95 protein-coding genes, 1 tRNA gene and 1 riboswitch (1 of these 97 cut by a window edge) are annotated in these 113,413 nt (G+C 72.2%); of the genes, 34 read left to right on the forward strand and 62 right to left on the reverse strand.

What is annotated here, in order from left to right; translation table 11 throughout:
• Positions 1-413 precede the first annotated feature (413 nt).
• The gene (locus ACIGAQ_RS30130; protein WP_399788500.1) at positions 414-1,421 is read right to left on the reverse strand and encodes a stage II sporulation protein M; all 1,008 of its coding nucleotides are present in this window, start codon (positions 1,419-1,421) and stop codon (positions 414-416) included.
• A 128-nt stretch (positions 1,422-1,549) separates the two neighbouring features.
• Here ACIGAQ_RS30130 and ACIGAQ_RS30135 point away from each other — a divergent pair, with 128 nt between their 5' ends.
• Positions 1,550-2,545, forward strand: coding sequence for an RDD family protein (locus tag ACIGAQ_RS30135; protein WP_399788503.1), 996 nt, complete (start codon positions 1,550-1,552; stop codon positions 2,543-2,545).
• A gap of 55 nt (positions 2,546-2,600) precedes the next feature.
• On the opposite strand, the gene ACIGAQ_RS30140 is transcribed toward ACIGAQ_RS30135, so the two are convergent.
• The 9 genes from ACIGAQ_RS30140 to ACIGAQ_RS30180 all read right to left on the reverse strand — a co-directional run bounded on the left by ACIGAQ_RS30140 (position 2,601) and on the right by ACIGAQ_RS30180 (position 12,619).
• The gene (locus tag ACIGAQ_RS30140) at positions 2,601-3,212 is read right to left on the reverse strand and encodes a hypothetical protein (RefSeq protein ID WP_399788506.1); all 612 of its coding nucleotides are present in this window, start codon (positions 3,210-3,212) and stop codon (positions 2,601-2,603) included.
• 169 nt (positions 3,213-3,381) lie between these two features.
• The gene (gene ahcY / locus ACIGAQ_RS30145) at positions 3,382-4,839 is read right to left on the reverse strand and encodes an adenosylhomocysteinase (RefSeq protein WP_399788509.1); all 1,458 of its coding nucleotides are present in this window, start codon (positions 4,837-4,839) and stop codon (positions 3,382-3,384) included.
• Positions 4,840-5,188: 349 nt separating this feature from the next.
• On the reverse strand, positions 5,189-6,163 hold the full coding sequence (locus tag ACIGAQ_RS30150; RefSeq protein WP_311681808.1) for a cation transporter: 975 nt from the start codon (positions 6,161-6,163) through the stop codon (positions 5,189-5,191).
• Positions 6,164-6,316: 153 nt separating this feature from the next.
• A complete protein-coding gene (gene manA, locus ACIGAQ_RS30155) occupies positions 6,317-7,468 on the reverse strand; it encodes a mannose-6-phosphate isomerase, class I (protein ID WP_311681807.1) in 1,152 nt (383 codons plus the stop codon).
• A gap of 55 nt (positions 7,469-7,523) precedes the next feature.
• Positions 7,524-8,651, reverse strand: a complete 1,128-nt coding sequence (locus tag ACIGAQ_RS30160) for an SIS domain-containing protein (protein ID WP_311681805.1) — start codon at positions 8,649-8,651, stop codon at positions 7,524-7,526.
• Positions 8,652-8,753: 102 nt separating this feature from the next.
• Entirely contained in the window at positions 8,754-8,924 is a 171-nt protein-coding gene (locus ACIGAQ_RS30165) for a Trm112 family protein (protein WP_311681804.1), read from the reverse strand.
• Between the two features lie 67 nt (positions 8,925-8,991).
• Positions 8,992-10,356: a phosphomannomutase/phosphoglucomutase gene (locus tag ACIGAQ_RS30170; RefSeq protein ID WP_399788516.1), complete on the reverse strand. Its 1,365-nt coding sequence runs from the start codon at positions 10,354-10,356 to the stop codon at positions 8,992-8,994.
• A gap of 104 nt (positions 10,357-10,460) precedes the next feature.
• Positions 10,461-12,077, reverse strand: coding sequence for an L-lactate permease (locus ACIGAQ_RS30175; protein ID WP_399789391.1), 1,617 nt, complete (start codon positions 12,075-12,077; stop codon positions 10,461-10,463).
• 119 nt (positions 12,078-12,196) lie between these two features.
• Complete coding sequence (locus ACIGAQ_RS30180) at positions 12,197-12,619, reverse strand: DUF3499 domain-containing protein (RefSeq protein WP_010034669.1); 423 nt, start codon at positions 12,617-12,619, stop codon at positions 12,197-12,199.
• Positions 12,620-12,913: 294 nt separating this feature from the next.
• Here ACIGAQ_RS30180 and ACIGAQ_RS30185 point away from each other — a divergent pair, with 294 nt between their 5' ends.
• Positions 12,914-13,369 carry a metallopeptidase family protein gene (locus tag ACIGAQ_RS30185; RefSeq protein ID WP_094057962.1) on the forward strand — a complete coding sequence of 152 codons (456 nt, stop codon included), beginning with the start codon at positions 12,914-12,916 and terminating at the stop codon, positions 13,367-13,369.
• Positions 13,370-13,478: 109 nt separating this feature from the next.
• Here the strand turns inward: ACIGAQ_RS30185 and ACIGAQ_RS30190 are convergent, their stop codons facing one another.
• The 3 genes from ACIGAQ_RS30190 to ACIGAQ_RS30200 form a co-directional block, all read right to left on the reverse strand.
• Positions 13,479-15,026, reverse strand: a complete 1,548-nt coding sequence (locus tag ACIGAQ_RS30190) for a DUF5719 family protein (RefSeq protein ID WP_399788520.1) — start codon at positions 15,024-15,026, stop codon at positions 13,479-13,481.
• Positions 15,023-18,715: a glycosyltransferase family 2 protein gene (locus tag ACIGAQ_RS30195; protein ID WP_399788523.1), complete on the reverse strand. Its 3,693-nt coding sequence runs from the start codon at positions 18,713-18,715 to the stop codon at positions 15,023-15,025. The genes ACIGAQ_RS30190 and ACIGAQ_RS30195 overlap by 4 nt, the downstream gene beginning before the upstream one ends.
• Positions 18,716-18,876: 161 nt before the next feature.
• Complete coding sequence (locus ACIGAQ_RS30200) at positions 18,877-19,140, reverse strand: WhiB family transcriptional regulator (RefSeq protein ID WP_010034659.1); 264 nt, start codon at positions 19,138-19,140, stop codon at positions 18,877-18,879.
• 662 nt (positions 19,141-19,802) lie between these two features.
• On the opposite strand from ACIGAQ_RS30200, the gene ACIGAQ_RS30205 reads away from it, so the two are divergent.
• The 4 genes from ACIGAQ_RS30205 (at position 19,803) to ACIGAQ_RS30220 (ending at position 23,750) form a co-directional block, all read left to right on the forward strand.
• On the forward strand, positions 19,803-20,309 hold the full coding sequence (locus tag ACIGAQ_RS30205) for a cysteine dioxygenase family protein (protein ID WP_311681799.1): 507 nt from the start codon (positions 19,803-19,805) through the stop codon (positions 20,307-20,309).
• Positions 20,310-20,376: 67 nt separating this feature from the next.
• Complete coding sequence (gene cofD, locus ACIGAQ_RS30210; protein ID WP_399788527.1) at positions 20,377-21,336, forward strand: 2-phospho-L-lactate transferase; 960 nt, start codon at positions 20,377-20,379, stop codon at positions 21,334-21,336.
• Positions 21,333-22,652 carry a coenzyme F420-0:L-glutamate ligase gene (locus tag ACIGAQ_RS30215; RefSeq protein ID WP_311681797.1) on the forward strand — a complete coding sequence of 440 codons (1,320 nt, stop codon included), beginning with the start codon at positions 21,333-21,335 and terminating at the stop codon, positions 22,650-22,652. Before cofD ends, ACIGAQ_RS30215 begins: the two co-directional genes overlap by 4 nt.
• 96 nt (positions 22,653-22,748) lie before the next feature.
• Positions 22,749-23,750 (forward strand): DNA-3-methyladenine glycosylase 2 family protein, encoded by a 1,002-nt coding sequence (locus ACIGAQ_RS30220; protein ID WP_362279778.1) that lies wholly within the window; start codon positions 22,749-22,751, stop codon positions 23,748-23,750.
• Positions 23,751-23,800: 50 nt separating this feature from the next.
• Here ACIGAQ_RS30220 and ACIGAQ_RS30225 read toward each other — a convergent pair whose 3' ends face one another.
• Both ACIGAQ_RS30225 and ACIGAQ_RS30230 read right to left on the reverse strand, forming a co-directional pair.
• On the reverse strand, positions 23,801-24,883 hold the full coding sequence (locus tag ACIGAQ_RS30225; RefSeq protein ID WP_311681795.1) for an NDP-sugar synthase: 1,083 nt from the start codon (positions 24,881-24,883) through the stop codon (positions 23,801-23,803).
• A gap of 145 nt (positions 24,884-25,028) precedes the next feature.
• Positions 25,029-26,489 carry an N-acetylmuramoyl-L-alanine amidase gene (locus ACIGAQ_RS30230; RefSeq protein WP_399788531.1) on the reverse strand — a complete coding sequence of 487 codons (1,461 nt, stop codon included), beginning with the start codon at positions 26,487-26,489 and terminating at the stop codon, positions 25,029-25,031.
• Positions 26,490-26,638: 149 nt separating this feature from the next.
• Between ACIGAQ_RS30230 and ACIGAQ_RS30235 the strand changes: the two genes are divergently transcribed.
• From ACIGAQ_RS30235 to ACIGAQ_RS30255, 5 genes are all read left to right on the forward strand, one after another.
• A complete protein-coding gene (locus ACIGAQ_RS30235) occupies positions 26,639-27,394 on the forward strand; it encodes a TIGR03089 family protein (RefSeq protein ID WP_399788533.1) in 756 nt (251 codons plus the stop codon).
• A 562-nt stretch (positions 27,395-27,956) separates the two neighbouring features.
• A complete protein-coding gene (locus ACIGAQ_RS30240) occupies positions 27,957-29,147 on the forward strand; it encodes an LCP family protein (RefSeq protein ID WP_399789394.1) in 1,191 nt (396 codons plus the stop codon).
• 240 nt (positions 29,148-29,387) lie between these two features.
• Positions 29,388-31,172, forward strand: coding sequence for an LCP family protein (locus ACIGAQ_RS30245; protein WP_362279772.1), 1,785 nt, complete (start codon positions 29,388-29,390; stop codon positions 31,170-31,172).
• 231 nt (positions 31,173-31,403) lie between these two features.
• Entirely contained in the window at positions 31,404-33,161 is a 1,758-nt protein-coding gene (locus tag ACIGAQ_RS30250; protein WP_311681789.1) for an LCP family protein, read from the forward strand.
• A gap of 225 nt (positions 33,162-33,386) precedes the next feature.
• Positions 33,387-35,060, forward strand: a complete 1,674-nt coding sequence (locus tag ACIGAQ_RS30255) for an LCP family protein (protein WP_399788536.1) — start codon at positions 33,387-33,389, stop codon at positions 35,058-35,060.
• Positions 35,061-35,120: 60 nt separating this feature from the next.
• On the opposite strand, the gene ACIGAQ_RS30260 is transcribed toward ACIGAQ_RS30255, so the two are convergent.
• Positions 35,121-36,158 carry a glycosyltransferase family 2 protein gene (locus tag ACIGAQ_RS30260; protein WP_311681786.1) on the reverse strand — a complete coding sequence of 346 codons (1,038 nt, stop codon included), beginning with the start codon at positions 36,156-36,158 and terminating at the stop codon, positions 35,121-35,123.
• Positions 36,159-36,285: 127 nt separating this feature from the next.
• On the opposite strand from ACIGAQ_RS30260, the gene ACIGAQ_RS30265 reads away from it, so the two are divergent.
• A complete protein-coding gene (locus ACIGAQ_RS30265; RefSeq protein WP_399788539.1) occupies positions 36,286-37,770 on the forward strand; it encodes an LCP family protein in 1,485 nt (494 codons plus the stop codon).
• Positions 37,771-37,834: 64 nt separating this feature from the next.
• On the opposite strand, the gene ACIGAQ_RS30270 is transcribed toward ACIGAQ_RS30265, so the two are convergent.
• Positions 37,835-38,392 carry an acyl-CoA thioesterase gene (locus ACIGAQ_RS30270; protein WP_351359116.1) on the reverse strand — a complete coding sequence of 186 codons (558 nt, stop codon included), beginning with the start codon at positions 38,390-38,392 and terminating at the stop codon, positions 37,835-37,837.
• A gap of 118 nt (positions 38,393-38,510) precedes the next feature.
• On the opposite strand from ACIGAQ_RS30270, the gene ACIGAQ_RS30275 reads away from it, so the two are divergent.
• Positions 38,511-39,788: an LCP family protein gene (locus tag ACIGAQ_RS30275; RefSeq protein ID WP_311681781.1), complete on the forward strand. Its 1,278-nt coding sequence runs from the start codon at positions 38,511-38,513 to the stop codon at positions 39,786-39,788.
• Positions 39,789-39,847: 59 nt separating this feature from the next.
• On the opposite strand, the gene ACIGAQ_RS30280 is transcribed toward ACIGAQ_RS30275, so the two are convergent.
• Positions 39,848-40,213, reverse strand: a complete 366-nt coding sequence (locus tag ACIGAQ_RS30280; protein ID WP_311681780.1) for a four-helix bundle copper-binding protein — start codon at positions 40,211-40,213, stop codon at positions 39,848-39,850.
• Positions 40,214-40,438: 225 nt separating this feature from the next.
• Between ACIGAQ_RS30280 and ACIGAQ_RS30285 the strand changes: the two genes are divergently transcribed.
• Positions 40,439-41,644: a phosphatidylserine/phosphatidylglycerophosphate/cardiolipin synthase family protein gene (locus tag ACIGAQ_RS30285; protein ID WP_399788544.1), complete on the forward strand. Its 1,206-nt coding sequence runs from the start codon at positions 40,439-40,441 to the stop codon at positions 41,642-41,644.
• Between the two features lie 54 nt (positions 41,645-41,698).
• On the opposite strand, the gene ACIGAQ_RS30290 is transcribed toward ACIGAQ_RS30285, so the two are convergent.
• The gene (locus ACIGAQ_RS30290) at positions 41,699-42,856 is read right to left on the reverse strand and encodes an acyl-CoA dehydrogenase (protein WP_311681779.1); all 1,158 of its coding nucleotides are present in this window, start codon (positions 42,854-42,856) and stop codon (positions 41,699-41,701) included.
• A gap of 188 nt (positions 42,857-43,044) precedes the next feature.
• On the opposite strand from ACIGAQ_RS30290, the gene ACIGAQ_RS30295 reads away from it, so the two are divergent.
• Positions 43,045-44,388 (forward strand): UDP-glucose dehydrogenase family protein, encoded by a 1,344-nt coding sequence (locus ACIGAQ_RS30295; RefSeq protein WP_399788547.1) that lies wholly within the window; start codon positions 43,045-43,047, stop codon positions 44,386-44,388.
• A gap of 104 nt (positions 44,389-44,492) precedes the next feature.
• Here the strand turns inward: ACIGAQ_RS30295 and ACIGAQ_RS30300 are convergent, their stop codons facing one another.
• Positions 44,493-45,002, reverse strand: a complete 510-nt coding sequence (locus ACIGAQ_RS30300; RefSeq protein WP_399788550.1) for a CGNR zinc finger domain-containing protein — start codon at positions 45,000-45,002, stop codon at positions 44,493-44,495.
• Positions 45,003-45,119: 117 nt separating this feature from the next.
• On the opposite strand from ACIGAQ_RS30300, the gene ACIGAQ_RS30305 reads away from it, so the two are divergent.
• Both ACIGAQ_RS30305 and ACIGAQ_RS30310 read left to right on the forward strand, forming a co-directional pair.
• Complete coding sequence (locus tag ACIGAQ_RS30305) at positions 45,120-45,491, forward strand: VOC family protein (protein ID WP_362279763.1); 372 nt, start codon at positions 45,120-45,122, stop codon at positions 45,489-45,491.
• 14 nt (positions 45,492-45,505) lie between these two features.
• Positions 45,506-45,898, forward strand: coding sequence for a VOC family protein (locus tag ACIGAQ_RS30310; RefSeq protein WP_362279761.1), 393 nt, complete (start codon positions 45,506-45,508; stop codon positions 45,896-45,898).
• Positions 45,899-45,986: 88 nt separating this feature from the next.
• On the opposite strand, the gene ACIGAQ_RS30315 is transcribed toward ACIGAQ_RS30310, so the two are convergent.
• From ACIGAQ_RS30315 to ACIGAQ_RS30330, 4 genes are all read right to left on the reverse strand, one after another.
• Positions 45,987-47,120: a dipeptidase gene (locus ACIGAQ_RS30315; RefSeq protein WP_311681771.1), complete on the reverse strand. Its 1,134-nt coding sequence runs from the start codon at positions 47,118-47,120 to the stop codon at positions 45,987-45,989.
• A gap of 215 nt (positions 47,121-47,335) precedes the next feature.
• Entirely contained in the window at positions 47,336-48,523 is a 1,188-nt protein-coding gene (locus ACIGAQ_RS30320) for a dipeptidase (protein ID WP_399788555.1), read from the reverse strand.
• 5 nt (positions 48,524-48,528) lie between these two features.
• Complete coding sequence (gene purE / locus ACIGAQ_RS30325; protein ID WP_311681769.1) at positions 48,529-49,056, reverse strand: 5-(carboxyamino)imidazole ribonucleotide mutase; 528 nt, start codon at positions 49,054-49,056, stop codon at positions 48,529-48,531.
• Positions 49,053-50,192 carry a 5-(carboxyamino)imidazole ribonucleotide synthase gene (locus ACIGAQ_RS30330; protein ID WP_399788559.1) on the reverse strand — a complete coding sequence of 380 codons (1,140 nt, stop codon included), beginning with the start codon at positions 50,190-50,192 and terminating at the stop codon, positions 49,053-49,055. Before ACIGAQ_RS30330 ends, purE begins: the two co-directional genes overlap by 4 nt.
• A gap of 162 nt (positions 50,193-50,354) precedes the next feature.
• Here ACIGAQ_RS30330 and ACIGAQ_RS30335 point away from each other — a divergent pair, with 162 nt between their 5' ends.
• Positions 50,355-50,849: a GtrA family protein gene (locus ACIGAQ_RS30335; RefSeq protein ID WP_311681767.1), complete on the forward strand. Its 495-nt coding sequence runs from the start codon at positions 50,355-50,357 to the stop codon at positions 50,847-50,849.
• 127 nt (positions 50,850-50,976) lie between these two features.
• On the opposite strand, the gene ACIGAQ_RS30340 is transcribed toward ACIGAQ_RS30335, so the two are convergent.
• Complete coding sequence (locus ACIGAQ_RS30340) at positions 50,977-52,254, reverse strand: ATP-binding protein (RefSeq protein ID WP_311681766.1); 1,278 nt, start codon at positions 52,252-52,254, stop codon at positions 50,977-50,979.
• A gap of 63 nt (positions 52,255-52,317) precedes the next feature.
• A complete protein-coding gene (locus ACIGAQ_RS30345) occupies positions 52,318-52,995 on the reverse strand; it encodes a response regulator transcription factor (protein ID WP_010034575.1) in 678 nt (225 codons plus the stop codon).
• Positions 52,996-53,514: 519 nt separating this feature from the next.
• Between ACIGAQ_RS30345 and ACIGAQ_RS30350 the strand changes: the two genes are divergently transcribed.
• Positions 53,515-55,053, forward strand: a complete 1,539-nt coding sequence (locus ACIGAQ_RS30350) for a peptide MFS transporter (RefSeq protein WP_399788564.1) — start codon at positions 53,515-53,517, stop codon at positions 55,051-55,053.
• A 75-nt stretch (positions 55,054-55,128) separates the two neighbouring features.
• Here the strand turns inward: ACIGAQ_RS30350 and ACIGAQ_RS30355 are convergent, their stop codons facing one another.
• The 4 genes from ACIGAQ_RS30355 to ACIGAQ_RS30370 all read right to left on the reverse strand — a co-directional run bounded on the left by ACIGAQ_RS30355 (position 55,129) and on the right by ACIGAQ_RS30370 (position 58,565).
• Positions 55,129-56,124: a hypothetical protein gene (locus tag ACIGAQ_RS30355; protein ID WP_399788567.1), complete on the reverse strand. Its 996-nt coding sequence runs from the start codon at positions 56,122-56,124 to the stop codon at positions 55,129-55,131.
• 157 nt (positions 56,125-56,281) lie between these two features.
• Complete coding sequence (locus ACIGAQ_RS30360; protein WP_399788570.1) at positions 56,282-56,989, reverse strand: LPXTG cell wall anchor domain-containing protein; 708 nt, start codon at positions 56,987-56,989, stop codon at positions 56,282-56,284.
• Between the two features lie 400 nt (positions 56,990-57,389).
• Complete coding sequence (locus ACIGAQ_RS30365) at positions 57,390-57,944, reverse strand: ATP-binding protein (RefSeq protein WP_399788573.1); 555 nt, start codon at positions 57,942-57,944, stop codon at positions 57,390-57,392.
• Positions 57,945-58,187: 243 nt separating this feature from the next.
• Entirely contained in the window at positions 58,188-58,565 is a 378-nt protein-coding gene (locus ACIGAQ_RS30370; protein WP_311681761.1) for an STAS domain-containing protein, read from the reverse strand.
• 238 nt (positions 58,566-58,803) lie between these two features.
• Here ACIGAQ_RS30370 and ACIGAQ_RS30375 point away from each other — a divergent pair, with 238 nt between their 5' ends.
• Complete coding sequence (locus ACIGAQ_RS30375; RefSeq protein WP_311681760.1) at positions 58,804-59,730, forward strand: RNA polymerase sigma factor SigF; 927 nt, start codon at positions 58,804-58,806, stop codon at positions 59,728-59,730.
• A 73-nt stretch (positions 59,731-59,803) separates the two neighbouring features.
• Here the strand turns inward: ACIGAQ_RS30375 and ACIGAQ_RS30380 are convergent, their stop codons facing one another.
• The 5 genes from ACIGAQ_RS30380 to hutU are packed head-to-tail and all read right to left on the reverse strand — an operon-like array spanning position 59,804 to position 65,646.
• The gene (locus tag ACIGAQ_RS30380) at positions 59,804-60,124 is read right to left on the reverse strand and encodes a hypothetical protein (RefSeq protein WP_311681759.1); all 321 of its coding nucleotides are present in this window, start codon (positions 60,122-60,124) and stop codon (positions 59,804-59,806) included.
• Positions 60,125-60,138: 14 nt separating this feature from the next.
• Positions 60,139-61,434, reverse strand: a complete 1,296-nt coding sequence (gene hutI, locus ACIGAQ_RS30385; RefSeq protein WP_311681757.1) for an imidazolonepropionase — start codon at positions 61,432-61,434, stop codon at positions 60,139-60,141.
• The gene (locus ACIGAQ_RS30390) at positions 61,431-62,771 is read right to left on the reverse strand and encodes a formimidoylglutamate deiminase (RefSeq protein ID WP_399788578.1); all 1,341 of its coding nucleotides are present in this window, start codon (positions 62,769-62,771) and stop codon (positions 61,431-61,433) included. The genes hutI and ACIGAQ_RS30390 overlap by 4 nt, the downstream gene beginning before the upstream one ends.
• Positions 62,762-63,985, reverse strand: coding sequence for an allantoate amidohydrolase (locus ACIGAQ_RS30395; RefSeq protein ID WP_399788581.1), 1,224 nt, complete (start codon positions 63,983-63,985; stop codon positions 62,762-62,764). Before ACIGAQ_RS30395 ends, ACIGAQ_RS30390 begins: the two co-directional genes overlap by 10 nt.
• Entirely contained in the window at positions 63,982-65,646 is a 1,665-nt protein-coding gene (gene hutU / locus ACIGAQ_RS30400; RefSeq protein ID WP_399788584.1) for a urocanate hydratase, read from the reverse strand. Before hutU ends, ACIGAQ_RS30395 begins: the two co-directional genes overlap by 4 nt.
• Positions 65,647-65,773: 127 nt before the next feature.
• Here hutU and ACIGAQ_RS30405 point away from each other — a divergent pair, with 127 nt between their 5' ends.
• Positions 65,774-67,126, forward strand: coding sequence for a diaminopimelate decarboxylase (locus tag ACIGAQ_RS30405; RefSeq protein ID WP_399788588.1), 1,353 nt, complete (start codon positions 65,774-65,776; stop codon positions 67,124-67,126).
• A gap of 95 nt (positions 67,127-67,221) precedes the next feature.
• On the opposite strand, the gene ACIGAQ_RS30410 is transcribed toward ACIGAQ_RS30405, so the two are convergent.
• Both ACIGAQ_RS30410 and ACIGAQ_RS30415 read right to left on the reverse strand, forming a co-directional pair.
• Positions 67,222-67,833: a hypothetical protein gene (locus ACIGAQ_RS30410; protein WP_399788591.1), complete on the reverse strand. Its 612-nt coding sequence runs from the start codon at positions 67,831-67,833 to the stop codon at positions 67,222-67,224.
• 105 nt (positions 67,834-67,938) lie between these two features.
• Positions 67,939-68,781, reverse strand: a complete 843-nt coding sequence (locus ACIGAQ_RS30415) for a MurR/RpiR family transcriptional regulator (RefSeq protein WP_362279740.1) — start codon at positions 68,779-68,781, stop codon at positions 67,939-67,941.
• Positions 68,782-68,982: 201 nt separating this feature from the next.
• Between ACIGAQ_RS30415 and ACIGAQ_RS30420 the strand changes: the two genes are divergently transcribed.
• Entirely contained in the window at positions 68,983-69,408 is a 426-nt protein-coding gene (locus ACIGAQ_RS30420) for a hypothetical protein (protein ID WP_311681842.1), read from the forward strand.
• 12 nt (positions 69,409-69,420) lie between these two features.
• Here the strand turns inward: ACIGAQ_RS30420 and ACIGAQ_RS30425 are convergent, their stop codons facing one another.
• Complete coding sequence (locus tag ACIGAQ_RS30425) at positions 69,421-70,182, reverse strand: SDR family oxidoreductase (protein ID WP_311681749.1); 762 nt, start codon at positions 70,180-70,182, stop codon at positions 69,421-69,423.
• A gap of 145 nt (positions 70,183-70,327) precedes the next feature.
• Between ACIGAQ_RS30425 and ACIGAQ_RS30430 the strand changes: the two genes are divergently transcribed.
• The gene (locus ACIGAQ_RS30430) at positions 70,328-71,185 is read left to right on the forward strand and encodes a helix-turn-helix transcriptional regulator (protein WP_399788596.1); all 858 of its coding nucleotides are present in this window, start codon (positions 70,328-70,330) and stop codon (positions 71,183-71,185) included.
• A 374-nt stretch (positions 71,186-71,559) separates the two neighbouring features.
• Here ACIGAQ_RS30430 and ACIGAQ_RS30435 read toward each other — a convergent pair whose 3' ends face one another.
• Positions 71,560-72,948: a cystathionine beta-synthase gene (locus ACIGAQ_RS30435; protein WP_399788599.1), complete on the reverse strand. Its 1,389-nt coding sequence runs from the start codon at positions 72,946-72,948 to the stop codon at positions 71,560-71,562.
• 159 nt (positions 72,949-73,107) lie between these two features.
• Between ACIGAQ_RS30435 and ACIGAQ_RS30440 the strand changes: the two genes are divergently transcribed.
• The 3 genes from ACIGAQ_RS30440 to ACIGAQ_RS30450 all read left to right on the forward strand — a co-directional run bounded on the left by ACIGAQ_RS30440 (position 73,108) and on the right by ACIGAQ_RS30450 (position 76,566).
• Entirely contained in the window at positions 73,108-74,136 is a 1,029-nt protein-coding gene (locus ACIGAQ_RS30440; RefSeq protein ID WP_362279737.1) for an SGNH/GDSL hydrolase family protein, read from the forward strand.
• A 141-nt stretch (positions 74,137-74,277) separates the two neighbouring features.
• Positions 74,278-75,495 carry an acetyl-CoA C-acetyltransferase gene (locus ACIGAQ_RS30445; RefSeq protein WP_362279736.1) on the forward strand — a complete coding sequence of 406 codons (1,218 nt, stop codon included), beginning with the start codon at positions 74,278-74,280 and terminating at the stop codon, positions 75,493-75,495.
• Positions 75,496-75,768: 273 nt separating this feature from the next.
• On the forward strand, positions 75,769-76,566 hold the full coding sequence (locus tag ACIGAQ_RS30450; RefSeq protein WP_311681741.1) for a hypothetical protein: 798 nt from the start codon (positions 75,769-75,771) through the stop codon (positions 76,564-76,566).
• Between the two features lie 30 nt (positions 76,567-76,596).
• Here ACIGAQ_RS30450 and ACIGAQ_RS30455 read toward each other — a convergent pair whose 3' ends face one another.
• Positions 76,597-76,902 (reverse strand): hypothetical protein, encoded by a 306-nt coding sequence (locus ACIGAQ_RS30455; protein ID WP_311681739.1) that lies wholly within the window; start codon positions 76,900-76,902, stop codon positions 76,597-76,599.
• A gap of 101 nt (positions 76,903-77,003) precedes the next feature.
• On the opposite strand from ACIGAQ_RS30455, the gene ACIGAQ_RS30460 reads away from it, so the two are divergent.
• On the forward strand, positions 77,004-77,234 hold the full coding sequence (locus tag ACIGAQ_RS30460) for a DUF4287 domain-containing protein (protein WP_059424410.1): 231 nt from the start codon (positions 77,004-77,006) through the stop codon (positions 77,232-77,234).
• A gap of 82 nt (positions 77,235-77,316) precedes the next feature.
• Here the strand turns inward: ACIGAQ_RS30460 and ACIGAQ_RS30465 are convergent, their stop codons facing one another.
• From ACIGAQ_RS30465 to ACIGAQ_RS30475, 3 genes are all read right to left on the reverse strand, one after another.
• Positions 77,317-78,213 carry a Bax inhibitor-1/YccA family protein gene (locus ACIGAQ_RS30465; RefSeq protein ID WP_362279734.1) on the reverse strand — a complete coding sequence of 299 codons (897 nt, stop codon included), beginning with the start codon at positions 78,211-78,213 and terminating at the stop codon, positions 77,317-77,319.
• A gap of 150 nt (positions 78,214-78,363) precedes the next feature.
• Entirely contained in the window at positions 78,364-79,545 is a 1,182-nt protein-coding gene (locus ACIGAQ_RS30470) for a 4-hydroxybenzoate 3-monooxygenase (protein ID WP_399788606.1), read from the reverse strand.
• Positions 79,546-79,711: 166 nt separating this feature from the next.
• A tRNA-Leu gene (locus tag ACIGAQ_RS30475) sits at positions 79,712-79,795 on the reverse strand.
• Between the two features lie 438 nt (positions 79,796-80,233).
• Between ACIGAQ_RS30475 and ACIGAQ_RS30480 the strand changes: the two genes are divergently transcribed.
• Both ACIGAQ_RS30480 and ACIGAQ_RS30485 read left to right on the forward strand, forming a co-directional pair.
• Positions 80,234-81,004, forward strand: a complete 771-nt coding sequence (locus ACIGAQ_RS30480; RefSeq protein WP_311681735.1) for an ABC transporter ATP-binding protein — start codon at positions 80,234-80,236, stop codon at positions 81,002-81,004.
• Between the two features lie 37 nt (positions 81,005-81,041).
• Positions 81,042-83,576 carry an ABC transporter permease gene (locus tag ACIGAQ_RS30485; RefSeq protein ID WP_399788609.1) on the forward strand — a complete coding sequence of 845 codons (2,535 nt, stop codon included), beginning with the start codon at positions 81,042-81,044 and terminating at the stop codon, positions 83,574-83,576.
• A 74-nt stretch (positions 83,577-83,650) separates the two neighbouring features.
• Here ACIGAQ_RS30485 and ACIGAQ_RS30490 read toward each other — a convergent pair whose 3' ends face one another.
• From ACIGAQ_RS30490 to ACIGAQ_RS30565, 16 genes are all read right to left on the reverse strand, one after another.
• A complete protein-coding gene (locus tag ACIGAQ_RS30490; protein ID WP_399788612.1) occupies positions 83,651-84,958 on the reverse strand; it encodes a class I SAM-dependent methyltransferase in 1,308 nt (435 codons plus the stop codon).
• A gap of 200 nt (positions 84,959-85,158) precedes the next feature.
• A complete protein-coding gene (locus ACIGAQ_RS30495) occupies positions 85,159-86,547 on the reverse strand; it encodes an NAD(P)/FAD-dependent oxidoreductase (protein WP_311681729.1) in 1,389 nt (462 codons plus the stop codon).
• 421 nt (positions 86,548-86,968) lie between these two features.
• Entirely contained in the window at positions 86,969-87,910 is a 942-nt protein-coding gene (locus ACIGAQ_RS30500; protein WP_399788616.1) for an exopolyphosphatase, read from the reverse strand.
• Complete coding sequence (locus ACIGAQ_RS30505; RefSeq protein ID WP_306966285.1) at positions 87,907-88,437, reverse strand: DUF501 domain-containing protein; 531 nt, start codon at positions 88,435-88,437, stop codon at positions 87,907-87,909. The genes ACIGAQ_RS30500 and ACIGAQ_RS30505 overlap by 4 nt, the downstream gene beginning before the upstream one ends.
• 53 nt (positions 88,438-88,490) lie before the next feature.
• On the reverse strand, positions 88,491-88,967 hold the full coding sequence (locus tag ACIGAQ_RS30510; RefSeq protein WP_094053532.1) for a septum formation initiator family protein: 477 nt from the start codon (positions 88,965-88,967) through the stop codon (positions 88,491-88,493).
• A 115-nt stretch (positions 88,968-89,082) separates the two neighbouring features.
• Positions 89,083-90,363, reverse strand: a complete 1,281-nt coding sequence (gene eno / locus ACIGAQ_RS30515; RefSeq protein ID WP_399788621.1) for a phosphopyruvate hydratase — start codon at positions 90,361-90,363, stop codon at positions 89,083-89,085.
• 253 nt (positions 90,364-90,616) lie between these two features.
• On the reverse strand, positions 90,617-91,318 hold the full coding sequence (locus ACIGAQ_RS30520; RefSeq protein ID WP_399788624.1) for a transglycosylase family protein: 702 nt from the start codon (positions 91,316-91,318) through the stop codon (positions 90,617-90,619).
• Positions 91,319-91,322: 4 nt separating this feature from the next.
• Positions 91,323-91,488: riboswitch (cyclic di-AMP (ydaO/yuaA leader) on the reverse strand.
• Positions 91,489-91,716: 228 nt separating this feature from the next.
• Positions 91,717-92,718 carry a transglycosylase family protein gene (locus tag ACIGAQ_RS30525; RefSeq protein WP_399788627.1) on the reverse strand — a complete coding sequence of 334 codons (1,002 nt, stop codon included), beginning with the start codon at positions 92,716-92,718 and terminating at the stop codon, positions 91,717-91,719.
• Between the two features lie 140 nt (positions 92,719-92,858).
• Positions 92,859-94,151 (reverse strand): cytochrome P450, encoded by a 1,293-nt coding sequence (locus ACIGAQ_RS30530; RefSeq protein WP_362279721.1) that lies wholly within the window; start codon positions 94,149-94,151, stop codon positions 92,859-92,861.
• Between the two features lie 46 nt (positions 94,152-94,197).
• Positions 94,198-95,205 carry a nucleoside triphosphate pyrophosphohydrolase gene (locus ACIGAQ_RS30535; RefSeq protein WP_399788630.1) on the reverse strand — a complete coding sequence of 336 codons (1,008 nt, stop codon included), beginning with the start codon at positions 95,203-95,205 and terminating at the stop codon, positions 94,198-94,200.
• A 393-nt stretch (positions 95,206-95,598) separates the two neighbouring features.
• Positions 95,599-96,243, reverse strand: coding sequence for a SurA N-terminal domain-containing protein (locus tag ACIGAQ_RS30540; protein ID WP_311681713.1), 645 nt, complete (start codon positions 96,241-96,243; stop codon positions 95,599-95,601).
• Between the two features lie 142 nt (positions 96,244-96,385).
• A complete protein-coding gene (locus ACIGAQ_RS30545; RefSeq protein WP_399789397.1) occupies positions 96,386-97,885 on the reverse strand; it encodes a protein kinase in 1,500 nt (499 codons plus the stop codon).
• Between the two features lie 38 nt (positions 97,886-97,923).
• Positions 97,924-98,586 carry a hypothetical protein gene (locus tag ACIGAQ_RS30550; protein ID WP_399788633.1) on the reverse strand — a complete coding sequence of 221 codons (663 nt, stop codon included), beginning with the start codon at positions 98,584-98,586 and terminating at the stop codon, positions 97,924-97,926.
• Between the two features lie 139 nt (positions 98,587-98,725).
• Positions 98,726-99,484, reverse strand: a complete 759-nt coding sequence (locus tag ACIGAQ_RS30555) for an N-acetyltransferase (RefSeq protein WP_399788636.1) — start codon at positions 99,482-99,484, stop codon at positions 98,726-98,728.
• 41 nt (positions 99,485-99,525) lie between these two features.
• Positions 99,526-100,245 carry a DNA alkylation repair protein gene (locus ACIGAQ_RS30560; protein WP_399788639.1) on the reverse strand — a complete coding sequence of 240 codons (720 nt, stop codon included), beginning with the start codon at positions 100,243-100,245 and terminating at the stop codon, positions 99,526-99,528.
• A gap of 34 nt (positions 100,246-100,279) precedes the next feature.
• Positions 100,280-101,056 carry an HNH endonuclease family protein gene (locus ACIGAQ_RS30565; protein WP_399788642.1) on the reverse strand — a complete coding sequence of 259 codons (777 nt, stop codon included), beginning with the start codon at positions 101,054-101,056 and terminating at the stop codon, positions 100,280-100,282.
• Positions 101,057-101,218: 162 nt separating this feature from the next.
• Here ACIGAQ_RS30565 and ACIGAQ_RS30570 point away from each other — a divergent pair, with 162 nt between their 5' ends.
• Positions 101,219-101,404 carry an antitoxin gene (locus tag ACIGAQ_RS30570; protein ID WP_362279710.1) on the forward strand — a complete coding sequence of 62 codons (186 nt, stop codon included), beginning with the start codon at positions 101,219-101,221 and terminating at the stop codon, positions 101,402-101,404.
• A 143-nt stretch (positions 101,405-101,547) separates the two neighbouring features.
• Here the strand turns inward: ACIGAQ_RS30570 and mfd are convergent, their stop codons facing one another.
• From mfd to ACIGAQ_RS30585, 3 genes are all read right to left on the reverse strand, one after another.
• Positions 101,548-105,081 (reverse strand): transcription-repair coupling factor, encoded by a 3,534-nt coding sequence (mfd, locus tag ACIGAQ_RS30575; RefSeq protein ID WP_311681701.1) that lies wholly within the window; start codon positions 105,079-105,081, stop codon positions 101,548-101,550.
• A 329-nt stretch (positions 105,082-105,410) separates the two neighbouring features.
• Positions 105,411-107,990 (reverse strand): FtsX-like permease family protein, encoded by a 2,580-nt coding sequence (locus tag ACIGAQ_RS30580; RefSeq protein WP_311681699.1) that lies wholly within the window; start codon positions 107,988-107,990, stop codon positions 105,411-105,413.
• A complete protein-coding gene (locus tag ACIGAQ_RS30585) occupies positions 107,987-108,775 on the reverse strand; it encodes an ABC transporter ATP-binding protein (protein ID WP_362279706.1) in 789 nt (262 codons plus the stop codon). The genes ACIGAQ_RS30580 and ACIGAQ_RS30585 overlap by 4 nt, the downstream gene beginning before the upstream one ends.
• 443 nt (positions 108,776-109,218) lie before the next feature.
• On the opposite strand from ACIGAQ_RS30585, the gene ACIGAQ_RS30590 reads away from it, so the two are divergent.
• The 4 genes from ACIGAQ_RS30590 to ACIGAQ_RS30605 form a co-directional block, all read left to right on the forward strand.
• A complete protein-coding gene (locus ACIGAQ_RS30590; protein WP_399788647.1) occupies positions 109,219-110,712 on the forward strand; it encodes an MFS transporter in 1,494 nt (497 codons plus the stop codon).
• Positions 110,713-110,732: 20 nt separating this feature from the next.
• The gene (locus ACIGAQ_RS30595; RefSeq protein ID WP_399788650.1) at positions 110,733-111,254 is read left to right on the forward strand and encodes a GNAT family N-acetyltransferase; all 522 of its coding nucleotides are present in this window, start codon (positions 110,733-110,735) and stop codon (positions 111,252-111,254) included.
• A gap of 162 nt (positions 111,255-111,416) precedes the next feature.
• Positions 111,417-111,851 carry a DUF485 domain-containing protein gene (locus tag ACIGAQ_RS30600; protein WP_399788653.1) on the forward strand — a complete coding sequence of 145 codons (435 nt, stop codon included), beginning with the start codon at positions 111,417-111,419 and terminating at the stop codon, positions 111,849-111,851.
• A protein-coding gene (locus ACIGAQ_RS30605) for a cation acetate symporter (RefSeq protein WP_362279700.1) crosses the window boundary here: on the forward strand, positions 111,848-113,413 show its 5' portion. 48 nt of this gene lie beyond the right edge of the window; the window shows 1,566 of its 1,614 coding nt (coding positions 1-1,566); the start codon lies at positions 111,848-111,850; its stop codon lies beyond the right edge, outside the window. Before ACIGAQ_RS30600 ends, ACIGAQ_RS30605 begins: the two co-directional genes overlap by 4 nt.

Genomic DNA, 113,413 nt, shown 5'->3' on the forward strand with positions numbered 1-113,413 from the left:
AGTTCTCAAGGAACGGTCGCTTCCTTTGTACTCACCCTCTCGGGCTTTCCTCCGGGCGCTTCCCTTCGGTCTTGCGTTTCCGACTCTATCAGATCTTTTCTCGACCTGATTTCCTCGGTGCTTTCCAGGTTTCCGCTTCCGCGTTTTCCTTTCCGGCGGTTCCGACTTTATCAGAAGTTTCGAGCCGGACTGACCGGCCGCTCATTTCCGATTCATCGGGAGGGGCTTCATTGAAATCAGTGATTCAAGAAGCAGACAGATGCTCACTGTTACCGGCCCGAGGGAGAACCCCTCTCCAGGCAACTGTTCGAATCTACCTCCCCGCACTCGCCGTGTCAACGGCTCCTGCCGGGGCGAAGAGGAGACTAGCAGTTGAACGGAGGTGGTCGCACATCCGGTGGTCGGCAGGACGATCAGGCCGCCGTGGGGACTGTGGCGCTGCGTTCCGCCGCCTCGACGTCACCGGTCTCTCCCGCGCGGGCCGCACGGCCGCCCAGGACCCAGACGTATGCGAGGAAGGCCAGTTCGGCGACGACCCCGATGGTGATGCGGCCCCAGGTCGGGAGGCCGGACGGGGTGACGAAGCCTTCGATGGCGCCGGAGACGAAGAGGACCAGGGCGAGGCCGATGGCCATGCCGATGGCGGCCCGGCCCTCTTCCGCGAGGGCGATGCGCCGGGTGCGCGGGCCCGGGTCGATGAGGGTCCAGCCGAGCCGCAGGCCGGTACCGGCGGCGACGAAGACCGCGGTCAGTTCGAGCAGGCCGTGCGGCAGGACCAGGCCCAGGAACGTGTCGAGGCGGCCGGCCGAGGACATCAGCCCGAAGCCGATACCGAGGTTGAGCATGTTCTGGAAGAGGATCCAGATGACCGGCAGTCCCAGGAAGACGCCCAGGATCAGGCAGAGGGCGGCGGCCCAGGCGTTGTTCGTCCACACCTGCGCGGCGAAGCTGGCTGCCGGGTGGCTGGAGTAGTACGTCTCGTACTGGCCGCCCGGGCGGGTCAGCTCGCGCAGTTCGCTGGGGGCCGCGATGGAGGCCTGCACCTCGGGGTGGGTGCCGATCCACCAGCCCAGGAGGGCCGCGACGGCCGTGGAGAGGAGTGCCGTCGGTACCCACCAGTGGCGGGACTTGTAGACGGCGGCGGGGAAGCCGTGGGCGAGGAAGCGGGTCACGTCGCGCCAGGAGGCGCGTCGGGTGCCGGTGACGGCACTGCGCGCGCGGGCGACGAGTTGGCTGAGCCGTCCGGTCAGCTGGGGGTCGGGGGCACTGGACTGGATGAGCGAGAGGTGCGTGGCGGTGCGTTGGTAGAGGGTGACGAGTTCGTCGGCTTCGGCGCCGCTGAGGCGGCGCTGGCGGCGGAGCAGGGCTTCGAGGCGGTCCCACTCCGCTCGGTGGGCGGAGACGAAGACGTCGAGGTCCATCGGTGTGCCTGCTCCTCGGCTGTTCGTCGGCGGCTCGTCGTGGATCAGCTTGTCGTACTGCGGCGCGATGCGCCCTCAGCTTGGCAGACTGGCCCTGTCGGGGGCAGGGCAGGGGAAGGGCGGCGGGCGTGAGTGAGCTGGTGACGGGCGAGGCTGTGGCGTTGGAGCTGCGCCCCGCGAGGCTGCCCAGCAGGGCGCTGGCCGTGCTGCTCGATCTGGTGGCGGCCATGGCGGTCTACGTCGCCGTGACCATCGCCCTGGTCGCTTCCACCGCGTCGCTGGACGAGGCGGCGCAGACGGCTCTGTCGATCGCGTCGTTCGTCCTGGTGCTGGTGGGTGTGCCGATCGCGGTGGAGACGCTCAGCCACGGGCGCTCGCTCGGGAAGATGGCGTGCGGTCTGCGTGTGGTGCGTGACGACGGCGGGCCGATCCGGTTCCGGCACGCTCTCGTGCGAGGCCTGATCGGGGTGATCGAGATTCTGATGACCTTCGGGATCGTCGCCTGCATCGCCTCGTTCGTGTCGGCGCGGGGGCGGCGGCTGGGGGACGTGTTCGCGGGGACTCTCGTCGTGCGCGAGCGGATCCCTGTCGCGCGGACCGGTTTCGTGCCGCCTCCTCCGCCGTGGCTGGCGGGGCGGTTCTCGCAGCTCGATCTGTCGGCGGTGCCGGACGGGTTGTGGCTGGCCGTGCGGCAGTACCTGACGCGGATGCAGCAGGTGGACCCGCAGGTGGGCTGGTCGATGGCCGAGCGGCTGGCGTCCGACCTCGCGGAGCGTACGGGGGCTCCGGTACCGCAGGGGGTTCCGCCGGCGGCCTATCTGGCGGCCGTGGTGCAGGAGCGGCAGGCACGGGAGGCCCGGCGCGCCTTCGGGGGCGGTACGACCACAGCTACGACCACCACCAGGGCTGCGGCTGCGAATACCTCTGCATCAGCGGGGGCGGCTTCCGCCTCGCCGGCTGTTCCGGCACCGCCTGCCGATTCCCCCGCGGCTGCCGCGGGAGCGCCGGTCGTGCCGTCCGAATCCGGTGATGGCTCCGAGGCGGCTCGCGGGGATCGGTCCGCCGCGTCGCGTGAGGTACCGGGCGGAGAGCGTCCGCGGACCGGGTTCGTACCGCCGGCCTAGTGCGGAGCGCGGGGCTCCCTTCTCCCTCCCCGCTCACTCCCCTCTCACTCACCGCTCAGGCGAACTGCGACGGCGGTGATTCGAGGTCCTCCAGTTCGATGCCGGGAGCCGCGAGCACCACGTCGCCGGCGATGTGCACGGCGTGCTGTTCGCCGGTGTCCAGGGCTGTGACCTGGTATTCGTCCACCGTCAGCGGGCCGTTGTCAGTGGCGTGTGCTTCTCTTTTCAGCAAGGTCCACGACTGGTCCACGGTGCGCGGGGCGAGGACCGGATCCGTGAAGGCGACGAGGCGTACGCGGGTGGCGGCCGAGGGGGTGAGGCGCAGGAGACGGGCGGTGGCGACGAGGAAGGCCGGGGAGGTGCCGGTGAAGGCGTGGGCGCGCACATTGCCTTCGGTGGCCTCGGTTCCGGTGGGGTCGGTGCGGACCCAGGTGACGCCGTCGAGGGCGGCGCCGCGGACCTGCCAGGCGGCTGCGTGGAGTTCGAGGCGCAGGGGGCGGCCGAGTTCGTCGAGGGTGAGGTCGACGGAGCCGTGGTGATCCCCCGAGGGGGTGGTCAGCTGGGAGACGTAGCGCCAGCCGGAGGGGCCGGGGGCGCACTGGAAGTGTTCTTCAGCGAGGGGGGTGTGATCGTGCGGATCGTGGAGCGAATAGCGGCCGCGGGGCATGGGGGTCCTGGGTCCTGACGGGCTGGGCCGGTCACCGGCCGATCCGGAACGCCGGGCGACCGGGATGCCGGTCGCCCGAAACGGGGCAGGCCCCCCGGCACGGGGGTGCGGGGGGCCTGCCTCGGGATTCCGACCGGTGGCCGAGTGACCGGCAGCGGTGCTGCTGGGCTCAGTAGCGGTAGTGGTCCGGCTTGTACGGGCCCTCGACCTTCACGCCGATGTACTCGGCCTGCTCGGGGCGCAGCTCGGTGAGCTTCACGCCGAGCGCGTCCAGGTGGAGGCGGGCGACCTTCTCGTCGAGGTGCTTGGGCAGCACGTAGACGCCGGTCGGGTACTCGTCGGGCTTGGTGAACAGCTCGATCTGGGCCAGGGTCTGGTCCGCGAAGGAGTTGGACATCACGAACGACGGGTGGCCGGTGGCGTTGCCCAGGTTCAGCAGGCGGCCCTCGGACAGGACGATGATCACCTTGCCGTCGGGGAAGGTCCAGGTGTGGACCTGGGGCTTGACCTCGTCCTTGACGATGCCGGGGATCTTGGCGAGGCCGGCCATGTCGATCTCGTTGTCGAAGTGGCCGATGTTGCCGACGATGGCCTGGTGCTTCATCTTGGCCATGTCCGAGGCCATGATGATGTCCTTGTTGCCGGTCGTGGTGATGAAGATGTCGGCCTTGTCGACGACCTCGTCGAGGGTCGTGACCTGGTAGCCGTCCATCGCGGCCTGGAGCGCGCAGATCGGGTCGATCTCGGTGACGATCACGCGGGCGCCCTGACCGCGCAGGGACTCCGCGCAGCCCTTGCCCACGTCGCCGTAGCCGCAGACGACCGCGGTCTTGCCGCCGATGAGGACGTCGGTGGCGCGGTTGATGCCGTCGATGAGCGAGTGGCGGCAGCCGTACTTGTTGTCGAACTTCGACTTGGTGACGGCGTCGTTGACGTTGATCGCCGGGAAGAGGAGGACGCCGTCGCGCTGCATCTCGTACAGGCGGTGGACGCCGGTGGTGGTCTCCTCGGTGACACCGCGGATCTCGGAGGACAGCTGGGTCCACTTCTGGGGGTTCTCGCCCAGGGTGCGGGTCAGCAGTTCCAGGATGACGCGGTGCTCGTCGGACTCGGCGGTGTCGGGCGAGGGGACCTTGCCGTCCTTCTCGTACTCGACGCCCTTGTGGACGAGGAGGGTGGCGTCACCACCGTCGTCCAGGATCATGTTGGGGCCGCCGGTGGGGCTGTCCGGCCAGGTCAGGGCCTGCTCGGTGCACCACCAGTACTCCTCCAGGGTCTCGCCCTTCCAGGCGAAGACCGGGACGCCCTGCGGGTTGTCCACCGTGCCGTTCGGGCCGACGGCGATGGCCGCGGCGGCGTGGTCCTGGGTGGAGAAGATGTTGCAGGAGGCCCAGCGGACCTGGGCGCCGAGGGCGACCAGGGTCTCGATGAGGACGGCGGTCTGCACGGTCATGTGCAGGGAGCCGGTGACGCGGGCGCCGGCGAGAGGCTGGGTCTCGGCGTACTCCTTGCGGATCGCCATGAGGCCGGGCATCTCGTGCTCGGCGAGGGTGATCTCCTTGCGGCCGAACTCGGCCAGGGAGAGGTCGGCGACCTTGAAGTCCTGTCGGTTGTCGACAGTCGTCATGTCGAGCTGCTCCTCGGGGTTGGGTCGAGGTGGGTACGGCTGGTCTGCGCGGCGGCGGACACAGGGGTGCCCGAAAGAGGACACAGGCATGCCCGCGTACGCGCAGCGCAGTCCGTCGGAGGCCCTCTCTCCCTCGGCCGGTCCCCGCTCGGGACCGCCCGACCGCCATCAGCAGCGACGTCTGGCTCCGTCCCAAGCTACACCGGCGGCGGGGGCGAACCCCAGCCCGCCCGCGAACACATCGAGCCGATCATCGAGCCGATCACCGTGGTGATCACGGGGCGCGGCCGGGACGGCGACGGGGCCCGCCGGGTGGTCCGGCGGGCCCCGTGGGCGCGCATGCTGGTGGTCAGTGGGCCGCGGGGGCCGGGCCTCCGGGCGAGGCCTCGGGGTCGGGGCCCTTGGCGGCTTCGGCCTCGCTGTAGATGTCCGGCTCCAGGTAGATCACGCGGGCGATGGGGACAGCCTCGCGGATGCGGGCCTCGGCGGCGTCGATGGCGGCGGCGATCTCGGTGGCCGTCTCCTCGTGGCGCACGGCGATCTTGGCGGCGACGAGGAGCTCCTCGGGGCCGAGGTGGAGCGTGCGCATGTGGATGATGCGGGTGACGGTGTCGCCGTCGACGACAGCGGCCTCGATCTTCTGGGTCTCCTCGACGCCGGCGGACTCGCCGAGCAGGAGCGACTTGGTCTCGGCGGCGAGGACGAGGGCGATCAGGATGAGCAGGACGCCGATGCAGAGGGTGCCGATGCCGTCCCAGACGGCGTCGCCGGTGAGCAGGGCGAGGCCGACGCCGCCGAGGGCGAGGATCAGGCCGACGAGGGCGCCGAGGTCCTCCAGCAGGACGACCGGGAGCTCGGGGGCCTTGGCGTGGCGGACGAACTCCTTCCAGGAGCGCTTGCCGCGCAGGGTGTTGGACTCCTTGATGGCGGTGCGGAAGGAGAACGTCTCGGCGATGATCGCGAAGACGAGGACGCCGACGGGCCAGTACCAGTGGGTCAGCTCGTGCGGGTGCTTGATCTTCTCGTAACCCTCGTAGAGGGCGAACATGCCGCCGACCGAGAACAGGACGATGGAGACGAGGAAGGCGTAGATGTAGCGCTCGCGGCCGTAGCCGAAGGGGTGTTGCGGGGTGGCCTCGCGCTTGGCCTTCTTTCCGCCGAGCAGGAGCAGGGCCTGGTTCCCGGAGTCGGCGAGCGAGTGCACGGACTCGGCGAGCATCGACGACGAGCCGCTGAAGAGGAACGCCACGAACTTCGCTACCGCGATCGCGAGGTTGGCGGCCAGTGCCGCCACGATCGCCTTGGTGCCGCCTGACGCGCTCATAGGTTCGCGTTGTCCCTTCGTACGCCGTTTTCAGGGCCGGGACGCCGCCGTGTGCGGCGTCCGTGGCTTTGCCCGTGCTTGACGGTGGGCCATTGTTGCAGCCCGTTCGGGCCGCGGTGTCTCAGGTCACCAGCACGGGGGGCGTCGAAACGGTCAGGCGATGACGGTGGCCCGGAAAAGCGTTCCCGTTCCGGACACTTCGGCCTTTTCGCCGGCCGGGACGAAGACGGACGCCCCGGGGGTCAGGTCGTGTTCGCCCGCGCGGACCGTGCCGGCCGTGCAGAGCAGGATCTGCGGGGTGGGGCGGGTGAGGTCGTGGGTGGCGCCGGCCTCGGGCAGGACGTAGCGGGAGAGGCGGAACTCGTCGATGGGTGTCTCGTAGACCTCCTCGCCGTCGGGGGCGGCCTCGGGGCGCAGGACGCCCGGGTCGGCGGCGTGGAAGCGGACGATGCGCAGGAGTTCGGGGACGTCGACGTGCTTGGGGGTCAGGCCGCAGCGCAGGACGTTGTCGGAGTTGGCCATGATCTCCACGCCGAGGCCGTTGAGGTAGGCGTGCGGGACGCCGGCGCCGAGGTAGAGGGCCTCGCCGGGCTGGAGCCGGACGTGGTTGAGCAGCATCGCGGCGATGACGCCGGGGTCGCCCGGGTAGTGGTGGGCGATGTCGGCGTAGGGGGCGTAGGCGCCGCCGAGGCGGGTGCAGGCCGCCGCGGCCTCCTCGACCGTGCGGGTCATCTCCTCGGGGTCGGCGGTGAGGATCGCGGTGAGGACCTCGCGCAGGGCGGCGTCCTCGGGGTGGGCGTGCAGCAGGTCGACGTAGGGCTTGAGGGAGTCGACGCCGAGGTCGTCGAGCAGCCCGGCGGCCTCCAGCGGGGCGCGGAAGCCGCACAGGCCGTCGAAGGCGGTGAGGGCGCAGATGAGTTCGGGCTTGTGGTTGGCGTCCTTGTAGTTGCGGTGCGGGGCGTCCACGGGGATGCCGCGGCGCTCCTCGTCCGCGTAGCCCTCCTGGGCCTGCGCGAGGTCCGGGTGGACCTGGAGGGAGAGGGGGGCTCCGGCGGCGAGGAGCTTGAGGAGGAACGGCAGGCGGGGGCCGAACTTCGCGACGGCGGCCGCTCCGAGTTCCGTCTCCGGGTCCGCGTCGATGACCTCGACGAGCGTGCCCCGCCCGGTGCGGGAGGGTGCGCCGGGGTGGGCGCCCATCCACATCTCCGCCTGCGGTTCGCCGGTCGGTTCGACGCCGAGCAGTTGCGGGATGGCGGTCGGGGAACCCCAGGCGTAGGGGCGGATGGTGTTGTCGAGGCGGTCCATGGGGTTCTCTCTGCGTGTGCGGGCGGACGGGCGCGTCAGGGTGTCCCGGGCAAGATCAGGCCCTCGAAGCGAGCGCCAGGTAAACCGCGGCGAAATCCGTGATGGCGATCAGTTCCGCGAGGGTCTCCAGTTCGCCGCCCTCCTCCGGCTCCAGTTCGCTGATCGGCGTGTCGTGGCTGAGGGCGAGATCACGGGCGCCGGGGGCGGCGGTGAGGCCGCCGATGGGGCGGTCGCGCAGGAGCACCACGCGCGCGTGCAGGGCGGGGGGTTCCTCGACGCGGTCGCGGAAGAAGTCGTCGGGGTCGGCGCTGGCGGCCAGGGGGCCGGCGAGCAGGGCGCTGTGCGCGGCGAGCGCCTCGGGGAGTTCGGCGACGACCGCGGGGGTGCCGGACAGTTCGGCGAGGGCGGCGGCGAACCGGCGGCCCGCGGGGCCGGCCGAGACGCCCTCGGTCCACACGATCGGGAGCGCGTCGGCGAGTTCGGCGGCCAGGGTCTTGGCGGGGTTGCTGTAGGTGACGATGGCGGGGCCGCAGCGTTCGGCGACGCGGTCGAGGCGGTCGGCGACCTTGCCGAGGGCGTCCGGTGGGGCGGCGAGGACTCCCGTGCGGTCCAGCAGCGCGAGGAGCGGGGTGAGCAGGGCCCACAGCACGCCGGGCGCGGACGCGGCGAACGGCTCCTCCTGGTCGTAGGGGGCGGTCGCCATGGGGACGAACAGGCCGTGGGAGCCGTTGACGGCGTCGGCGAGCGGGGACCGGCCGGGAGCGACGGCGACGACGCTGCAGCCCCTCCGGTAGGCCTGCTCGGCGAGGAGGGACAGGCCTGGTTCGGTGCCGTCGGGGGTGATGATCAGGAGGAGGTCGACCGAGCCGACCCAGCCGGGCAGTTCCCAGCGCAGGGCGCCCGCGGCGGGGGCGACGCCGGTGGGGGCGAGGCGGGTGACGGGGCTGCCCGCGCCGGCCAGCGTGCCGATGAGGTCGGCCGTGTGGGTGGCGGCGGCGCCGGGGCCGGCGATGAGGACGGCGCGGGGGCGGCCGTCGGGCTTGAGGTCGTTGATGCCTGCCTCGGCCGAGTGGCGGGCGGCCGTGCGGACGCGGGCACCGGCTTCCGCGGCGCCGCGGAGCAGGCCGCGCTGGTCGGCCTCGGCGAGGCCCTCCGGGGAGTCGAGCAGCGATTCGTCGAGCATGAGCGGCAGCCTCCGGTCGCCGGGATCCGTGGTGCGGGTGTCGTCCTACGTCGGTGCCCTCGGGCCCCGGGGCCATGCGCACCCGGGGTCGCGCCGGGCCGGCTACGCGGGGCGGCGGGCCTCGTCGACGAGGAGGACCGGGATGCCGTCGCGCACCGGGTAGGCCAGGCCGCACTGGGTGTCGGTGCAGATCAGCTCGGTGTCCTGCTCCTTGAGGGGGGAGTGGCAGGCCGGGCAGGCGAGGATCTCGAGGAGGCCGGATTCCAGGGGCATGAGGGGTTCCTTCGAGGTGCGGGCGCTTGGGTCGTGCCTGGTCAGGTTACCGCCGGTGGGCGGGGTCTCAGCCCCTGATGATCCCCAGCACCTCGTCCCGCACGCGGGCCATCGTCGCCGCGTCCCTCGCCTCCGCGTTCAGGCGCAGCAGGGGCTCGGTGTTCGACGGGCGGACGTTGAACCACCAGTCGGCGGCGGAGACGGTGAGGCCGTCGAGGCCGTCGAGGGTGATGCCGTCGCGGCCCTCGTAGGCCGTGCGGATCGCGGCGAGGCTGGCCTGCTGGTCGGCGACCGTGGAGTTGATCTCGCCGGAGCCGGTGTAGCGGTCGTAGGCGGCGACCAGGGCGGACAGGGTGCCGTCCTGGCCGCCGAGCGCGGCGAGGACGTGCAGGGCGGCCAGCATGCCGGTGTCCGCGTTCCAGAAGTCGCGGAAGTAGTAGTGGGCGGAGTGCTCGCCGCCGAAGATGGCGCCGCTGCGGGCCATCTCGGCCTTGATGAAGGAGTGGCCGACGCGGGTGCGGACCGGGGTGCCGCCGTGTTCCCGCACGACCTCGGGGACGGACCAGGACGTGATCAGGTTGTGGATGATCGTGCCTCGGCCGCCGTGCCGGGCCAGTTCGCGGGAGGCGACCAGGGCGGTGATCGCCGACGGGGAGACGGGCTCGCCGCGCTCGTCGACGACGAAGCAGCGGTCGGCGTCGCCGTCGAAGGCCAGGCCCAGGTCGGCGCCCTCCTCGCGGACGCGCTTCTGCAGGTCGACGAGGTTGGCCGGGTCCAGGGGGTTGGCCTCGTGGTTGGGGAAGGTGCCGTCCAGCTCGAAGTACATCGGCACCAGGGTCAGGGGCAGGCCGGCGAAGACCTCGGGAACGGTGTGCCCGCCCATGCCGTTGCCCGCGTCGACGACGACCTTCAGGGGGCGGATGGACCTGAGGTCGACCAGTGAGCGCAGGTGGGCCGCGTAGTCGGACAACGTGTCGCGGGCGCTGATGGTGCCCGGGGTCGCGGCGGCCTCCGGGGCGCCCGAGTCGCTCCACCCCTCGACCAGTTCGCGGATCTCGGCGAGGCCGGTGTCCTGGCCGACCGGGGCGGCGCCCGTGCGGCACATCTTGATGCCGTTGTACTGCGCCGGGTTGTGGGAGGCGGTGAACATGGCGCCCGGCAGGTTCAGCGCGCCCGAGGCGTAGTACAGCTGGTCCGTCGAGCACAGGCCGATCTCCGTCACGTCGGCGCCCTGTGCGGCGGCGCCACGCGCGAAGGCCCGCGACAGGCCCGGTGAGGAGGGCCGCATGTCGTGCCCGGTGGCGATCGCGCTCGCGCCGGTGACCCGCACGAAGGCCGCCCCGAAGAGCTCGGCCAGGGACTCGTCCCACTGGTCGGGGACGACCCCGCGAACGTCGTACGCCTTGACGACCTGCGACAGATCAGCAGCCACGCCCCGCCTCTTCCTGGAAAGTCCTACCGGGCGGTCCAAACTACCCGCACCCCGTGCCGGCTCGCCGGGCGGTGGCCGAGTGGACGCACAGCCGTAACCTCAGGTCAGGGCAGCGTCCAGCCCAGGACCGGGGTGCTCTGGCCGACCACGATCAGGCACATCACCAGCAGCAGGCCCAGGCTCCAGGGCAGCACCTTGCGCAGCAGGTCGCCCTCGCGGCCCGCCAGTCCGACGGCCGCGCAGGCGATGGTGAGGTTCTGCGGGGAGATCATCTTGCCGAGGACGCCGCCGGAGCTGTTGGCGGCGGCCAGCAGCTCCGGCGAGAGTCCGGACTCGCGGGCGGCGGTCACCTGGAGGGCGCCGAAGAGGGCGTTGGCGGAGGTGTCCGAGCCGGTCACGGCGACGCCGAACCAGCCGAGGACGGGTGACAGGAAGGCGAGTCCGGCTCCGGCCGCCGCCACGCAGTGGCCGATGGTGGCCGCCTGCCCGGAGAGGTTCATGACGTAGGCGAGGGCCAGGACGGACGTCACCGTGAGGATCGCGAAGCGCAGTTCGTGGACGGTCGCGAGCCATTCCTTCACCGCCACGCGCGCGTGGACGCCGAGGACGGCGGCGGTGCCGATCCCGGCGAGCAGGACGAGCGTGCCGCCGGTGGACACGACGGGCCAGGTGAAGACGTTGCCGCCGACGGGTTCGCCGTCGGGGCCCGCCACGTGCAGGAAGGGCCAGTCGTAGGTTTGGGTGGCCCGGGCGAGGAGGTCCTTGACGGCCGGGACCTGGGCGACGGAGAAGATCACGACGATCAGTGCGTAGGGGGCGTAGGCGCGCAGTACCTCGCGGGGCGGGTCCTCCTGGTCCAGTTCGTCGCTGCGGGCGCCGGTCAGCACGGAGGCGCGTACGGACTCGGCGGCGGGCACGCGCGCGTGCGGGACGGCGGCCAGGGCGCCGGCTCCGGCCAGGGCGGCGCCGATGTCGGCGAGTTGGGCGGAGACGTAGTTGGAGGCGGCGAACTGGGCCACGGCGAAGGCCACTCCGCACGCGAGGGCCGGCACCCAGGTCTCGCGCAGCCCGCGCCGGCCGTCCACCAGCCAGACCAGCACCAGAGGCACCACGAGGGCCAGCAGCGGCGTCTGACGGCCCACCACGGACGCCACGGAGTCCAGCGGAAGCCCCGTCACCTGGGCGAGGGTGACCACCGGGGTGCCCATCGCGCCGAAGGCCACGGGCGCGGTGTTGGCGACCAGCGCGACGACGGCGGCGCGCACCGGTTCGAAGCCGAGGGCGACCAGCATGACCGCGCTGATCGCGACGGGCGCGCCGAAGCCGGCGAGCGCCTCCAGCAGGGCCCCGAAGCAGAAGGCGACGACGAGGGCCTGGATGCGCGGGTCGTCGGACAGCCGCCCGAAGGACCGGCGCAGGATGTCGAAGTGCCGGGTGCGGACGGTCATCCGGTACACCCACAGGGCGTTGACGACGATCCACAGGATGGGGAAGAGGCCGAAGACGGCGCCCTGGGCTCCGCTGGAGAGGGTCTGGCCGAGGGGCATGCCGTAGGCGAGCCGGGCGACCAGGACGGCCGCGAGGAGTCCGGTCAGGCCCGCCAGGTGCGCCTTCATGCGGACGCCGCCGAGCAGGACCAGGACGATCACCAGGGGTGAGGCGGCCACCAGGGCGGACAGGCCGAGTGAGCCGGCGACGGGTTCCAGTTCCTGGACGTACACGGGCGCCTCCCCGGTTTCCGTCATGCGAAAGCGATTTCTCGCGACCTCAGAACGGAATGGTCATGTCCGCGCCAAGGCGGCGTCAATGGGCGCGCGTGGGGAGAAACCGAGGAGCCGGATCAGTTGTCGGGCGACCGCAGGACCCGCAGGTGCCCGCGCCGCGCGACCTCCATCGGGTCCGCCGCACGGCCGCCGCCACCGGCTCCGGCCGCCCGCTCCTGGGGACGGGCCGCCTCCCGCACGGCGTTCGCGAGCGCTTCCAGGTCGTCACCGCTCGGGCGGGCCGGGGCCGAGCCGTCGAGGAGCCGGACGACTTCCCAGCCGCGCGGGGCGGTGAGGCGCTCGGAGTGCTCGGCGCACAGGTCGTAGCAGTGGGGTTCGGCGTAGGTGGCGAGCGGGCCGAGGACCGCGGTCGAGTCGGCGTAGACGTACGTCAGCGTCGCGACGGCGGGACGGCCGCAGGCGGTGCGCGAACAGCGACGTACAGGGCTCACGACGTTGGACGGTACCGCACTCTTGAGCGGGCCGCGACGACTCTCCACCAGGTCACTCCACCGTGTCGTGGCGTGAAACACCCCACACCCCCCTTCGGGGGCACCTTTCTGACCTGCCCGGACACTCTCGCGCGAGGTGTCGAACGGTCCCGCAAGCGGTCAAGAGTCGTCATAAAACCCTCAATTGCCGTGAGCTCGCCTGTCTCTGCGGGATACGGAATCGAGCCCAACCTTGGCTTGAATGGTCATGTAACGACATGCCGGGCGGGTCGGCCGGAAGCCCCTTCCGCGCCCGTGCGGTGCCGGGCGCACGGCCGCGGCGGGGACTACCCTTCACCAGTGATGGACAAGCCCGTAACGCCCCGTGCCGCCGCCCCCGGGCCCCGCCGCCGTGATCGCCACGGCCGGGGCATGCGCGGCCCCATCGCACCCCCGCAGGTGCCGCTCGCCGCGAGCCGTGCGGAGGCGTTCGCGGACCTGGTGCAGGACTCCGTGGAACGCCTGGAGCGGCGGTGGCCGCAACTCGCCGACATCGATTTCCTGGTACTGGAGGTGCCGCGGCTCGACGGGCCCGGCCAGGCCTGGAACGACGAGGCGGTCCCGCTCGGCGGCACGATCAGCGCGCGCGAGGGACGTCCCGCGCGCGTGGTGATCTACCGGCGGCCGGTCGAGATCCGCACCAAGGGCCGCGACGAGCGCGCCGCGCTGGTGCACGAGGTCGTCGTCGAGCAGGTCGCCGAGCTGCTGGGGCTCACCCCGGAGACCGTCGATCCGCGGTACGGCGAGGACCAGGGCTGACCGGCCCCCCGGGGCTCCTTCAGCAGCGCCGAGGGGGCTCCAGCCCAGCACCGAGGCTGCCCCCTACAGCACCGGCAGGAGCTACTTCTGCAGAGCCGGCAGAGGCTGGCTACTTCTGCAGCACCGACAGGTCCTCGTCCGCCTCCGGGACGGCCACCGTCCCGCGGTCGTCGGGGAGCGTCTGCACGGTGAACGCCGGGACGCCGCCCTCCGCCGCCGTCAGGGTGCGGGCGCCGTAGACCGGGCCGCCGGAGACGGGCTCGACCGTGAGCGCGTACGTGCCCTTCAGGCCGGCGGGGACCGGAGGCTCGATGTCCTGGGTCGTGCCCGCCTTGATCGTGTACGTCTTCGACACCGGGGTGCCGCCCTCGCTGCCCGCCGAGGCGGTGACCTTGACGGTGGCCGCGCCCTCGGGGGCGGTCAGGGACAGCGTGCTGCCCTTCGCGCTGTTGTCGGCGGACGTCGCGCGCGTGCCCACGGGGCGGGTGGCCGGGATGAACGCCGACTCCTGCTTGTCGCCCTTGCCGCGCACCACCTGCACGGCCGCCACCACGGGCACGGACCGGTCCGTCGGCGTCAGCACCAGGGAGCCGGCCTCGCCGCGGGTGACGTCGCCGAGGTCGACGGCGGTCGTCATGCCGCCCTTGACGTGCACGGTCTCGTGACCGGCCGGGGTGATCAGGCCGGACGGGGAGGCGAGGCGCACCTTGAGGTCCGCGTCGGCGTCGCCGGGGGCGAAGGCGACCAGGCGCACGGAGGTGGCGTCCTTGGGGATGCCGGGCAGCACCAGGCTGCCCGCGGGGTCGGCGGACGGGGCCAGCCAGTCGCCGCCGATCCTGTCGTCCAGGGCCTGCACGGCGGCGCCGACCCGCCCGCTGCGCACGTTCACGTGCACGGTGAGCCCGGACTGCTCCTCGTCGGTCAGGGTGGACAGCAGCACCGGGTCGGTGGAGTGCGGCTGGACCGTGAGGCCCTCCCCCACCGCCGACTTCAGGGCGCCGTCCTTGCCGTAGAGCTCGATGTCGACCACGGCGGCAGAGTCGTCGGGGTTCGTCAGGTGGACGTAGTCGGTGCGGTCGGCGGCCGTGCTGACGCCCGGGAACCAGAAGTTCGTGTCGGGAGCGGTGCAGTTGACGCCGTGCAGGCCACGACCGGTCCCCGCGGCGACCTCGGTGGTCTCCTGGACGGTCCAGCCGGGTGCGAAGCGGCCGTCCGCGGTGCCGACCAGGGCGGGCGCCTCGGAGCCCGAGCTGTCGCCCGTGACGGGCTTGCCGGGCTCCTTGGGGGTCAGCACGGGCTTCCCGGGCTGCTTCGCGGTTTGCTTCTCGCTCTGCTTCCCGGTCTTGCCGCCGGACTCGCCGTCCTCCTCGCCCGCGGCCGGTCCGTCCGCCGACTGCCCGTCCGCCGCCCGCAGTTCGGCCTTGCCGTCGCTGCCGGTGCCCTTCGTGACGGGCGTGAAGGAGGTGTAGGACGTCTCCGCGATCTCGGACGTGCTGGGCGCGGGGCACAGCAGGCTGGTGCGCTCCACGGGCAGCTGGGCGGCCGCCCCGGCGGCGGCCTGCGTGCCCGGGGCGTCCGGCTGGGACAGCACGGCGAAGCCGGTGACGGCGGCGAGCGCGGTCGTGCCGGCGATCAGGGACAGGGTGGTGCGGTTCACTGCTGGCTCCCGTCGGGACGCTCACTGCCCGTGCCGTGGGGGTGGTGCTGCTGCGCCGGGTCGTACGGCGTGCCGTACCCCTGCGTGTAGGCCTGGTCGTAGCCCTGCTGGTCGTAGCCCTGCTGGTCGTAGGACGGGGTCTGGGGACCGCCGCCGTACGCGTACGGGTCGTACTGGCCGCCCTGGTACGGATCCGCCTGGTACTGCCGGCCGTAGGCGTCGGCCGGATACGCGGCGTCGTTCTGGTACTGGTCGCCGTAACCGGTGTATTCGCCGCCCGGGTAGCCGGTGGCGTCCCACTGGCCGTGGTTCTGCTGGGGGACGCTCGCCGGGGGCTGCTCGGGGTGCGGGGGCGGGTACTCCGGGGACTCCGGGAACGCGTCGGGCCCGGGGGCGCCTTCCGCCTCGGCTTCCGCCTGGGCGCGCAGGCGGCGAGCGCGGCGGCCCTCTCCGGCCACGGCCTCGGCGGGCACGGGGGGCTCCTCGGGCAGGTCGTCGTCGATGTCGCGGCGCCGGCCGGGCAGGGCGAGCACCACGAGGACCAGGGCGAGCGCGCCCTGGGTCCACAGCCAGGCGGTGTGGCCGATCGGGTCGTCGTAGGTGACGTCCAGCCGGCCGCCGCCGGCGGGGAGCTCGAAGCCCTGGGCCCAGCCGTCGACCGTGGTGGGGGTCAGCGGCTTGCCGTCGAGGGTGGCGGTCCAGGCGTCGGAGGCGGTGTCGGCGAGCCGCAGCACGCGCCCGTCGGCGCCGGCCGGGATCGTGGTGTGGATCTCGACGGGGCTCGCTGCGACCGGCTGGGGCGTGCCCGAGCCGGAGGCGGGGACGATGGTGGCGCGCGCGACCTCGCGGTCGATCCGCCACAGTGCGCCGCCGCTCTGCTGGCTGAGCCGGGTCAGGCCGGGCGTGGCGTCCAGGACGCGGGTGATCTCCCGGGGCGTGCCCTGGTGGACCAGGACGTAGCGCACGGCGAAGCCGCCGAGCTGGTCGGCCTGGTCGGCGCCGGAGCCGGCGACGAGGTTGGCGACGACCTTGTCGAGCCTGCTGTTCTCGCCGTCGGCAGCGGCGATCTCGCCGTCGCCGAGACGGGCGCCGGAACCGCGCACCAGCACGTAGCCGACGTGGGCGCCGGAGTCGCTGTCGAGGACGAGGGTGCGGGCCTGGTCGCGGGTGCCGCTCTCCTCGGCGACGAAGGCGGGGACCTGGGTGGGGTCGCGCCGCTCCAGCGGCCCGTCGGCGCCGCGGATCATCCAGCCGGCCGCGATCAGCAGCGGGCCCGCGGCCGAGGCGAAGGCGATCAGGGCGGCGACCGGCTGGCGCCAGCCGAAGCTCTGCTCGGCCACACGCGCGCGTGCTCCGTCGGCGCCGAGCGCGGCGGCCGCGAGGAGGGCGATGCCGTAGACGAGGGTGGCGGGGCCGGCCCAGGTGGAGCCGTTGGCCATGACCGCGAAGACGAAGCCGGTCAGGGCGACCGCCCAGGCCGTCCGGATGGCCGGCTGGCGCTCCGAGCGCAGCAGGGCGGCGAGGGCGGCCAGCACGACACCGATGAGCATGAGGCCGCTGACGGTGCCGGGGCCGCCCGGGCTGGCGCCGAGCAGGTCCAGGGCGGAGGCCGCCGAGGGGCCGTACTCCAGGCCGGCCTCCCGGAAGAAGCCGAACGGGAGCAGCGTCAGCGACCAGGGCGCGAGGACCAGCAGGGGCGTGCCCAGCTGGGCGAGGAACCGCAGCCCGTACGCCGGGAGGTCGGAGCGGCGCAGCGCCAGCACCCCGAGGCCCAGCAGCAGCGCGAGGGGCCACACGAGGGGCGTGAAGGCCGTGGTGACGGTCAGCAGCAGCGCGTACGCCCAGGTGGCGCGCCAGCTGCCGCGCGTGCCCGCGGGGTTGGCCAGGCCGCTCGCGGCGATGCCCGCGCGGGCGAGGAGGGGCAGCAGCACCGCCAGCACGGCCGTGCCGATGCGGCCGCCGGCGAGGGCGCCGGTGGCGGCGGGCAGGAAGGCGTAGACGACGGCCGCCCAGGCCCGCAGCAGCCGGGACTCGACCAGGGGGCGGGAGGCGAAGTAGGCGGTGAGGCCGGCCAGCGGCACCGAGCAGACGAGCAGGAGCGTGACGGCCAGGCCGGTCGAGCCGAACAGCAGGGACGCGAGCATCGCCACGATCGCCACGTACGGGGGCGCGGCGGAGGTGCCGCCGGCGCCGACCGGATGCCAGGCGTCCAGGTAACGCGCCCACAGCTCGGCCGAGTCGGCCGGCGCGGGCAGCAGCGCGCCGCCCGCGAGGGCACCGCCGCCGAGCAGCGCGCGGCAGGCGACCAGGGAGACGAGCAGCAGCACCAGGAAGAGCACCGGGCCGGGCTTGCGGGCGATGCGCTTGAGCCGGGCGAACTGCTCGATCTCCAGGAAGTCGGCGTCGTCGCCGCCCGGGCCCGACTCGACGGCTCCGCCGTGCCGCCCGGCGCCGGAGGTGACCTCCGGGTCGGAGCTGCCCACCAGGTTGCCGGCGACCTGCTCGACGGTGGCCCGGACGGTCGCGCCGGGCGGCGGGAACAGCTGCCGCAGCTCGCCCTTGTCGATCTGCGGGGCGCCTCTGCCGCGCCGTCCGGCGAGGATCCGCTCGGGCCGCAGCAGCGTGCCCATCAGGCCGCGGATCTCGTCCACTGCCTGTCCGGGGACCTTGCCGACGAGGTAGGCGAGGGTCCGCAGCAGGGTGCCCAGCACGATCCGCAGCAGCACCCAGGGGAGCACGGCCGTACGGGAGTTGACGAGCAGGGTGTAGACGGCGCCGGCCTTGTCGACCTTGTGCGGGGAGGCGGCCGTGCGGCCCACGCAGTCGACCGTGCGGCGTTCGCGGGAGGCCGCCTCGGCGTGCCGGACGACCGCCTCGGGGGCGACGAGGACGCGGTAGCCGGCCGCGTGAGCACGCCAGCACAGGTCGACGTCGTCGCGCATGAGGGGCAGGTGCCGGTCGAAGCCGCCGAGCTGCTCGAAGACGTCGCGGCGGATCAGCATGCCGGCGGTGGACACCGACAGCACGGGCCGGACGTGGTCGTGCTGGCCCTGGTCCTGCTCGCGGCGGTCCAGGCCGGTCCAGCGGCGGCCGGAGTGGGCGATGGTGACGCCGACCTCCAGCAGCTGCCGCCGGTCGTACCAGCCGCGCAGCTTGGGGCCGACGACGGCGACGTCCTCGCGGCCCAGCTCGTACTCGTTGTCCACGACCCGCAGCAGCTGGGCCAGGGCGTCTGGTTCGGGGGCGCAGTCGTCGTGCAGCAGCCACAGCCACTGGACCGGCTCGCCGTGGGGGAGCTCGGGCAGGTCGTAGGTGTCGTCGCGCCACGAGCGCGTGACGGGGTCCCAGCCGCTGGGCCGCTTCAGATACGGCAGTTCTTCCGGGGTGAGGTGCGGGGCCGTGCGGTCGCACTCCTCGACGGCCTGGCCGAAGCCCGTGCGGCGGGCCAGGTGCAGCACGCGGTCGGCGCCGAGGGCGTCGGTGACCAGCTGGGCGGAGTCGTCCGCGCTGCCGGTGTCGGCCCCCATCGCGTACTGCACGGGCCGCTCCTGGCCGAGCAGCCCGGCGAGCGCGTCGGGCAGCCAGCGGGCGCCGTCGTGGGAGACGAGGACCGCGGTCACCACATGACGCGGGAACTCAGGTGTGGCAGCGCTGTCGTGATGGGCTGCCGGGTGGCTGTGCACGGACATCGAGGTACGGGCCCCGGTTCGGTGGACTGCGGTGGACGCCCGCGACCGGTGGGGGCAGCGTGGCGTCTCGGACGAGCGACCACACTATCGGCTGCGCAACAAGGGGGCCCGCCGCCTGTGGACAACCCACCGGCGACGGGCCGTTCACGCTGAGGGCCTCTTCAGACGGCGGCCTTCTTCAGCCGGCGGCGCTCCCGCTCGGACAGACCGCCCCAGATGCCGAAGCGCTCGTCGTTGGCGAGGGCGTACTCGAGGCACTCGGAGCGGACCTCGCACGCGAGGCAGACCTTCTTGGCCTCCCGGGTCGAGCCGCCCTTCTCGGGGAAGAAGGACTCGGGGTCGGTCTGGGCGCACAGTGCGCGCTCCTGCCAGCCGAGTTCCTCGTCCGCGTCGTCGACCAGCAGTTGCTGCACCGTCTCGGTCATGTGCGCCCCTCGTCTGTCTTTCGCGTCCCCGTGATCTAGCCGTTACCGATTCCGGCTGAACGACACGAGTGAAATTACAAGTGTGCTGCTCCGGGCGAGTCAAGCCGAGATCTGCTATTGAGCCCCTTATTCACTCTGCGGAACCAAGCCCATGCGGAAAGTGTTCAAATCACCATAAAACCTGACACACCGATAGAGCCCCGAAGGGCTCACGCTGTCCGCCGGACCCCTCGCAGACCCTCACGGAGAAGGACGCCCAGGAGTTCGATCCCGTTCCGACACGCTCCTCGAAGCGAACCGGATCACAGTCGGATCACGAGTACGCAACGGGGTTTGTCCGCCCGGATGGACGCCATGTGTCCCGGCAAGGCCATGAACAAACCTTTCATCTGAGCGATCGACCGGATGAGGTGAACCTCATCCCACATACCGGGTGTCGAGTTGACAGTGCGGGTGTGAACCGGTGTCCTTGTGGGCATGCTCGCGAACTTGGCACTCACCACGACCCGCACCGCCGGGTCCCTCGGTGCTGCCCACGCTCGCTGTAGCTGTTGCTGTTCCAGCTGTTGAGCCCCACCCGCTCCAGCTGAAGGCCCGGGCCACCCGTCTCCCCGGCCGCCGTTCCCTCTGACCTTCTTTTTCACTGAGGAACCACCACACCCATGAACAGCGACAGCGACCTCCAGATCGCCGGCGACATCCTCGAGGTCACGCACCTGCTCCAGACCCCGCGGGAGCACCCGGCCACCGTCGCCGAGTTCGTCGGACTCGCCCGCGGCATCGCCGAGGACCGCTCCCAGTGGGAGCACCTCGTCCGCTACGACGCGACCAGCCGCTGGTACCACCGGCTGCGCAGCGGCCCGGGCTACGAGGTGTGGCTGCTGTCCTGGGTCCCCGGGCAGGGCAGCGGGCTGCACGACCACGGCCGGTCCTCCGGGGTGCTGACCGTGCTGGACGGCACGCTCACCGAGCGCACGGAGCGGGGCACGCGCGCCCTGCGGGCGGGCGCGCAGCGCGTGTTCGCGCCGGGGTACGTGCACGAGGTGGTGAACGACGCACTGGAGCCTGCGGTGAGTCTGCACGTGTACCACCCGGGGCTGACGGAGATGCCGATGCACACGGCTCCGCACTGCGAGGCCCGCACCGAGCCGGGCGCCCTCACGGCCTGACCGGTCGCGTCGCCGGTTGTCCACAGCCGCGCACCGGTTGTCGCGGGGGCCTGCGAGACTGGCTCCCATGCGCATTGTGGTTCTGGCAGGCGGCATCGGTGGTGCCCGGTTCCTGCGTGGTCTGAAGCGGGCCGTGCGGGACGCGGACATCACGGTCATCGGCAACACCGGGGACGACATCCACCTCTTCGGGCTGAAGGTCTGCCCGGACCTCGACACGGTGATGTACACGCTCGGCGGCGGCATCAACGAGGAGCAGGGCTGGGGCCGTGCCGACGAGACCTTCCACCTGAAGGAGGAGCTCGGGGCGTACGGCGTCGGCCCCGAGTGGTTCGGCCTCGGCGACCGGGACTTCGCCACGCACATCGTGCGGACGCAGATGATCGGCGCCGGATTCCCGCTGAGCGCGGTGACGGAGGCGCTGTGCGACCGGTGGCAGCCGGGCGTGCGGCTGATCCCCATGACGGACGACCGGGTCGAGACCCATGTGGCGGTCGAGCTCGACGGCGAGCGCAAGGCGATCCACTTCCAGGAGTACTGGGTGCGGCTGCGCGCCTCGGTGCCCGCGCAGGCGGTCGTGCCGGTCGGCGCCGACCAGGCCAAGCCCGCTCCGGGCGTGCTGGAGGCCATCGCCGAGGCGGACGTCATCCTGTTCCCGCCGTCCAACCCGGTCGTGTCGATCGGCACGATCCTCGCGGTGCCCGGCATCCGGGAGGCGATCGCCGACGCCGGGGTGCCGGTGATCGGCCTGTCCCCCATCGTCGGCGACGCGCCCGTGCGGGGCATGGCCGACAAGGTGCTGGCCGCGGTGGGCGTGGAGTCGACCGCGACGGCGGTGGCCGAGCACTACGGCTCGGGCCTGCTGGACGGCTGGCTCGTCGACACGGTCGACGCGAAGGCGGTGGAGCAGGTCGAGGCGGCCGGGATCCGCTGCCGGGCCGTGCCGCTGATGATGACCGACGCCGACGCGACCGCGCGGATGGCCCGGGAGGCGCTGGCCCTTGCGGAGGAGGTGCGCGGCGCGTGAGCGGTGAGGAGCGGCACACCGGCGGATACCGGGTGTGGGCCGTGAGCGGGCTCCCCGAGGTCGCCGCCGGGGACGATCTGGCCAAGCTGATAGCCGCCGCCGAGCCGGGACTGGCCGACGGTGACGTCCTGCTCGTCACGTCGAAGATCGTGTCCAAGGCGGAGGGCCGGATCGTCCGGGCGGCGGACCGGGAGGCCGCGATCGACGCGGAGACGGTCCGGGTGGTCGCCCGCCGGGGCGGCCTGCGGATCGTGGAGAACCGGCAGGGGCTGGTCATGGCCGCGGCCGGGGTCGACGCCTCCAACACCCCGGCCGGAACCGTGCTGTTGCTGCCCGAGGACCCGGACGCGTCGGCCCGGGCCCTGCGCGAAGGGCTGCGTGACGCCCTCGGCGTCGACGTCGGGGTCGTCGTGACCGACACGTTCGGGCGGCCCTGGCGTGCCGGGCTGACGGACGTGGCGATCGGCGCCGCCGGAGTGCGCGTGCTCGACGACCTGCGCGGGGGCACGGACGCCCACGGCAACCCGCTCAGCGCCACCGTCGTGGCCACGGCCGACGAGCTCGCCGCCGCCGGTGACCTCGTCAAGGGCAAGTCCGCCGGGCTGCCCGTCGCGGTGGTGCGCGGACTGCCCCACGTCGTGACGGAGGACGACGGCGGCGAGGGAGCGCGCGCCCTGGTGCGCGGCGCCCGCGACGACATGTTCCGCCTCGGCACGTCGGAGGCGGTACGGCTGGCGGTGACCCAGCGGCGCACGGTCCGGGCCTTCACGGACGAGCCCGTCGACCCCGGTGCCGTCCGGCGGGCGGTGGCGGCGGCCGTGACCGCGCCGGCGCCGCACCACACCACGCCGTGGCGGTTCGTACTGCTGGAGTCGCCGGAGTCGCGGACGCGGCTGCTGGACGCCATGCGCGAGGCGTGGATCGCCGATCTGCGGCGGGACGGCAAGACGGAGGAGTCGATCGCCCGGCGCGTGCGCCGCGGGGACGTCCTGCGCAACGCGCCCTGCCTGGTCGTCCCCTGCCTGGTCATGGACGGCTCGCACACGTACGGGGACGCGCGGCGGGACGGCGCCGAGCGGGAGATGTTCGTCGTGGCCGCGGGCGCCGGCGTGCAGAACTTCCTGGTCGCGCTGGCCGGGGAGCGGCTGGGGTCGGCGTGGGTGTCCTCGACGATGTTCTGCCGGGACGTGGTGCGCGAGGTGCTGGGGCTGCCGGCGGACTGGGACCCGATGGGCGCGGTCGCGGTGGGGCATCCGGCCGAGGAACCGCGGCCGCGGGCGGAGCGGGACGCGGAGGCGTTCATCGCGGTGCGCTGAGAGGTCCGTGACAGGCGCGGTGACAGGTGCGGTGGAAGGTACCGGTCCGGGCCTACCCTCATAGGGCCCCACTCGGTCGTCCAGGGACGTTCACTCATGGCAGGACGCTTCGCCCCCGAACCCACGCGTACCACCGTGCGCGGTGGGCATGTCGCCGTGGGCACGGGCGTGCCGCGGCAGGCGGCGGGGCCCGGGCGGGTACGGGAGTGGGTGCCGGACGGGCCGCTGGATCTCGGGCTGGTGCTCGGGCCGCTGCGGCGCGGGCCGGGTGATCCGACGTTCCGGGCGATGCCGGACGGGTCCGTGTGGCGGGCCGCTCTGACGCCGGCCGGACCGGGGACGCTCCGGGTGTCGGCGGCCGGCGGCCGGATCCGCGGAGAGGCCTGGGGGCCCGGGGCGCAGTGGCTGCTGGAGGGGTTGCCGGAGCTGCTCGGGGCGGCCGACGATCCGTCGGCGTTCGTGCCGCGGCACCGGCTGCTGGCGGTGACACGGCACCGGCGGCCGGGTCTGCGGCTGACGCGGACCGGGCTGGTGCTGGAGTCGCTGATCCCGTCGATCCTGGAGCAGAAGGTCACGACCGACGAGGCCTACCGGGCGTGGCGGCTGCTGGTGCGCGCGTACGGGGAGCCCGCGCCGGGGCCCGCGCCCGGGCGGATGCACGTGATGCCGGCGCCGCGGACCTGGGCGCTGATCCCGTCCTGGGAGTGGCACCGGGCCGGGGTCGACAACAAGCGGGCGTCGACGATCCTGCGGGCCGTCCGGGTCGCCGCGCGGCTGGAGGAGGCCGTGCGGATGGAGCCGGTGGCGGCCCGGGCACGGCTGGAGGTCGTGCCCGGGGTGGGGCCGTGGACGTCGGCGGAGACGGTGCAGCGCAGTCACGGCGCGGCCGACGAGGTGACCGTGGGAGATCTGCATCTGCCGGGGATCGTGGGGTGGGCGCTGGCCGGGGACCGGGACGCGGACGACTCGGTGATGCTGGAGCTGCTGGAGCCGTACGCGGGTCAGCGGCATCGGGCGGCCCGGCTGATCCTGTTGAGCGGGCGGGTGCCGGCGCGCCGGGCGCCGAAGATGCCCCGGTGGGACATCGGGCGGATCTGAGGATCCGCCCGTTCCCGGTTCCGGTTCCCGGTGCTCGGGCGCCGGTGCTCCTACTGGTCCGACGAGAAGCGGACCGCTCCGGCCGGGATGCGGGCGTCGCACCATATGCGGGCGCCGTCCCGGAGCTCGTTGTCCGGGCCGATCACCGCGCCGTCGCCGATGACCGTGCCCGTGAGGACCGACCGTTCGCCGACCCGGGCCCGGGTGCCGATGAGGGAGTCGGTGATGACCGCGCCGGGTTCGATGACCGCACCCGGCAGGATCGTGCTGCCGAAGACACGCGCGCCCTCGGCGACGAACGCGCCCTCGCCCACCACCGTGCCGCCGGCCAGCTTGGCGTCGGCCGCGACCGTCGCCGTCGGCAGCACCAGACGGTCGCCGCAGCGGCCGGGGACCGCGGGGGACGGGGCCCTGCCCAGGACCAGGTCCGCCGAGCCGCGGACGAAGGCCGCCGGGGTGCCCAGGTCCAGCCAGTACGTCGAGTCGACCATGCCCTGGAGGTGGGCCCCGGCCGACAGCAGGTCGGGGAAGGTCTCCCGCTCCACCGACACCGGCCGGCCCGCCGGGATCGTGTCGATGACCGAGCGGCGGAAGACGTAGGCCCCCGCGTTGATCTGGTCGGTGACGATCTCCTCGGGCGTCTGCGGCTTCTCCAGGAACGCCAGCACCCGGCCCGTGTCGTCGGTGGGGACCAGGCCGTACGCCCGCGGGTCCGTGACCTTCGTCAGGTGCAGGGAGACGTCCGCGCCCGACGACTCGTGGGTGTCGACCAGGGCGCGGATGTCCAGGCCCGTCAGGATGTCGCCGTTGAAGATCAGGACCGGGTCGTCCGGGCCGGAGTGCAGCCGGGAGGCGACGTTGCGGATGGCGCCACCGGTGCCGAGCGGCTCCTCCTCCGTCACGTACTCCAGGTGCAGGCCCAGCGCGGAGCCGTCCCCGAAGTACGGCTCGAAGACCTCGGCCAGGTAGGACGTGGCCAGGACGATGTGCTCGACACCCGCCGCTCTCGCTCTCGCCAGCTGGTGCGTGAGGAAGGGCACCCCGGCCGCCGGGACCATGGGCTTGGGCGTGTGCACCGTGAGCGGGCGCAGCCGGGTGCCCTTGCCGCCGACCAGGAGGATCGCTTCTGTCACGTGTCGTCTCTGCTTCCTGCCGGGACCGGCCGAACTGTCTTTCGGCCGGTCAGTGTATGCAGACCGTTCCGTGGCGCCTTCGCTGGCCGTGCGGCAGTTCCGTCCCATGTCCGCGCATGCCCCCCGACGGCGGTCGAACGTGTGCTCAGCGGCCCTGGTAGCCGGCCGCCTTGGAGCGGGCCGAGCCGAGCTTGGCGTAGAGCTTCCGTCCCGGGCACTCCGTCTTGAAGCCGTCCCGGTGCCCGGAGATCACGTTCAGTCGTACCTTCTTACCCTTGCCGTGCAGATTGCTGCCGGCCGACTTCAGGTAAGTCTTTCCCTTCGGATTCACCCGGTACAGCCCCAGCTTCCACGCGGTCAGCCGGGCCACGGCCTTGACCGCGGACTTCGACGGCTTCTTCGTGTCGTACGACCCGAGGACGGCGATCCCCATGCTGTTGCTGTTGAAACCAAGGGTGTGCGCGCCGAGGACCGGTCGTGCCACGCCCCCGGCCCGGCCCTCGTAGATCTTTCCGCACTTGTCGATGAGGAAGTTGTAGCCGATGTCCCGCCAGCCCATGCTCTTGACGTGGTAGCGGTAGATACTGCGGATGAGCGACGGGACCTGCGAGCAGCGGTAGTTGTTGCCGCTGGCGGTGTGGTGCACGAAGGCCGCCCGGACCTTCTTGGTGTACCGGAAGCCGCTCTCCCGCAATCCCTCGTTCGCCCCCCAGCCACGTCGTGTGACGATGCCCGGGCGCGGGCCGATGTACGGCTTGGCCTGCTGCTGCTCCGCCGGTGCGCCGGCGTTGAACGCGGCGAACTCCCGCTCGGTCTCCGCCCGGTTCAGGGGCGCGATCTCGGTGGCGCCCAGGGGGGCGAGGTCGGCGTTGACGGCGGAGGCCTCGGTGGCGGCGGAGTTCTCGGCGAGGGCGGCGGTGCGGGGGCCGTCGGCCGAGGGCGGTGGGGCGTCGTCGCCCGGGTCGACGAGTTCGAGCCGGAGGCCGGACGGGAGCGGGGGCGCGGCGGGCAGATTGCGGGCGGCGCCCGTGCCCTGCTGCGCGGAGCCGGGTTCCGCGTGGCCGGCCTCGGAGCGGACCCTCAGTTCCACGCCGTCGGACTCGCCCACCCACAGCGGGGCGGTGGCGCCGCGGACGCGGCCCGAGGCGCTCTCGGGGGTGCCGCGGTCCGCTTGGTGGTCGGCGTTGTGCGTCTCCACGTCCTGCCAGCCGGACCAGGTGCCGGTGTCCGCGGCACGGGTGCGGACCTGGACGCGGCCGTGCAGTTCGGCCTCGGGGTCGTCCCAGACCACGCCGACGAGGGAGAAGGGGCGTACGGAGCGGGGGTGCAGGCCCTGCTCGCCCGCGGGGGCGGAGGGGGTGGCGCGGTTGCGGGTGAGGGGCTGGAGGGGAAGTGACTGGGTGCTGCCGGCGGTGGCCGCTTCGGCCGCGCGCCGGGTGGTCGTGGCGGCGGCCGGGGTCTCCGCGTGGGGCGCGGGTCTCGCGCTCGCCGCGGCTTCCGTGGAGGGCACCGGTCTCGCGGTCGCCGCGAGGGCGGGCGGGGTGAGGGGAAGGGCCAGAGCGGCCGCACAGGTGACACCGATCGAGGAAGCAAGGAATCCACGCATGCCCCTGATCTTGGACATAGTCGTATAACTCTGTCCATTTGGGAGTTGACGGACCGTCGGTCGTGTTCGGCCGAACCGGTGGCGGATTCATGGCGGGGCGGTGGCCGGTCCGTTGGGTGGCGGGGGGCGCGCCGCGTACGCTTGCGCGGGTGAACGCCACCGATCGCACCCCTGCCGACCTGCTGGGTTCCGCGCTCGCCGCGGATCCGGGACGCCCCCTGGTGACCTTCTACGACGACGCCACGGGCGAACGGGTCGAACTGTCCGTGGCCACCTTCGCCAATTGGGTGGCCAAGACCTCGAACCTCCTCCAGGACGAGCTGTCCGTCGAGCCCGGGGACCGGGTGGCGCTGCTGCTGCCGGCGCACTGGCAGACGGCGGTGTGGCTGCTGGCATGTGCGTCGGTGGGGGTCGTCGCCGACGTGACGGGGGACGTGCGCTCCGCCGACGTGGTGGTGAGCGGGCCGGACCGGCTGGAGACGGCGCGGGCCTGTTCCGGGGCCCGGGTCGCGCTGGCGCTGCGGCCGCTCGGCGGACGGTTCCCGCAGACGCCCGAGGGGTTCGTCGATTACGCGGTGGAGGTGCCGGGGCAGGGGGACCGCTTCGTGCCGTACGCGCCGGTGGACCCGGAGGGGCCCGCGCTGATCGTGGCGGGCCGGGAGTTCAGCGGGGCCGAGGTCGTGGAGCGGGCGCGGGCCGAGGCGACGGGGCTGGGGCTGACCGGACCCGGGTCCCGCATCCTGTCGGGCCTTCCGTACGACACGTGGGAGGGGCTGAACGCGGGGCTCTACGGACCCCTGGCCACGGGCGGCTCCGTGGTGCTGTGCCGGAACCTGGAGCAGGCGGCCGACGGGGTGCTGGACAAGCGGGTGGAGAGCGAGCGGGTGACGACCATCGCCCGGTAGGACACCCCGGCACCCCCCGGCCCCGGACGGGGCCTTCGCAGGGCCTCCCCGATGCCTGCGGGGCACCGGCCCGGGGCGGGGCCGCTCGGAGGCCTTCCGGGCGCTCGCGGGGCGCCGGCCTGGGCGGAGCCCTCACAGAACCTGCCTGATGCCCGCGAAGCGGCGACCCGGGGCGGGGCCACCCTGAGGCCTCCCTGATGCCCGCGGGGCGGCGGCCCGGGCGAGGCCCTCACCGAGCCTCCCCGATGCCCGCGAAGCAGCGACCCGGGCGAGGCCCTCGCAGAATCTCCCTGATACCCGCGACGCGCCGGCCCGGGCAGGCCTCGCAGGACCTTCCCCCGGGCCCGCGGGGCGCCAGGCCGAGGTCGGGTGCTCGGAGGGCCTCCGCCGCTCCGGGTCGGCCCCGGCGGGCGCCCCGAGTGCCCGCGCCCCTCCCCCGTCCGGCCCATTCCGACCCCGCCCCCGGTGCCCATCCGCGCCATGGTCGTAGGAGCACTGCGCGTGGGACGTGCCGGCGACAGGAGGGGTGGTTGCTGCCGTGGGCTACAGGGTCGGGCCGGGCGTGGGCGCGTCCGCCAGCGGGCGGGGGCTGCTGCGGCGGCGCCGGGCGCGGTGGGTGCGGATCTCGGCGCTCGTGGCCGTCGGCCTCCTCGTGGCGGGCGTGGCCGCCGGGTGGGCCGTGTACGCGAAGCTCAGCGGGAACATCACCCCCGACGAGGCAGCCGCCGCCGAACTCCGGCGGTACGAGAAGGAGCGGCCCACCTCGCTGGTCAAGGACGCGCGCAACATCCTGCTGATCGGCTCGGACTCCCGCCACGGCGACGACAACGCCCGCTACGGGCGCGACTCGGGCACCGAGCGCTCGGACACCACCATCCTGCTGCACCTGTCGGCGGGGCGGCGCAGCGCCACCGCCGTCTCCCTGCCCCGGGACCTGATGGTGGACCTGCCGGCCTGCCGGCGCCGGGACGGCTCGCGCAGCGCCCCGCGGTTCGCCATGTTCAACCAGGCGTTCCAGGTGGGCGGCTCGGCCTGCACCATCCGCACCGTCGAGAAGCTCACCGACATCCGCGTCGACCACCACGTCGTCGTCGACTTCCACGGCTTCAAGGAGATGGTCGACGCCGTGGACGGCGTCGAGGTGTGCCTGCGGGAGCCGATCGACGACCGGGCCGCCGAACTGCGGCTGCCCGCCGGGCGCGTGACGCTCGACGGCGAGCAGGCCCTCGGCTATGTCCGGGCCCGCAAATCCCTGGGCGACGGCAGCGACACGGAACGCATGGAACGGCAGCAACGATTCCTCGGAGCGCTCGTCAACAAGGTGCGCAGCAATGACGTCCTGCTGAATCCGGCGAAGCTGTATCCCGTGCTGGACGCGGCCACGTCCGCTCTCACCACCGACCCGGATCTGGCGAGTCTGCGCGGCTTGTACGAACTCGTGCGCGGTCTGCGCGACATCCCCATGGAACAAGTGCAATTCCTGACCGTTCCCCGGGAGTCCTACGCGTACGACGCCAATCGCGACCAACTCGTGGAACCCGAGGCGGACCGCCTGTTCGAGCGGCTGCGCACGGACACGCCGGTGGCGATCGCGCGGGACGTGCCGCGCGGTTCCGCCCCTTTGCGGCCCACTCATTCCCATGACGGGTCGTACGCGGATTCGTACGCGGGGCCGTTCTCCGCGCCCGTCGTCACCGTTTCTCCTCCCCCGACCTTCGAGGGGAACACGGCAGCCGAGGACACCTGCGAGTAAAGCGAGTGCCAAGGCAACTTCAACGTAACGAACTCTTCACTCGGGAAATGGGCGAATTGCCCAGGTGTAGGGACGTGGAATCCGTCACCGCCGTCGCTCCGCACCGAGGCGGGCGGTTAGTGTGAGCGATCCGGTGCGCCCGGCTCTGAGGACGGTCCTGAGGTCGCGCACTGTGTGACCGAGACCCGGGCGCCTTGGTGGGGGAGGCGCCGCGTGCCCCGACGGAGGAAACAGACAACCGTGGACGCGCAAGGCCGTGGGCGGGCGGACGACATCGACCCCGCAGACCAGTGGGTGCTCAACCCGAACACCGGCGAATACGAGCTGCGACTGTCCGCTTCCCCACCGCAGCCGGGCGTGCCCTCGCCCCGCAGGCCATCCGCGGCCGACGCGGGCCGGCGGACGCGCTCGCGCACCGAGGCCCCGAGCCGTTCCCGCACGGAGGCGCCCGGCCGCTCCGGCAGCGCGGCGCCCGGCCGTGCGCGGCCCGAGACGCCCGGCCGTGCGGTGCCGCCGCCGCGCAGGCGGCGCGGGGCACCGGAGGAGCCGCCGGGACGGCGCGGGCGGCGGCCGGCGAAGGCCTCCAAGGGTAAGAAGGTCCTGCTGTGGACCGGCGGCACGATGGCGTTCGTGCTGGTCGCGGGCGCGGGTGCGGCCTACTTCTACATCGAGCACCTGAACGACAACATCGCCTCCGTCTCCGACGACGGCGCCAGCACCGGCGGCTTCAGCAAGGACAAGGCGATCAACATCCTGCTGATCGGCACCGACAAGCGCACCGGCGCGGGCAACGACAAGTACGGCGACGCCGGCAGCCCCGGCCACGCGGACACCACGATCCTGCTGCACGTCTCCAAGGACCGCTCGAACGCGACCGCGCTGAGCATCCCGCGTGACCTCGTCACGGACATCCCGGACTGCCCGACCACGCAGGAGGACGGCAGCCAGAAGATCATCCCCGGCACGCCGAACGCCCGTTTCAACACCAGCCTCGGCCAGGACGGCCGCACCCCCAGCTGCACCATGCGGACCGTGACCGAGCTGACCGGGATCAAGCCGGACAACTTCATGGTCGCCGACTTCAACGCGGTCAAGACGCTGACCAGCGCGGTCGGCGGGGTCGAGGTCTGCCTGGCCAAGGACATCGACGACCCCGACTCCAAGCTGAAGCTGTCCAAGGGCACGCACACCATCGAGGGCGAGCAGGCGCTGGCCTTCGTGCGCACCCGGCACTCCGTGGGCTTCGGCGGCGACCTGAGCCGGATCGGGCTGCAACAGCAGTTCCTGAGCGCCCTGATGCGCAAGCTGAAGTCCAACGACACGCTCACCAGCCCCGCCAAGATGCTCGACCTGGCCGAGGCGGGCACCAAGGCGCTGACCGTCGACTCGCAGCTGGACAGCATCGGCAAGCTGAAGGACCTCGGCCTGGAGCTGGGCAAGCTCAACACCAAGAACCTGACGTTCACCACGGTCCCGGTGATCGACAATCCGGCGGAGAAGGTCAAGAGCACGGTCGTCCTGAACGAGTCGACCGCCCCGCAGGTCTTCGACATGATCAAGAACGATGTCTCCTTCACGGCCGTGAAGGAGCAGAAGAAGAAGGAGAAGGCCGCCGAGGCCGCCCGGCTCAAGGGCAGCAAGGCCCCGGCCTCCGAGGTGCGGGTGCGCATCCTCAACGGCGGGGCCGTCGCCGGCAGCGCCCAGGAGACCCTCAGCTGGCTGCAGAACGAGGAGGGCGTCACCAAGTCGGAGAACGGGGGCAACGCGCCCGCCCAACTGGCGAAGACGACCCTGGAGTACGCCCCCGACCAGGCCGCCCAGGCCCGGCGCCTGGCGGATCTGATGGGCCTGCCCGGGTCGGCGATGAAGCCGGGCGAGAGTGTGGACAACTCCCAGGGGCTGCCCGCGATGACCCTGACCCTCGGCAAGGACTTCAAGGGCGCGGGCGTCTCCCTGACCACTCCCACGAAGACGCCCGAGGGCGTGCAGAAGTCCACGGCCGACAAGGTTGAGTGTGCCAAGTGACGGGAATCCGGAGGGTGTTCGCCGAACTGCCGTCAAACAATTGGGCGGTATTGCCCAGTTGTAAGAACGTGGAGTTTGTCACCCACGTCGCTTGACGCCGAAGTGTGCGGATAGTGTGTGCGATCCAGTGCTCCGACCCATGAGGTCCGTCCCTGGGCGGGCACTGTTCGACCAGCACCGTGCGCCTTCGGGGGAGGGCGCCGCGTGGCCCGACGGAGGAATCAGGCAACCGTGGACGCGCAAGGCCGTGGGCGGGCGGACGACATCGACCCCGCAGACCAGTGGGTGCTCAACCCGAACACCGGTGAATACGAACTGCGACTGGGTCCTTCCGCACCGCAGTCGGCCGTTCCCGGCCCCCGTGCGTCCGGCGCCCGCGGCACCAGCGCGGCGGGTGGCGCGGCACGGGCCCGCCGCACCGCCGCCCCCGCGCGGCGGCCCGGGGCCACCGCGCCCGGTGGCGAGGCGGCCGCTCCGCGCGGACGCGGCGGTGCCGCGGCCGAGCCCGCCGCCGGGCGGCGCGGACGCCGTCCGGCGCCGCGGAAGTCCAAGGGCAGGAAGGTGCTGATGTGGACCGGCGGCTCGCTGGCCTTCGTGCTGGTCGGCGTGAGCGCGGCCGCGTACCTCTACTACGAGCACCTCAACGACAACATCACGTCCGTCTCCGACGACGGCGCCGGGACCGGCGGGTTCAGCAAGGACCGCGCGATCAACATCCTGCTCATCGGGACCGACAAGCGCACGGGCGAGGGCAACGAGGGCTACGGCGACCAGGGCAGCTCCGGGCACGCGGACACCACGCTGGTGCTGCACGTCTCCAAGGACCGCTCGAACGCGACGGTGCTGAGCATCCCGCGCGACCTGATCACCGACATCCCGGACTGTCCGACGACCCAGGAGGACGGCACGGAGAAGGTCATCCCGGGCAAGCAGCGCACGCGCTTCAACCAGAGCCTCGGGCAGGAGGACCGGACGCCGAGCTGCACCATGCGCACGATCACCGAGCTCACCGGTCTGAAGATGGACCACTTCATGGTGGCCGACTTCAACGCGGTCAAGACGCTGACCAGCGCGGTCGGCGGCGTCGACGTGTGCCTGGCCAAGGACATCAAGGACAAGGACTCCAAGCTCGACCTGCCCAAGGGCGAGCACACCATCGAGGGCGAGCAGGCGCTGGCCTTCGTCCGGACGCGGCACAGCGTGGGCTTCGGCGGCGACTTGAGCCGGATCGAGCTGCAACAGCAGTTCCTGGGCTCGCTGATGCGCAAGCTGAAGTCCAACGACACGCTCACCAGCCCCGCCAAGATGATCAAGCTGGCGGAGGCGGGCACCAAGGCGCTCACCGTCGACTCCCAGATCAGCACGATCAAGAAACTGGCCGATCTCGGGGCGGAACTGGGCAAGTTCGACACGAAGAACCTCACGTTCGCGACCGTGCCCGTCGTCGACAACCCCGAGGAGACGGTCAAGGCCACCGTGGTCCTGAAGCAGCCGCAGGCCCAGCAGCTCTTCGCGATGGTCCGGGACGACGTGTCGCTGACCGAGGTCAAGCAGCAGAAGAAGAAGGAGAAGGCCGCCGAGGCCGCCCGGCTCAAGGGCAGCAAGGCCCCGGCCTCCGAGGTGCGGGTGCGCATCCTCAACGGCGGGGCCGTCGCCGGCAGCGCCCAGGAGACCCTCAGCTGGCTCCAGGTCGAGGAGGGCGTCACCAAGTCGGAGAACGCGGGCAACGCGCCCGAGGCGCTGGCGAAGACGACCCTGGAGTACGCCCCCGACCAGGCCGCCCAGGCGCGCAGGCTGGCCGCGATCCTGGGGCTGTCCGGAGCGGCGATGAAGCCGGGCGAGAGCGTGGACAACTCCCAGGGGCTGCCCGCGATGACGCTCACCCTCGGCAAGGACTTCAAGGGCGCGGGCGTCCCGCTGACCACTCCGTCGAAGGTCCCGGACGACGTGCAGAAGTCCACGGCCGACAAGGTCGAGTGCGCGAAGTGACCTGACGGTCCTTTCCCGCGTCTCACAGGGGGACAGGACGGGCCCGCACGGACATCGGGCCGGGTGTACATCCGAGCGGGCCTGTCAGGCGTCCAACCAGGAGCGGGAACCGCCGTGTCCCGGAGCGAACCGGGAGATTCCCGGTCCGGACGGACACGGTTCGCCCGTCATCGAACACGACGCGGGGCGGGCCCGCAGGTCGGCCGTAGGGGTGGGAGGCAGGGTATGGCGCAGAGTGACGTGCGCGGAGGCGGCACACGGCGCGACGCGGGAGGCCTGGTCCAGGACGAGCGTCCGCGGACGGGAGCGGCCGCCGCGGGCGGGGACGACGGGGACAAGGGCGACCCGGGGCGGCGGCGCGGCCGGCGCCGCGGCGGCGGCCGCCGGATATTGCGCTGGTCCGCGCTCGTGCTGTCGGTCCTGATACTCGGGACGGCCGGCGCCGGTTACCTCTACTACCGCCATCTCAACGCCAACATCGACAAGGGCAAGCGCAACGCCGGGGACTCCGACGTCCGCAGGTCCGAGCCCAACGCGGCGGGCCAGACCCCGTTGAACATCCTGCTGATCGGCTCCGACAGCCGGAACTCGGCGGAGAACGTCAAGCTCGGCGGCAGCAGGGACAACGTCGGCAGCAAGCCGCTGGCCGATGTGCAGATGCTGCTGCACGTCTCGGCGGACCGGGAGAGCGCGTCCGTGGTGAGCATTCCGCGGGACACCCGGGTGGACATCCCCAAGTGCACCGACCCCGACACCGGCGAGACCTACCCGGCGAAGAACACGATCATCAACGAGTCGCTGCAGCGCGGCGGGCCGGGCTGCACCCTGGCCACCTGGCAGGAACTGACCGGCGTGTACATCGACCACTGGATGATGGTCGACTTCGCCGGAGTGGTGGACATGGCGGACGCGATCGGCGGCGTCCCGGTCTGCGTCAACCAGAACGTGTGGGACCGGCCGCTGCCCGGCCAGCGCGGCGGCTCCGGCCTGAAGCTCGAGGCGGGCACGCACAACGTGCAGGGCAAGCAGGCGCTGCAGTGGCTGCGCACCCGGCACGCCTGGGGCAGCGACCCGCTGCGGGCCAAGGCCCAGCACATGTACATGAACGCGATGATCCGCACGCTGAAGCAGCAGAACGTCTTCACCGACACGGGCCGGCTGATGGGCCTGGCCGAGGCGGGCACCAAGGCGCTGAAGGTGTCCGAGGAGATCGGCACGGTCAAGGAGCTGTACGACCTGGCCATGCAGCTCAAGTCGGTCCCCACCGAGCGGATCACGATGACGACGATGCCGTGGATCGAGGACCCGCTCAACCGCAACCACCTGGTGCCCAAGCCGGCGGACGCCGACAAGATGTGGGCGATGCTCCGCGACGACGTCGCCTTCGACAAGGGCGGGAAGGCCGGGAGGACCGGGAAGACCGGGGAGGCCGCCGACGGCCCGTCCCCGGTCGCGGCCCGGGCCACCGGGCCCGCCGCCGCGCCCGCGGAGGGACTGTCGGTCACGGTCGTCAACGGCACGGCGGGCGAGCAGGGGCCGGCGGTGCCCCACCGGGCCGCCGCGATCGTGGCCGCCCTGCAGCAGGAGGGGTTCGCCCGGGCGGTCGCCTCGCGGCAGCAGGACCCGCAGCCGCGCACGCAGGTGACGTACCCGAAGAGCACCGGGGAGCAGGGCAGGGCCAACGCGCTGTCGGTGGCCGAGGCGGTCGGCATCCCGAGCGGCCAGGTGCGCGCCACCGACGACGTCACGACCACCCTGGTCATCGGCGCCGACTGGCGGGAGGGCACCGGCTATCCGAAGCAGGAGCCGGTGAAGGCCGGGGACCTGCCCGACAGCGCGGACGCCCTCACGGCCGACAAGAAGGAGTGCATGGACGTCTACCGGCCCTACCGGTGGTGACGAGGGCCGGAGACGCCCTGGGCCCCCTCCCGGACGGGAGGGGGCCCAGGAGCGGGAGCGTCAGCTCGCCGCCGCGTCCGCGCGGACCGCGGGGCGTCGGGAGGCGATGACCTTTCTGGCCAGTGATCGCGGGCTGGTGAGGAAGCCCCAGCCCCAGGACATGTGCATCGTGGCCAGCGCCACGGGGATCTGCAGGCGGGCCTTCAGCGGCAGGCCCTTGCCCGCCGGGACCGAGCCCAGCAGGATCGCCGCGAGGTAGCCGCCGGGCACCACGAAGCCCCAGGGGGTCAGCGCCACGCCCAGCAGGATCCCGGCCGCGATCGCGCACACGGCGGTCGGCGGGGCGAGGTAGCGCAGGTTGATCGAGCCCTCGTGGTAGCGGGCGACGACATGCCGCCAGCGGCCGTAGTCCTTGTACTGCTTGGCGAGCGCCTTCACGCTCGGCCGCGGCCGGTACGACACCTTCAGCTCGGGCGAGAACCAGATCAGCCCGCCGGCCTCACGGATGCGGAAGTTCAGCTCCCAGTCCTGGGCGCGGATGAACTCCACGTTGTAGCCGCCCTGCTGCTCCAGCGCCTCGCGCCGGAACACCCCCAGATAGACGGTCTCGGCCGGACCCGCCTGGCCGCCCGTGTGGAACGCGGCGTTGCCGACCCCGATCTTCGAGGTCATCGCGGCGGCGACCGCGTGCTCCCAGTCGTTCTCGCCCTCGGCGTGCATGATGCCGCCGACGTTCTGCGCGCCGGTCTCCTCCAGGAGCCGGACGGCGGTGGCGATGTAGTTCGGCGAGAGCATGCCGTGGCCGTCGACGCGGACCACGATCGGGTGCCGGGAGGCGTTGATCGCCGCGTTCAGCGCCGCGGGCGTACGGCCGGTGGGGTTGGGGACGGTGTGCACACGCGGGTCTTCGGCCACGAGCTCGGCGGCGATCTCGTCCGTGCGGTCCGTGGACGGACCGAGGGCGATCACGACCTCCATCTCGCCGGCGTACTCCTGCGCGAGGATGGCTTGGACTGCTCCCCGCAGATGCCGCTCCTCGTTGAGGACGGGCATGATCACGGAAACGGCGGGGTGCCGCACGTCGGGATTGGCGTTCATAGGGGGCTCACGTTACCGCGAACGGGGGACACCGGTGCGCGCCGCGGGGGCGGTGGCGCGGGCCGCAGATCGTATCGGCCTACGGTTTCACGGATCCCACGTACGGCCGTCGTCCGGAGGTGTCCCCATGCCCACGCCGCCGCGGTCCCCTCGGTCCACCGCCGCTCCCCAGCGTCGTCCGCAGCCCACTGCCCGCCGCACCCCGCGCCGGCCCGCGCCGCCCGCCCGGCGCCGCAGGCCGCGCTGGGGCATGCGGGCCGTCACCACGCTGTCCGTGGTGGTGCTCGCCTCGGCCGGGATCGGGCACGCGGTGGTGACCAGCCTGGACGCGGACATCGCCCGGGTCGACGCCTTCAAGGACATGAAGAACCGGCCCCGGGCGGGCCACGGCATGAACGTCCTGCTGGTCGGCACCGACGGCCGCGAGAAGATCAGCAAGGCGGAGCGGCACAAGTACCGGCTCGGCGGCGCGCCCTGCCACTGCACCGACACGATGATGATCGTGCACATCTCGGAGGACCGGGAGCGCGCGAGCGTGGTGAGCCTGCCGCGCGACTCGTACGCCGTGACTCCCCCGCACACCGACCGCACCTCCGGCAAGCGGCACGGCGGGCACCCCCTGAAGCTGAACGCGGCGTACGCGGAGGGCGGGCCGCAGCTGACCGTGCGGACGGTCGAGAGCATGACGAAGGTGAAGATCGACCACTACGTGGAGGTCGACTTCACCAGTTTCATGAAGACGGTCGACGTGGTCGGCGGCGTGCAGATCTGCACCGCCGACCCGCTGAAGGACAGCTACACCGGCCTGAACCTCCCGGCCGGCCGGCACACCCTGGCCGGCGGTCAGGCGCTGCAGTACGTGCGCGCCCGCCATGTCGACGGCGCCTCCGACCTGGGCCGGATGAAGCGGCAGCAGCGCTTCATGGCGGCGCTCGTGGAACGCGTCACCTCCTCCGGGATCCTCCTCAACCCCATGAAGTTCCGGGACGTCACCCGGGCGGTGCTCGGCTCGGTGCGGGCCGACAAGGGCTTCGGCACGGACGAGATGCTCGACCTGGGCCGGGCCATGCGGAACTTCTCCCCGTCCTCCTCGGAGTTCACCACCGTCCCGATCGGGCGCATGGGGTACGCCGTGAAGGGCGTCGGCTCGACGCTGAAGTGGGACCCCGTGAAGTCGGAGCGGCTCTTCCACGCCCTGCGCCAGGACCAGCCGCTGTCCGCGCACCACTCGCGCGCGGCGGCCCGGATCGTCTCGGTCGCCCCGCAGCAGATCCGGGTCCAGGTGGAGAACGGCACGGGCACGCCCGGGCTCGGCCGCCGGGTGGACGCGGCGCTCGCGTCGACCGGCTTCCGGACGACGAAGGCCCCGCGGAACGCCGCGGCCCGTGACGTCAAGCGCACGATCGTGGCCTACGACCCCCGCTGGGACCGTTCGGCCAAGTCCCTGGCGACGGCCCTGCCGGGCAGCGAGCTGCGTCCGGTCAAGGGGCTGGGACCGACCCTGAAGGTGATCGCGGGCGCGGACTTCGAGCGGGTGCGCAAGGTCCGGGCCGAGGACCCGGGCCAGGGCGAGTTCGGAGTGGTACGGGGCGACGAGGTGGCGTGCTCGTAGAGACCACGTGCTCACACGGGCTGCCCGCTCGTGGAAGCCGCGTGTTTCCGGGAGGTCGGACGGCTCAGTCCTCGAAGCCCTCTGCCGCCCGCTTCTCGCGCAGTTCCATGATCGCCCGGCGGCGGGCCAGGCGGTGGGTGCGGCGGATCTGGGCCTCCTGGTAGCGGCGCTTGTCGCGCTCGGTCTCCGGGAGGACCGGCGGGACGCGGCGGGGCTTGCCGTCGGCGTCGACCGCCGCGAAGACGAGGTAGGCCGAGCCGACCTGGGTGGGCGGCGCGGACTCGTTCCAGCGCTCGGCCAGCACCCGGACCCCGACCTCCATGGAGGTGCGGCCGGTCCAGTTGACCTGGGCCTTGACGTGGACGAGGTCGCCGACGCGGACCGGCTCCAGGAACGCCATCTCGTCCATGGACGCGGTGACGGCCGGCCCGCCGGAGTGCCGTCCGGCCACGGCCCCCGCCGCGTCGTCGACCAGCTTCATGATCACCCCGCCGTGCACGGTGCCCAGCAGGTTCGTGTCGTTGTGGGTCATGATGTGGCTGAGGGTGGTGCGGGAGGCCGAGGTCGGCTTGCCCGGGATATCCGTGGTGCCGGAATCCGCAGCTGGGGCCTGGTCTGTCATGGCCCCTACCTTATGCCGAGGCGGCATGAGGGGGATTTGTGTCAGCTTCGCCACAGCCGTGCTCTGATTTTCCGACGACTCTTGTATGGCCCACCGCCGGGACCTGCACACTGTCGGCATGAATGATTGGCCCGAGGGGTTCTCCGGCGACAACCGCGGCAGCCGGTACGGACGGGGCAGCTCCAGCGCACAGCCGGAGAGCGCCCGTGTCATGCGGCAGGTCCGCCGCGGTCCGACGGCACCGCCCGGGCAGGGCGGCTACGGCGGGGTGCCGCAGCAGCCGTCGTACGTGGACGGTGGCTACGCCGAGCCGCCCGGCGGGTACGACAGCGGCTACAACACCGGCCAGGTCTACGGCTCCCCCGGCGGCCGGGGCCCCGGCGGGCCGGGCGGCGGCGGGTACGACCGTCCCGCGCCGAACTGGCGCCGCCGCATCAAGGTGACGGCCATCACGCTGGTGACGGTGCTGGTCGTGACGAGCGTCGCCACGTACTTCTGGGCCGACTCCAAGCTCAACCGCGACGTGGACCTGTCGAAGGTCATCGACCGCCCGGAGGCGGGCGAGGGCACCAACTACCTGATCGTCGGTTCCGACAGCCGCGCGGGCATGTCGGCCGAGGAGAAGAAGAAGCTGCACACCGGGTCCGCCGAGGGCAAGCGCACGGACTCGATGATGATCCTGCACACCGGGAGCAACGGCCCGACGCTGATCTCGCTGCCGCGTGACTCCAACGTCACGATCCCGTCCTACAAGGGCTCCGACTCCGGCAAGCTCTACCAGGCCACGGGCCGGCAGACGAAGCTGAACGCGGCCTACGCGGAGGACGGCCCGGAGCTGCTGGTGCGCACCGTCGAGGCCAACACGGGCCTGCACATCGACCACTACGTGGAGATCGGCTTCGGCGGCTTCGCGAACATCGTGGACGCGGTCGGCGGGGTCGAGATCGACATCCCGCAGGACATCAAGGACACCAAGTCCGGCGCGGACCTGAAGAAGGGCAAGCAGACCCTCGACGGCGAGCAGGCCCTGGCCTTCGTCCGCACCCGTTACGCCCTGAAGGGCTCCGACCTGGACCGGACGAAGAACCAGCAGAAGTTCCTCTCGGCCCTGGCCAACCAGGTCGCCACCCCGAGCACGGTCCTCAACCCGTTCAAGCTCTACCCCACCATGGGCGCGGGCCTGGACTCCCTGGTCGTCGACAAGGACATGGGCCTGTTCGACCTGGCCTCCATGTTCTGGGCGATGAAGGGCGTCAGCGGCGGCGAGGGCAAGTCGATGAACATGCCGATCGCGGGCAACGCCCCGAACGGCAACCTCCAGTGGGACACCGCCAAGGTGAAGACCCTGGTGAACCAGCTGAAGAACGACGAGACGGTCACCGTCTCGGGCAACTGAGCACACCGCGGCGCGGAAGGGGGCACCCGGGCGGGTGCCCCCTTCGTCGTGTGGCGGTGTCACATCGTGGTGGCCGACATCGCGCGGCACATCTCGGCGCACGTGCGACAGGACTCGGCGCAGCGCATCATCTGGGCGTCGTCCGGCATGGACATACACGCCTCGGCGCACATGTCACAGGCCCGGGCACACATCGCGCACATGTCGGCCGCCAGGGGCGAGCGGCGCATCATCATGTCGGCGCACATGCGCGTCATCTCGGCGCAGTCCATCACGGCGCGCATGATCTGCATCTGGGCCGGGCCGCCCATCTGCAGACAGGAGCTCATGGTCTCCTCGCACACGCCGTGGCAGGTCATGCAGGCCTGGACGCAGTCCTGCATCTCCTTGGTGAGCGGGGTCGCGGTGGCGGGCTGCTGGGTCATGACTTCCTCCCGTGGGGACGGCGAGGGCCGGGGTCGGCCCCCGTTGCCTTCCGTCCTACGCCTGCGGCCCCATGAGCACCACACGGCGGACCGTCCCGTGTGCGGCTCGCCACGGCCCTGCGTGAAACCGCCGGCAGCGGCAAAGAGGAACCAGCAGGCGCGCCCCCGCAACCGGTGGCGCGCGGGCAGGGGGCGGCGAACGGCCCGGGGCAGGGGAGAGCACACGTGACACAGCAGACGTACGAGGAACGGCGGATACCGGAACCGAGAGCGCCGGAGGACCGCAAGCAGCGGCTGCGCCGGCGGCTGGAGCGGCTGATCGGCGTCGCCGCGACCGAGGGCAACGAGCTCGTGCCGTTGCGCAACGGGGACGAGATCTTCCCCGCGATGCTGGCCGCGATCCGGGCCGCCGAGCACACCGTCGACATGATGACGTTCGTGTACTGGCGCGGTGAGATCGCCCACGAGTTCGCCGGGGCCCTGGCCGACCGGGCCCGGGCGGGGGTCCGGGTACGGCTGCTGCTGGACGGCTTCGGGGCCAAGGAGATCGAGCCGGACCTGCTGAACGCCATGGACGAGGCCGGGGTCCAGGTGGCCTGGTTCCGGCCGCCCGCGCGGCTGTCGCCGATGCGGCAGAACCACCGCTGTCACCGCAAGGTGCTCGTCACCGACGAGCACACCGCGTTCACCGGCGGCGTCGGCATAGCGCAGGAGTGGTGCGGCGACGCCCGCAATCCCGACGAGTGGCGCGACACCCACGTCCAGGTGCGCGGTCCGGCCGTGGACGGCATCGCCGCCGCCTTCGCGCAGAACTGGGCCGAGTGCCACGACGACCTCTACGACGAGCACGACCGCTTCACCGCGCAGGAGCAGCCGGGGCGGTCCACGGTCCAGGTCGTGCGGGGCTCGGCCTCGTTCGGCTGGCAGGACATGCAGACGGTGCTGCGGGTGCTGATCACCTCGGCGCAGGAGCGGCTGCGGCTGGCGACGGCCTACTTCGCCCCCGACACCTACTTCATCGACCTCCTGGCCGCCGCGGCCCGGCGCGGGGTGCGGGTGGAGATCCTGCTGCCCGGACCGCACACCGACCAGCGGGCGTGCCTGCTGGCCGGGCGGCAGCACTACCAGACCCTCGTCGACGCCGGGGTGGACGTGCGGGAGTACCAGCCGACCATGCTGCACACGAAGATCGTCACCGTGGACGGGGTGTGCTCGCTCATCGGCTCGACCAACTTCAACCGCCGCTCCATGGAGCACGACGAGGAGGTCGTCCTGGCCGTCCTCGACGAGGACTTCACCGCGGCGCTCGACGCGGACTTCGACGCCGACCGGAAGCTGAGCGAGCCGATCGATGCCGCCCGCTGGCGGCGGCGCCCGCTGCCGTGGCGTCTGGCCGAGGCCGCGGTCACCCCCATCCGCCGCTTCCTGTGAGACACCACGGCCCCCGGGGTGAGCCGGGGGCCGGGGCGGGGTGCGGGGAAGGGGTTACGGCAGGTTGCGCGCCATGACGATGCGCTGGACCTGGTTGGTGCCCTCGTAGATCTGGGTGATCTTGGCGTCGCGCATCATGCGCTCGACCGGGTAGTCACGGGTGTAGCCGTAGCCGCCGAGGAGCTGGACCGCGTCGGTGGTGACCTCCATGGCCACGTCCGAGGCGAAGCACTTGGCGGCGGCGCCCTGGTAGGTGAGGTCGGCGTCGACGCGCTGGGAGGCGGCGGCGGCCTGGTAGGTCAGCGCGCGGGCGGCCGAGATCTTCATGGCCATGTCGGCGAGCATGAACTGGATGCCCTGGAAGTCGGCGATCGGCTTGCCGAACTGCTTGCGCTCCTTGACGTAGCCCTTGGCGTAGTCGAGGGCGCCCTGGGCGATGCCGAGGGCCTGGGCGGCGATGGTGATGCGGGTGTGGTCGAGGGTCTTCATCGCCGTGGCGAAGCCGGTGCCCTCCTCGCCGATCATGCGGTCGGCGGGGATGCGGACGTTGTCGAGGTAGACCTCGCGGGTCGGGGAACCCTTGATGCCGAGCTTCTTCTCCGGGGCGCCGAAGGAGACGCCCTCGTCGGACTTCTCCACGACGAAGGCGGAGATGCCCTTGGAGCGCTTCTCCGGGTCGGTGACGGCCATCACCGTGTAGTACTCGGACTCGCCGGCGTTGGTGATCCAGCGCTTGACGCCGTTGAGGACCCAGAAGTCGCCGTCGCGGACGGCCCGGGTCTTCATGCCGGCGGCGTCGGAGCCGGCGTCCGGCTCGGACAGGCAGTAGGAGAACATGCCCTCGCCCTTGGCGAGCGGGGTCATGTACTTCTTCTTCAGCTCCTCGGAGCCGGAGAGGATCACGGGCAGGGAGCCGAGCTTGTTCACGGCCGGGATGAGGGAGGACGAGGCGCAGACGCGGGCGACCTCCTCGATCACTATGACGGTCGCCAGGGCGTCGGCGCCCGAGCCGCCGTACTCCTCGGGCACGTGCACCGCGTGCAGGTCGTTCGCGACCAGCGCCTGGAGGGCCTCGCGCGGGAAGCGGGCCTCCTCGTCCACCGCTGCGGCGTGCGGCGCGATCTTCGCCTCGGCCAGCGAGCGGACGGCGTCACGGAGCATGTCGTGCTCCTCGGACGGGCGGTACAGGTCGAAGTCAGCCGATCCGGCCAAGGTCTCTCACGCTCCAAAACGCTGCGATGGTGGCGCTAACTACCGTTAAGTAATCAAAAGTTTATGGGGTCGCCCTCGGGAGGGATACGTGAGCTAGGCGACAGCTGAGAAGTTGCCCGGTGAAGCGCGCTCCCATGCCCCGGCTATGCTCGGGCGCGCACCACATGCCGTAGACCCCTGGAGCACCCATGGCCCTGAAGATCACCGTGATCGGCACCGGTTATCTCGGCGCGACACACGCCGCGGCCATGGCCGAGCTGGGCTTCGAGGTGCTCGCTCTCGACGTCGTCCCCGAGAAGATCGAGAAGCTGGAGCGGGGCGAGGCCCCGATGTACGAACCGGGGCTCGACGGGCTGCTGCGCCGGCACGTCCCCGGGTTCGAGGGCTCCAGCGGCCGGCTGCGCTTCACCCAGGACTGGGCCGAGATCGGCGCCTTCGGCGATGTGCACTTCGTCTGTGTGAACACCCCGCAGCGCCACGGCGAGTACGCCTGCGACATGTCGTACGTCGACTCCGCCTTCGCCTCGCTCGCGCCCCATCTGCACGGGCCCGCGCTGGTGGTCGGCAAGTCGACGGTGCCGGTCGGCTCCGCGGACCGTCTGGCCACGTACCTGGCCGCGCACGCGCCCGCCGGCGAGGACGCCGAGCTGGCCTGGAACCCGGAGTTCCTGCGCGAGGGCTTCGCCGTGGACGACACCCTGCACCCGGACCGGATCGTGGTGGGCGTGCGCAGCGAGCGCGCCGAGAAGCTGCTGCGCGAGGTGTACGCGACGCCGATCGCAGAGGGCTCGCCCTTCGTGGTGACCGACTTCCCGACCGCCGAGCTGGTGAAGACGTCCGCCAACTCCTTCCTCGCCACGAAGATCTCCTTCATCAACGCCATGGCGGAGGTGTGCGAGGCCGCGGGCGGCGACGTCGCCAAGCTGGCGGAGGCGATCGGCTACGACGACCGGATCGGCAGGAAGTTCCTGCGGGCCGGTATCGGCTTCGGCGGCGGCTGTCTGCCCAAGGACATCCGGGCGTTCATGGCGCGCGCCGGTGAGCTGGGCGCGGACCAGGCGCTGACGTTCCTGCGGGAGATCGACTCGATCAACATGCGCCAGCGCGGGCAGATGGTGGAGCTGACCCGGCAGGCGCTGGGCGGCGGGCCGTTCCTCGGCAAGCGCGTGGCGGTGCTGGGCGCGACCTTCAAGCCCGACTCGGACGACGTGCGGGACTCCCCCGCGCTGAACGTGGCCGGGCAGATCCACCTCCAGGGCGGTCAGGTCACGGTGTACGACCCGAAGGGCATGGACAACGCCCGCCGCGTCTTCCCCACCCTCGGCTACGCGGACACGGCGCTGGACGCCGTGCGCGGCGCCGACATCGTGCTGCACCTGACCGAGTGGCGGGAGTTCCGCGAGCTGGACGAGGAAGCCCTCGGCGAGGTCGCGGCTGCCCGGGTCATCCTGGACGGCCGCAACGCCCTGGACCCGGAGCGCTGGCGCAAGGCCGGCTGGACGTACCGGGCGATGGGACGCCCCAAGGCGTAGGCGCCCGGGACACGAGAACAGGCGACGCCGGTTCGGCCGAGGCTCAGTCGGCCGAACCGGCGTCTTGTTGCATTCTGCCCCACCGGGCCCGGGCGCGGGGCGGGTCACGCCCCCTTGGCCCGGTAGCGGCGCATCTTGGCCCGGGCCCCGCAGACCTGCATCGAGCACCAGCGGCCGCGGCCGGCCGGGCTGCGGTCGTAGTAGGCCCAGTGGCAGTCGGGGGCCTCGCACGCCTTCAGACGCGTCCAGGTGCCGGCGACGAGGGCCTCGGCGACGGCGGCGGCCACGCGGGCGTGCAGGGAGGGGTCGCCGGCGGGGACGAGGGCGGCCGAGCCGTCCGCCGGGTCGACGCCGACGACGAGGGGGGCCACGGCCAGGAGGTCGCCGAGCGGGGGCACCTCACGGTGCGGTGGGTGGCCGGCGTGGGCGAGCAGGACGGCCCGCAGCGACTCGCGCAGGGCGCGGGCGTCCTCCGCCTCGTCGTCCCGGCTGATCCCGACGCGTGCCCGGCCCTCCGGCGTGTCCAGCGCGTCGGCGCCCGATTCGATGTCCAGCGTGTTCACCAGGGCCTCGATCAGGGCCAGGCCGCCGGGCGCGGGCGATCTCTCCGTCATGGCTGGACCGTACCTCTCGCGAATTCCCTTGCGAGGTTACCGCCGATACGGGAGCATGAGGTAACGGTTACCGGTTACCCGCCTCTTATGGGTAACAGCGACTTCGAGGAGGAAGTCATGGCTCTCGCCAAGATGGGTGTCGTCGTCCTGGACTGTCCCGACCCGCGGGCCCTGGCGGGCTTCTACGCGGAGGTGCTCGGCGGCACGCCGACGGTGGAGACCGACGGTGCGGACGAGTGGGTGGACCTGAAGGTGCCGGGCGGACCGGCGCTGGCGTTCCAGGCCGCGCCCGGATTCGTCCCGCCGCGATGGCCCTCGCCCGAGCACTCGCAGCAGTTCCACCTGGACCTGGTGGTGGAGGACATGGACGCGGCCGAGAAGGGCGTGCTGGCGCTCGGCGCGAAGCCGCTGGACGCCGAGGACCGGGAGCGCAGCTTCCGGGTTTACGCGGACCCGGCCGGGCACCCGTTCTGCCTCTGCGCCAGCTGAGACCGGGAGGCCCCATGTCCGCAGTGGCACGTTTCCGTTCCGTGGTCGTCGACTGCCCCGACCCCCGCGCGCTGGCCCGCTTCTACGCGCAGGTGGGCGGCGGGACGCCGGAGGACGACGACCCCGACTGGGTGGTGCTGCGCGTCCCGGGCGGACCCCGGCTCGCCTTCCAGCGCTCCCCCGGCTACACGCCCCCGGAGTGGCCGCGGGCCGACCGCAACGCCCAGCAGTTCCACCTGGACTTCGACGCCGGGGCGACCTGGGAGGAGATCGACGCGGCCGAGGAGCGGGTGCTGGCGCTGGGCGCGACAGTGCTGGACCGGGAGGACTACGAGAAGAAGGACTTCCGGGTGTACGCCGATCCGGTGGGGCATCCGTTCTGCCTGTGCCGCATCGAGCACGACTGACCCGGCGCCGCACGACTGATCCGGCGCCGCACGACCGGCACCGCGTCGCACGACCGACCCCACGGGCCCGTCCGGAAGGACGGGCCCGTCAGCCGTCCAGGTCCGAGATCGTCGCCGTGGACGGTGCGCGGCGCTGCTGCGCGGCCCGGGCGGTGAAGTCGGCCCCGCGCAGCACGCGCTGGACGTTTCCCCAGGTCAGCAGGGCCACATCGGCCTCCTCCCAGCCGCGGCGCAGCAGTTCGCCGACCAGCCGCGGGTAGCAGGAGGTGTCCCCGAGCTCCTGCGGGTGGGCGGAGCCGGTGTCGTACGTGCCGGACAGGCCGACGCTGTGAGGTCCGGCCACGGCCCGGATGTGGTCGAGGTGGTCGGCCACGTCTCGGACGGTCGGACCGGTCTGCTCGGCGGTCAGCGGCACCAGGCACAGCCCCTTGGCCGCGCCCAGCTCCGCCAGCAGGTCGTCGGGGAGGTTCGCCGGGTGGGGTCGGACGGCCCGGGCCGCGGAGCGGCTGCACAGCACGGGGGCCCGGGAGAGGCTGAGGGCGCGGCGCAGGGTCTGCGGCGAGGCACCGGAGAGGTCGGCGATCACGCCGAGCCGGTTCATCTCGCGCACGACCTCCTCCCCGAACCTGGTCAGCCCCGCCTCGCTCGCCCAGGACACCCCGGTCAGGGTCAGCACGCGCAGCCCGAGCAGGTGCAGCTGGCGCAGGATCCCCACGGAGTCGCCCACCGCCGAGGCCCCGGCGGGTCCGAAGAGCACGGCGACCCGGCCGCAGCTGCGGGCGTCCACGACCTCCCCGGCCGTAGCGGCGGGCCGCAGGCCCTCCTCACAGGTGCGCACGACCGTCTTGGCCAGGTCCAGCTGCTCCAGGGTGGCGCCGACGGCCCGGTCCCCGTCCAGCCCCTCGGGCAGGTGCAACGACCAGAACAGGGCGCCCACATGGCCGTCGCGCAGCCGGGGCACGTCCGTGTCGACGGTGCTCTCGCCGAGCTCCAGGTCGTAGTACGACAGGCGTTTGAGGGCCCAGGGCAGTCCGTTGTAGCCGTCGGCGACGGGGTGCGCGGCGAGGATGGCGTGGGCCCGGGTCAGCGGCGCGTCGTCGGGGTCGGAGACGGGCTCGTAGGACTCCGCCGTGACGACGGTCTCCTCGGGGTACGGGTCGGCCAGGTCGTCGAAGTCGCCGGCCGCGGCGGTGGGGCGCAGGTCGTCCTGGAGATCTGCCATGGCGGCTCCCGTACGGTCGTTCGTGAGGTACGGTCACCGTCGCACGGCGCGGGGGGCGGTTCCTGGTGGGCGCGGCGTTCGGAGTACGGCCCGGTACGTCGCGGCCGCCGTCGCTGTCCCCTGCGGCTCGGCGCGCCGCTGCACCCGATGCGGGACCGGTCCTTCATGTACGGGGGCGGGGCGTCCGGCTACACCGGCCGCCCCGCCCTCGGCGCTCAGGAGGCGGGCGCGTCCAGCGACTCGATGGTGGCGTTGGACGGCGACCGGGTCTCCTGAAGCCCTCGTGCCACGTCCTCGGCCGCGCCCAGCACCCGCACGGCGTTCTTCCAGGTCAGCTTGGCCAGGTCGGCCTTCGACCAACCCCGGTCGAGCAGTTCGGCGATCAGGTTCGGGTAACCGGAGACGTCGTCCAGGCCGTCCGGGGTGAAGGCCGTGCCGTCGTAGTCGCCGCCGATGCCGAGGTGGTCGACGCCGGCCACCTCGCGCATGTGGTCCAGGTGGTCGGCGACCGTGGCGACGGTGGCGACCGGACGCGGGTGCCGCTCCTCGAAGGCGCGGTGGACCTTCATGGCCTCCGCGGTGGTGTCGAGGTGGTGGAAGCCGTGGGCGCGCATGTTCTCGTCGGCCTCGGCCGTCCAGTCCACGGCCGCCTGGAGCACGAACTTGGGCACGAACGTCACCATCGCCATGCCGCCGTTGGCGGGCAGCCGCTCCAGGACGTCGTCCGGGACGTTGCGCGGGTGGTCGCACACGGCCCGCGCGGAGGAGTGGGAGAAGATCACCGGGGCGGAGCTCGCGTCGAGCGCGTCCCGCATGGTCGTCGCCGCCACGTGGGAGAGGTCCACGAGCATGCCGAGACGGTTCATCTCCCGTACGACCTCGCGGCCGAAGGCGGTGAGGCCGCCGGCCCGCGGCTCGTCGGTCGCGGAGTCCGCCCAGTCGACGTTGTCGTTGTGGGTGAGCGTCAGATAGCGCACGCCCAGCCCGTACAGGCCGCGCAGGGTGCCCAGCGAGTTGGCGATGGAGTGGCCGCCCTCCGCGCCCATGAGGGAGGCGATGCGGCCCTCCCCGCGCGCGGCCTCCATGTCGGCGGCGGTGAGCGCCGGGCGCAGGTCCGCCGGGTGGCGGGCCAGCAGCTGCCGCACGCAGTCGATCTGCTCCAGCGTGGCCGCGACCGGGTCGGGCGCGTCCGTGCGGACGAAGACCGACCAGTACTGCGCGCCGACCCCGCCGGCCCTGAGCCGCGGGAGGTCGGTGTGCAGGTGGGCGCTCTGGTCGACGGCGACGTCCCGGGCGTCGAGGTCGTAGCGGACCTGCTCGCGCAGGGCCCAGGGGAGGTCGTTGTGCCCGTCGACGACCGGGAACTCCCGCAGGAGCTCCCGGGCCGCCTCGCCGGAGGCCATCGCCGTCACTTCCCCGCGCCGAAGCCGAAGCCGCCCGAGCCCTCGACCTTGGAGCGCAGGCGCTTGCCCTTCTCGGTGGCCTGGTCGTTGAGCTCCTGCTGGAACTCGCGCATCCGGCCGCGCAGTTCCTCGTCGTGCGCGGCGAGGATGCGGGCCGCCAGCAGCCCGGCGTTGCGGGCCCCGGCGACCGAGACCGTGGCGACCGGCACACCGGCCGGCATCTGCACGATCGACAGCAGGCTGTCCATGCCGTCGAGGTACTTCAGCGGCACCGGCACGCCGATGACCGGCAGCGGGGTGACCGAGGCGAGCATGCCGGGCAGGTGGGCGGCGCCGCCCGCCCCGGCGATGATCACCTTGAGCCCGCGGGCGTCGGCCTGCTCGCCGTAGGCGACCATCTCGCGCGGCATGCGGTGCGCGGAGACGACGTCGACCTCGTAGGCGACCTCGAACTCGTCGAGGGCCTTGGCGGCGGCCTCCATGACGGGCCAGTCGGAGTCCGACCCCATGACGATGCCAACAACAGGGCTCATTCGGTGATGGTGCCTCTCAGGTAGCCGGCAGCGTGACGGGCGCGCTCCAGCACGTCGTCCAGGTCGTCGCCGTAGGTGTTGACGTGACCGACCTTGCGGCCGGGCTTCACGTCCTTGCCGTACATGTGGATCTTGAGCTGGGGATCGCGGGCCATGCAGTGCAGGTACGCCGAGTACATGTCCGGGTAGTCGCCGCCGAGGACGTTGACCATCACCGTCCACTTGGCGCGCGGGCGCGGGTCGCCCAGGGGCAGGTCCAGGACCGCGCGGACGTGGTTGGCGAACTGGCTGGTGACCGCGCCGTCCATCGACCAGTGGCCGGAGTTGTGCGGGCGCATCGCGAGCTCGTTGACGAGGATGCGGCCATCGCGGGTCTGGAACAGCTCGACCGCGAGGTGCCCGACGACGCCGAGCTCCTTGGCGATGTTCAGCGCCATCTGCTCGGCGCGCAGCGCCAGGCCCTCGTCGAGGTCCGGCGCCGGGGCGATGACCGTGTCACAGACGCCGTTGACCTGCTGCGACTCCACGACCGGGTAGGCGACGGCCTGGCCGTGCGGGGAGCGGACGACGTTGGCGGCGAGCTCGCGGACGAAGTCGACCTTCTCCTCGGCGAGCACCGGGACCCCGGCCTTGAACGGCTCGGCGGCCTCCTCGACGGAGTCGACGACCCACACGCCCTTGCCGTCGTAGCCGCCGCGGACGGTCTTGAGGACGACGGGGAATCCCTCGCCCTCGGCCGCGAAGGCGGCCACGTCCTGCGGATCGGAGACGAGCCTGTGCCGGGGGCAGGGCACACCGATCGCGACGAGCTTCGCGCGCATCACCCCCTTGTCCTGGGCGTGCACCAGCGCGTCCGGGCCCGGGCGCACGGGGATGCCGTCCGCCTCCAGCGCCCGGAGGTGCTCGGTGGGTACGTGTTCGTGATCGAAGGTGATCACATCGCACCCGCGCGCGAACTCACGCAGCGTGTCGAGATCGCGATAGTCGCCGACGACGACATCGCTCACGACCTGCGCGGCGGAGTCCTGCGGGGTGTCACTGAGGAGCTTGAACCTGATGCCGAGCGGGATGCCAGCCTCGTGCGTCATACGCGCGAGCTGGCCCCCGCCGACCATGCCGACTACCGGGAACGTCACGCCCCCAGGGTATCGGCCGCGCCAGGGTGGCCGGTTTCCCGTCCCTCCCCGCCCCGGTCCGGACCATCTCCGGCCGTCGACCGGCATCCACAGGAAGATCGCGCGGGAGGGTGGTTAGCATGGCTGGGTTGACGCCAACCACGGACGGGGGCCTGCACGACCATGGGACATGGTGCTTCGCGGCTCCGGCGACTCGTCCACGAGGTCGCCAAGTTCGGCGCGGTGGGCGGGGCCGGCGTGCTGGTCAACCTGCTGGTGTTCAACCTGGTACGGCACGTCACCGACCTGCCGGTGGTCCGCGCGAGCGTCATCGCGACCGTGGTGGCGATCGTCTTCAACTACGTCGGCTTCCGGTACTTCACCTACCGTGACCGCGACAAGACCCGCCGCACGCGGGAACTGACCCTGTTCCTGCTGTTCAGCGCGATCGGCCTGGTCATCGAGAACGGCGTCCTGTACACGGCGACCTACGGCTTCGGCTGGGACACCCCGCTGCAGAACAACGTCTTCAAGTTCGTCGGCATCGGGGTCGCCACGCTCTTCCGCTTCTGGTCGTACCGCACCTGGGTGTTCCGCGCGCTGCCCGCCCGGGAGGCCGTGGCGGACGCGGAGTCGATCCTGGAGCGGGAGCAGCACACGCGGCAGCGGGTGCCGTAGCCGGCAGGCGATCGGGCGCGCCGGTCCGCCGGACGATCGGGCCCGCCGGTCCGGCCGACGATCGGGCCCGCCGGTCCGGCCGGCGATCCGGTCGGCGGAGGGAATCGTGGTCCGGTCGGCGGAGGGGTCAGCGGATCGTCGGCTCGTCGTTGCCGTCCGCCGCCTTCCGCACGGCCGTGCGGGACAGGAACAGGCCGAAGACCGGGGGCTTGGTCTGCAGCATCTCCAGACGGCCGCCGTCGGCTTCCGCCAGGTCACGGGCGACGGCGAGGCCGATGCCCGTGGAGTTGCGGCCGCTGATCGCCCGCTCGAAGATGCGGGCGCCCAGATCGGCGGGGATGCCCGGGCCCTCGTCCGTGACCTCGATGACGGCCTGGTTGCCGGTGACACGGGTGCGCAGCGCGACCGTGCCGCCCCCGTGCATCAGGGAGTTCTCGATCAGCGCGGCCAGCACCTGGGCGACCGCGCCGGGCGTGCCGACCGCCTCCAGGTGCCGCTTGCCGGAGCTGACGATGGCCCGGCCGGCGCTGCGGTAGGCGGGACGCCACTCGGCGAGCTGCTGCTGGATGACTTCGTCGAGGTCGAAGGTGACGGCGGAGCCGGTGCGCGGATCACGCGAGTTGGTCAGCAGCCGTTCCACGACGTCCGTGAGCCGCTCCACCTGCGTGAGCGCGATCGTCGCCTCCTCCTTCACCGTGTCCGGGTCGTCGGTGAGGGTGATCTCCTCCAGCCGCATGGACAGCGCCGTCAACGGGGTGCGCAGCTGGTGGGAGGCGTCCGCCGCGAGCCGCCGCTCGGCGGTCAGCATGCGCGCGATGCGCTCGGCGGAGCCGTCCAGCACGTCCGCGACCCGGTCCAGCTCGGGCACGCCGTAGCGCTTGTGCCGCGGGCGCGGGTCGCCCGAGCCGAGCCGCTCGGCCGTCTCGGCGAGGTCGGTCAGCGGCGACGCCAGCCGGTTGGCCTGGCGCACGGCCAGCAGGACGGCGGCCACCACCGCCAGCAGCGCCACCAGGGCGATGATCAGCAGCGTCCGGCCGACCTCCCGCGTCACCGAGGAGCGCGGTTCCTGCACGGTGACCGTCTCGCCCTCCTCGCCGGGCGCGGTCGCCTCGATGACGTCGCCGGTGGGCTTGGGGCCGACCTCGATGGGCGCCTCGCCGGGGATGCGGATCACCGCGTAGTAGCGGTCCTGCGTGACCTGCTTGCGCAGCACCTCCGCGTCGACCTGCTGGGCGACGAAGAGCCGGCTGTCGACGATGCTGGCCAGCCGCACCGCCTCGGACTCCACCCGCTCCCGGGCGCTGTTGCTGATCGTCCGGGTCTCGACGATGACGAGCGAGACCCCGAAGACGGCGATCACGACCAGCACCACGGCGAGCGTGGACTGGATCAGTCGGCGGCGCATGTCCTGTAACCCGCTTACCTGTGCCTGTTCCGCTTACCCGCTTGACCGTGCCCGGTCCGCGGCTCAGCTCTTCTCGAAGCGGAAGCCCACACCGCGCACGGTGGCGATGTAGCGCGGGTTGGCCGCGTCGTCGCCGAGCTTCTTGCGCAGCCAGGAGATGTGCATGTCCAGGGTCTTGGTCGACGACCACCAGGTGGTGTCCCAGACCTCCCGCATCAGCTGGTCGCGGGTGACCACCCGGCCCGCGTCGCGCACCAGCACCCGCAGCAGGTCGAACTCCTTGGCGGTGAGCTGCAGCTCCTCCTCGCCCATCCAGGCGCGGTGCGACTCGACGTCGATGCGCACGCCGTGGGTGGCGGGCGGCTGCTGCGGCTCGGCGGCACCGCGCCGGAGCAGGGCCCGGACGCGGGCGAGCAGCTCGGCCAGCCGGAACGGCTTGGTGACGTAGTCGTCGGCGCCCGCGTCGAGCCCGACGACGGTGTCCACCTCGTCGGCGCGCGCGGTCAGGATGAGGATGGGGATGCTGTGGCCTTCGCCACGCAGACGGCGGGCCACCTCCAGACCGTCCATGCCGGGCAGACCCAGGTCGAGCACGACCAGGTCGACGCCGCCCTGCATTCCGGCGTCGAGAGCGGTGGGTCCGTCCTCACGCACCTCGACCTCGTAGCCCTCCCGGCGCAGAGCACGGGCCAGCGGCTCCGAGATGGACGCGTCGTCCTCGGCGAGCAGTACTCGGGTCATGGGGTGATGGTAGACCTGCGGGGCCCTGAGCTGGGGTGTGACCGGAAGCCTTGATTCTTACTGGCTTTACACCGAGTTCTTACGCGCGACGGGAACCGGGACGGACCTGCGCCTGTGGGGTGCGATCCTGTTAAGGACCTTGGAATAGGGGCGTACGGTTCCCTCGTCACCTGTGATCCATCTCTCAAGTCCTTCCATATCCGGCAGTGTCCTGCCGTATGGTGAAACAACGCCTGTAGCACCCTGGCGACCTTCGGCGGCCGTTGGCCCTGGGGGTCTCTTTTGTGTGCGGGCCGGTGTGCCGCCGGCCCCCCACGTGAAACGACCTGTGGCCGGGCCTCGTCGTGCGGCGACGCGCGTAGAGGCGTGGATCCCGGTGGCGACCGCCCACCGCTTCGTGATCCGGAGCGGACCCCCGTAGGCGTCGGGCGGACGGCCGTACCCACCGGTGCCGGCAACCCCCACCGGGCGCACCACCGCACGTCGCGGAAGGCGCGTCCCGAGCAGCAAGGAACGACCATGGCGTCCAGCCTGACGAAGGACTCGGCCCGCCCGGGCATCCCCGGCTCCGAGAAGACCTTCTTCGGCCACCCCCGCGGACTGGCCACCCTCTTCATGACCGAGATGTGGGAGCGCTTCAGCTTCTACGGCATGCGTGCCCTGCTCGTCGTGTACCTGCTCTCCGGCGGTCCGGACGCCAAGAAGGGCAGCATGGGCGGCGGTCTGGGCATGGACCTCGCCACGACGACGGCGATCTACTCGGTCTACCTGTCGATGGTGTACCTGCTCGCCATGCCCGGCGGCTGGCTCGGCGACCGTGTCTGGGGTCCGCGCAAGACGGTGGCGATCGCGGCCGTCACGATCATGGCGGGCCACCTGGTGCTGGCCCTGCCCGGCGGCCAGGCACCGTTCTTCGCCGGTCTGGCGCTGGTGGCGCTGGGCTCCGGCCTGCTGAAGGCCAACATCTCCACGATGGTCGGCCACCTGTACGACGGCCCGGACGACCCGCGCCGTGACGGCGGCTTCACGATCTTCTACATGGGCATCAACATGGGTGCCTTCTTCGCGCCGCTGATCATCGGCACCGTCGGCCAGCAGGTCAGCTGGCACCTCGGCTTCGGTCTGGCCGCGCTCGGCATGGGCATCGGTCTGATCGCCTTCCTGCTCGGCACCCGCAACCTGAGCCCGCAGAGCAACGTCGTGCCCAAGCCGCTGGCCGCCGAGGAGCGCACCGCCTGGCTGCGCAAGGGCCTGCTGTGGCTGATCATCGCGACCGTCTTCTACGGCGTCGTCGGCTTCACCGGCCACTTCACGCTCAACTGGGCGATGATCCCGCTCACCGTGATCGGCCTGGTCATCCCGGCCGGCGTGCTGATCCGCATCAAGCGCGACAAGGAACTGAGCGACGTCGAGCAGTCGAAGATGACCGGTTACATCTGGTTCTTCGTCGCGGCCGCCGTGTTCTGGATGATCTACGACCAGGGCGGTTCCACGGTCCAGGCGTTCGGCGAGACCAAGGCCTCCGGCTCGCTGCTCGGCTTCGACTTCCCGTCCTCCTGGTACCAGTCGCTGAACCCGGTCTTCATCATGGCGCTGGCCCCGGTCTTCGCCTGGATCTGGCTGTGGCTCAACCGCAAGGGCAAGGAGCCGAGCACCGTCGCCAAGTTCGCCGCGGCGCTGTTCTTCATCGGTGTCTCGTTCTTCTTCTTCCTGCTGCCGCTGGGCATGGCCGACGGCGAGAAGCTGGTCAGCCCGATGTGGCTGGTGGGCATCTACCTGATCCAGACGGTCGGCGAGCTGTGCCTCTCCCCGGTCGGCCTGTCGGTGACCACGAAGATGGCCCCGGCCAAGTACGCCAGCCAGATGATGGGCGTGTGGTTCCTCGCGGTCACGGCGGGCGACTCGGTGACGGGTCTGCTCTCCAACCCGGCCGTCGGCGGCGTGGACCTCAGCGGCACCGGCGCGGTCGCCGTGGAGGCCGTACTGGCCGCCCTGGCGGGTATCGCGGTGTACATGTACCGCCGGAAGGTCAAGGCCCTGATGGGCGACGTCCACTGACGCCGGCCACCGGAGCGTGACGAGGGCCGCCGCACCTGTCGGTGCGGCGGCCCTCGCGCATGCGCCACGCGCCTGTCACGGGCTGGGGCCTCCCGGTGGGTCGGCGTCGGAGGCGGCCCACGGCAGGGCCGGCGGGCGCCGGGACGGGGCCGGCAGGCGCCACGGGCGGCGGGCGGGGCGGGCCGCGTGGCCGGGGCTGCGGGGACGCGCGTGGTCGATCACGGCCAGGGCCAGGCGGAACAGCGCCGCCGGTACGACGAGCAGGACGAGGGCCCAGAACAGGGTCACGCCCCAGGGGCGGCCCACGCCCCAGGGGTGCTCGGCCAGCACCTTGCCGCCGTACTTCAGGGAGACGAGGTAGTCGCCGTGCGCTCCGGCGGCGAGCTCCACGGGCAGTTCGATGCGCGCCCTGCCGCCGGGCGGGATCGTGCCGCGCCAGCGCTGGTCCTGCCACCGCGGGGCGAAGACGCCGTGCGAGGTGCCGACCTGGAAGACCGGATTCCGCACCGGGGAGGTACCGACGTTGCCGACGGTGACCACGAGGGTCCGGGCGGGCGGGGAGCCGAACCAGGTGAGCAGCCCGCCGGAGCCACGCAGCCGGGTTCCGGCGAGCAGGGAGAGGCGGCCGCCGGACGGTTCGGCGGGCAGCGGCTCGACGGCGTGCCCGGCCACCTGGAGCGCCGCGTCGGCCTCGGCCTCGGCGCCGGTCACCGTCGCCACGTGCACCACGCAGGGGCAGGGCACGGGCGGCTCGACGACGGGCAGGGTCCGGCGGAACCGCCCCTCGGCATCGGTGGTCACGGTCCGGCCGTCGGCGTTGGCGCAGGAGTTGCTGCCGCCGGTGACGCCCCGGTCCGGCTCGGCCTGCCCGCACACCAGCAGCGTCAACAGGGCGCGGGGACGCCAGCCGCTGCCCGAGACGGTGATCTCACCGCCGGTGCCCGCCTGCCGTCCGGACAGCTCCACGACGGGCCGCTCCACCGCCCCGGCGGGCCCGGCACCGGTTGCCACCAGCGCGAACACGAGCAGGACGGCCACGGTCGGCGACGGAAGACGAACGACGGACGGCATCAGCGACTCCAGCGGCAGCGGTCGTCGGAACGACGTGCACCCGGCCCCGGCCGGCACACGGCAGGCGCAGCCCGGGTGACGGCTCCCCGTGGTGTGACGGCTCCCCCGCGGCACCGTCCCGTGGCCCGGGCCGGGGCGGTCCGGGGTGACCGCGGCCTCAGTGGTCGGCGTGGGCGGCCCGGTGACGCCGGGTCAGCCACAGGGTGCCCGCAGCGCCGGCGAGGAGGACCGTGCCGCCCAGGGTGCCCAGCGCGAGCGCCGAGTCCTCGGGGCCGGTGTCCGGGAGCCGGGCGCCGGAGCCGCCGCCCCGGTCGGACCCCGCCGTGCCCGTCGAGCCGGTCGAGCCGTCACCGCTTGCGGCCTCGACGTCGAGGGTCAGGGACGGTCCCGGGTCGTTCGTCGGCGTGCACGTGGTCGTCGTACCGAGCGCCTTGATGGTGAGCACGCCCGCCGTGAAGGTGACGTCGCCGCTCTTCTCGGGCGTGTACGTCCCGCTCAGGTCACTGATTTTGATCGGCGTGTTGGCCGGTATCGCGGCGTCGTTGGCGGGCCCGGTCACCGTCAGGGTGCCGCTGTCCGCACCGCCCAGGGCGATCGTGGCGCTCGGCGTCATCGCGCCCTTGCCCAGTTCGACCGGGCTGGAGGAGACGCCCTTCTGCCAGGACATGGTGATCCGGTAGCCGCCGCCGCTCTCCACGCCCTCGATGTCGATGGGCGAGACGGCGCTCTTGTCGCCGATCGGCGTCTTGCACTGGTAGTCGACGTCGACGACCTCGGCCCGGGCCACGGGGGCGGCCATCCACACCGCCGAGCCGGCCAGGGCCGCGGCGGACGCCAGCGCGGCGGTTCGTTTCCGGTACGACACGGTGCCGCTCCCCTTCCTGTTCCTGACGGTGCATCAGATCGGGCCGTCAAGGTACGCCCGGCGGGACGAGGAAGGAAGACACAGTGCGCGTCGGATCCGTGCCGATCCGGCGTGCGGCGCGTGGCACACGAGGGGAGGCCCCCGGGGGGAGACGCATCCGAGACCGGCGGGGCTCGGGTCACCCGTTCGGCGGTACGGAGGGCGCTCGCACGGGGGCCGGGGCAGAGGAAAGAACCGGGCTCAGCAGGGCCGTGGTCGATCGCAGGCCGGAATCGACGGGCTTCGGAGCACACGGGTCCGGTAGCGGACGGCCTCGGAGGACGCGGGCGCGGGAGCGATTGGCCCGGGAGGGACACAGGCCGCTGGGAGCCCCGGCCCCACTGTCAGGCCGGTGTGCCTGTCAGGCCGGTGCGCCCAGCTCCGCCCAGACCGTCTTGCCGCCGACCCCCGGGGTGCGCACGACGCCCCAGTCCAGACACAGACGCTGGACGATGAACATGCCGTGGCCACCCGGGCGGCCCGCCCGGTGGGGCGTACGGGGTGCCGGCTGGCCGGTGCCGCGGTCCGTCACCTCGATGCGGAGGACCTTGTTGTCACAGGTGATCTGGAGCTGGTCGGGCCCCTCGGCGTGCAGACAGGCGTTGGTGACCAGCTCGGAGACGACCAGCAGGACGTCCTCGGCGGCGGCCCGCTGGTCGGCGGAGGCGGCGGGCAGCCAGCCCCACGCGTACAGCGCCTGGCGGGTGAAGTCGCGCGCGAGCGGGACGACCCCGCTCTCCCCCTCGAAGCTCAGCCGGCGCACCTGCCGGCCGCCCGGCGGCGCCGCCGCTCCGTCCTGCGCGGCCATGTCCTCGCCGGCCGGACCGGCCGCCGCCACGCCACCCTCGGACGCCCCGGAAGCGCCGCTGGGCTCCGGCCCGCGGTCGCCCGGCGAGTAAGGCCGGGTGGTGCTCATCAGCGCTTCACCTCACCGATTCACCAGTTCACGATTCAAAAGATCTCAGTACACAGTCAGTCACGCAGTGCGCGGCACGTCGGTTTCACAGCACCCCCGGTCACCCCGTGGTCGACAGGCTCAGGATGACTCCTGCCCGGGCGGCCCCGGGGAACACCCCTGTATTGCGCACGAAACCCGTGACGGGGGTAGGACACCGGTCACAGGGATACGTCGAGGGCGCGGCGGGCCGGGGCACGCCGGTCAGCCCGACTCGTCGGCGAGAGCCGCCTCAAGCGTGTCATGAACAGTGAAGACCGCATCCGCCCCGGTGATCTCGAACACGCGTGCCACCACCGGCTGCATCCCGGCGAGCGTCACACCACCACCGGCGGCCTCGGCCTTCAGACGCGCCCCGAGGAGCACGTTCAGCCCCGTGGAGTCGCAGAACTCAAGGCGCGTGCAGTCGATGACCAGACGCTTGAATCCCTTGGCGAGACAGTCCTCCAGCGGCTCGCGCAACAGATCGGCGGTGTGGTGATCCAACTCACCCGCCGGGGTCACGACGGCACTGGGGCCCTCTTCCCGCACCTCCACCAGAAGCCGGCCAGACTGTGCGCTGCCGACCGTCCCGCGGTCCATGCCGTCTCTCTCTCCCGACGTCGTGGCTGTTGCTGACGCCATCGAACACTACGCCTTCCTCACACACTCCGACACCCGAACAACCACGCACAAACGGACATATGCCCGCAGAGCGCACTTGCGGTCGGCTCACGGAAGCGGGTAGGCCTAGTAAGGACACGTAACCGACACGGCCGGCTTTGGAGGCGCCGCACACCGCAGTGCACGTACTGGCTCCGGCAGCCATATGCCGAGAACGATGGAGGACATCATGTCACCCCGGCTCGACGCATCGCGTACCCAGAAAGCGACGTCGACACCCCCTCCGGAACATCTGGATCCCATCGAGCAGGACGAGACGCTCGTCACATCCGACGACCTTCTCTCCGGACTTCCGGACATCCCCCCGTACGAGGAAGTCGACGCGGTCGACGCCCGGGCCCTGTCCAAGACCCTCTTCGAGCGGCTGGAGTCGCTGGAGGAAGGCACCCCCGAGTACTCGTACGTCCGCAACACGCTCGTCGAACTGAACCTGGCGCTGGTCAAGTTCGCCGCTTCGCGGTTCCGCTCCCGCAGCGAACCGATGGAGGACATCATCCAGGTCGGCACCATCGGCCTGATCAAGGCGATCGACCGCTTCGAGCTGTCCCGCGGTGTCGAGTTCCCCACGTTCGCGATGCCGACCATCATCGGCGAGATCAAGCGATTCTTCCGTGACACCTCGTGGTCGGTGCGCGTGCCGCGCCGGCTCCAGGAACTGCGGCTCGACCTGGCCAAGGCCGGTGACGAGCTGGCGCAGAAGCTGGACCGCGCCCCGACGGTGCACGAACTGGCCGAGCGCCTCGGCATCACCAACGACGAGGTCGTCGAGGGCATGGCCGCGTCCAACGCCTACACCGCCTCCTCGCTGGACGCCCAGCCGGAGGAGGACGACTCCGAGGGCGCGCTCGCGGACCGCATCGGCTACGAGGACCACGGGCTCGAAGGCATCGAGTACGTCGAGTCGTTGAAGCCGCTGATCGCGGAACTCCCGCCGCGCGACCGGAAGATCCTGTCGCTGCGGTTCGTCGCCGGCATGACCCAGTCCGAGATCGGCGAAGAGCTGGGCATCTCGCAGATGCACGTCTCGCGTCTGCTCTCGCGGACGCTGGTGCGGCTGCGCAAGGGGCTGACGGTCGAGGAGTGATCCTCACCGGGTGATCGTGTCCTTTCGGGGGCGGGCCTCGGGGCCCGCCCCCGGGCGCGTGCCCCCCGCCTTCTCAGGAGTTGAGGAACAGCGCCGCCGTCGGGACCAGCGGGGCCGTCAGGCTCAGCACCCGGTAGGTGCGCGGCGCGAGCGCCGTCCGGCGCCGCAGCGGCGTGTTGGCGAGCCACCAGATCAGGCCGTACAGCGTCACGACGGGGACGACGATCACGAGCCAGAGGGCCATGCCGTCGTTCTCCGTGGGTTCCCGCGTGGTCCAGCCGAGGGCGGCCAGCGGCCCGTTGACCGTGACGTACCAGAGCAGCCAGAACGGCACCACGCCCGGGATCCCGAGCAGCAGGTTCACCAAAAGCGGTGCCGGCCAGTGCCTCGCCATCCGTTCCCGCCCTCTCACACCACGCGCTGCCCGCGCCGCCACACGCCGCTGACCAGGGGGACGCCCGGCCGGTAGGCGAGGTGGACGTGGCTCGGCGCGTCCAGGAGGACCAGGTCGGCGTAGGCGCCGGGCGTGAGGCGGCCGACGTCGGTGCGGCGCAGGGCCGCGGCGCCGCCCGCGGTGGCCGACCAGACGGCCTCGTCCGGGGTCATCCCCATGTCCCGTACGGCGAGCGCGACGCAGAACGGCACGGACGAGGTGAAGGACGAGCCGGGGTTGCAGTCCGTGGACAGCGCGACCGTGGCGCCCGCGTCCAGCAGCCGCCGCGCGTCCGGCCACGCGGCCCGCGTGGAGAACTCGGCGCCGGGCAGCAGCGTCGCGACCGTCCGGCTGTGCGCCAGGGCGTCGACGTCCGCGTCGGTGAGGTGGGTGCAGTGGTCGGCGCTGGCCGCGTCGAGCTCGACGGCGAGCTGCACGCCGGGGCCGTAGGAGAGCTGGTTGGCGTGGATGCGGGGGTGCAGCCCCCTGGCCTTGCCCGCGGTGAGGATGGCGCGGGCCTGGTCGCCGTCGAAGGCGCCCTTCTCGCAGAAGACGTCGATCCAGCGGGCGTGCGGCGCGCAGGCGTCGAGCATCTCGCCGGTGACCAGGGCGACGTAACCGGCCGGGTCCTCCGCCCAGTCCGGCGGCACGATGTGCGCGCCGAGGTAGGTGACCTCGTCGGTGTGTGCGGCGGCGATGCGCAGGGCGCGGGCCTCGTCCTCGACGGTCAGGCCGTAGCCGGACTTCGTCTCGAACGTGGTGGTGCCCTGACGGAGGGCCTCGGCGAGGTAACGGGTGACGTTGGCGTCCAGTTCCCCGTCGCTCGCCGCGCGGGTGGCGGCGACCGTGGTGCGGATGCCGCCGGCGCTGTACGGGCGGCCCGACATGCGGGCGTTGAACTCCTGCGTCCGGTCGCCCGCGAAGACGAGGTGGGAGTGGGAGTCGACGAAGCCGGGGATGACGGCCCGGCCTGCGGCGTCGACCCGGTTGTCAGTGGCGGGTGCTTTGCTGTGATCACCGGTCCACACGACGCGGTCGCCCTCGATGGCGACCGCTGCGTCGTGGACCAGTCCGAGGGGGGAACCGTCACCGAGGGAGGGGTCGTTGGTGACCAGGGCGGCGATGTTGGTGATGAGCGTGCTTGCGGTGCTCGCGGAGTGGGCGGGGCTGACGGTCGTCGCGTTGCTCATGGCGTCCTTGGTGGCCTGGTCGGCGGTGGGTTCGGGTGCGGGGGCGGAGCCGGGCCGCGCGGGCGGGTGGCCCGGGGTCATCCGCGCAGGGCTGCGACGGCTTCGGCGAGGGCGCGGGGCACGTCCGGCACGAGCGTGTGCACCCCGTCCCGTACGACGTGCCGCCCTGCCACGACCGTATGCGACACGTCCGCTGCCGACGCGGCGAATACGGCCGTCTCGGCCCCGAGCCGCGGAAGCGGCCCTGCCGTCCTGACCGAGTCCAGGGCGATCGTCGTGAAGTCGGCGAGCGCGCCGGTCTCCAGGGCGCCCGCCTCGTCCCAGCCGAGGGCCGCGTGGCCGTTGGCCGAGGCGGCCCGCAGCAGGGCGGCGGCCGTCCAGTGCCCCCGGGTGCGGGTGCGCAGGCGCTCGTTCAGCTCCATCGCCCGCGCCTCCTCCAGCAGGTCGATCACGGCGTGGCTGTCGGAGCCCAGGCAGAGCGGGGAGCCCTCGTTCTGCAGGGCGGCGGCGGGTCCGATGCCGTCGGCCAGGTCGCGCTCGGTCGTCGGGCACATGCAGGTGCCGGTGGAGCTGGCACCGAGGAGGGAGATGTCCTCGGCGGTCAGGTGCGTGTTGTGGACGCCGGTGGTGCGCGGCCCGAGGACGCCGTGCAGGGCGAGGAGCTGGGTCGGGGTGCAGCCGTGGGCTTCCCGGCAGGCGTCGTTCTCGGCGGTCTGCTCGGACAGGTGCACATGGAGCGGGGCCCGCCGCTCCTCGGCCCAGCGCGCGACGGTCTCCAGCTGGCCGGCGGGCACGGCCCGCACCGAGTGGATGGCCGCACCGATCCGTGCGTGGTCCCGTTCCTTGAGAAGTGAACAGCGTGCGGCCCAGGCGTCGGCGTCCCCGTCGGAGAAGCGGAGCTGATGGCGGTTGGGCGGCTGCCCGAAGCCGGAGGAGAGGTAGGCGGTGTCGAGGAGGGTGATCCGGATGCCGGCCTCGGCGGCGGCCGCGACGAGGGCCTCGCCCATGGCGTTCGGGTCGGCGTACGGGGTGCCGCCCGGGGCGTGGTGCACGTAGTGGAACTCGCCGACGGACGTGATGCCGGCCAGGGCCATCTCGGCGTACACGGCCCGGGCGAGGGCGTGGTAGGTGTCCGGGGTCAGCCGGTCGGCGACGGAGTACATGACCTCGCGCCAGGTCCAGAAGGTGCCGGAGCCGACCTGGGCGGTGCCCCGCAGGGCGCGGTGGAAGGCGTGGCTGTGGGCGTTGGCCAGACCGGGGAGGGTGAGGCCGCGCAGGGGTTCGGCGCCGGGCGGCGGGGCGGTCACCTCGGTCCGGACGGCGGTGATGCGCCCGTCGGCGGTCTCCAGGACGACGCCCGGCTCGACGTGGGTGCCGAGCCAGGCGTGTTCCAGCCAGTACGTCTGCGTCACCTGCACGCGAGTCCTTCCAGTACGTCGGCGAGGGCGAGCACTCCGGCCACGCAGTCGTCCTCGGCGGCGAACTCGGCCGGGGAGTGCGAGACGCCCGTGGGGTTGCGCACGAACAGCATGGCGGTCGGGATGCTCCCGGAGAGGATCCCGGCGTCGTGTCCGGCGCCGGTGCCGAGGACGGGGACGGTGAGCTGCGGGTCCCGGTCCTTGCCGAGAATGCGGGCCAGTTCGTCGCGCAGGGCGTGGTCGAACTCGACGACCGGGGTGAACGACTCCCGGGCGACGGCGAGATCGACCCCGTGGGCGGCGGCGTACTCCTCGGCGGCCTGGCGTACGCCGGTGACCACGGCGTCCAGGCGGTCCTGGTCGGCGGCGCGCGAGTCGAGCCAGCCGCGCACCAGGGAGGGGATGGCGTTGACACCGTTCGGCTCCACGGTGATCTTGCCGAAGGTGGCGACGGCCCCGGCGAGTTCGGCCTCCCGGCGGGCGGCGAGGACGGTCTCGGCGTAGGCGAGCATGGGGTCGCGCCGGTCGGCGAGCCGGGTGGTGCCGGCGTGGTTGGCCTCGCCGGCGAAGTCGAACCGCCACCGGCCGTGCGGCCAGATCGCGCCGGCGATGCCGACCCGGTCGCCGGACAGGTCCAGGGCCCGGCCCTGTTCGACGTGGAGTTCGACGAAGGCGCCGATGCGGGCGAGCCGTTCGGGGTCGGGGCCGATGGCCTCCGGGTCGTGGCCGGCGGCCTCCATGGCACGGGGCAGGGTGGTGCCGTCCCCGTCGGTGAGCCGCTGGGCGTCCGCGACGGTGAGCTGCCCGGCCGTGAGCCGGGAGCCGACGCAGGCGAGACCGAACCGGGCGCCCTCCTCGTCACCGAAGTTGACGATGCCGAGCGGCCTGGTGGGCTCCGCTCCCCTGCCGCGCAGTTCGTCGAGGGCGGCGAAGGACGACACGACACCCAGGGGCCCGTCGAAGGCGCCGCCGTCGGGCACGGAGTCCAGGTGCGAGCCGGTGACGACGGCGTCGCCGCGGGCGGGGTCGCCGAGCCAGGCCCACTGGTTGCCGTTGCGGTCGGTCTCGTAGGTCAGCCCCCGGGTCTCGGCCTGCTCCTTGAACCAGGCCCGGCAGTCCAGGTCGGCGCCGGTCCAGGCGAAGCGGCGGTAGCCGCCGGAGGCGGAGCTGCGGCCGATCGGCAGCAGCTCCGCCCACATGCTGTGGAAGGTCACGCGTCGTCACCCTCGCGCATCGGGACCCGCACCCCGCGCTCGCCGGCGACGGACTCGGCGATGTCGTACCCGGCGTCGACGTGCCGGATGACGCCCATGCCGGGGTCGTTGGTGAGGACGCGGCGGATCTTCTCCCCGGCGAGCGGGGTGCCGTCGGCCACGGTCACCTGCCCGGCGTGGATCGACCGGCCCATGCCGACGCCGCCACCGTGGTGGATGGAGACCCAGGACGCGCCGGAAGCCACGTTGACCATGGCGTTGAGCAGCGGCCAGTCGGCGATCGCGTCGGAGCCGTCCAGCATGGCCTCGGTCTCGCGGTAGGGGGAGGCGACGGAGCCGCAGTCGAGGTGGTCGCGGCCGATGACGACCGGGGCGGCCAGCTCGCCGCTCGCGACCATGTCGTTGAAGCGCTCGCCGGCCTTGTCGCGCTCGCCGTAGCCGAGCCAGCAGATGCGGGCGGGCAGGCCCTGGAAGTGCACCCGCTCCCCGGCCATCTTGATCCAGCGGGCCAGGGACTCGTTCTCCGGGAAGAGGTCGAGGATCGCCTTGTCGGTCTTGGCGATGTCGGAGGCCTCGCCGGACAGGGCGGCCCAGCGGAAGGGGCCCTTGCCCTCGCAGAACAGGGGGCGGATGTAGGCGGGGACGAAGCCGGGGAAGGCGAACGCCCGGTCGTAGCCGGCGAGCCGGGCCTCGCCGCGGATGGAGTTGCCGTAGTCGAAGACCTCGGCGCCGGCGTCCTGGAAGCCGACCATGGCCTCGACGTGCCTGGCCATGGACTCGCGGGCGCGGGTGGTGAAGCCGACCGGGTCCTTGGCGGCGTAGGAGGCCATCTCGTCGAAGTCGACGCCGAGCGGGAGGTAGGCCAGCGGGTCGTGCGCCGAGGTCTGGTCGGTGACGATGTCGATGGGCGCGCCCACGGCCAGGAGCTGCGGGACGAGTTCGGCGGCGTTGCCGAGGACGCCGATGGACAGCGGGCGGCGGGCGTCGCGGGCCTCGGTCGCCAGGGCGAGGGCGTGGTCCAGGCTGTCGGCCTTCACGTCCAGGTAGCGGTGCTCGATGCGGCGCTCGATCGCGCGCGGGTCGCAGTCGATGCACAGGGCGACGCCGTCGTTCATCGTCACGGCGAGGGGCTGGGCGCCGCCCATGCCGCCGAGGCCGGCGGTCAGCGTGATCGTGCCGGCGAGGGTGCCGCCGAACTTCTTCGCCGCGACGGCGGCGAAGGTCTCGTAGGTGCCCTGGAGGATGCCCTGGGTGCCGATGTAGATCCAGGAGCCGGCGGTCATCTGGCCGTACATGGTCAGGCCGAGCTGCTCCAGGCGGCGGAACTCCTCCCAGTTGGCCCAGTCGCCGACGAGGTTGGAGTTGGCGATGAGGACGCGCGGGGCCCACTCGTGGGTCTGCATGACGCCGACCGGGCGGCCGGACTGGACGAGCATGGTCTCGTCCTGCTTCAGGCCCTTGAGGGTGCGGACCATCGCGTCGAAGGAGCGCCAGTCGCGGGCCGCCTTGCCGGTGCCGCCGTAGACGACGAGCTGGTCGGGGTGTTCGGCGACCTCCGGGTCGAGGTTGTTCTGCAGCATCCGCAGGGCGGCTTCCTGCTGCCATCCGAGGGCGCTCGGTTCCGTGCCGCGCGGCGCTCGGACGGGGCGGGGTCCGGACATGGTCTGCCTCCTGGTGGGGTCTCCCGGCGGATGTTGCTGCTTCTATTCACATCCTGGACTCATGAATAGAGCTAGTCAATACGCCGGGAGGTCGGCGCGGCCGCGGCGTGGATGTTTGGCTGGACGCATGGGCGCACACAGGGAAACGGACGAGGCGGACGGCTCCGGGGCCGGGCGGGCGGCCCGGCGGGACGAGGCGGTGCGGGCCGCGGTGGAGCAAGGGCTGCTGGGGCCCGACCAGCCCCTGGTGGGACTGCTGGACGTCGTCGGCATCCGGGAGTCGGCCACGCGGCTGCGGGCGGCGTTCGAGGCGGTGACCGCCCCGGGCACGCCGGTGCTGCACGCCTTCGCGGTGAAGGCGACCCCGCTGGTGCCGGTGCTGCGGCTGCTGCGCGAGGAGGGCGTCGGCGCGGAGGTGGCGAGCCCGGGCGAGCTGGCGCTGGCCCGGGCGGCCGGGGTGCCGGTGGAGATGACGGTGCTCGACTCGCCCGCGAAGACACCGGCCGAGCTGCGCGAGGCGCTGGACCTGGGCATCGCGGTCAACGCGGACAACCCCCAGGAGCTGGCCCGCATCGACGCCCTGATGCGCACCGGCCCCGCCCGCTCCCCGCTCGGGATCCGGGTGAACCCGCAGGTCGGCGGCGGTGCCATCGAGGCGCTGTCCACGGCGACGGCCACGTCCAAGTTCGGGGTGGCGCTGCGGGACGAGGGGGCGCGGGAATGGGTCGTCCAGGCGTATCTGGACCGTCCGTGGCTGACCCGGCTGCACACGCACACCGGCTCCCAGGGCGTCCCGCTGTCCCTGATGGCACGGGGCGTGGCCGAGGCGTACGCGCTGGCGGAGGAGATCAACCGGCAGGCCGGGCGGCGGCAGGTCGACACGCTGGACATCGGCGGCGGACTGCCGGTGAACTTCGCCTCGGACGCGACGACACCGACGTACGCGCAGTACGCGCGGATGCTGGCCGAGGAAGTGCCGGGGCTGTTCGACGGACGGTACGGGCTCGTCACCGAGTTCGGGCGGTCCCTGCTGGCGAAGCACGGGACGGTGCTGGCCCGCGTGGAGTACGCGAAGACCTCCGGCGGGCGGGCGGTCGCCGTGACGCACGCCGGGGTGCAGGTGGCGGCGCGGACGGTGTACGCGCCGGGGAGCTGGCCGCTGCGGATCGCGGCGTACGACGCGAAGGGCCGGGTGAAGGAGGGGCCGGTCGTGGTGCAGGACGTCGCGGGGCCGGCCTGCTTCGCGGGGGACCTGCTGGCGGAGGGGCGCTCCATGCCGCTGCTGGAGCAGGGGGACTACGCGGCGGCGCTGGACACGGGGGCGTACTACTTCGCGCACCACTACGGGTACAACTCGCTGGTGCGGCCCGGGGTGTACGGGTTCTGGCCCGGGGGGCGGTTCGCGGTGGTGCGGGAGGCGCAGACCGTGGAGGAGGTCGTCGCGGAGTCCGGCGGGGCGCAGGCGGACGCGTTGGCCTGAGCGCCGCGGGAGTGCCGTGGTGGGGCGGCTGCGGGGGCGTGGGGGCTGATCGCGCAGTTCCCCGCGCCCCCGAGGGGGCGTGTCCTCGCCGTCGGTCAGACGAGGGCCGGTGTCTTCCTCCGCGTTCCGCCGGGGACCGCCGTCTTCCTGCGCGTTCCGCCGGGGGCCGCGTCGCCCGCCGCGATGCCGGTGCTGCGGAACGCTTTGACCTGCTTGCCCGTCGGACGGGCCGCGCCCGCGCGCAGCCAGTCCACGCGGACCCACAGCAGCACCTCGTCCGCGCCCTCGCGGCGGCCCAGCCAGGCCGCCTTCAGCCACAGGCCCGCTCCGCAGCCGGCGAGCAGCATGCCGCCCGCGGCCGGCAGCGCGAAGGAGCTGCCCAGGGCGGCCAGGAAGGCCAGCAGGAGCCACCAGCGGTGTGCGCGGCGCCAGTTGCGGGCCGTGACCGCGCGGTCCTGGAGCACGTCGTGCTTGCCGGCCCGGGCGGCCGAGGCGGCCAGGGCCGTGTAGCGCTTGCGGCGGGCAGTGGCCACCGCGGCCGCGGCCGCCAGGAAGAGGGCCGCTCCCGTCAGCACGCCGATCCGGCGGCCGGTGAGCCCCTCGGGCAGCAGGCCGATGCCGGCCGCCAGGACCCCCAGCCACCACAGCGGGGCGGCACCCGCCCGTACGACGACGGCCACCCGGGCCAGCCCATGTCCTCCGCGCATGTCGATCAGCCTCCGTCCGGTACCCGAAGCGTCTGAAGAGTGTTCTGGGAGACGCAGGTTAGCGACGCAACGTGAGACGAGGATGAGAAGCGGGAGCGGGTGCCGTCAGTCGACGAACAGACCCCGCGCCGCGGCCTTGGCGTCGAACTCCTCCAGCCGGGCCTGGGCCTCGGGCAGGTCGTCGCACATGGCCTCCAGCAGCACCCGGCCGAGCAGCATCGGGGCGCAGGCCGTGTCGAAGGCGAGGCCGGTGCCGACGGCGGCCGGGACGAGCAGGTCGGACACCTTGGCGACGGGGGCGAAGGCGGAGTCGGCGACCGTGACGACGGTCAGGCCGCTCTCCCTGGCGTAGGCGAGGGTGTCGACGACCTCGCGGGGGTGCCGGGGCAGCGCGAAGCACAGCAGGGCGGAGGCACCGGCGCGCACGGCGGAGTCGATGCGGTCGGCGAGCACCGTGCCGCCCTCGTTGAGGAGCCGCACGTCGGGGTGGACCTTGGCGGCGAAGTAGGCGAAGCCGTGGGCCTGGGCGGCCGCCGCCCGCAGTCCGAGGACGGGCAGCGGGCGCGAGGCCGCGAGCAGGCGCCCGGCGCGCTGCACGGGCCCGGGGTCGGCGAGCGCCTCCGCCAGGTGCCGCAGGTTCTCGATCTCGGCCTCGACGGCCTGCTGGTACTCGTTGGCCGACCCGGCCTCCCCCGCCGGTTCCACGGGGGCGACCTCGCGCAGATGGCGCCGCAGGGCGGGGTAGCCGTCGAAGCCGAGGGCGACCGCGAAGCGCGTCACGGAGGGCTGACTGACGCCGGCCAGCTCGGCGAGCTCCACACTCGACAGGAACGGCACGTCGGCGGCGCGGCGCACCATGCTGTGCGCGATGCGCCGCTGGGTGGGCGTCAGCCGGTGGCCCTCGAAGAGCGCCTGCAGCCGCGCGGCAGGGCTGTCGGTCGCGCTCATGGCGTGCTCCCCCTCGCCTATTCAGTAGCTGAGGATTCTGCATGAGCATATGCAGACCGGCAAGCGGCGGCAGGCGCCGCGGTGCCGCGCGGACCCGGCCGGGGCGGGCCGCCGGCGCCCCGGCAGCCCACCGGTCCGACAGGGGGGCTAACCCCAGTGCGACCGCCGTCCCGGCTCCCTACCGTGGACGGCATGAGCGGAATGGACGCGCGGGACACCGAGCTGAAGAAGGAACTCGACGCCACGCTGCACGCCCGCAGGGAACTGGGCGAGGAGTACGAGCCGGCGCTGGTCGAATCGTTCCTGGAGAAGGTCGACCAGCGGATCGACGGCGCGGTCGAGCGCCGGGTGCGCCGGCAGCTCGCCGAGCAGCAGATGCAGACGGCCCGGGACTCCCGGACGCCGAGGGCCACGGACTCCTGGGGCGAGCGCTTCGGCTTCGGCATCGTCTCCCTCGTCCTCGCGGTGCCGCTGTCCGCGATCGGCGGGGGCGTGGCCCGGCTGCCGGGTCTGCTCGTCGCCTGGGCGGGCATCGTCGGCGTCAACCTCGTGCAGGCCGCCCGCACCAACCCGAACCTGTTCGGACGGCGCCGCAAGTCCTCCCAGGACAGCGACTGGGAGGACTGAGACGCCCCGGCGTCAGGCCTGCCGCGTCGGCAGGGCCACGATCTGCCGCAGATTGACCCGGCGCGGCCGGCTCGTCGCATAGGCCACGAGGTCGGCCAGCTCCTCGGCGGACAGCGCGCCCACCGCGTCCAGCATGTCCTCCACCTGCCGGGACAGCTCCGCGTCGGAGATGTGCGTGCGCAGCTCGCTCTCCACGAACCCGGGCTCGATGTTGGTGACCCGGACGTCCCGCGGCCCGAACTCGCCACGCAGTGCCTCCGACAGGTACGTGACGGCCGCCTTGGTCGCGCCGTAGACCGCGTAGTTCGGGAAGCTCATGTGCGCGGCGACCGACGAGATGTTCACCAGGTCGGCGCTGCGGCCGGCCTCGGCCGCGCCCACCAGGTCGGCGGTGAGGGCGCCGGTGATCCGCAGCACCCCCGCGACGTTGGTGTCGAGCATCCGCTGCCACTCGTCCGCGCGCCGGGCCGCCACCGGGTGCGGCAGCATCACGCCGGCGCCGTTCACGACCAGGTCGACGGGCCCGTACTCGGCGTGGATCCGGTCCACCGCGTCGGCGACGGACGTCTCGTCGGTGACGTCCGCGGCGACGGCCAGGGCCTGTCCGCCGTCGGCCCGGATCTTCCCGGCGAGGGCCGTCAGGCGTTCCTCGCGCCGGGCCAGCAGCGCCACCCGCGCGCCCTCAGCGGCCAGTCGCACCGCGACGGCCTCGCCGATGCCGCTCGCGGCTCCGGTGACGACGGCGGTGCGGCCGGCCAGGTTCTCGTACGCCATGGGATCTCTCCTCGGTGCGGGCCGGGGCGTCTCCCCGGCTCCGTCCACCACCCTGGGCGTCCCCGGCCGCCGTACCCAGGGCCACGGTTTTCCTGGGTCCGGCAGTACCAGGTTCGCCGGGCCCGGGCCGCCTACGCTCGAAGGCATGGACGGAGAACTGGGAGACTTCCTGCGCTCGCGCCGTGCCCGGATCCGCCCGGAGGAGGTGGGGCTGCCGTCCTACGGCCGGCGCCGCGTCCCGGGGCTGCGCCGCGAGGAGGTGGCACAGCTGGCCGGGGTCAGCGTCGACTACTACGTGCGCCTGGAACAGGGCAGGGGGCCCGGCGGCCCCTCCCGGACCAGGTCCGGGGGTGTCTCGGACGCCGTGCTGGACGCGATCTCGCGGGTGCTGCGGCTGGACGGGGCCGAGCGGGAGTACCTGCGGGCGGTGGCCCGGCCGCGGCGGCAGGCCTCCGGCGGACCGGCCGGGTCGGGGGTGCGCGCGGGGGTGCGGCTGATCCTGGACGGCATGGACCGCAACCCGGCCTACGTGCTGGACCACCGGATGACCGTCCTGGCCTGGAACGCCCTCGCGGACGCGGTGCTCGGCTTCGACGGCACCGGCTCCGAGGAGCGCAGCCTGCCCCGCCGGACCTTCCTCGACCCCGCCTCCCGCGACCTCTACCCGGACTGGACCGCGATCGCCGAGCAGACGGTCGCCCACCTCCGGCTCCAGGCGGGCCACCACCCGGGCGACGCCGCCCTGGGGGAGCTCGTCGGGGAACTGACCCGCGCCAGCGAGGACTTCCGCCGGCTGTGGGCCGACCATCTGGTCAAACCCTGCGACCACGGCGTGAAGCGGCTGCGGCACCCGGTCGTCGGCCTGCTGACCCTGCCGTACGAGACCCTCACCGTCCCGTCGGCCCCGGACCGGACGATCGTGGCCTACGCCCCGGAACCGGGCTCGGAGACGGCGGAACGCCTGGCACTGCTGGGGAGCTGGGCGACGAGCCACTCGGCATGACACCGGCGGCCGGGCCGGCCCGGCCGCCGGTGAGGAGATGCCCGGAGAAGAGATGCGCGGGGACCGCCGCACCCCCGTGAACGGGGGGCGGGACGACGGCGGTCCCCGCGAAGGACGCGGACCTGGTCAGGCCGGGCCCCCGCGTCCGTGGCGTCGGTGGAGGTCCGGGAGCCGCTCCGGAGGTCCGTGACGCCTACGGCGCCGGCGGGGGCGGGGAGCCGCTCCCGCCCTGCCGACACCCACCACAGTGCAGGACCCGTGTTAAGCGGGTGCTGCGCGAACGTGACGCCCTCGTACCACTTCCGCGAAGTCCGCGAAGATCGCGGACGTCACCGGTTCACCCGGTGCGCGGGCCGTTCACCCGGCGTTCGCCGTCACTTCCCGCCGCGGGCGAGGAACGACAGCAGGTCCTGCCGGCTGACCACGCCGGTGGGCTTGCCCTCGACCAGGACGATCGCCGCGTCCGCCTTGCCGAGCACGGCCATCAGGTCCGCGACCGGCTCGCCGGAGCCGACCTGCGGCAGCGGGGCGGACATGTGCTTCTCCAGCGGGTCGTCCAGCGAGGCGTTCTTGCTGAACAGCGCGTCCAGCAGCTCGCGTTCGACCACGGACCCGACGACCTCGGCGGCCATCACGTCGGGGTGCCCCGCGCCCGGCTTGACGACCGGCATCTGCGAGACGCCGTACTCGCGCAGCACGTCGATGGCCTGACCGACCGTCTCCTCCGGGTGCATGTGGACGAGGGAGGGCATGCGGTCGCCCTCCTTGTCGTTCAGGACGTCGCCGACGCGGGCGCTCGGGCCGGTGTCCTCCAGGAAGCCGTAGTCGGCCATCCACTCGTCGTTGAAGATCTTGCTGAGGTAGCCACGGCCGCTGTCCGGCAGCAGCACCACCACGACGTCGTCCTCGCCGAGCCGTGCGGCGACCTCCAGCGCGGCGACGACCGCCATGCCGCAGGAGCCGCCGACCAGCAGGCCCTCCTCCTTGGCGAGGCGGCGGGTCATCTGGAAGGAGTCCTTGTCGGACACGGCGACGATCTCGTCGGCGACGGTGCGGTCGTAGGCGGTGGGCCAGAAGTCCTCACCGACGCCCTCGACGAGGTACGGCCGGCCGGAGCCGCCCGAGTAGACGGAGCCCTCCGGGTCCGCGCCGATGACCTTCACCCTGCCGTCGCTGGCCTCCTTGAGGTAGCGGCCGGTGCCGGAGATGGTGCCGCCGGTGCCGACGCCCGCCACGAAGTGGGTGATCTTCCCCTCGGTCTGCTCCCACAGCTCGGGGCCGGTGGAGTGGTAGTGGGAGAGCGGGTTGTTCGGGTTGGAGTACTGGTCGGGCTTCCAGGCGCCGGGCGTCTCGCGGACCAGCCGGTCGGAGACGTTGTAGTAGGAGTCCGGGTGCTCGGGGTCGACGGCCGTGGGGCACACCACGACCTCGGCGCCGTAGGCGCGCAGCACGTTGATCTTGTCGGTGCTCACCTTGTCGGGGCACACGAAGATGCACTTGTACCCCTTCTGCTGGGCCACGATGGCCAGGCCGACGCCGGTGTTGCCGCTGGTCGGCTCGACGATCGTGCCGCCGGGCTTGAGCGCGCCGCTCTCCTCGGCCGCCTCGATCATGCGCAGGGCGATGCGGTCCTTCACCGAACCGCCGGGGTTGAAGTACTCCACCTTGGCCAGGACGGTGGCCCTGATGCCCTTGGTCACGCTGTTGAGCCTCACCAGCGGGGTGTTGCCGACGAGACTGATCATCGAGTCGTGAAATTGCACCGTTGTCTCCGGATGCCGCAAAAGTTTCGGTCGTAGTGGTGCCGCCAGCCTATGACTTCGCCGTCGCCCGTGACGGTCGTTCACTCCCCGTTGAGATTCGGCGACCCCCTGTACGGGGCAAGCACTGGGTGTACGGGTTCGAGGAGGTGGCGGCGACGCATGTCGAACATGTCGAGGGCGAGGGTGGCCCGGCGGATCGCGGCCGGCGCCGCGTACGGCGGCGGCGGGATCGGTCTGGCCGGGGCGGCCACGGTGGGGCTGGTGCTGGCGGAGGTGCAGCTGGCCCGGCGCCGGGTGGGCAACGGCACGTCGGGGCACGTGCCGAACGCGGACGGGCTGTACGGCCGTACCTACGCCGTCTCCTCCGAGCTGCCGCCGCTGCGGCTGACCATGCTGGGTGACTCCACGGCCGCCGGGCAGGGCGTGCACCGGGCCGGGCAGACACCGGGCGCGCTGCTCGCCTCGGGGGTCGCGGCGCTGGCGGAGCGCCCGGTGGAGCTGCGCACGGTGGCGCTGCCGGGGGCCCGGTCGGACGACCTGGACCGCCAGGTGGCCCTGGTGCTGGCCGGCCCGGGCCCGGTGCCCGACATCTGCGTGATCATGGTCGGCGCCAACGACGTCACCCACCGCATGCCCGCCACCCGCTCGGTCCGCTGCCTGGCCTCGGCCGTACGGCGGCTGCGCACGGCCGGTGCGGAGGTCGTCGTGGGCACCTGCCCCGACCTGGGCACCATCGAGCCGGTCCGGCAGCCGCTGCGCTGGCTGGCCAGACGGGCCTCCCGCCAGCTGGCGGCCGCCCAGACGATCGGCGTGGTCGAGCAGGGCGGCCGCACCGTGTCCCTGGGCGACCTGCTGGGTCCCGAGTTCGCCGAGAACCCGCGGGAGCTGTTCGGCCCGGACAACTACCACCCGTCCGCCGAGGGCTACGCGACGGCGGCGATGGCGGTCCTGCCGACCGTCTGTGCCGCGCTGGGCCTGTGGCCGGCCGAGGAGGAGCGCCCGGACGCCTCCCGCCGCGAGGGCTTCCTGCCGGTGGCGCGGGCGGCCGCGGAGGCGGCCGCGGAGGCCGGTACGGAGGTCGCGGCGGCGATGCCGACCGGCCCGCGGGGCCCGTGGGCCCTGCTGAAGCGCCGGCGCCGCCGCCGGGTGCCCGAGCAGGAACCGGCGCCCGCGACGCCCTCGGTCTGACGGGCCGGGGACCACGGAAAAAAGCAAGCGCTTAGAAAACTGCGGCCAGGGTCACACCGCGACACCCGTGACCCAGCCCATACGTACGGGTAACTTCCCAGTCAGCCCCGCCAGACCACCCGGTACGTCAATGGAGCCGTGATGCCCGAAGCCGTGATCGTCTCAGCCGCCCGCTCCCCCATCGGCCGCGCCGTCAAGGGCTCCCTCAAGGACCTCCGCCCGGACGACCTCACCGCCACGATCGTCCAGGCCGCCCTCGCCAAGGTCCCCGAGCTGGACCCCAAGGACATCGACGACCTGATGCTGGGCTGCGGCCTGCCCGGCGGCGAGCAGGGCCACAACCTCGGCCGCATCGTCGCGGTGCAGATGGGCATGGACCACCTGCCCGGCTGCACCATCACCCGGTACTGCTCGTCCTCCCTGCAGACCTCCCGCATGGCCCTGCACGCCATCAAGGCCGGCGAGGGCGACGTCTTCATCTCGGCGGGCGTCGAGATGGTCTCCCGGTACGCCAACGGCAGCTCGGACATGCCCGGCACGCACAACCCGCTCTTCGCCGAGGCCGAGGCCCGCACCGCCGAGACCGCCCAGTCCGAGGGCTCCACCTGGCACGACCCGCGTGAGGACGGCCTGCTGCCCGACCCGTACATCGCGATGGGCCAGACCGCCGAGAACCTGGCGCGCGCCAAGGGCGTCACCCGCCAGGACATGGACGAGTTCGGCGTCCGCTCGCAGAACCTCGCCGAGGAAGCCATCAAGAACGGCTTCTGGGAGCGCGAGATCACTCCGGTGACGCTGCCCGACGGCACGGTCGTCAGCAAGGACGACGGCCCCCGCGCCGGCGTGACCCTGGAGGGCGTGCAGGGCCTGAAGCCGGTCTTCCGCCCCGACGGCATGGTCACCGCCGGCAACTGCTGCCCGCTGAACGACGGCGCCGCCGCGCTGGTGATCATGTCGGACACCAAGGCCCGCGAGCTCGGCCTCACCCCGCTCGCCCGGATCGTCTCCACCGGCGTCTCCGGACTGTCCCCCGAGATCATGGGCCTCGGCCCGGTGGAGGCGAGCAAGCAGGCCCTGCGCCGGGCCGGGCTGACCATCGACGACATCGACCTGGTGGAGATCAACGAGGCGTTCGCCGCCCAGGTGATCCCCTCCTACCGCGACCTGAACATCCCGCTGGAGAAGCTGAACGTCAACGGCGGCGCCATCGCCGTCGGCCACCCCTTCGGCATGACGGGCGCCCGCATCACCACCACGCTGATCAACTCGCTCCAGTTCCACGACAAGCAGTTCGGCCTGGAGACGATGTGCGTCGGCGGCGGCCAGGGCATGGCCATGGTCATCGAGCGCCTCAGCTGAGCGCCGTACCGTAGTCGCCATAGCACCGACCGTGAGGTCATGGCCCAGAACCCGGGAAACCCCTGGGTTCTGGGCCGTTTTGTGATCCAATCTCCCCCAGGATGTGACCTATCTCCCTCTGCGTCGGCAGAAGCCCAGGTCACAGCAGCCCCACCCCCTCCCCCGTGACCGAAGCCCTGTCCGTTTCGTGACGTTACGCACTGACAGTTGGTTAGTCCGCCCTTCAAGCTGATGTAGGAAGTCGGGGGTCGACTTTGAACCGGGAGTACGTCAGTGAGCGCCATGCCGATCGCGTTGCTGGTCACCACGGCCGCCACGGGCGCCGTGGGCGTCGCCGTCCTGCGCACCGTTCTGCAGCTGCGCCGCCAGGTCGCGGCCCTGCACACCGCGCTGGCCGAGAGCCGTGCCGCCACCACCCGCGCCCTGCTGCCCGCCGCCCGTACCACCGCCGACGCCGACGAGATACGGGCCGCGGTGGCCGCGGCGCTGGCCGAGGAGCGGGAGCGCGAGCTCGCCGAGGCACGGGCGTTCTGGGCCGCCCAGGAGTCCCGTGACGCCTCGGACGCGCCCTCCCTGCTGGGCCTGGCGGACACCGATCTGTTCCTGCCCCGGCAGGCCGATTTCGCGGGGCTCGAACCCGTCGTCGAGCCCGGCGCGGACACCGACGAGCCGAGCGTGCGCGAGACGCCCTCCGAGTCCGCCGAACTGGCCGCGGCCCGCCGCCGCCACCCCTCCCACCCGGACTTCGTGCCGAACCCGTCGCCGGTCGTGGGCGACCACGAGCGCACGGTGGCCACCCTGGAGGAGCTGGCCGCCTCCCGCGTCGAGCTCACGGACGTCCGCCCGGGCCCCCTGGGCACGCTGGACGTCTACGTCTTCGCCGACGGCACCACCCTGTGCATGACCCCGGGCCACCGGGAGACGGCGGAGCGCCTGGCCGCGGCACTGCGCGCGGGCGAGACCCCGACCCTGCTGGGCGGCTCGGGCATCTCCGGCGCGTACACGCTGACGTTCGAGTGCGGCGAGGAGAACGTCTACATCCTGGCGGACCGGGTCATCGCGTCCCTGTAGCGGAGCGCCCCTCAGGGGTGGCGCGGCGGGTCACACCCCCGCCCGCTGCTGCGCCTCCTCCACCAGCCGCACCGCCTCGTCGACCTCGGCGTCGCCGGGAACCACCACGGCCAGGTCGTGCGCGGCGACCATGATCTGATCCGCGGCCGCGAACATCCCCGCGTCCGGCATCTCCCGGGGCTCCATGCCCTCCAGGACCTGCGCCCTGCGGGCCAGCTCCCGGGCCAGCCCGAGAGCCTCGGCCGCAGCACCCCGCTGCAGCCGGCTCTGGGGCGCGGCCCTCAAACGATCGGCGAAATGATCCACCGCACGGGTCAGAGGCGTCGTATCAACCACGCCGCGAGGGTACGCGTCGCACCGGGACTGTTGCCAACGGGCGAACACTCAGGCACGGTGACCTGAAGGACCGGCTTGTATCCCAGCGTCCGGAGGCGCCGATGTCCCAAGTCTTCTCCGAAGAGACCCACCGCAACATGCTCGCCCGCATCCCCCACTGCACCGGTCGTGAGATCTCCGACTGGTTGCGCACCGTCGAAGAAGGCCCGGCACTCTTCCGCTTCGAGGAAAAGGTCAGCTGGCTCCGGCACGAACACAACCTGGCGTACGGCCACGCCAAGGCGATCATCCACGAGTACGACCTGAGGAGGGCCGCGCGCAAGCTCCTCTAGGCGCGCACCGCCTCGGGCCGTACGCCTGGACGACAAAGGGCCCCGGCCGGAGCCGGGGCCCTTCGCGCACGACCGTCGGGGACTAGTCGTTGCTGTTGAGGATCGAGATGAGCCTCAGGAACTCCAGGTAGATCCACACCAGCGTCAGCGTCAGGCCGAAGGCCGCGAACCAGGCCTCCTCGCGCGGGGCGCCGTAGGCGATGCCGTCCTCGACCTGCTTGAAGTCCAGGGCGAGGAAGCAGGCGCCGAGGATGATGCCGATGACGCCGAAGACGACGCCGAGGGCACCACTGCGGAAGCCGAGGCCGTCACCGCCGCCGAACACCGCGAACAGCAGGTTCACGGTCATCAGCAGGATGAAGCCCAGCGCGGCCGCCATCACGAAGCCGTAGAAGCGGCGGTTGACGCGGATCCAGCCGGCCTTGTAGGCGATCAGCACACCGGCGAAGACCGCCATGGTGCCGATCACGGCCTGCATGGCCGCGCCGTCGGCGATGCGGTTGTCGACGATGTTGGACACCACGCCGAGGAAGACACCCTCGAACGCGGCGTACGTCAGGATCAGCGCGGGCGAGGCCTTGCGCTTGAAGGACTGGACGAACGCCAGGACCATGCCGATCAGCGCGGCGCCGATACCGATGCCGTAGCTCCGGCTGATGTTGGCGTCGTCGATCGGCAGGAGGGCCCAGGAGAGCGCCGCGGTGAGGACGAGCACACCGAGCGTGCTCGCCGTGCGCAGGACGACGTCGTCGATGGTCATCCGGCCGGTGGTGGCCGGTGCCTGCGGCGGCGCGCCGAACTGCTGGTCCTGCTGGGCGTAAGGGTTCTGCGCGTACGGGTTGCCCGTCGGCTGCTGCGCGTACGGGTTGCCCTGCGTGGCGACAGCGGGACCCCCGGCCTGCGGCGCGGTGTTGAAGCCCGCGTAGCCGTTGTCGCGGCTGAACCCCCGTCGCGAGAAGACCGGGTTTCTGCTCCTCATTTCACTCCTCCATGGCCACACTGCGTGGCCTTGGCTCAAGAGTAATAGGTAGGCAAAGGAATGACCCTACTGCTTGGGGAGGATCTTTCCCTCGTCGTGCAGCGCAACACGCTACGCCGCTTCGTGATTCCCCTCACCGGAGGGGCTCATTCATCCGCGGTCCAGGGGGAAGCCCGTGTACGCCTCCGCGAGGTCCGTCTCGGCGGCGCGGGAGCCGGCGATCCGCTCCAGCCTGGCCAGCTGCAGCCGGTCCTCGAAGGGGGTGGCCCCGGGGAGGCGGTGCAGCAGGGTCGTCATGTCGTAGGAGAACCGCTCGGCCTGCCAGACCCGGCGCAGGCAGGTCGCGGAGTAGGAGTCGAGCAGCTCGGGTGAGCCGGTCTGCTCCAGGTGGACCAGGGCCCGGGCGAACGTGACGACGTCGCCGACGGCGAGATTCAGCCCCTTCGCCCCGGTCGGCGGGACGATGTGCGCGGCGTCGCCGGCGAGGAAGAGGCGACCGTGGCGCATGGGCTCGTGGACGAAGGAGCGCATGGGGGTGACCGACTTCTGGGTGATCGGGCCGCGTTCCAGGCGCCAGTCGTCGGCGGTCTCGAAACGGCGCTCCAGCTCGTCCCAGATCTCCTCGTCGCCCCAGGCCGCGGCGTCGGTGCCGTCGGGCACCTGGAGGTAGAGGCGGGAGACGGACGGCGAGCGCATGGACAGCAGGGCGAAGCCGCGGTCGTGGCGGGCGTAGACCAGCTCGTCGTGGGAGGGCGCCACGTCGGCGAGGATGCCGAGCCAGCCGAAGGGGTACGTCCGTTCGAAGACCCGGGTGAGTCCGGCCGGGACCGCCCGGCGGGAGACACCCCAGAAGCCGTCGCAGCCGGCGACGTAGGAGCACTCCAGGACGTCCTCGCGGCCCTGGTGCCGGAAGCGGACGCGCGGGGCGTCCGTGTCGGCGTCCTCGACGGCCAGCGCCTCCGCCTCGAAGAGCAGCGGGCCGCCCTCCTCCAGCTGGAGGGCGATGAGGTCCTTGCAGACCTCGGTCTGGGCGTAGACCATCACGGACCGGCCGCCGGTGAGGCCGGGGAAGTCGATCCGGTGGCGCCTGCGATCGAAGCGGAGTTCGATGCCGTCGTGGCGCAGGCCCTCGCGGTCCATGCGCCGACCGGCGCCCGCCGCGCGCAGCACGTCGACCGTGCCCTGCTCCAGGATCCCGGCGCGCTGCCGCCGTTCGACGTAGGCGCGGTCGTGGCTCTCCAGGACGACCGCGTCGATGCCGGCGTTGTGGAGCAGCCGGGCGAGGAGGAGTCCGGCGGGCCCGGCTCCGATGATGCCGACGGTGGTGCGCATCGGGGCGCCTTCTCTCTCGGGTCCGCGGGCCCGTCTCCTGTGTGCGGTTCGTTCGCGTAGTGAAAAATATTTCACTACTTTCGGATGTGAGTCTCCGACGGCATGCGACCGCTGTCAACGGGCATGCGGCGAACACATCGATGAAGCATGCAGAGGGGTCGGAAGGTGCCCGGAGCCGGACTCGAACCGGCACGCCCGCGAAGGGGCAGCGAGGTTTAAGCTCGCCGTGTCTGCATTCCACCATCCGGGCAGGCCATGGGCTCCGCAACGAGGTTCCGAGACTATCGGGACCGATCCCCCGAACAGCGGAAGGGCGGACCGATGTTGTCTTATTTTATTGACGTCTGAGGGTGCATCAGCCCACGGAACGCGCCATCCGCACTTGCCAATAGCCTTACGCGCGCCGGTGGACGGCGTATGCGGAATGACGGAATTTCACCGCCCGAACGAGGGCACTCCACCTGTTCTCGACACCCGGAACCGCCTGTTCCCGTCACCCGGGCCCACGGGGCCCCGCCAGGCGTGCCCCTCGGGGGCGTTCGTCATTCCCAGGTATGACACCGCGCCGCTCCGTCAGACCGGAGTCGGCCCCGAGAACCAGAACTACGGGTGACTACACGGCGGCGCGGGACCCGGACGATGGAACACGTCCTTCCCGCACACCGCCGTCCGACAGGAGTCCCATCCCGTGACCACCGCATCCCTCGCCGACCGGGCCACCACCGTGGCCGCGCGCGCCACGGATCTGTCGAAGATCTACGGACAGGGTGAGACCCAGGTGGTCGCCCTGGACCAGGTCTCCGTCGACTTCCGGCAGGCCGAGTTCACCGCGATCATGGGCCCCTCCGGCTCCGGCAAGTCGACCCTGATGCACTGCGTGGCCGGTCTCGACACCTTCTCCTCCGGGTCGGTGCGCATCGGCGAGACCGAGCTGGGCTCGCTGAAGGACAAGCAGCTGACCAAGCTGCGCCGCGACAAGATCGGCTTCATCTTCCAGGCCTTCAACCTGCTGCCGACGCTGACGGCCCTGGAGAACATCACCCTCCCGATGGACATCGCGGGCCGCAAGCCGGACAAGCAGTGGCTGGACTCGGTCATCCGCATGGTCGGCCTCGCGGACCGGCTCGGCCACCGGCCCTCCCAGCTGTCCGGCGGCCAGCAGCAGCGCGTCGCCGTGGCCCGGGCGCTGGCCTCCCGGCCCGAGATCATCTTCGGGGACGAGCCCACCGGCAACCTCGACTCCCGCTCCGGCGCCGAGGTGCTGGGCTTCCTGCGCAACTCCGTGCGGGAGATGGGCCAGACGGTGGTCATGGTGACCCACGACCCGGTGGCCGCGGCCTACGCGGACCGGGTGGTCTTCCTGGCGGACGGCCGGATCGTCGACGAGATGCACCGGCCCACGGCCGACTCGGTCCTGGACCGCATGAAGGAGTTCGACGCCAAGGGCCGCACGAGCTGATCCCCCGCCAGGACCGACAGGACTGAGAACCGCCACCATGTTCCGTACCGCCTTGCGCAACGTACTCGCGCACAAGGCCCGGTTGCTGATGACCGTGCTCGCCGTGATGCTCGGCGTCGCGTTCGTCTCCGGCACCCTGGTCTTCGCCGACACCCTCTCCAACGCCTTCCGCAACCAGTCGGCGAAGAGCTATGACGACGTCGCCGTCTCCGTCAGCTCGTACGCCGACCCGGACAACCCCGAGGAGGAGCCCGGCCTGACCGGCAAGGTCCTCGACCGGATGTCGGCCGTGGACGGCGTCGCCGGGGTGTACGGCCGCGTCGAGGGCTTCGCCGGGGTCGCCGACCCCGACGGGAAGCTGATCGGCGTCGGCTGGTCCAACAAGGGCTCCAACTTCGCCCCCGGCAAGGACGGCAAGGACCCCGCCTACACCTTCACCGACGGCTCCGGCCCGGTGAAGGACGACCAGATCGCCCTGGACAAGGACTCCGCGGCCAAAGGCGAGTACCGGGTCGGCGACCGGGTGCGCGTCGCGACCAACGGCCCCGTGAAGGAGTACACCCTCAGCGGGGTGTTCACCACCGAGGACGGCGCCGTCAACGCCGGCGGCAGCCTCGTCCTCTTCGACACCGCCGTCGCCCAGAAGCAGTACCTCAAGCCGGGCTACTTCGAGAGCGCCACCGTCACCGCCGCCCCCGGCGCCGACGACACGAGGATTCTGGACGCGGTCAAGCCGCTGCTGCCGGACACCGCCGAGGCGCAGACCGGCCGGGCGCTCGCCGACGAACAGGCCGAGCAGATCGAGCAGGGCATGGGCAACCTCAAGCAGGTCCTGCTCGGCTTCGCCGGCATCGCGCTCTTCGTCGGGATCTTCCTGATCTCCAACACGTTCACGATGCTGGTCGCCCAGCGCACCAAGGAGATCGCCCTGATGCGCGCCGTCGGCGCGTCCCGCAGGCAGATCACCCGCTCGGTGCTGGCCGAGGCCGCCCTGGTGGGTCTGGTCGCCTCGGCCGTCGGCTTCGTCCTCGGCATCGGCCTGGCGGTCGGACTGCGCTCCGGCATGGCCGCGTTCGACATGAAGATGCCGGACGGTCCGCTGGTCCTGTCCGCCACGCCGGTCCTCGCGGCGTTCGCGGTGGGTGTGCTGATCACGGTGTTCGCCGCCTGGCTGCCCGGCCGCCGGGCCGCGAAGATCCCGCCGGTGGCGGCCATGAACAGCGTCCACGCGGTGGCCACCACCAAGTCCCTGGTGCTGCGCAACTCCATCGGCGCGGCCGTCACCGCCCTCGGCGCGGTGGGGATCGTGGCGGGTGCCTCGACCGGCGGCGACGACGGCCGCATGTACATCGGGGCGGGCGCCTTCCTCGCGCTGATCGGCGTGATCATCCTGATCCCGCTGCTGTCCCGGCCCGTGATCGCGCTCGTCCGCCCGCTGCTCGTCGGCCCCTTCGGGGTGGCGGGCAAGCTCGCCGGCCAGAACGCCGTCCGCAACCCGCGCCGTACCGGAGCCACCGCCTCGGCGCTGGCCATCGGGCTGACCCTGGTGACCGGCCTGTCGGTGCTCGGCGTCACGGTCGGCACGGCCATCGACAAGATGACCACCGACAACATCAAGGCCGACTACATGGTCTCGATGGCCAACGGCGGTGACCTCGACCGGTCGGCGCTGTCGGCACTGGAGAAGGCCAAGGGCGTGTCCGCGGTCTCGCCGCAGCAGGACGCCTACTTCAAGCTCGGCGGCAGGGACTTCGTCTCCGCCTCGGCGGTCACCCCCGGCGACATCGAGAAGGTCCTGACCGTCGACGTCGTCAGCGGCAGCGCGGACTCCCTCGCCGAGGGCCGGATCGCGGTCGCCGAGAAGACGGCGAAGAGCAGGGGCTGGAAGACCGGCGACAGGCTCCCCGTCACCTTCGGCGACGACGAGAAGTCCACGCTCACGGTCGGCGCCGTCTACAAGGACAGCGAGTTCCTCTCCCCCGTCCTGATCGACCGGAAGATCGTGGACCGGCACGAGACGAAGCCGTCCATCATGCAGATCTTCGTGAAGGTCGACGGCGGCCGGACCGCGGCGAACGAGCAGGTCCTGGTCGACGCGCTGGGCGACAACCCGGCGATCACCGTGATGGACAAGCAGGACATCCGCAACGAGTTCGGCGGCGCCATCAACACCCTGCTGAACGTCATGTACGGCCTGCTGGCGATGGCCCTGATCATCGCGGTGCTGGGCGTCGTGAACACCCTCGCGATGTCGGTCTTCGAACGGCAGCAGGAGATCGGCATGCTGCGCGCCATCGGCCTGGACCGGCGCCGGGTGAAGCGGATGGTCCGGCTGGAGGCCGTGGTCATCTCGGTGTTCGGCGCGGTGGTCGGCATCGGTCTCGGGGCGTTCCTCGGCTGGGCCATCGGCGAGACCTTCGCCGACCAGATCCCGGGCTACGCGCTGGTCCTGCCGTGGGACCGGATCGGGATCTTCCTGGTGCTGGCCGGTCTGGTGGGTGTCCTGGCCGCGATGTGGCCGGCCCGCAACGCCGCCCGGCTGAACATGCTGAACGCGATCAAGGCCGAGTGACCCGGCCGCGCCGCGGCACACCGAAGGGCCGGCTCCCCCGCTGCGGGGAGCCGGCCCGTGCCGTTCGGTACGGGTCAAGCGTGGCCGGGCGCGCCCCAGGTGCGGGCCCGCAGCGGCATCCCGGAGGCGCCCGATTCCGGCGTCCGGACGGCCAGGACCTGGTTGACGCCGATGCGGTTGCGTTCGAAGGCCAGGGCGGAGGCGGCCATGTACAGGCGCCAGACGCGGGCGCGACCGGGGCTGGTGAGCTGGACGGCGCGCGTCCAGTCGGCCTCCAGACGGGACACCCAGCGGCGCAGGGTGAGAGCGTAGTGCTCGCGGATCGACTCGACGTCGCGCACCTCGAAGCCGGCCCGCTCCAGTTGCGTGACGGTGCTGCCGATCGGCTGGAGTTCGCCGTCGGGGAAGACGTAGGAGTCGATGAACGCGTCGACGCGGTAGGCCGTCTCGTCGCGCTGCGGGCGGCGGGCGATCTGGTGGTTCAGCAGCCGTCCGCCGGGCCTGAGCAGGCCGTACAGGTCGGCGGCGTACTCCAGGTATCGGTCGGCGCCGACGTGCTCGGCCATGCCGATGGAGGAGATCGCGTCGTACGGCCCGTCGCGGACGTCGCGGTAGTCCTGGACGCGGATCTCGACCTTGTCGGTGAGGCCCGCGTCGGCGACGCGCTTGCGGGCGTACGCGGCCTGCTCCTGGGAGAGCGTGACACCGACGACGCTCACCCCGTGCTCGCGGGCGGCGTGGACGGCCATCGATCCCCAGCCGCAGCCCACGTCGAGCAGCCGCTGACCGGGCTTCAGGTCCAGCTTGCGGCAGACCAGTTCCAGCTTGTCGCGCTGGGCCTGTTCGAGGGTGGCGTCCGGGGCGGGCCAGTAGGCGCAGGAGTACACCATGGACGGGCCGAGGACGATCTCGTAGAAGTCGTTGCCGACGTCGTAGTGGTGGCTGATGGCGCGTCTGTCGGTGCGCTTGGTGTGCAGGTGGCGGCGGGGGCTGCGGGTCTCCTCGCGCGGCGGGGCGGGGGGCAGCGGGGACCCGGCCAGCTTGACGAGGCCGCGGACGGCGGCGCGGACCTCGGGATCGCGCAGCGCCTGGGCGAGGGTGCGGGCGTCCTCGCCGCGCTCCCAGATCAGTCCGGACAGCAGGTCGAGGGTGGTGTAGAGGTCGCCCTCGATGTCCACGTCGCCCGCCACCCAGGCACGGGCCAGGCCCAGTTCGCCGGGCTTCCACAGCAGGCGGCGCAGGGCGCGGCGGTTGCGTACGACCAGGGTCGGCGCGCCCGGCGGGCCCGCCTGCGAACCGTCCCAGGCGCGGATGCGCACGGGAAGCGGTGCGTCCAGCACCTGTGCGAAGAGGCCCTGCAGCCGCTGCGCGGCGTCTGCCATGGTGTACACCTCCGTGACGGAGATCCCGGAATGTCGACACCACGTAAACACCCGCGGAGCCCCGGCGCAGTCCCCGGCACGCGTCATGACTGAGCAAAGCCGCTTCTTCGCCCGCCCGGAGGCGTGCGGCCGGAACGCCGAAGGGCCCCCCGCACCACGGACGGCGGGGGGCCCTTTTCGGCCAGGGGTGGACCGAGAGGTCAGGAGGCCTTGGCCTTCTCCTCGGTCTTCTCCTTCGGCGCGGCGGCGACCGGGGCCGGCTTGGCGGCCTCGTAGAACTCCTCGCGCGGCGTCTCGATGGCGCCGAGCGAGACGACCTCGCGCTTGAGGAACATGCCGAGGGTCCAGTCGGCGAAGACGCGGATCTTGCGGTTCCAGGTCGGCATCGCCAGGCCGTGGTAGCCACGGTGCATGTACCAGGCGAGACGGCCCTTGAGCTTGATCTTCATTTTGCCCATGACGATCATCGCGACGCCCTTGTGCAGGCCGAGACCGGCCACCGCGCCCTTGTTGGCGTGCGCGTACTCCTGCTGCGGGAAGCCCCGCATGCCGGAGAGGACGTTGTCGCCGAGCACCTTGGCCTGGCGCAGCGCGTGCTGGGCGTTCGGCGGGCACCAGGCGTTCTCGTTGCCGGCCTTGCGGGCGGCGAGGTCCGGGACCTGGGCGTTGTCGCCGGCGGCCCAGATGTAGTCGGTGCCCTGGACCTGGAGGGTCGGGGCGCAGTCGACGTGGCCGCGCGGGCCGAGGGGCAGGCCGTAGCGGGCCAGGACCGGGTTGGGCTTGACGCCGGCGGTCCACACGATGGTGTTGGAGTCGACCTCCAGGCCGTTCTTCAGCACCACGTGGCCGTCGACGCAGGAGTCCATGGAGGTCGACAGGTAGACCTCGACGCCGCGGCCCTCCAGGTGCTCCTTGCCGTACTTGCCGAGCTTGGGACCCACCTCGGGGAGGATCTTGTCGGCGGCGTCGACGAGGATGAAGCGCATGTCCTCGCGGGACACGTTCTTGTAGTACTTGGCCGCGTCGCGGGCCATGTCCTCGACCTCACCGATGGTCTCGGCACCGGCGAACCCGCCGCCCACGAAGACGAAGGTGAGCGCCTTGCGGCGGATCTCCTCGTCGGTGGTGGAGTCGGCCTTGTCGAGCTGCTCCAGGACGTGGTTGCGCAGGCCGATGGCCTCCTCGATGCCCTTCATGCCGATGCCCTGCTCGGCGAGGCCGGGGATCGGGAAGGTGCGGGAGACCGCGCCGAGCGCGATCACCAGGTAGTCGAAGGGCAGCTCGTAGGCCTCGCCGACCAGCGGGGAGACCGTGGCGACCTTGCGGTCCTGGTCGATGGTGGTGACCCGGCCGGTGAGGACCTCCGCCTTGGGCAGCACGCGTCGCAGCGGGACGACGACATGGCGAGGGGAGATGTTGCCGGCGGCGGCTTCGGGGAGGAAGGGCTGGTAGGTCATGTACGACCGGGGGTCGACGACCGTGACGGTCGCCTCGCCGTAACGCATCTTCTTGAGGATGCGCCGAGCTGCGTACAGGCCTACGTACCCACCGCCTACTACGAGGATCCTGGGACGCTCCGTGGTGCTCATGCCATCGAGTATCCACCCGCCTCAGGGGGGTGGCTCGTGCGCCCCTTCACAAGGTTGTGGAGAGGGTGTGCTATCCTCCGCGGCCCGCGTGATCCACGTCATGGTGACAACCGGGAGCGTTTGTGCACCCCCGACCGTTGTCAATGCCGCGTGAGCTGCCTCTCTGGGTCGCGGGAGCCCTTGTGAGGGCCTCCGCCGACCCCGGACGGGGCACCTTCCCGGCGCCCTCCATACCATGCTTCTGAACATGTTCAAAGGGCCGTTCGGCCCTCGGACGGGTCAACCGGACCCTTCCGATCGCCCGCAGGGGCCGAATTCCTTGTGAAGAACTTCACGAACTTTTCCGACGGACTGTCGCCAGGGGGTTCCCGCAGGCCCCCCGGCGACGCTCATTCGTGATCCATGCCTGCTCAGAAGCGGGCTACGCCACCGACCACGCGATGCCGTCGAGGATGTCGTGCTCGCTGACGACGACCTCCTCCGCGCCGATCCGCTCCATGATCGACAGCAGGACCAGAGCCCCCGCGCCGATCACGTCGACCCGGCCCGGGTGCATGGAGGGAACGGCCGCGCGCTCGGCGTGGGTGGAGCGCAGCAGCCACTCGGTGATCTCGCGGACCCTCGCGAGGGAGACCCGGGAGTGGTGGATGGCCTCGGAGTCGTACTCGGGCAGCTCCTGGGCGATCGCCGACACGGTCGTCACCGAACCGGCCAGGCCCACCAGCGTCCGCGCCTCGCGCAGCGGGACCGTCTCCTCGGCCAGGTCGAGAGCGGCCTCGATGTCGGCCCGCATCGCGGCGATCTGCTCGGGCGAGGGCGGGTCGCTCACCACGCCGTCCCGGACCAGGTGCCGCTCGGTCATGCGCACACAGCCGACGTCCACCGAGCGGGCCGCCCGGACCCGGTCGTCGCCCACGACGAACTCGGTGGAGCCGCCGCCGATGTCCACCACCAGGAAGGGCCTGGGCAGATGGTCCCGGCCCGTCAGCTCCTTGGTGGCGCCGGTGAACGAGAACTCGGCCTCCTGGTCCCCGGAGATCACCTCGGGCTCGACGCCGAGGATGTCCAGCACGCCGCGCACGAACTCGTCACGGTTCTCGGCGTCCCGGGAGGCGGAGGTGGCCACGAACCGCAGCCGCTCCGCCCCGTGCTCCTTGATGATCCCGGCGTACTCACGGCAGGCCGCGAAGGTCCGCTGCAGCGCCTCGGGGGCGAGCCGGCCGGTACGGTCGACGCCCTGCCCGAGCCGCACGATCGTCATCCGGCGGTCCAGGTCGGTCAGCTCGCCGGTGGCCGGGTCGGCGTCGGCCACCAGGAGGCGGATGGAGTTCGTACCGCAGTCCACGGCGGCGACACGGGTCACTGGGCGTCCTCCTCGGCGGTCGTCACGCACGCGCCCTTGCGCCACCACTCGGGCAGCATGGCCAGTGCCTCGTCGCCCAGCGGGTTCACGCCCGGGCCCGCGGCCAGCGAGTGCGCCACCAGCACGTGCAGGCACTTCACCCGGTCCGGCATACCGCCGGCGCTCGGGAAGTTCTTCAGCTCCTCGATCTCGTCGCGGCGGCGGACGTAGTCCTCGTGCGCGGCCCGGTAGGCCGCCGCCAGCTCCGGGTCCGAGGCGAGCCGCTCGGTCATCTCCTTCATGACGCCGTTCGCCTCCAGGGTGCCGATCGCGGAGTTCGCCTTCGGGCACGTCAGGTAGTACAGCGTCGGGAACGGCGTGCCGTCCGGCAGCCGCGGGGCCGTCTCGACGACGTCGGGCTGTCCGCAGGGGCAGCGGTGCGCGATGGCCCGCAGGCCGCGCGGGGGCCGACCGAGCTGCTGCTTGAAGGCCTCGACGTCCGCGTCGGTGGGCTCGGTGCGCGGGGTGGTCGGCGGGGGCGTTTCCATGACTGTCTTCAGGCTGTCTTTCTCTGGGTGTTCCGCTGGGTCACTGGGGCGCGTCACTGGTCGGAGGCGTCGGCCTTGTCGACCCCGTCCCAGACGTTGGCGTACCAGGGGCGGTCCGCCGCCCCGAGGTCGGTGCGCGACTGCTTCGCCGCGTGCGGGTCGATCACGATGAAGCCCGTCTCCCCCGGCATGACGTAGTGCAACCGCCGGCGGATCTGCTGCTCGGCGTACGCATCGTCCTGCCAGCGCGCCTTGAGGTCGCGCAGGTGCTCGACCCGCTCGCGGGCCTGCTGCTGCTCGCGCCGCAGGTCCTCGATCTCGGCGCGCTGGGAGACGTATTGCCGCATCGGGTAGGCCAGGGCCACGATCAGCGAGCACATCACCAGCGCGAGCAGCGCGGCCCGGCCGGTCAACCGGGAGCGGCGGGCCTGCCGCTTGGTCTGGGAGCGGTAGACCCGGGCCGCGGTCTGCTCGCCGAGCAGCCGGATCCTGGTCGCGGTGGAGAACCGGTCCCGGTCCTTCACGGCCATGTCAGTCCGCCTCCCGCTGCACCGTCATACGCGCGTACGTCCCCGGACACGGTACGGGACCGAGTACGGGGACGTACGTACGACGCTGCCTCTTACGGGTCGGGCCTTTCGGCGATCAGCCCTTGAAGCGCGGGAACGCGCTGCGGCCGGCGTACACCGCCGCGTCGTCGAGGATCTCCTCGATGCGCAGCAGCTGGTTGTACTTGGCCACGCGCTCGGAGCGGGCCGGGGCGCCGGTCTTGATCTGGCCGCAGTTGGTGGCGACGGCCAGGTCGGCGATGGTGACGTCCTCGGTCTCGCCGGAGCGGTGGGACATCATGCACTTGAAGCCGTTGCGCTGGGCCAGCTCGACGGCGTCCAGGGTCTCGGTGAGCGAGCCGATCTGGTTGACCTTGACCAGGAGCGCGTTGGCCGCGCCCTCCTCGATGCCGCGGGCCAGGCGCTCGGGGTTGGTGACGAACAGGTCGTCGCCGACGAGCTGGACCTTGTCACCGAGCTTGTCGGTGATGGTCTTCCAGCCCTCCCAGCCGTCCTCGAACAGCGGGTCCTCGATGGAGACGAGCGGGTACGCGTCGACGAGCTCCGCGTAGTACTCGGTCATCTCGGCCGCCGAGCGCTCCTTGCCCTCGAACGTGTAGACGCCGTCCTTGTAGAACTCGGAGGCGGCGACGTCCAGCGCCAGGGCGATCTGCTCGCCGGGGGTGTAGCCGGCTTCCTTGATGGCTTCCAGGATGAGGTCGAGGGCCTCGCGGTTGGAGCCGAGGTTCGGGGCGAAGCCGCCCTCGTCGCCGAGGCCGGTGGCCAGGCCCTTGCTCTTCAGGACCTTCTTCAGCGTGTGGTAGACCTCGGCGCCCCAGCGCAGGGCCTCGGAGAAGGACTCCGCGCCGATCGGGGCGATCATGAACTCCTGGATGTCCACGTTTGAGTCGGCGTGCGAGCCGCCGTTCAGGATGTTCATCATCGGCACCGGCAGCAGGTGCGCGTTGGGGCCGCCCAGGTAGCGGAACAGCGGCAGGTCGCTGGCCTCGGAGGCGGCGTGGGCGACGGCGAGCGAGACGCCGAGGATGGCGTTGGCGCCGAGGGAGCCCTTGTTGTCGGTGGCGTCCAGGTCGAACATGGCCTGGTCGATCAGCCGCTGCTCGGTGGCGTCGTAGCCGACCAGCTCCGGGCCGATCTGCTCGATGACCGCGAGGACGGCCTTCTCCACGCCCTTGCCGAGGTAGCGGTTCGAGTCGCCGTCGCGGAGCTCGATGGCCTCGAAGGCGCCCGTGGAGGCGCCGGACGGGACGGCGGCACGACCGGTGCTGCCGTCGTCGAGGCCGACCTCGACCTCGACCGTGGGGTTGCCTCGGGAGTCCAGGATTTCCCGGGCTACGACGACGTCGATGGACGGCACGAGCATCTCCTTCTTATGTGACGCGGTGACGCGGGTCGCGTGGACCCGGCGAGGTGCGGGCCGCGGTGGCTCGCGACATGAGCCTAACCGGCTCCGGGCGATCGGCCACCGGGTCGCCCACCCCATGGACAGAACCGAGAGTAAATTGTTTCCGAACGGAACAAAGCCGGTTGCCGAAAAAGCCCCGCCCCGGTGCGTACGGGGGACGACGCACCGGGGCGGGGAGCCCGTGGGGACGGGGGTGGGCCGCTGCTTACTTCAGGTGCAGCTGCTGGCCCGGGTAGATGAGGTTGGCGTCCTCGACGATGTCCTTGTTCAGCTCGAAGAGCTTCTCCCAGCCGCCCTTGACCTTCTCCTCGGCCGCGATCGAGCTCAGGGTGTCGCCCTTGACGACCTTGTACTCGCCGTCGCCCTTCTTGACCTTCTTGCCGGTCGGGGTGGTGACGGTCTTCTTCGCGGCCGGGCGCTCGTCGGAGCGGGAGGCCGGCTGCTGCTGGGTCTCACGGGACTCGGTGCTCTGCTGGCTCTGGCTCTGGCTCTGCGAGGAGCTGCCGGAGTCGGTGGAGCCGCCGCCGGTGTAGCCGGCGCTGGACAGGCCCTTGCCGCAGACCGGCCAGGCGCCCTTGCCCTGGCCCGCGAGGACCTTCTCGGCGATCTCGATCTGCTGGGCCTTGGTGGCCTGGTCGGCGGTGGAGGCGTACTTGGTGCCGCCGTAGCCGGCCCAGGTGGAGGCGGAGAACTGCAGACCGCCGTAGTAACCGTTGCCGGTGTTGATGGACCAGTTGCCGCCGGACTCGCACTGGGCGACGGCGTCCCACTCGGAGGCGGTGGCCGCGGAGGCGTTGCCGGCCGCCATCAGCGGGGCGGCGACGGCGGCGCCGGTGACGCCGGCGAGCGCGACGACGCGGGTGGCCTTGGACGGACGACGGTGCTTGCCCTTGCCGGAAAACAGCATGGATGGATCCCCTCACCGACGCCTGCGAGGTGAGCTGTCGGGTTCGGGCCGGTTGAGTTGCCCGGCCGCGTCCCTCACGGGACACGGCTTCACCCCAAGCCCTTCCGGCCAACCGGCCGGTCGGGCACCTACCTTGGGTCCCCCGCTCCTGCCTACGGCGCTTGACGCGACGACTGTTCCCGGGCGGCCGCTGGCAGGATTCGGCGTTGCGGCAGCCGGGGCTCGCGGTGACGAGCGATCACGACCGTAGACAGGTGCTCCGCCGAATTTCAAAGACGATCAGGGCTTCTGAGATCTATCTCTCACCGCTCTTATATGGGACATCAAGTGTGAAACACGGCGTGAACTCGCGCCGCTTCGGGGCGACTTCCACCGCCGTTTCCGCACTGCCCGAACGACTACCTCTCGCCCGCTTCGTCCGCTTGACCAGGCGTCTGACCGGCGGCGACGGCGGCCTTGCCACCCTCGGCGGCCTTCTCGTCCCCGGCGGCCGGCTCCTGCCATTCGCCGCTGATCCGGAGGGAGTCGGCGATGGACCAGAGGTCGTCGCCGACACCCACGATGTAGGCGCCTGCGGACGCCTCGTCGGCCGCCGCGTCGTCGCGCGCCGCGTGCCGGCCCGTGGAACCGGCCGCGGAGCCGTCCGCGGATCCGGTGCCTTCGTCGGCGCTGGGGCCGCGGTGCCGGCCGGAGCCGGTGTCCGCGAGGCCGGAAGAGCCGCCGTCCGGACGGGAGTTGCCGGACGCCTCGGCCTCGGGGGATGCCGACGGTGAGCCGCCGGCCCCCTCCCGCGCCGAGGGCGCGGAAGAGGCCTCGGGCGACTTGTCGGACTTGGCGGTTTCGTCAGGAAATGCCGACGGGCCGTCAGACGGCGCGCCGGACGGGGAAGCCGCCGGGGACGCAGTGGACGAAGAAGGCGAGGAGGACCCGGACGGATCCAGCGAGTCGAGCAGCCCGGAGGAGCCGGACGAGCCGGACGAAGCGGATTCATCGGACGGGTCGGACTCGCCGGCCCGGTCCGGAGCGCCCTGCTCGAGACCGGAGAGCAGTCCGCAGGTGCGCCACGCGCCGACCCCCTGGTCGGCGAGGATTCTCTCCGCCACGGATATCTGCTGGGAGCGGCTGGCCAGGTCGGCGCTCGCGGCGTATTCGAGGCCGCCGTGGTTCTCCCAGTCCTCCTGGGACAGCGCGAGGCCGCCGTAGTAGCCGTTGCCGCTGTTCTGGCTCCACGCGCCGCCCGTCTCGCAGTCCGCGACCCGGTCCCAGGTCGAGCCGTCCGCCGCACTGGCACCGGAGGCCCCGAGGAGCGGGATCGCGATGGCGGAGCCGGTCACTCCGGCCGCGACGAGGAGTGCCGGAGCCTGGCGGGGGCGACGGTGCCGACCGTTCCCGGAGAGCATACGGAGACCTTTCGCGAGACAGCAGTGACCCGCTGGCCGGGCGTCCCGGCCGCGTTGATGGGTGAACGTATCGGCAGACGATCACTTGTCACAAGTTCATGCCGCGCAGATCACGTGAAGATCACAATCCTGAGGGTGTGTCACCTGGACACGGGCGTGAACTCCACCGGCAGGGTCCGCAGGCCGCGCATGATGAGCCCGCCGCGCCACCTCAGCTCCTCCGGGTCCGTCGCGAGACGGAGATCCGGCAGGCGCGTGAGGAGGGTGGCGAGCGCGGTCTGGCCCTCCAGACGGGCGAGCGGGGCGCCCAGGCAGTAGTGGATGCCGTGGCCGTAGCCGAGGTGCTGGTTGTCGCGGCGGGACAGGTCGAGCACGTCCGGGTCGGCGAACCGCTCCGGGTCCCGGTCCGCGGCGGCCAGGACGACCAGGACCGGGTCGCCCGCCGCGATGCGCTGTCCGCCGATGGTGAGCGGTTGCGTGGCGAACCGCCAGGTGGCGAGCTCGACGGGGCCGTCGTAGCGCAGGAGTTCCTCGACGCCGGTCTCCAGCAGGGCGCTCTCCCCGGCGGCGAGGGAGGCCTGGAGGCGGGTGCGCTGCCCGGGGTGGGTGAGCAGGGCGTAGGTGCCGTTGCCGATGAGGTTCACCGTCGTCTCGAAGCCCGCGAACAGCAGGATGAAGGCCATGGCCGCGGCCTCGTTCTCGGTGAGGTGCTCACCGTGGTCGGAGGCGCGGATGAGGCCGGAGATGAGGTCCTCGCCCGGCCCGGGCTCGGCGGGCAGGGCCTCCCGCTTGCGGTGGATGAGGTCGGCGAGGTAGCCGCGCATCTTCTTCACGGACCGCGCCACGCCGCCGCGCGGCCCGCCCTGGTGACGGATCATCATGCCCGCCCAGTCGCGGAAGTCGTCCTGGTCCTCGCGCGGGACGCCGAGCAGGTCGCAGATGGCGTAGATGGGCAGCGGGAAGGCGAACTCGTGGATGAGGTCGGCGCTCCCCCGCTCCGCGAACCCGTCGATGAGCCGGTCGGTGAGCTCCTGCACCCGGGGCGCGAACTCGGCGACCCGGCGGGGCGTGAACGCCTTGGACACCAGCCGCCGCAGCCGGGTGTGGTCCGGCGGGTCGATGTTGAGCAGGTGCGTCATCAGCTCGGCCTTGCGCTCCCCGGGGATGCCGGTCTTGCCCTTGGCGTGCGCGGGCTCGTCGTGGTGCGCCGGGTTCTTGGAGAGCCGGGGGTCGGCGAGGGTCTGCCTGGCGTCGGCGTAGCGCGTGACCAGCCAGGCCTCGACGCCGCTGGGCAGCCGCGTGCGGTGGACGGGGCTGTGCTCGCGGAGCCAGGCGTACGCGGGGTAGGGGTCGCTCGCGAACTCCCAGGTGAACAGGTCGGGGGCGGGAGCGGGTGCGGTCGTGGGCGTGCGGGGCTGGGGCTGGTCGGTCACCCCCCGACCGTATCCGGCCCGCTGCCGCTGCCCCGTGCCGGTCCGCTCAGCCCTCGGCGTCCCTGATCGCGTCCCGGTAGGCGCGGGCCGCCGCTCTCAGGGCCGCCTCCGGGTCCACGCCCTCCGCTTCGGCGCGGACGGCCAGGGCCAGCAGCTCGTAGCCGACGCCCTCGAAAGGCGGGAGCGGTATGTCCAGGCCGGCGGTGCGGGCCCGGGACGCCAGCTTGGCGGCGAGGGCCAGGCCGGGCTGGCCGAGGGGGATGCCCTCGGTGACGGAGCTGCGCTGCTTCTCGACGGCCTTGGTGCGCAGCCAGTGCTCCTTGACCTCCTCGGGGGTGGTGGCCGTCGCGTCACCGAAGACGTGCGGGTGGCGGTGGATCAGCTTGGCGACGATGCCGCCGGCCACGTCGTCCACGGAGAACGGCGCCTCGGGGTCCTCCTCGGCGATGCGGGCGTGGAAGACGACCTGCAGCAGGACGTCGCCGAGCTCCTCGCGCAGCTCGTCGCGGTCGCCCTCCTCGATCGCCTCGACGAGTTCGTACGCCTCCTCGATGCCGTACTTGGCCAGGCCCTTGTGGGTCTGCTGGGACGACCAGGGGCACTCGGTCCGGATGCGGTCCATGACCTGGACGAGGTCGAGCAGTCGGGCGCCCGGCAGGTCGTAGGAGGCGGGCAGCAGCTCCAGCTCGGGCATCGTGAGGCGGCCGGTGCCGGCGAGGCGTGCCAGCCCGTCGGTCAGGGCCGGCTCGCCCTCGCCCGTCGCCACGACGACCACCGTGCGGCCCCCCGCGCAGAGGTCGAGGAGCTCCTGGGCGGTCGGGGACGCCTCCTCGACCGCGATGCCCGCCTCGCGCAGGTAGGGCAGCTGCGGATGCGCGCCGTCCGCGCACAGCACCCGGTCGGCCGCGTGCAGGGCCTGCCAGGCGGGCCAGGACAGCAGGCCGGGGGCGACGCGGTGGCTGGTGGTGAGCAGGACGATGCGGCCGGGGGCGGCGGCCGCGTCGGGGGCGGCCTGCCGGGGGCCCGGGGTGGCTTCGGGGCTGTTGGCGTTCACGGTTTGAAGCTATCCCACACCGCCGAGAGGGCCTGAAGTTGTCCACAGGGCCGGCGGGGGCGGGGAGGTTTTCCACAAGACCGTGGGGTCCTGGGGGTTTCCACAGACCCGTGGGGGCCGGGAGGTGTCCGCGGAGCCTCTGGGGGGCCGGGAGGTGTCCACCGGGCCTGTGGGGTTCAGGAGGTCTGCCACCCGCCCGGTGGGGAGCCTGAAGGCCCTCCACCGACCGGTGACGATCGGGAGGTCCGCCACCGGTCCGTGGGGATCGGGACGTCTGCTGGCTGACCGGCGGAAGCCCGAAGGTCTTCCACCGGACCGATGCCGATCATGAGGTCCGCCACCGACCCGTGGGGATCGGGACGTCTGTCGGCGGGCCGGGGGGAGCCGAGGGGGCTACATGGGCTGCTGTGTTTGCGTCGCCGTCACGTCCCGGACCCACGGTGTCCTGGCGTCGGCGCGGCTGCTCTTCTGCACGTCCCAGGTGCCGTAGCGCGGGTTGAGGTCCACGTTCAGCTTCTTGGAGGCCTCGGACAGGGTCTTCCAGAACTCGGGGCGCGTGGTGTCGGTGCCAAGCTTCTCGGCGAGCTTCTGGGCCTCCAGCTGGAGGCGGAGGTTCTCCTCCAGGCGCTGCGGCGGGATGCCGTACCGCTGCAGCCAGGTCGTCTCCAGCGCCTTTGCGCCGCCGGCCTGCTCCTCCAGGCCGGAGCGCATCTCCTGGATCTCCTTGCGGCTGACGGTGACCCCGGCGTCCTCGGCGGCGCGGTGCAACACCCGGTCGAGGACCATGGTGTGCAGGGTGTCGCGGGTGAGGGTGCCGGTCCTGGCGATGGCCTGCTGGTACTGGGCGTCGTTCTGCACGGCCGCCCGCTGGGCCGCGCGGACCTCTCCGACCCGCTCCTCCAACTGGGAGACGGTGATCCGCTGCCCGCCGACCACGGCCGCCGCGCCGGGATGCGCGTCGTTCCCGCAGGCGGTGATCAGGGGCGCCGCGGCGATCGCGGCGGTGAGGAGGAGCGCGGTGCGACGGCGGCGGTGCAAGGAGACCTCCCGAGGAGATTGTGCGACGGTGCACAAAGTCTTGCGGTGATCGATGGTAGGCAGTGGCCAGGCTCTGGCCAACCCATTCGACCAACGATTCACCGGGACTTCCGGCACCGCCGCGCCCGCTCCGCCGCGACGGTCAACCGCGGACCTGCCCCAGCCACTGCAGCGTCCTGCGGATCTCCGCACCGAGCGGGTGGCCGGGGCCGTGGGTGCGCTCCACGTCGTGCAGCAGCCGGGCCAGCGTGTCGTGGGCGGCGCCGCGGTCGCCGAGGGCGAGCAGGAGGTGCCCGATACGGCGGCGGACGTCGTGCGCGAGTTCGGGGCCGCCGGCGGCGACGTACTGGTTCTCGTAGTACGGCAGCACCGCGCGGTACTCGGCGAGCGCCGCCGCCGGTTCGCCCAGCTGTTCGAGGCACTGGGCGGCCTCGTAGCGGAAGCGGAGCGCCTGCGGGTCGGCCTGGCCGGCCTCGGCGGCACGCTCGTCGGCGAGGCGGCGCAGTTCGGGTAGGGCGCGGCGGAACTGGCCGTCGTCCAGGAGCGTGGCCGCGTACTGCTTGCGCAGGGTGCGCACCACCGGGGAGTTCTCGCCGTGCTGCTCCGCCGCGGCGGGCAGGATCGCGCCGAGGATGTCGACGGCCTGGGTGATGCGGCCCTCGCCGAGGAGCCGCTTGACCTCGTCGACGGCGTGGGCGATGTCGGTCTTCCCGGCGGCCCCGGCGACGGGGGCGGCGGGCGGCGCGGGCTGCGGCGCGGGGGTGCGGGCCCGGTCCGGCCAGGGGGCGTGCGGGCGCAGGAAGGGGCGGGTGGGGTCGAGGGGCGCTCCGGTGGGCGTGCCGCGCGCGGGCAGCAGCGGCTCCAGGTGCTCGTAGACCTCCTGCGCGGAGGCGGGCCGGTGCTGCGGGTCCTTGGCGAGCAGGCGCAGGACGAGGATCTCCAGGGCCTCGGGGACCTCGGGCCGCAGGCGGCGCACGGGCAGCGGGGGCTCGTAGAGGTGCCGGTGCAGGACGCCGAGGGCCGTGGAGCCGGAGAAGGGCACGTCCCCGCTGAGCAGTTCGTGCAGCACGACGCCGAGGGCGTACAGGTCCGTGTACGGGCCGACCGCGCCGCCCATCGCCTGCTCCGGGGCCATGTAGGCGGGCGAGCCGATGGGCGTTCCGGTGTGGGTGAGACGGGTGGTGTCGGCCTCCATGACGGAGGCCACGCCGAGGTCCAGCACGGTGACCGTGCCGTCCTGCTTCACCATCACGTTCCGCGGCTTGAGGTCGCGGTGGACGATCGGCACGGCGTGCACGGCGCTGAGCACGGCGCACAGTTGCGCGGCGACCGCGACCGCCCACGGCCAGGGGTACGGGTTCCGCTCCGCGAGGTGCCCGGCGAGGTCGGAGCCGTCGATGTACTGCATGACGAGGAACAGTTCCTCGCCCTCGCTGCCCGCGTCGTGCACCGTGACCAGACCGGGGTGGTCGACCTGGGCGGTCACCCGGCACTCGCGCACGAACCGGCGGCGCAGCTCCTCCGCGTCCTGGCCGGCCACCTTGTCGGGGCGCAGCAGCTTCACCGCCACGCGCCGGTCGAGGCGCTGGTCGTACGCCGTCCAGACCTGGCCCATACCGCCCTGGCCGAGGAGCGTGGACAGCTCGTAGCGGCCGGCGACGACACGTCCTGCCGTCGCGGTCACCGGCCGCCCTCGCGATCGCCGTCGCGCCGGTCGTCGCCTTCCTGCCGGCGCAGGTAGTCGCTGAGTTCGTCGAGTTCGGCACGGACCTGGTCGATGCGGGCGGGGGCGGGGCGCTGGGGGGACGGGGGCGGCTGGACGGCCGCCGGTCCGTGGGGCGTGGCGTCCCCGGGCACGGGGGTGTGCGGGACCGGGGTGTGCGGGGCGGGCGTGTGCGGTGCGGGAGGCTGCGGGACGGGCGTGGACGTCCGGGCGTAGGACGAGCCGGGGTGCGGATAGCCGTACGGGGAGTGGACGGTCGGCGCGTGGGGCGAGGCCGGATAGCCGGCGAACTGCCGGCGCTCGCCGTGGTGGGCGATGTCCACGATCAGGAAGTAGATGGCGGCACCGACGCCCAGCAGCAGGATCAGGCCCAGCGCGATGTCGGTCCGGACGTCCTCCTCCGGCAGGGTGCCGACCACCAGGAAGCAGCCGATGGACAGGGGCAGGGTCACCCAGGCCAGCACCCAGTCCAGGGCCCGCCCGCGCAGGACGGCCACCCGGAACAGCGGGACGCAGGCCAGCACGCCGCACGTGAGGAAACCGGCGGCGGCGAACAGCACGCGCAGGGAGATGACCGTTGCCGCGCTCCGGGGAGGCGGCGCCGCGCCGTGGCCGTACATGACTGCTCCTGGACCGGTGTAGCCGATGGGGACGGATGTGCGAGTGACAGAGCCCGTTGGGAGTCCGAGCGTATAGCCCGACAAGGAGAACCGGTCACGGGTTGTACCGAACCGTTGTCGTGCTGATCACCCCGGCCCCTCAGAGGGCGTGCCGCATCCACACGTTGGGCTCGACGTACACCGCGTATCCGCGCTCCGCCTCGCAGCGCACCGGCGTTAGGGCCCCGGGGACCTCGACGTCGCCCGGGGTGTCGAAGGGCAGGCCCGTCCAGCGGCGCCAGTCGGCCAGCGGGGCGGCCACCGTCATGGACGCCGGTGCGACCGAGTCGACGGTCGCACCGGCCCGGGCGTGCACGCGCAGCCACGGGTCGTGCGGCAGGCCGTCGGGGCGTACGCGGCGGGCGTACTCCTCGATGGGGGTGTGCGGTTCCAGGTGCTTGGCGCTGGGCCGGACCGGGGCGACGACCTCGCGGAAGCCGCGGGAGCGGGCGTTGTCGCGCAGGGCCGACACCATCACCGCGGACAGGCCCCTGCCCTGGGCGTGGGGCGCGACGGAGACGGAGATGGCGCTGACCGTGTCGGGGCGCACGCCGCGGCGCAGGTCCGAGAAGGCCCACACCAGGACCGTGTCCCAGCCGTTGCCCGGCAGCCGGCCGCGGCCCGGGGCGGCGAGCGCGAACGGCACGCTGTAGGCGTTCGCGACGACCTCGCCCCGCTCGTCCTCGGCGAACAGGACGTATGCGGGGAGTTCGGCGGCGATCCGGGGGAAGTGGGCGGCGCCCACGAGGTCCTGGATCACGAACTCCGGCCAGGTGTCCGCCATCCCGACGACCCGCTCCAGCATCTCGGGGCGGTCGGCGAGGTTCGATATCCGCGGCTGCGTGATCTTCTGCTGCATGCGGTCACGGTAGGCGGGACCGGATGCACCGAGAAGCGACATCACCGCTGCCGGGCTCGCACGAAGCGTGCGCGGTCCTCCGCCGGGAGGCGCTCGGTCGCGTACCGCACGGTGACGCGCGGCAGGTCGGTGACGTGCTGGTCGAGGAACGCCACGAGCAGGGGCGCGTCCCGGCGGCCGATCTCGCGCAGCATCCAGCCGAGCGCTTTGTGGATCAGCGGTTCCGGGTCACGGCACAGCACGCGCACCAGGTGGAACGTCGGCTCGAAACGCCCTGCGCGGACGAGGGCCAGCGTGGCGACGACGGCGATCCTGCGGTCCCAGAGCCAGGACGAGGCGGCCAGCCCGTCCAGGACGTCCTCGACGGCCGGCGGGTCCTCGGGCCCGTCCACGAGCCAGGGCCCGAGCACGAGGTGGGCGGAGGCGTCGACCAGGTCCCAGTTGTCCACGCACCGGGTCCGCGCGAGGTAGAAGTCGACCAGGGACCGGCGCTCCGCGCCCCGGGCCGTCCGCATCCGCTCGGCCAGCACCAGGACCCCGGCCAGCCGTTCCTCGTGAACGCGGCTGTGCAGCAGCGCGTCCACGTCCTCCCGGGCCAGTTCCCGGTGCGCCCGGGCCAGTTCGCGCACCGCGGGCACGCGCACGCCGAGCAGTTCGTCGTCGTCCGGCGGCCGCAGCACCCGGGCCTGCTGGATCCTGACGGCCGGCTCGGCCCTGTCCCGCAGCGCGCCGCGCAGGGTCCGCAGCGATGGGGTCGTCATGTGCGCGGACGGTAGCGCAGGGGTGGGCCGGCCCTCAGCCGCCGCACTGCTCCAGCATCATCTCCTTGTCGGCGGACGTCACCGGCAGGTGGTACTTCAGGGACACCTGGGCGAAGCGCACCGAGTAGGCGCAACGGATACGCCGGTCGGGGGGCAGCCAGGACGCCGGTCCGGAGTCGCCCTTCGCGCTGTTGGTCGGTCCGTCCACCGGGACGAGGTTGAGCGGGTCGTTGGCGATGGACTCCCGCTTGTCCTTCGTCCAGCGGGAGGCGCCCATCTGCCAGTCGTAGGAGAGCGGCATGACGTGGTCTATCTGGACCTTGATCGCTTGGGACTTGGTCCACTCGATGACCTTGCCGGTGTACGGGTCGTGCAGCGTCATGGCGGTGACGACGCAGTTCGAGCCCGCGCGGAAGCGCAGGTCGCGGCCGTCGCGCTTGAGGAGGTCGTTGCGCGAGTCGCAGCCGTTGTGGGAGTAGGGGACGTCGCGCGGCGCGGAGTCCATCCAGGCGTAGCCGAACTCGTCCCGGTCGTAACCGGTCCGGGGGCCGCGGCCCTTCGTCGCCACCTTCTCGATGAGGGCGCGGGCCCGCGCCTTGTCCTCGGTGGAGGTGATCGGCGCCAACCCCGGTTTCGTGCCGTCCGGGTTGTCCAGCGGGTTCACGGCCCGGCCGTCACCGGCGGCCGGGGCGCCGGATGCGGAGGCACCGCCGCCGTCCACCGGAGGGGCCAGGCCCTCGCAACCGGTCAGCGCCGCACCGGCGCACACCATGGCGACGGCCAGCGCCGCCCCACCCCTCAGACGCGTCACTGTGCGCCCCTCCCCTGCTTGCCCGTTCCGCCCCCGGACGGGCGGCCTGTGCCTGGTCCCACGGTAGCGAGGGACAGGTTCAGACCACACCGGTCCCATCTGGGCATTCCCGGCATCCCGCGCGTATCGTCGATTCTGAGTCACCTCCGGAAGGAGCTGTGGATGGGCATCTTCGACAAGTTCAAGAGCCAGGCGCGGAACCGGGGCAAGCAAGGCTCCGACACCGCGGAACAGCAGATCGACGAGAGGACCGGGGGCAAGTACGAGGACCAGGTCGACTCCGGCCGGCAGCGCGTCGAGGGCTCGCTGGGCACGGAGCAGGACCGGAACCGGCCCGAACAGCAGTAACGCCCCCGGCATTTCGAGGCCGCCCGCGAAGACGCCCCGCAGGGCGCGGCGTTCGCGGGCGGCTTCTCACGTACGGACGCGGCTTCCCGGGGCCGCTTCTCCCGTACGGACGCGAGTGCAGCGGGCCGGCCCCGGCCCAGCCCTCAGGACCCCAGCACCGACGTCAGGAACTCCCCGACCCACGCCAGCAGTTCCCGGCCGACCAGCGGCTTTCCGCCCACCTTCGCCGTCTTCGGGCGCGGCACCAGCACCTGGTGCACGGCCGGCTTGATGACGGCCCCCGGGTACAGCCGCTTGAGCCGCAGCTCCTGCGACTCGCGCAACTCCACCGGCGCGAAGCGGATGTTGGTGCCCTGGAGCACGATCTCACCGACGCCGCACGCCCGCGCGAACATGCGCAGCCCGGCGACGAGCAGCAGGTTCTCCACGGGCTCGGGCAGCTTGCCGTAGCGGTCGACGAGTTCCTCGCGCACCGCCTTGATGTCCTCCTCCGAGTTGGCGGAGGCGATGGCGCGGTAGGCCTGGAGGCGCAGGCGCTCGCCGGGCGCGTAGTCGTGCGGGACGTGCGCGTCGACGGGCAGCTCGATCTTGACCTCCAGCGGCTGCTCCTCCTCGATCTCGCCGGTCTCCAGCTGTCGCCGGTAGTCCGCGACGGCCTCGCCGACCATCCGCACGTACAGGTCGAAGCCGACGCCCGCGATGTGCCCGGACTGCTCGCCGCCGAGGAGGTTGCCCGCGCCGCGGATCTCCAGGTCCTTCATCGCCACGTACATGCCCGCGCCCATCTCCGTGTGCTGGGCGATCGTCGCGAGCCGCTCGTGGGCGGTCTCGGTCAGGGGCTTCTCCGGCGGGTAGAGGAAGTAGGCGTAGCCGCGCTCGCGGCCCCGGCCGACCCGGCCGCGCAGCTGGTGCAGCTGGGACAGGCCGAAGTTGTCGCCGCGCTCCACGATGAGGGTGTTGGCGTTGGAGATGTCGATGCCCGACTCCACGATCGTCGTGGAGACCAGCACGTCGAACTTCTTCTCCCAGAAGTCGACGACGACCTGCTCCAGCGCCGACTCGGACATCTGACCGTGCGCGGTGGCGATGCGCGCCTCGGGGACGATCTCGCGCAGCCGGGCGGCGGCCCGGTCGATGGACTCGACGCGGTTGTGGATGTAGAAGACCTGGCCCTCGCGCAGCAGTTCACGGCGGATGGCGGCGCCGATCTGCTTCTCCTCGTAGGGGCCGACGAAGGTCAGCACCGGGTGGCGCTCCTCCGGCGGGGTGGTGATCGTCGACATCTCGCGGATGCCGGTGACCGCCATCTCCAGGGTCCGCGGGATCGGGGTCGCGGACATGGTCAGCACGTCGACGTTGGCGCGCAGCTTCTTCAGCTGCTCCTTGTGCTCGACGCCGAAGCGCTGCTCCTCGTCGACGATGACCAGGCCCAGGTCCTTGAACTTCGTCTCGGACGAGAACAGCCGGTGCGTGCCGATCACGATGTCGACGGAGCCCTCGCGCAGGCCCTCCAGGACCGCCTTGGCCTCGGTGTCGGTCTGGAAGCGGGAGAGCGCCTTCACGTTCACCGGGAACTGGGCGTACCGCTCGCTGAACGTGCCGAAGTGCTGCTGCACCAGCAGGGTCGTCGGCACCAGCACGGCGACCTGCTTGCCGTCCTGGACGGCCTTGAACGCGGCCCGCACGGCGATCTCGGTCTTGCCGTAGCCGACGTCGCCGCAGATCAGGCGGTCCATGGGGATCGACTTCTCCATGTCCTCCTTGACCTCGGCGATGGTGGTGAGCTGGTCGGGCGTCTCCGCGTAGGGGAAGGCGTCCTCCAGCTCGCGCTGCCAGGGCGTGTCCGCGCCGAAGGCGTGCCCGGGGGCCGCCATGCGGGCGCTGTACAGCTTGATGAGGTCGGCGGCGATCTCCTTGACGGCCTTCTTCGCGCGGGCCTTCGTCTTCGTCCAGTCGGCGCCGCCCAGCCGGTGCAGCGTGGGGGCCTCGCCGCCGACGTACTTGGTGATCTGCTCCAGCTGGTCGGTGGGGATGTAGAGCCGGTCGCCGGGCTGGCCGCGCTTGGCGGGCGCGTACTCGACGACCAGGTACTCGCGGGTGGCGCCCTGCACGGTGCGCTGGACCATCTCGATGTAGCGGCCCACGCCGTGCTGCTCGTGGACGATGTAGTCGCCCGGCTCCAGGGTGAGCGGGTCGATGGTCTTGCGGCGGCGGGCCGGCATGCGGGCGCCCTCGCGGCCGGACGCCTTCTGGCCGGACAGGTCGGTCTCGGTCAGCACCGCGAGTCTGAGGGCCGGGTCGACGAAGCCGTGCTCGATCGAGCCGCACGCCACGTGCACGACCGACGGGGAGATCTCGCCGAGGTCCCCGTCGAGGCGGGCGGCGATGCCCTCGCCGCCCAGCACCTCGACCGTACGGGCCGCGGGGCCGTGTCCCTCGGTGACGAACACCGTGCGCCAGCCGTCGGCGAGCCAGCCCTTGGTGTCGGCGAGGGCCTTGGCGGTGTCCCCGCGGTAGGTCTCCGGGGCGTGCATGCCGAGCTTGAGCGTGTCCGCGTCGAGCTCTTCGTCGGCGGCGAACGGCGACACCGACCACCACATCATGTCCAGCTCGCGGGCCCGGTCCCGCACGTCCGCGATGGACCACAGGGAGGCCGCGCCGACGTCGATGGGCGCTTCCCCGCCGCCGGCGGTGGCCGCCCAGGAGGCCTGGAGGAACTCCTGCGAGGTGGCGACCAGGTCCGAGGCGCGGGTGCGCACCCGCTCCGGGTCGCAGACGACGGCCATGGCGCCCTTGGGCAGCACGTCGAGCAGCAGCTCCATGTCGTCGACCAGGACGGGGGCGAGGGACTCCATGCCCTCGACGGCGATGCCCTCGGCGATCTTGCCGAGGAGTTCGCCGAGCTCGGGGTGTTCCTCGGCCAGGGCACGCGCGCGGGCGCGGACGTCCTCGGTGAGCAGCAGCTCGCGGCAGGGCGGCGCCCACAGGCCGTGCTCGGCGATCTCCAGGGAGCGCTGGTCGGCGACCTTGAAGTAACGGATCTCCTCGATGTCGTCGCCCCAGAACTCGATGCGCAGGGGGTGTTCCTCGGTGGGCGGGAACACATCGAGGATGCCGCCGCGGACGGCGAACTCGCCACGCTTCTCCACCAGCTCCACGCGCGCGTAGGCGGCGGCCGCGAGGGCTTCGACGACCTCGTTCAGGTCGGCGCTCTGACCGGTGCGCAGCGCGACCGGCTCCAGGTCGCCCAGGCCCTTGACCTGCGGCTGGAGCACGGATCGGACAGGGGCGACGACGACGGAGACCGGGCCGGTCTCGGGGTCGTCGGGGCGGGGGTGGGCCAGGCGGCGCAGCACGGCCAGTCGGCGGCCGACGGTGTCGCTGCGGGGGCTGAGCCGTTCGTGCGGGAGCGTCTCCCACGAGGGGTACTCCACGACGCCCTCGGGCGGGAGCAGGGAGCGCAGGGCGGCGGCCAGGTCCTCCGCCTCGCGGCCCGTCGCCGTCACCGCCAGCACCGGGCGGCCCGTGTCCCGGGCCAGGGCGGCCACGGCGAAGGGGCGGGCCGCAGGAGGGCCGACCAGGTCGACGTGCATGCGGTTGCCGTCTGCGGCCGCCCTGATCGCTTCGGCGAGGGCGGCGTCCTTGACGACGGCGTCGAGCAGACCGTGCAGGCTCATGGGGGGTGTTTTCCGTCCAGGGGGTGGGCAACACGACTGGCCCGACGCGCGCCGCGGGCCGGGGATCTCCAGCGTACGTCGCTGCGCGTCCCGGCGTCGGGGCGTGTGGACGACGCCCCGGTGTGCGGTGCCCGGCGCCGTCACGAGGCTCCCGGGGTCTCCGCCCCGGGACCCCGGACCTGTGCCCCGCGGGCCTGAAGCAGTCGGCCGAGGCTGAGCCCTCGCCGCGCACAGCGCCCGGCGCCGGGAAGTCCTGGTGTGGACTTCCCGGCGCCGGGTTCCCCGCAACCCCCGTGTGCGGTGGTTCCTCGGGACGGTGTGCCGGGTGGCTACTCCGTCGCGATCGCGTTCAGCACGTTCATCCGGCCCGCCCGGAACGCCGGGACCAGTGCCGCGAACAGGCCCACGAACGCCGAGCCGATGAAGACGCCGATGATGGTCGGCCAGGGGATGTCGAGGATCATCAGGCCCTCCAGCTCCAGCAGCTGCTGGGCCGTGGCGCCCCAGCCCATGCCCAGGCCGAGGCCGAGCAGGGCACCGAAGAGGGCGATGACCACCGACTCCATGCGGATCATGCGGCGCAGCTGGCGGCGGGAGAGGCCGATCGCCCGCATCAGGCCGATCTCCCGGGTGCGCTCCACCACCGACAGGGCCAGGGTGTTCACCACGCCCAGGATGGCGACGATGATCGCCAGGGCCAGCAGGCCGTAGATCATGTTGAGCAGCTGGCCGATCTGGTCCTTCAGGGCGTCCTTGTAGTCGGTCTGGTCGCGCACGGTGTACTGCGGGTAGTCGTCCAGCGCCGACTTCAGGGACTTGTAGGCGGCGTCCTGCTGCCCCTCCTTGGCGCTGGCGAAGACCAGCGTGTCCAGCGGCATCCTGTCGGCCGGGACGTACTTGGCCATCGTCGAGATGGACGTGTACATCGCGCCCGCGTCGATCACCACGTCACTGCTGGTGATCGCCCGGACCGTGAGGTCGGCCGCGGAGCCGTCCTTGAAGGCCACCTTGATCTTCGAGCCGAGCGTGATGCCGTGGTCCTCGGCGAACTTCTCGTGCACGGACATCGAGTCGGGCTTGTAGGCGTCGGGGAGCTTGCCGGCGACGGTCTCGGTGCGCAGGTCGGTGGCGTACGACGGGTCGGCCGCCGTGATCGCCGTGTCCTTGAGGGTCTTTCCGTCGGGGGTGGTGAAGTCGGCCTTCGTCCACTTGTACTCGGTGATCCGCTCCAGCTCCGGCGTCGACTTCATGGCCTTGACCGCCTGGGGGGTGATCAGCTGGCCGCTGTCGGACTGGACGATGAAGTCGGTGCCGACGGTCTTGTCGAGCTGGTCGGTGGCGGAGGCCACCATGGAGGAGCCGACCACGGACAGGCACGCCACCAGGGCGAGGCCGATCATCAGGGCGGCGCCGGTCGCGCCGGTGCGGCGCGGGTTGCGCAGCGCGTTGCGCTCGGCCATGCGGCCCACCGGCCCGAACATCCGCAGCAGGACCGCGCCGAGGACGCGGACCACCGCGCCGGCCAGCAGGGGGCCGATGACGACGAAGCCGATCAGCGACAGCACCACGCCGATGCCGAGCCACAGCGAGCCCTCGGTGGCCTTGTCGGCCGCGGCCGCCAGGTACAGGGCGAAGGCGCCGCCGGCGGTGAGGACGGTGCCGAGGATGCCGCGGATCCAGCCGGCCTTGGCGTCGGCCGGGGCGCCGGCGTCGCGCAGGGCGGCCATCGGGGAGATCTTGCCGGCGCGCCGGGCGGGCAGGTAGGCGGCGAGCACGGTGACGATCACGCCGAGGACGAGGCCGACCACGGGGGTCGTCCAGGCCACGGTGAGGTCGTCGGTGGACAGTTCCATGCCCATCTGGCCCATGAGCTGCATCAGGCCGACGGCGAGGCCGACGCCCGCGCCCACGCCGAGCACGGAACCGACGAGGCCGAGCAGCAGCGCCTCGGCCAGCACCGAGCGGTTGACCTGCTTGCGGGAGGAGCCGATGGCCCGCATCAGGCCGATCTCGCGGGTGCGCTGGGCGACCAGCATGGAGAAGGTGTTGATGATCAGGAAGATGCCGACGAGGAAGGCGATCCCGGCGAAGCCGAGCATCGCGTACTTCATGACGTTCATGAAGCCCTCGACGTCCTTCTGGTTGGCGTCGGCGGTCTCCTTGGCGGTCTTGACCTGGAAGCCGCCGCCGAGTTCGGCCGTGACGTTCTTCTTCAGCTGTGCGTCGCTGACGCCGGTGGCCGCGGTGACGTTGACGTTGGTGTAGACGCCGGTCCGGCCGACCAGGGTCTGCTGGGCGGTCTTCGTGTCGAGGTAGAAGATCGCGGCGCCGGGGTTGGTGACGGTGAAGTCGGCGATGCCGGAGATCTTCGCCTTGTGGTTGCCGACGGCGGTGAGCACGCCGATCTCGTCGCCGAGCTTCAGGCCGTGCTTGTCGGCGGTGTCGGCGTCGACCATGATCTGGTCGCCGCCCTCGGGTGCCGCACCGGAGGTGATCTTCATGGTGCGGGCGTCGGTGGCGTTCCAGCTGCCGACGATGGTCGGGCCGCCGTTGGTGGGCGACAGGCTGTCCTTGTCGGCGTCGACGACGGTCACCGAGGTGGAGAACACGGTGCCTTCGGCCGACTTCACGCCCTCGGCCTTGCGCACCTCGCCGAGCACGGAGGCCGGCATGACCGGCGGCTTGCCGTTGTCGGCGGTGGTCTCGCCGCTGTCGGAGGCGCCCTTGGCGCTGACCGTCACGTCGGAGGAGGTGGCCGCGAAGAGCTTGTCGAACGTGGTGGACATGGTGTCGGTGAAGACGAGCGTCCCGCAGACGAAGGCCACCGACAGCAGGACGGCGATCGCCGAGAGGGCCATGCGTCCCTTGTGCGCGAGGAAGTTGCGCATCGAGGTCTTCATGACGGTCATGACGTGCGCCCCCGGGCGTCGAAGTCCTTCATGCGGTCCAGAACGGCCTCGGCGGTCGGCTTGTACATCTCGTCGACGATGCGGCCGTCGGCGAGGTACAGCACGCGGTCCGCGTAGCTCGCGGCGACCGGGTCGTGGGTGACCATGACGATGGTCTGGCCCAGCTCGGTCACCGAGCGGCGCAGGAAGCCGAGGACCTCGGCGCCGGCGCGCGAGTCGAGGTTTCCGGTCGGCTCGTCCCCGAAGATGATCTCGGGCCGGGCGGCGAGGGCCCGCGCCACGGCGACACGCTGCTGCTGGCCGCCGGAGAGCTGGGTGGGCCGGTGCTTGAGCCGGTCGGCGAGCCCGACGGTCTCCACGACCCGCGCGAGCCACTGCTTGTCCGGCTTGCGGCCCGCGATGTCCATGGGCAGCGTGATGTTCTCGATGGCGTTCAGCGTCGGCAGCAGGTTGAACGCCTGGAAGATGAACCCGATGCGGTCCCGGCGCAGCTGGGTGAGCTTCTTGTCCTTCAGGCCGGTGATCTCGGTCTCGTCGAGGTAGATCTGCCCGCTGGTGACGGTGTCGAGCCCGGCGAGGCAGTGCATCAGCGTGGACTTGCCGGAGCCGGAGGGGCCCATGATCGCGGTGAACTGGCCGCGTGCGATGTCCACGTCGACGTGATCGAGGGCGACGACCCGGGTCTCTCCGGACCCGTACGCCTTCACGACCTGCCGCGCCCGCGCGGCAACGGCCGTACGCCCTCCAGTACCCCCGTGCCTGGGAATGGTTACAGCCGAAGTCACGGTATGTCTCCTATATCGGTCAGCAAATGGTGAAGGCGGTCGTCCGGTCGACAGCCGCGGTGTGCGGTGCCGGACCACGGATCCGCCCGGCGCGCCTCAAGTCTCGCCGCGGGGAGGGGCCCCGCGCCCTGGTGTTCAGCGCAGTCTTTTCCTGAGGAAAACCCCACCCCCGCCGGTGTGTGCAACCACCCCCCGGCGGCGTAAAGCCAGGTTAAGGAACGCCCCCTCGGCCTCTCGTCCTCCGCCGGTACGAACCCTCCCCAGGTCGTAGTACGGAGGTACCCCTAGGGGCAGTCCGCCCAAGGGTGGAGTCCGTCTCAGGGTCGGCTCCTCCCCTCGGCCCACCGAGGCTCCACCCTCCCGCCGCGTCAGGGTCAAGTGGGAAGCTGTCCACCGGCAGGTAGGTGCAAGGGGCAAGCAGACATCAGGGGGAGGAACCCGGGGTGGGCAGCACCAGTTCCGCGGCGCAGGAGTCCCTGCGCGCCGCCACGACCGGCCGGCGTGGAGCCGTCGTCGCCGCGCTGATGCTCTCGATGGCGCTGGCGGCGCTGGACTCCACCATCGTCTCGACCGCCGTCCCGCAGATCGTCGGGGACCTCGGCGGGTTCTCGGTCTTCTCCTGGCTGTTCTCCGGCTATCTGCTGGCCGTGACCGTGACCCTGCCCCTGTACGGCAAGCTCTCCGACACCTTCGGCCGCAAGCCGGTGCTGATTGTGGGTTCGGCGCTCTTCCTGCTCGGGTCCTTGCTGTGCGCGCTGGCCTGGAACATGGGCGCGCTCATCGCCTTCCGGATCGTGCAGGGTCTGGGCGGCGGTGCCCTGCAGGGCACCGTGCAGACCCTGGCCGCCGACCTCTACCCGCTGAAGGACCGCCCCCGGATCCAGGCGAAGCTGTCCACGGTGTGGGCGGTGTCCGCGGTCGCCGGTCCCGGGCTCGGCGGCGTGCTCGCCGCGTACGCGGACTGGCGCTGGATCTTCCTGGTCAACCTGCCGATCGGCGCGGTGGCGCTGTGGCTGATCGTGCGTCACCTGCACGAGCCGGAGCGGGAGACCGTTCCCCGCGCGCGCGTGGACTGGGCCGGCGCGCTCGCGGTGTTCGCCTGCGGCGGGGTGCTGCTGACGGCCCTGGTGCAGGGCGGGGTGGCGTGGCCGTGGCTGTCGGCGCCCTCGCTGGCCCTGTGCGGCACGGGTCTGGCCCTGGTGGCGGTGGTGGTGTGGGTGGAGCGCCGCGCGGCGGAGCCGATCATCCCGGGCTGGGTGTGGCGCCGCCGGACGATCGCCGCGGTCAACCTGGCCCTGGGCGCGCTGGGGTTGCTGATGGTCGCCCCGACGGTCTTCCTGCCCACCTACGCCCAGTCGGTGCTGGGCCTGGCGCCCGTGGCCGCCGGGTTCGTGCTCTCCGTATGGACGTTGAGCTGGCCGGTGTCGGCGGCGCTGAGCCAGCACGTCTACCGCAGGATCGGCTTCCGCAACACCGCGATGCTGGGCATCGGGACGGCCGCGCTGATCCTGCTGGCGTTCCCGTTCCTGCCCTATCCCGGGCGAGCCTGGCAGCCGGCGCTGCTGATGCTGCTGCTGGGCGCCGCGCTGGGCCTGTTCCAGCTGCCGCTGATCGTCGGGGTTCAGTCGACGGTGGGCTGGGCGGAGCGCGGGACGACGACCGCGTCGGTGCTGTTCTGCCGCCAGACCGGCCAGACGATCGGCGCGGCCGTCTTCGGCGCGGTCGCCAACGGGGTGCTGGCCGCCCGGCTCGGCGGCGCCGGCGACCTCGACTCGGTGACCCGGGCGCTCGACTCGGGCACGGCACCGGAGGCGACCAGGCGGGCGATCGCCGAGGCGGTGCACGCCGTCTACCTGGGCGCCTCCTGCGCGGCGGCGCTGGCGTTCGCGGTGCTGCTGTTCCTCGCGCCGCGGAAATTCCCTGTGCTGGGGGACTGACCCTCCGTACCCTGCGGCCCATGCTGACCCTGGAACGGCTGCGCGCCGACCACGCGGACGCCCTGCTGGCCTTCGAGCGCGAGAACCGGGCCTACTTCGCGCGCACGGTCCCCGACCGCGGGGACGCCTACTTCACACCGGACGGGTTCGCCGCACGCCACCGGGCGCTGCTGGAGGAGCAGCACGCACGCGTGTGCCACTTCCACGTCCTGCTGGAGGACGAGCTGCTGATCGGCCGGGTGAACCTGATGGACGCGGCGGACGGCAGCGCCGAACTCGGCTATCGCGTCGGCGAGCGCGCCGCGGGCCGGGGCGTGGCGACGGCCGCCGTCGCGCAGGTGTGCCGGCTGGCCGCCACCGCGTACGGGCTGACGTCCCTCACCGCGCGGACGACCCTGGACAATCCCGCCTCCATGAAGGTGCTCACCCGCAACGGCTTCACGCCCGCCGGGGACACGACCGTGGACGGACGGCCCGGACTCCTCTATGTACGCCGGGAGTTGGCCCTCGTCCCGGCTCCGGCACCCGAAATCGAGGGTTAACGCGGGTAACACCCGAGGTCACGAAGGTAAGCGCATACCGACCAATCAGTTTGGCCAAACCCTCGCGCAGGCCCGGTACTCCGCAGTAACGTGCGTGGCCGCCCGCCCCCCACCTCCCTGCGGTCCGCCGCACCGGATCCGACCCGCGCAAGGAGCACCGGGATGTCCTACGACCCGCCGCCGTCCTCCCCGTACCCACCGCCGGACTCGTCCCCCTCGTACGACACCTACCCCTGGGTGCCGCGGCAGGAGCCCGAGCCGGCCGGCAGGCGTCCCCAGCGTCACGCCGCCCTCGGGCACCACAGCGACCTGCGGGTGCTGCGCAGCGCCTACCGCTGGCAGCGGCGGGTGGCCACGCTCACGGCGCTCGGCTACTTCGTCCCGTTCCTGCTCCTGTCGGCCTTCGCCCCGTCGCTGATGACGAGCACCGTCACCGACGGCCTGCCCACCGGACTGCTGCTCGCGCTCATCCAGGTGCCGGTGACCTGGGCGGCGATCGCCCTGTACGAGCAGACGGCCCGCCGCCGCGTCGACCCGATCGCGGACCGGATCCGCAAGCAGGCCGCGCTGGACGCCAAGCGGGAGGGGACCCGGTGACCACCGAGTTCAGCGGAAACGCCCAGGCGATGTCCCTGGTCGGCTTCTCCACCGTCGCCACCATCACGCTGCTGCTGTGCGTGATGACCGGCCCCGACCGGGACGACCTCGACGAGTTCTACACCGGCTACGGCTCCCTGTCGCCCATGCGCAACGGCCTCGCCATCGCCGGCGACTACATCTCCGCCGCGACCGTCCTCGGCACCGGCGGCGTGATCGCCCTGTTCGGCTACGACGGGACCGTCCTGGCCCTGAGCACGGCCCTGTCGCTGATGCTGCTGATGTTCCTGCTGGCCGAACCGCTGCGCAACGCGGGCCGGTTCACCATGGGCGACGCGCTGACCCGCCGGATGCCCGGACGCGCCGTGCGGATCGCGGCCAGCGCGGTGACCCTGGCGGCCCTGCTGCCGCTGATGCTGGTGCAACTGGCCGGGACCGGGCAGCTGATGGCGTTCATCCTCGGCTTCTCCGGAGAGTCGCTGCAGACCGGCTGCATCATCGGCGTCGGCGCGCTGATGATCAGCTACGCGGCGATCGGCGGCATGAAGGGCACCGCCCTCATCCAGATCCTCAAGATCGTGATGCTGCTCGGCTCCGGCCTGGTGGTCGCCGTGCTGATCCTCCACCGCTTCGACTGGGACCCGGGGGCGCTGTTCGGCGCGGCGGCCGAGAACAGCGGCGTGGGCCCGGCGTTCCTCTCCTCCGGCCTGCAGTTCTCGGGCGGCGCCAGCCCCGACCTGGACATGATCACCTCGCATCTGACGATCGTCCTCGGCGGCGCCTGCCTGCCCCACGTCACGATGCGCATGTACACCGCCTCCAGCGCCCGGCAGGTACGGCGGTCGATGTCCTGGGCGGTGTCCAGCGTGGCGCTGTTCGTGCTCGTCATCACGGTCATCGGCTTCGGCGCGACCGCGCTGATCGGGCGGGCCGTGATCGCGAAGGTCGACCCGCAGGGCAACACGGCCTATCTGCTCGGCTCCCAGGCGGCGTTCGGCGCGGACGTGTCGGCGGCCGAGACGTTCCTGTTCACCACCGTCACCACGGCCGTCTTCCTCACGCTGCTCGCCTCCGTCGCCGGGATGATCCTGGCCTGCGCCAACTCCCTCGCGCACGACGTGTTCGCCGCCCGCGTGCAGGAGATGTCCCCGCGCCGCGAGATGGCCCTGGCCCGTGTCTCGGCACTGGCGGTGGGCGTCGTCGCGATCCTGCTGGCCACCCTCGTCCAGCACCGCAGCCTGCAGCCCCTGGTGACGCTGTCGTTCTGCCTGGGCGCCTCGGCCATCGCCCCCGCGCTGGTCTACAGCCTCTTCTGGCGCCGCTACACCCGCGCCGGCCTGCTCAGCACGCTCATCGGCGGCTCCCTGGCCGTGCTGCTGCTGATGCCGGGCACCAACCTGGTCTCCGGCTCACCCGTCTCCGCCTTCCCCGAGGCCGACTTCAACTGGTTCCCGTTCACCACCACCGGCCTGCTCTCCATCCCCCTCGGCTTCGCCTGCGGCTGGCTGGGCACGCTGGCCTCCGGCCGCCGCAAGTCGGAGGAGCAGCGCCACCAGTACGAG

The organism is Streptomyces sp. NPDC085932 (assembly GCF_044540525.1).
GTDB lineage: Bacteria > Actinomycetota > Actinomycetes > Streptomycetales > Streptomycetaceae > Streptomyces > Streptomyces levis.

What these genes read in the sequence shown, in the direction of transcription:
- ACIGAQ_RS30130 (WP_399788500.1), bottom strand. Translation starts at nt 1,421, where the DNA reads ATGGACCTCGACGTCTTCGTCTCCGCCCACCGAGCGGAGTGGGACCGC.
- ACIGAQ_RS30140 (WP_399788506.1), bottom strand. Translation starts at nt 3,212, where the DNA reads ATGCCCCGCGGCCGCTATTCGCTCCACGATCCGCACGATCACACCCCC.
- ahcY (WP_399788509.1), bottom strand. Translation starts at nt 4,839, where the DNA reads ATGACGACTGTCGACAACCGACAGGACTTCAAGGTCGCCGACCTCTCC.
- ACIGAQ_RS30150 (WP_311681808.1), bottom strand. Translation starts at nt 6,163, where the DNA reads ATGAGCGCGTCAGGCGGCACCAAGGCGATCGTGGCGGCACTGGCCGCC.
- manA (WP_311681807.1), bottom strand. Translation starts at nt 7,468, where the DNA reads ATGGACCGCCTCGACAACACCATCCGCCCCTACGCCTGGGGTTCCCCG.
- ACIGAQ_RS30160 (WP_311681805.1), bottom strand. Translation starts at nt 8,651, where the DNA reads ATGCTCGACGAATCGCTGCTCGACTCCCCGGAGGGCCTCGCCGAGGCC.
- ACIGAQ_RS30165 (WP_311681804.1), bottom strand. Translation starts at nt 8,924, where the DNA reads ATGCCCCTGGAATCCGGCCTCCTCGAGATCCTCGCCTGCCCGGCCTGC.
- ACIGAQ_RS30185 (WP_094057962.1), top strand. Translation starts at nt 12,914, where the DNA reads ATGGACAAGCCCGTAACGCCCCGTGCCGCCGCCCCCGGGCCCCGCCGC.
- ACIGAQ_RS30195 (WP_399788523.1), bottom strand. Translation starts at nt 18,715, where the DNA reads ATGTCCGTGCACAGCCACCCGGCAGCCCATCACGACAGCGCTGCCACA.
- ACIGAQ_RS30200 (WP_010034659.1), bottom strand. Translation starts at nt 19,140, where the DNA reads ATGACCGAGACGGTGCAGCAACTGCTGGTCGACGACGCGGACGAGGAA.
- ACIGAQ_RS30205 (WP_311681799.1), top strand. Translation starts at nt 19,803, where the DNA reads ATGAACAGCGACAGCGACCTCCAGATCGCCGGCGACATCCTCGAGGTC.
- cofD (WP_399788527.1), top strand. Translation starts at nt 20,377, where the DNA reads ATGCGCATTGTGGTTCTGGCAGGCGGCATCGGTGGTGCCCGGTTCCTG.
- ACIGAQ_RS30220 (WP_362279778.1), top strand. Translation starts at nt 22,749, where the DNA reads ATGGCAGGACGCTTCGCCCCCGAACCCACGCGTACCACCGTGCGCGGT.
- ACIGAQ_RS30230 (WP_399788531.1), bottom strand. Translation starts at nt 26,489, where the DNA reads ATGCGTGGATTCCTTGCTTCCTCGATCGGTGTCACCTGTGCGGCCGCT.
- ACIGAQ_RS30255 (WP_399788536.1), top strand. Translation starts at nt 33,387, where the DNA reads ATGGCGCAGAGTGACGTGCGCGGAGGCGGCACACGGCGCGACGCGGGA.
- ACIGAQ_RS30260 (WP_311681786.1), bottom strand. Translation starts at nt 36,158, where the DNA reads ATGAACGCCAATCCCGACGTGCGGCACCCCGCCGTTTCCGTGATCATG.
- ACIGAQ_RS30265 (WP_399788539.1), top strand. Translation starts at nt 36,286, where the DNA reads ATGCCCACGCCGCCGCGGTCCCCTCGGTCCACCGCCGCTCCCCAGCGT.
- ACIGAQ_RS30270 (WP_351359116.1), bottom strand. Translation starts at nt 38,392, where the DNA reads ATGACAGACCAGGCCCCAGCTGCGGATTCCGGCACCACGGATATCCCG.
- ACIGAQ_RS30275 (WP_311681781.1), top strand. Translation starts at nt 38,511, where the DNA reads ATGAATGATTGGCCCGAGGGGTTCTCCGGCGACAACCGCGGCAGCCGG.
- ACIGAQ_RS30280 (WP_311681780.1), bottom strand. Translation starts at nt 40,213, where the DNA reads ATGACCCAGCAGCCCGCCACCGCGACCCCGCTCACCAAGGAGATGCAG.
- ACIGAQ_RS30295 (WP_399788547.1), top strand. Translation starts at nt 43,045, where the DNA reads ATGGCCCTGAAGATCACCGTGATCGGCACCGGTTATCTCGGCGCGACA.
- ACIGAQ_RS30300 (WP_399788550.1), bottom strand. Translation starts at nt 45,002, where the DNA reads ATGACGGAGAGATCGCCCGCGCCCGGCGGCCTGGCCCTGATCGAGGCC.
- ACIGAQ_RS30305 (WP_362279763.1), top strand. Translation starts at nt 45,120, where the DNA reads ATGGCTCTCGCCAAGATGGGTGTCGTCGTCCTGGACTGTCCCGACCCG.
- ACIGAQ_RS30310 (WP_362279761.1), top strand. Translation starts at nt 45,506, where the DNA reads ATGTCCGCAGTGGCACGTTTCCGTTCCGTGGTCGTCGACTGCCCCGAC.
- ACIGAQ_RS30315 (WP_311681771.1), bottom strand. Translation starts at nt 47,120, where the DNA reads ATGGCAGATCTCCAGGACGACCTGCGCCCCACCGCCGCGGCCGGCGAC.
- ACIGAQ_RS30320 (WP_399788555.1), bottom strand. Translation starts at nt 48,523, where the DNA reads ATGGCCTCCGGCGAGGCGGCCCGGGAGCTCCTGCGGGAGTTCCCGGTC.
- purE (WP_311681769.1), bottom strand. Translation starts at nt 49,056, where the DNA reads ATGAGCCCTGTTGTTGGCATCGTCATGGGGTCGGACTCCGACTGGCCC.
- ACIGAQ_RS30335 (WP_311681767.1), top strand. Translation starts at nt 50,355, where the DNA reads ATGGGACATGGTGCTTCGCGGCTCCGGCGACTCGTCCACGAGGTCGCC.
- ACIGAQ_RS30340 (WP_311681766.1), bottom strand. Translation starts at nt 52,254, where the DNA reads ATGCGCCGCCGACTGATCCAGTCCACGCTCGCCGTGGTGCTGGTCGTG.
- ACIGAQ_RS30345 (WP_010034575.1), bottom strand. Translation starts at nt 52,995, where the DNA reads ATGACCCGAGTACTGCTCGCCGAGGACGACGCGTCCATCTCGGAGCCG.
- ACIGAQ_RS30350 (WP_399788564.1), top strand. Translation starts at nt 53,515, where the DNA reads ATGGCGTCCAGCCTGACGAAGGACTCGGCCCGCCCGGGCATCCCCGGC.
- ACIGAQ_RS30355 (WP_399788567.1), bottom strand. Translation starts at nt 56,124, where the DNA reads ATGCCGTCCGTCGTTCGTCTTCCGTCGCCGACCGTGGCCGTCCTGCTC.
- ACIGAQ_RS30365 (WP_399788573.1), bottom strand. Translation starts at nt 57,944, where the DNA reads ATGAGCACCACCCGGCCTTACTCGCCGGGCGACCGCGGGCCGGAGCCC.
- ACIGAQ_RS30370 (WP_311681761.1), bottom strand. Translation starts at nt 58,565, where the DNA reads ATGGACCGCGGGACGGTCGGCAGCGCACAGTCTGGCCGGCTTCTGGTG.
- ACIGAQ_RS30375 (WP_311681760.1), top strand. Translation starts at nt 58,804, where the DNA reads ATGGAGGACATCATGTCACCCCGGCTCGACGCATCGCGTACCCAGAAA.
- ACIGAQ_RS30380 (WP_311681759.1), bottom strand. Translation starts at nt 60,124, where the DNA reads ATGGCGAGGCACTGGCCGGCACCGCTTTTGGTGAACCTGCTGCTCGGG.
- hutI (WP_311681757.1), bottom strand. Translation starts at nt 61,434, where the DNA reads ATGACCCCGGGCCACCCGCCCGCGCGGCCCGGCTCCGCCCCCGCACCC.
- hutU (WP_399788584.1), bottom strand. Translation starts at nt 65,646, where the DNA reads ATGTCCGGACCCCGCCCCGTCCGAGCGCCGCGCGGCACGGAACCGAGC.
- ACIGAQ_RS30405 (WP_399788588.1), top strand. Translation starts at nt 65,774, where the DNA reads ATGGGCGCACACAGGGAAACGGACGAGGCGGACGGCTCCGGGGCCGGG.
- ACIGAQ_RS30410 (WP_399788591.1), bottom strand. Translation starts at nt 67,833, where the DNA reads ATGCGCGGAGGACATGGGCTGGCCCGGGTGGCCGTCGTCGTACGGGCG.
- ACIGAQ_RS30415 (WP_362279740.1), bottom strand. Translation starts at nt 68,781, where the DNA reads ATGAGCGCGACCGACAGCCCTGCCGCGCGGCTGCAGGCGCTCTTCGAG.
- ACIGAQ_RS30420 (WP_311681842.1), top strand. Translation starts at nt 68,983, where the DNA reads ATGGACGCGCGGGACACCGAGCTGAAGAAGGAACTCGACGCCACGCTG.
- ACIGAQ_RS30425 (WP_311681749.1), bottom strand. Translation starts at nt 70,182, where the DNA reads ATGGCGTACGAGAACCTGGCCGGCCGCACCGCCGTCGTCACCGGAGCC.
- ACIGAQ_RS30430 (WP_399788596.1), top strand. Translation starts at nt 70,328, where the DNA reads ATGGACGGAGAACTGGGAGACTTCCTGCGCTCGCGCCGTGCCCGGATC.
- ACIGAQ_RS30440 (WP_362279737.1), top strand. Translation starts at nt 73,108, where the DNA reads ATGTCGAACATGTCGAGGGCGAGGGTGGCCCGGCGGATCGCGGCCGGC.
- ACIGAQ_RS30445 (WP_362279736.1), top strand. Translation starts at nt 74,278, where the DNA reads ATGCCCGAAGCCGTGATCGTCTCAGCCGCCCGCTCCCCCATCGGCCGC.
- ACIGAQ_RS30460 (WP_059424410.1), top strand. Translation starts at nt 77,004, where the DNA reads ATGTCCCAAGTCTTCTCCGAAGAGACCCACCGCAACATGCTCGCCCGC.
- ACIGAQ_RS30465 (WP_362279734.1), bottom strand. Translation starts at nt 78,213, where the DNA reads ATGAGGAGCAGAAACCCGGTCTTCTCGCGACGGGGGTTCAGCCGCGAC.
- ACIGAQ_RS30470 (WP_399788606.1), bottom strand. Translation starts at nt 79,545, where the DNA reads ATGCGCACCACCGTCGGCATCATCGGAGCCGGGCCCGCCGGACTCCTC.
- ACIGAQ_RS30485 (WP_399788609.1), top strand. Translation starts at nt 81,042, where the DNA reads ATGTTCCGTACCGCCTTGCGCAACGTACTCGCGCACAAGGCCCGGTTG.
- ACIGAQ_RS30490 (WP_399788612.1), bottom strand. Translation starts at nt 84,958, where the DNA reads ATGGCAGACGCCGCGCAGCGGCTGCAGGGCCTCTTCGCACAGGTGCTG.
- ACIGAQ_RS30495 (WP_311681729.1), bottom strand. Translation starts at nt 86,547, where the DNA reads ATGAGCACCACGGAGCGTCCCAGGATCCTCGTAGTAGGCGGTGGGTAC.
- ACIGAQ_RS30505 (WP_306966285.1), bottom strand. Translation starts at nt 88,437, where the DNA reads ATGGAAACGCCCCCGCCGACCACCCCGCGCACCGAGCCCACCGACGCG.
- ACIGAQ_RS30510 (WP_094053532.1), bottom strand. Translation starts at nt 88,967, where the DNA reads ATGGCCGTGAAGGACCGGGACCGGTTCTCCACCGCGACCAGGATCCGG.
- ACIGAQ_RS30520 (WP_399788624.1), bottom strand. Translation starts at nt 91,318, where the DNA reads ATGCTGTTTTCCGGCAAGGGCAAGCACCGTCGTCCGTCCAAGGCCACC.
- ACIGAQ_RS30525 (WP_399788627.1), bottom strand. Translation starts at nt 92,718, where the DNA reads ATGCTCTCCGGGAACGGTCGGCACCGTCGCCCCCGCCAGGCTCCGGCA.
- ACIGAQ_RS30550 (WP_399788633.1), bottom strand. Translation starts at nt 98,586, where the DNA reads ATGTACGGCCACGGCGCGGCGCCGCCTCCCCGGAGCGCGGCAACGGTC.
- ACIGAQ_RS30555 (WP_399788636.1), bottom strand. Translation starts at nt 99,484, where the DNA reads ATGCAGCAGAAGATCACGCAGCCGCGGATATCGAACCTCGCCGACCGC.
- ACIGAQ_RS30560 (WP_399788639.1), bottom strand. Translation starts at nt 100,245, where the DNA reads ATGACGACCCCATCGCTGCGGACCCTGCGCGGCGCGCTGCGGGACAGG.
- ACIGAQ_RS30570 (WP_362279710.1), top strand. Translation starts at nt 101,219, where the DNA reads ATGGGCATCTTCGACAAGTTCAAGAGCCAGGCGCGGAACCGGGGCAAG.
- mfd (WP_311681701.1), bottom strand. Translation starts at nt 105,081, where the DNA reads ATGAGCCTGCACGGTCTGCTCGACGCCGTCGTCAAGGACGCCGCCCTC.
- ACIGAQ_RS30580 (WP_311681699.1), bottom strand. Translation starts at nt 107,990, where the DNA reads ATGACCGTCATGAAGACCTCGATGCGCAACTTCCTCGCGCACAAGGGA.
- ACIGAQ_RS30595 (WP_399788650.1), top strand. Translation starts at nt 110,733, where the DNA reads ATGCTGACCCTGGAACGGCTGCGCGCCGACCACGCGGACGCCCTGCTG.
- ACIGAQ_RS30600 (WP_399788653.1), top strand. Translation starts at nt 111,417, where the DNA reads ATGTCCTACGACCCGCCGCCGTCCTCCCCGTACCCACCGCCGGACTCG.